Annotated in this window: 96 protein-coding genes, 1 pseudogene and 1 other annotated feature (1 of these 98 running past the window's edge); of the genes and pseudogenes, 60 read left to right on the top strand and 37 right to left on the bottom strand. The window is 56.3% G+C overall.

Annotation, left to right across the window (positions count from 1 at the left end):
* Both EKL15_RS23705 and EKL15_RS23700 read right to left on the bottom strand, forming a co-directional pair.
* A protein-coding gene (locus EKL15_RS23705; RefSeq protein ID WP_203090484.1) for an S-(hydroxymethyl)glutathione dehydrogenase/class III alcohol dehydrogenase crosses the window boundary here: on the bottom strand, positions 1-640 show its 5' portion. It extends 485 nt beyond the left edge of the window; only the first 640 of its 1125 coding nucleotides appear in the window; its start codon is at positions 638-640; its stop codon lies beyond the left edge, outside the window.
* A 30-nt stretch (positions 641-670) separates the two neighbouring features.
* Complete coding sequence (locus EKL15_RS23700; protein WP_102984997.1) at positions 671-1591, bottom strand: LysR family transcriptional regulator; 921 nt, start codon at positions 1589-1591, stop codon at positions 671-673.
* 105 nt (positions 1592-1696) lie between these two features.
* On the opposite strand from EKL15_RS23700, the gene EKL15_RS23695 reads away from it, so the two are divergent.
* From EKL15_RS23695 to mglC, 7 genes are all read left to right on the top strand, one after another.
* Entirely contained in the window at positions 1697-2854 is a 1158-nt protein-coding gene (locus tag EKL15_RS23695; RefSeq protein ID WP_203090464.1) for a YbfB/YjiJ family MFS transporter, read from the top strand.
* 244 nt (positions 2855-3098) lie between these two features.
* The gene (gene folE / locus EKL15_RS23690; RefSeq protein WP_004938969.1) at positions 3099-3764 is read left to right on the top strand and encodes a GTP cyclohydrolase I FolE; all 666 of its coding nucleotides are present in this window, start codon (positions 3099-3101) and stop codon (positions 3762-3764) included.
* A 79-nt stretch (positions 3765-3843) separates the two neighbouring features.
* On the top strand, positions 3844-5016 hold the full coding sequence (gene yeiB / locus EKL15_RS23685; protein WP_087762202.1) for a DUF418 domain-containing protein YeiB: 1173 nt from the start codon (positions 3844-3846) through the stop codon (positions 5014-5016).
* A 126-nt stretch (positions 5017-5142) separates the two neighbouring features.
* Positions 5143-6180: an HTH-type transcriptional regulator GalS gene (gene galS / locus EKL15_RS23680; RefSeq protein ID WP_038880975.1), complete on the top strand. Its 1038-nt coding sequence runs from the start codon at positions 5143-5145 to the stop codon at positions 6178-6180.
* Positions 6181-6444: 264 nt separating this feature from the next.
* Positions 6445-7437 (top strand): galactose/glucose ABC transporter substrate-binding protein MglB, encoded by a 993-nt coding sequence (mglB, locus tag EKL15_RS23675; protein ID WP_060440366.1) that lies wholly within the window; start codon positions 6445-6447, stop codon positions 7435-7437.
* 99 nt (positions 7438-7536) lie between these two features.
* Positions 7537-9045 (top strand): galactose/methyl galactoside ABC transporter ATP-binding protein MglA, encoded by a 1509-nt coding sequence (gene mglA, locus EKL15_RS23670; RefSeq protein ID WP_033637724.1) that lies wholly within the window; start codon positions 7537-7539, stop codon positions 9043-9045.
* Positions 9046-9056: 11 nt separating this feature from the next.
* A complete protein-coding gene (gene mglC / locus EKL15_RS23665) occupies positions 9057-10067 on the top strand; it encodes a galactose/methyl galactoside ABC transporter permease MglC (RefSeq protein WP_004938953.1) in 1011 nt (336 codons plus the stop codon).
* A gap of 64 nt (positions 10068-10131) precedes the next feature.
* On the opposite strand, the gene sanA is transcribed toward mglC, so the two are convergent.
* From sanA to metG, 8 genes are all read right to left on the bottom strand, one after another.
* Positions 10132-10875 carry an outer membrane permeability protein SanA gene (sanA, locus tag EKL15_RS23660; protein ID WP_004938948.1) on the bottom strand — a complete coding sequence of 248 codons (744 nt, stop codon included), beginning with the start codon at positions 10873-10875 and terminating at the stop codon, positions 10132-10134.
* Positions 10876-11044: 169 nt separating this feature from the next.
* Positions 11045-12742 carry an NAD-dependent malic enzyme gene (locus EKL15_RS23655; protein ID WP_004938945.1) on the bottom strand — a complete coding sequence of 566 codons (1698 nt, stop codon included), beginning with the start codon at positions 12740-12742 and terminating at the stop codon, positions 11045-11047.
* A gap of 221 nt (positions 12743-12963) precedes the next feature.
* A complete protein-coding gene (cdd, locus tag EKL15_RS23650; protein WP_060421403.1) occupies positions 12964-13848 on the bottom strand; it encodes a cytidine deaminase in 885 nt (294 codons plus the stop codon).
* A 137-nt stretch (positions 13849-13985) separates the two neighbouring features.
* Positions 13986-14681: a CidB/LrgB family autolysis modulator gene (locus EKL15_RS23645; RefSeq protein WP_203090462.1), complete on the bottom strand. Its 696-nt coding sequence runs from the start codon at positions 14679-14681 to the stop codon at positions 13986-13988.
* Entirely contained in the window at positions 14678-15085 is a 408-nt protein-coding gene (locus tag EKL15_RS23640) for a CidA/LrgA family protein (RefSeq protein ID WP_038880991.1), read from the bottom strand. Before EKL15_RS23640 ends, EKL15_RS23645 begins: the two co-directional genes overlap by 4 nt.
* A 138-nt stretch (positions 15086-15223) precedes the next feature.
* Positions 15224-16435, bottom strand: coding sequence for an MFS transporter (locus tag EKL15_RS23635; protein WP_100396899.1), 1212 nt, complete (start codon positions 16433-16435; stop codon positions 15224-15226).
* A gap of 131 nt (positions 16436-16566) precedes the next feature.
* On the bottom strand, positions 16567-17634 hold the full coding sequence (locus EKL15_RS23630; RefSeq protein ID WP_087762204.1) for a sugar ABC transporter substrate-binding protein: 1068 nt from the start codon (positions 17632-17634) through the stop codon (positions 16567-16569).
* Positions 17635-17855: 221 nt separating this feature from the next.
* Positions 17856-19883 carry a methionine--tRNA ligase gene (metG, locus tag EKL15_RS23625; protein ID WP_100396900.1) on the bottom strand — a complete coding sequence of 676 codons (2028 nt, stop codon included), beginning with the start codon at positions 19881-19883 and terminating at the stop codon, positions 17856-17858.
* A 159-nt stretch (positions 19884-20042) separates the two neighbouring features.
* Between metG and apbC the strand changes: the two genes are divergently transcribed.
* The gene (gene apbC, locus EKL15_RS23620) at positions 20043-21155 is read left to right on the top strand and encodes an iron-sulfur cluster carrier protein ApbC (RefSeq protein ID WP_193158869.1); all 1113 of its coding nucleotides are present in this window, start codon (positions 20043-20045) and stop codon (positions 21153-21155) included.
* Positions 21156-21200: 45 nt separating this feature from the next.
* On the opposite strand, the gene EKL15_RS23615 is transcribed toward apbC, so the two are convergent.
* The gene (locus EKL15_RS23615; protein ID WP_084826552.1) at positions 21201-21830 is read right to left on the bottom strand and encodes a phosphatase PAP2 family protein; all 630 of its coding nucleotides are present in this window, start codon (positions 21828-21830) and stop codon (positions 21201-21203) included.
* 231 nt (positions 21831-22061) lie between these two features.
* Between EKL15_RS23615 and udk the strand changes: the two genes are divergently transcribed.
* The 4 genes from udk to dcuC all read left to right on the top strand — a co-directional run bounded on the left by udk (position 22062) and on the right by dcuC (position 26815).
* On the top strand, positions 22062-22703 hold the full coding sequence (udk, locus tag EKL15_RS23610) for a uridine kinase (RefSeq protein ID WP_004938922.1): 642 nt from the start codon (positions 22062-22064) through the stop codon (positions 22701-22703).
* Positions 22704-22828: 125 nt separating this feature from the next.
* The gene (dcd, locus tag EKL15_RS23605; RefSeq protein ID WP_019454407.1) at positions 22829-23410 is read left to right on the top strand and encodes a dCTP deaminase; all 582 of its coding nucleotides are present in this window, start codon (positions 22829-22831) and stop codon (positions 23408-23410) included.
* A 44-nt stretch (positions 23411-23454) separates the two neighbouring features.
* Entirely contained in the window at positions 23455-25287 is a 1833-nt protein-coding gene (gene asmA / locus EKL15_RS23600) for an outer membrane assembly protein AsmA (protein WP_203090460.1), read from the top strand.
* A 175-nt stretch (positions 25288-25462) separates the two neighbouring features.
* Positions 25463-26815: an anaerobic C4-dicarboxylate transporter DcuC gene (dcuC, locus tag EKL15_RS23595; RefSeq protein ID WP_060440357.1), complete on the top strand. Its 1353-nt coding sequence runs from the start codon at positions 25463-25465 to the stop codon at positions 26813-26815.
* Positions 26816-26846: 31 nt separating this feature from the next.
* Here dcuC and EKL15_RS23590 read toward each other — a convergent pair whose 3' ends face one another.
* Entirely contained in the window at positions 26847-28430 is a 1584-nt protein-coding gene (locus EKL15_RS23590) for a TerC family protein (RefSeq protein WP_060440356.1), read from the bottom strand.
* A gap of 643 nt (positions 28431-29073) precedes the next feature.
* Here EKL15_RS23590 and galU point away from each other — a divergent pair.
* From galU to EKL15_RS23515, 15 genes are all read left to right on the top strand, one after another.
* Positions 29074-29973, top strand: a complete 900-nt coding sequence (galU, locus tag EKL15_RS23585; protein ID WP_084826548.1) for a UTP--glucose-1-phosphate uridylyltransferase GalU — start codon at positions 29074-29076, stop codon at positions 29971-29973.
* Positions 29974-30013: 40 nt separating this feature from the next.
* A complete protein-coding gene (locus tag EKL15_RS23580; RefSeq protein ID WP_100396936.1) occupies positions 30014-30907 on the top strand; it encodes a sugar phosphate nucleotidyltransferase in 894 nt (297 codons plus the stop codon).
* Positions 30908-31200: 293 nt separating this feature from the next.
* A complete protein-coding gene (locus EKL15_RS23575) occupies positions 31201-32337 on the top strand; it encodes a polysaccharide export protein (protein ID WP_089186857.1) in 1137 nt (378 codons plus the stop codon).
* 16 nt (positions 32338-32353) lie between these two features.
* Positions 32354-32788 (top strand): protein tyrosine phosphatase, encoded by a 435-nt coding sequence (locus EKL15_RS23570; protein ID WP_089185719.1) that lies wholly within the window; start codon positions 32354-32356, stop codon positions 32786-32788.
* Positions 32789-32804: 16 nt separating this feature from the next.
* Entirely contained in the window at positions 32805-34982 is a 2178-nt protein-coding gene (gene wzc / locus EKL15_RS23565; RefSeq protein WP_089185720.1) for a tyrosine-protein kinase Wzc, read from the top strand.
* Between the two features lie 295 nt (positions 34983-35277).
* The gene (gene wbaP, locus EKL15_RS23560; protein WP_089185721.1) at positions 35278-36711 is read left to right on the top strand and encodes an undecaprenyl-phosphate galactose phosphotransferase WbaP; all 1434 of its coding nucleotides are present in this window, start codon (positions 35278-35280) and stop codon (positions 36709-36711) included.
* Between the two features lie 147 nt (positions 36712-36858).
* Positions 36859-37947 (top strand): glycosyltransferase, encoded by a 1089-nt coding sequence (locus EKL15_RS23555; protein ID WP_100396902.1) that lies wholly within the window; start codon positions 36859-36861, stop codon positions 37945-37947.
* Positions 37948-37957: 10 nt separating this feature from the next.
* Complete coding sequence (locus EKL15_RS23550) at positions 37958-38944, top strand: glycosyltransferase family 1 protein (protein ID WP_089185723.1); 987 nt, start codon at positions 37958-37960, stop codon at positions 38942-38944.
* 22 nt (positions 38945-38966) lie between these two features.
* Positions 38967-40484: a hypothetical protein gene (locus EKL15_RS23545; protein ID WP_203090458.1), complete on the top strand. Its 1518-nt coding sequence runs from the start codon at positions 38967-38969 to the stop codon at positions 40482-40484.
* Positions 40485-40517: 33 nt separating this feature from the next.
* Positions 40518-41495 (top strand): polysaccharide pyruvyl transferase family protein, encoded by a 978-nt coding sequence (locus EKL15_RS23540; RefSeq protein ID WP_089185725.1) that lies wholly within the window; start codon positions 40518-40520, stop codon positions 41493-41495.
* A gap of 138 nt (positions 41496-41633) precedes the next feature.
* Positions 41634-43052 carry a mannose-1-phosphate guanylyltransferase/mannose-6-phosphate isomerase gene (locus tag EKL15_RS23535; protein WP_100396904.1) on the top strand — a complete coding sequence of 473 codons (1419 nt, stop codon included), beginning with the start codon at positions 41634-41636 and terminating at the stop codon, positions 43050-43052.
* A gap of 13 nt (positions 43053-43065) precedes the next feature.
* On the top strand, positions 43066-44445 hold the full coding sequence (gene cpsG, locus EKL15_RS23530; RefSeq protein WP_089185727.1) for a phosphomannomutase CpsG: 1380 nt from the start codon (positions 43066-43068) through the stop codon (positions 44443-44445).
* 96 nt (positions 44446-44541) lie between these two features.
* Entirely contained in the window at positions 44542-45696 is a 1155-nt protein-coding gene (locus EKL15_RS23525; RefSeq protein WP_089185728.1) for a glycosyltransferase family 4 protein, read from the top strand.
* Positions 45697-45889: 193 nt separating this feature from the next.
* Complete coding sequence (locus EKL15_RS23520; protein WP_157800494.1) at positions 45890-47041, top strand: O-antigen ligase family protein; 1152 nt, start codon at positions 45890-45892, stop codon at positions 47039-47041.
* The gene (locus EKL15_RS23515; protein WP_145958022.1) at positions 47041-48543 is read left to right on the top strand and encodes a hypothetical protein; all 1503 of its coding nucleotides are present in this window, start codon (positions 47041-47043) and stop codon (positions 48541-48543) included. The genes EKL15_RS23520 and EKL15_RS23515 overlap by 1 nt, the downstream gene beginning before the upstream one ends.
* Positions 48544-48643: 100 nt before the next feature.
* Here the strand turns inward: EKL15_RS23515 and EKL15_RS23510 are convergent, their stop codons facing one another.
* Positions 48644-49702 carry a glycosyltransferase family 1 protein gene (locus EKL15_RS23510; protein ID WP_203090456.1) on the bottom strand — a complete coding sequence of 353 codons (1059 nt, stop codon included), beginning with the start codon at positions 49700-49702 and terminating at the stop codon, positions 48644-48646.
* 391 nt (positions 49703-50093) lie between these two features.
* Here EKL15_RS23510 and EKL15_RS23505 point away from each other — a divergent pair, with 391 nt between their 5' ends.
* The 14 genes from EKL15_RS23505 to gndA all read left to right on the top strand — a co-directional run bounded on the left by EKL15_RS23505 (position 50094) and on the right by gndA (position 72097).
* Entirely contained in the window at positions 50094-52733 is a 2640-nt protein-coding gene (locus EKL15_RS23505; protein WP_203090454.1) for a DUF4214 domain-containing protein, read from the top strand.
* Positions 52734-53114: 381 nt separating this feature from the next.
* Positions 53115-54881: a type I secretion system permease/ATPase gene (locus tag EKL15_RS23500; RefSeq protein WP_047728091.1), complete on the top strand. Its 1767-nt coding sequence runs from the start codon at positions 53115-53117 to the stop codon at positions 54879-54881.
* A gap of 54 nt (positions 54882-54935) precedes the next feature.
* Positions 54936-56267 (top strand): HlyD family type I secretion periplasmic adaptor subunit, encoded by a 1332-nt coding sequence (locus EKL15_RS23495; RefSeq protein WP_159317842.1) that lies wholly within the window; start codon positions 54936-54938, stop codon positions 56265-56267.
* 2 nt (positions 56268-56269) lie between these two features.
* Positions 56270-57646 (top strand): TolC family outer membrane protein, encoded by a 1377-nt coding sequence (locus EKL15_RS23490; protein ID WP_089185733.1) that lies wholly within the window; start codon positions 56270-56272, stop codon positions 57644-57646.
* A gap of 275 nt (positions 57647-57921) precedes the next feature.
* Positions 57922-59346 (top strand): mannose-1-phosphate guanylyltransferase/mannose-6-phosphate isomerase, encoded by a 1425-nt coding sequence (locus EKL15_RS23485; protein WP_100396910.1) that lies wholly within the window; start codon positions 57922-57924, stop codon positions 59344-59346.
* Between the two features lie 14 nt (positions 59347-59360).
* Entirely contained in the window at positions 59361-60734 is a 1374-nt protein-coding gene (gene cpsG / locus EKL15_RS23480) for a phosphomannomutase CpsG (protein WP_100396911.1), read from the top strand.
* Between the two features lie 145 nt (positions 60735-60879).
* A complete protein-coding gene (gene galE, locus EKL15_RS23475; protein ID WP_100396912.1) occupies positions 60880-61896 on the top strand; it encodes a UDP-glucose 4-epimerase GalE in 1017 nt (338 codons plus the stop codon).
* A gap of 414 nt (positions 61897-62310) precedes the next feature.
* Positions 62311-62844, top strand: coding sequence for a dTDP-4-dehydrorhamnose 3,5-epimerase (rfbC, locus tag EKL15_RS23470; RefSeq protein WP_049202254.1), 534 nt, complete (start codon positions 62311-62313; stop codon positions 62842-62844).
* Positions 62844-63710, top strand: a complete 867-nt coding sequence (rfbD, locus tag EKL15_RS23465) for a dTDP-4-dehydrorhamnose reductase (RefSeq protein ID WP_060440339.1) — start codon at positions 62844-62846, stop codon at positions 63708-63710. Before rfbC ends, rfbD begins: the two co-directional genes overlap by 1 nt.
* Before the next feature lie 170 nt (positions 63711-63880).
* Positions 63881-64729 carry a glycosyltransferase gene (locus tag EKL15_RS23460; protein ID WP_100396913.1) on the top strand — a complete coding sequence of 283 codons (849 nt, stop codon included), beginning with the start codon at positions 63881-63883 and terminating at the stop codon, positions 64727-64729.
* Positions 64730-64835: 106 nt separating this feature from the next.
* Positions 64836-65669, top strand: a complete 834-nt coding sequence (locus tag EKL15_RS23455; RefSeq protein ID WP_100396914.1) for an ABC transporter permease — start codon at positions 64836-64838, stop codon at positions 65667-65669.
* Entirely contained in the window at positions 65659-66978 is a 1320-nt protein-coding gene (locus EKL15_RS23450) for an ABC transporter ATP-binding protein (protein WP_100396915.1), read from the top strand. Before EKL15_RS23455 ends, EKL15_RS23450 begins: the two co-directional genes overlap by 11 nt.
* A 4-nt stretch (positions 66979-66982) precedes the next feature.
* Positions 66983-70420 (top strand): hypothetical protein, encoded by a 3438-nt coding sequence (locus tag EKL15_RS23445; protein WP_100396916.1) that lies wholly within the window; start codon positions 66983-66985, stop codon positions 70418-70420.
* A 270-nt stretch (positions 70421-70690) separates the two neighbouring features.
* On the top strand, positions 70691-72097 hold the full coding sequence (gene gndA / locus EKL15_RS23440) for an NADP-dependent phosphogluconate dehydrogenase (protein ID WP_060440334.1): 1407 nt from the start codon (positions 70691-70693) through the stop codon (positions 72095-72097).
* Positions 72098-72171: 74 nt separating this feature from the next.
* On the opposite strand, the gene hisIE is transcribed toward gndA, so the two are convergent.
* The 9 genes from hisIE to hisL form a co-directional block, all read right to left on the bottom strand.
* Positions 72172-72792 carry a bifunctional phosphoribosyl-AMP cyclohydrolase/phosphoribosyl-ATP diphosphatase HisIE gene (hisIE, locus tag EKL15_RS23435; protein ID WP_060440333.1) on the bottom strand — a complete coding sequence of 207 codons (621 nt, stop codon included), beginning with the start codon at positions 72790-72792 and terminating at the stop codon, positions 72172-72174.
* A complete protein-coding gene (gene hisF, locus EKL15_RS23430; protein WP_041034248.1) occupies positions 72786-73562 on the bottom strand; it encodes an imidazole glycerol phosphate synthase subunit HisF in 777 nt (258 codons plus the stop codon). The genes hisIE and hisF overlap by 7 nt, the downstream gene beginning before the upstream one ends.
* Positions 73544-74281: a 1-(5-phosphoribosyl)-5-[(5-phosphoribosylamino)methylideneamino]imidazole-4-carboxamide isomerase gene (gene hisA / locus EKL15_RS23425; protein WP_060421534.1), complete on the bottom strand. Its 738-nt coding sequence runs from the start codon at positions 74279-74281 to the stop codon at positions 73544-73546. Before hisA ends, hisF begins: the two co-directional genes overlap by 19 nt.
* 5 nt (positions 74282-74286) lie before the next feature.
* Positions 74287-74877, bottom strand: a complete 591-nt coding sequence (gene hisH, locus EKL15_RS23420; protein ID WP_004938803.1) for an imidazole glycerol phosphate synthase subunit HisH — start codon at positions 74875-74877, stop codon at positions 74287-74289.
* Positions 74877-75944: a bifunctional histidinol-phosphatase/imidazoleglycerol-phosphate dehydratase HisB gene (gene hisB / locus EKL15_RS23415; protein WP_033637767.1), complete on the bottom strand. Its 1068-nt coding sequence runs from the start codon at positions 75942-75944 to the stop codon at positions 74877-74879. The genes hisH and hisB overlap by 1 nt, the downstream gene beginning before the upstream one ends.
* Positions 75941-77029, bottom strand: a complete 1089-nt coding sequence (gene hisC / locus EKL15_RS23410) for a histidinol-phosphate transaminase (protein ID WP_089185738.1) — start codon at positions 77027-77029, stop codon at positions 75941-75943. Before hisC ends, hisB begins: the two co-directional genes overlap by 4 nt.
* Positions 77026-78333, bottom strand: a complete 1308-nt coding sequence (gene hisD, locus EKL15_RS23405) for a histidinol dehydrogenase (RefSeq protein ID WP_193158902.1) — start codon at positions 78331-78333, stop codon at positions 77026-77028. The genes hisC and hisD overlap by 4 nt, the downstream gene beginning before the upstream one ends.
* A 4-nt stretch (positions 78334-78337) precedes the next feature.
* A complete protein-coding gene (gene hisG, locus EKL15_RS23400; RefSeq protein WP_049202244.1) occupies positions 78338-79237 on the bottom strand; it encodes an ATP phosphoribosyltransferase in 900 nt (299 codons plus the stop codon).
* A gap of 71 nt (positions 79238-79308) precedes the next feature.
* Positions 79309-79435 (bottom strand) — a sequence feature (His leader region).
* On the bottom strand, positions 79411-79458 hold the full coding sequence (hisL, locus tag EKL15_RS23395) for a his operon leader peptide (RefSeq protein ID WP_100396937.1): 48 nt from the start codon (positions 79456-79458) through the stop codon (positions 79411-79413). Its footprint overlaps the feature before it by 25 nt.
* 229 nt (positions 79459-79687) lie before the next feature.
* Here hisL and EKL15_RS23390 point away from each other — a divergent pair, with 229 nt between their 5' ends.
* Positions 79688-80512: an SDR family oxidoreductase gene (locus EKL15_RS23390; protein WP_149572154.1), complete on the top strand. Its 825-nt coding sequence runs from the start codon at positions 79688-79690 to the stop codon at positions 80510-80512.
* Positions 80513-80527: 15 nt separating this feature from the next.
* Here EKL15_RS23390 and EKL15_RS23385 read toward each other — a convergent pair whose 3' ends face one another.
* Positions 80528-81412, bottom strand: coding sequence for a LysR family transcriptional regulator (locus EKL15_RS23385; protein ID WP_084826523.1), 885 nt, complete (start codon positions 81410-81412; stop codon positions 80528-80530).
* A 137-nt stretch (positions 81413-81549) separates the two neighbouring features.
* Between EKL15_RS23385 and EKL15_RS23380 the strand changes: the two genes are divergently transcribed.
* Positions 81550-82740: an MFS transporter gene (locus tag EKL15_RS23380; RefSeq protein ID WP_197848267.1), complete on the top strand. Its 1191-nt coding sequence runs from the start codon at positions 81550-81552 to the stop codon at positions 82738-82740.
* Here EKL15_RS23380 and EKL15_RS23375 read toward each other — a convergent pair.
* Positions 82731-83636, bottom strand: a complete 906-nt coding sequence (locus tag EKL15_RS23375; RefSeq protein ID WP_060421547.1) for a LysR family transcriptional regulator — start codon at positions 83634-83636, stop codon at positions 82731-82733. The genes EKL15_RS23380 and EKL15_RS23375 overlap by 10 nt on opposite strands.
* Before the next feature lie 248 nt (positions 83637-83884).
* Between EKL15_RS23375 and speB the strand changes: the two genes are divergently transcribed.
* The 4 genes from speB to EKL15_RS23355 all read left to right on the top strand — a co-directional run bounded on the left by speB (position 83885) and on the right by EKL15_RS23355 (position 88548).
* The gene (gene speB / locus EKL15_RS23370) at positions 83885-84817 is read left to right on the top strand and encodes an agmatinase (RefSeq protein WP_033637774.1); all 933 of its coding nucleotides are present in this window, start codon (positions 83885-83887) and stop codon (positions 84815-84817) included.
* Positions 84818-84894: 77 nt separating this feature from the next.
* On the top strand, positions 84895-86280 hold the full coding sequence (locus EKL15_RS23365; RefSeq protein ID WP_060421550.1) for a sodium:solute symporter: 1386 nt from the start codon (positions 84895-84897) through the stop codon (positions 86278-86280).
* A 31-nt stretch (positions 86281-86311) separates the two neighbouring features.
* Entirely contained in the window at positions 86312-87739 is a 1428-nt protein-coding gene (locus EKL15_RS23360; protein WP_203090452.1) for a cytosine permease, read from the top strand.
* Entirely contained in the window at positions 87736-88548 is an 813-nt protein-coding gene (locus EKL15_RS23355) for a nitrilase-related carbon-nitrogen hydrolase (protein WP_203090450.1), read from the top strand. The genes EKL15_RS23360 and EKL15_RS23355 overlap by 4 nt, the downstream gene beginning before the upstream one ends.
* A gap of 63 nt (positions 88549-88611) precedes the next feature.
* Here the strand turns inward: EKL15_RS23355 and corA are convergent, their stop codons facing one another.
* Together corA and EKL15_RS23345 are read right to left on the bottom strand one after the other, a co-directional pair.
* The gene (gene corA / locus EKL15_RS23350; RefSeq protein ID WP_203090448.1) at positions 88612-89595 is read right to left on the bottom strand and encodes a magnesium/cobalt transporter CorA; all 984 of its coding nucleotides are present in this window, start codon (positions 89593-89595) and stop codon (positions 88612-88614) included.
* Between the two features lie 11 nt (positions 89596-89606).
* Positions 89607-90026 carry a GNAT family N-acetyltransferase gene (locus tag EKL15_RS23345; RefSeq protein WP_033654621.1) on the bottom strand — a complete coding sequence of 140 codons (420 nt, stop codon included), beginning with the start codon at positions 90024-90026 and terminating at the stop codon, positions 89607-89609.
* 131 nt (positions 90027-90157) lie between these two features.
* Between EKL15_RS23345 and EKL15_RS23340 the strand changes: the two genes are divergently transcribed.
* Entirely contained in the window at positions 90158-91258 is a 1101-nt protein-coding gene (locus tag EKL15_RS23340; RefSeq protein ID WP_060440324.1) for a PQQ-dependent sugar dehydrogenase, read from the top strand.
* Positions 91259-91271: 13 nt separating this feature from the next.
* Here EKL15_RS23340 and EKL15_RS23335 read toward each other — a convergent pair whose 3' ends face one another.
* Positions 91272-91892, bottom strand: coding sequence for a glutathione S-transferase family protein (locus tag EKL15_RS23335; RefSeq protein WP_060440323.1), 621 nt, complete (start codon positions 91890-91892; stop codon positions 91272-91274).
* 89 nt (positions 91893-91981) lie between these two features.
* A complete protein-coding gene (locus tag EKL15_RS23330; protein WP_004938759.1) occupies positions 91982-92638 on the bottom strand; it encodes an HAD family phosphatase in 657 nt (218 codons plus the stop codon).
* Between the two features lie 286 nt (positions 92639-92924).
* On the opposite strand from EKL15_RS23330, the gene EKL15_RS23325 reads away from it, so the two are divergent.
* Positions 92925-93947 carry an isopenicillin N synthase family oxygenase gene (locus EKL15_RS23325; RefSeq protein ID WP_203090476.1) on the top strand — a complete coding sequence of 341 codons (1023 nt, stop codon included), beginning with the start codon at positions 92925-92927 and terminating at the stop codon, positions 93945-93947.
* A gap of 59 nt (positions 93948-94006) precedes the next feature.
* On the opposite strand, the gene EKL15_RS23320 is transcribed toward EKL15_RS23325, so the two are convergent.
* On the bottom strand, positions 94007-95152 hold the full coding sequence (locus EKL15_RS23320) for a PLP-dependent aspartate aminotransferase family protein (RefSeq protein WP_193158908.1): 1146 nt from the start codon (positions 95150-95152) through the stop codon (positions 94007-94009).
* 12 nt (positions 95153-95164) lie between these two features.
* Complete coding sequence (locus tag EKL15_RS23315) at positions 95165-96532, bottom strand: cystathionine beta-synthase (RefSeq protein ID WP_087762234.1); 1368 nt, start codon at positions 96530-96532, stop codon at positions 95165-95167.
* 466 nt (positions 96533-96998) lie between these two features.
* On the opposite strand from EKL15_RS23315, the gene EKL15_RS23310 reads away from it, so the two are divergent.
* Positions 96999-98204 carry a serine hydrolase gene (locus EKL15_RS23310; protein WP_038881127.1) on the top strand — a complete coding sequence of 402 codons (1206 nt, stop codon included), beginning with the start codon at positions 96999-97001 and terminating at the stop codon, positions 98202-98204.
* Positions 98205-98304: 100 nt separating this feature from the next.
* Here EKL15_RS23310 and EKL15_RS23305 read toward each other — a convergent pair whose 3' ends face one another.
* The 3 genes from EKL15_RS23305 to EKL15_RS23295 all read right to left on the bottom strand — a co-directional run bounded on the left by EKL15_RS23305 (position 98305) and on the right by EKL15_RS23295 (position 100195).
* Positions 98305-98796 (bottom strand): fimbrial protein, encoded by a 492-nt coding sequence (locus tag EKL15_RS23305; protein WP_225528983.1) that lies wholly within the window; start codon positions 98794-98796, stop codon positions 98305-98307.
* Positions 98797-98815: 19 nt separating this feature from the next.
* The gene (locus EKL15_RS23300; protein WP_072265445.1) at positions 98816-99733 is read right to left on the bottom strand and encodes a fimbrial protein; all 918 of its coding nucleotides are present in this window, start codon (positions 99731-99733) and stop codon (positions 98816-98818) included.
* Positions 99734-99874: 141 nt separating this feature from the next.
* Positions 99875-100195: a hypothetical protein gene (locus EKL15_RS23295; protein ID WP_047728024.1), complete on the bottom strand. Its 321-nt coding sequence runs from the start codon at positions 100193-100195 to the stop codon at positions 99875-99877.
* A 665-nt stretch (positions 100196-100860) separates the two neighbouring features.
* Here EKL15_RS23295 and EKL15_RS23290 point away from each other — a divergent pair.
* The 9 genes from EKL15_RS23290 (at position 100861) to EKL15_RS23250 (ending at position 109233) form a co-directional block, all read left to right on the top strand.
* The gene (locus EKL15_RS23290; protein WP_025302212.1) at positions 100861-101382 is read left to right on the top strand and encodes a fimbrial protein; all 522 of its coding nucleotides are present in this window, start codon (positions 100861-100863) and stop codon (positions 101380-101382) included.
* 78 nt (positions 101383-101460) lie between these two features.
* Complete coding sequence (locus tag EKL15_RS23285) at positions 101461-101997, top strand: fimbrial protein (protein ID WP_060421578.1); 537 nt, start codon at positions 101461-101463, stop codon at positions 101995-101997.
* Between the two features lie 46 nt (positions 101998-102043).
* Entirely contained in the window at positions 102044-104578 is a 2535-nt protein-coding gene (locus EKL15_RS23280) for an outer membrane usher protein (RefSeq protein ID WP_072271031.1), read from the top strand.
* Between the two features lie 81 nt (positions 104579-104659).
* On the top strand, positions 104660-105424 hold the full coding sequence (locus EKL15_RS23275) for a fimbria/pilus periplasmic chaperone (protein ID WP_169318197.1): 765 nt from the start codon (positions 104660-104662) through the stop codon (positions 105422-105424).
* Between the two features lie 71 nt (positions 105425-105495).
* Positions 105496-106134 carry a fimbrial protein gene (locus EKL15_RS23270; protein ID WP_063989367.1) on the top strand — a complete coding sequence of 213 codons (639 nt, stop codon included), beginning with the start codon at positions 105496-105498 and terminating at the stop codon, positions 106132-106134.
* 50 nt (positions 106135-106184) lie between these two features.
* On the top strand, positions 106185-106739 hold the full coding sequence (locus EKL15_RS23265; RefSeq protein ID WP_060440319.1) for a fimbrial protein: 555 nt from the start codon (positions 106185-106187) through the stop codon (positions 106737-106739).
* Between the two features lie 24 nt (positions 106740-106763).
* The gene (locus tag EKL15_RS23260) at positions 106764-107186 is read left to right on the top strand and encodes a hypothetical protein (RefSeq protein ID WP_060435266.1); all 423 of its coding nucleotides are present in this window, start codon (positions 106764-106766) and stop codon (positions 107184-107186) included.
* Positions 107183-108571 carry an FKBP-type peptidyl-prolyl cis-trans isomerase N-terminal domain-containing protein gene (locus EKL15_RS23255; protein WP_203090446.1) on the top strand — a complete coding sequence of 463 codons (1389 nt, stop codon included), beginning with the start codon at positions 107183-107185 and terminating at the stop codon, positions 108569-108571. Before EKL15_RS23260 ends, EKL15_RS23255 begins: the two co-directional genes overlap by 4 nt.
* Positions 108568-109233 (top strand): helix-turn-helix transcriptional regulator, encoded by a 666-nt coding sequence (locus EKL15_RS23250; protein ID WP_084826512.1) that lies wholly within the window; start codon positions 108568-108570, stop codon positions 109231-109233. The genes EKL15_RS23255 and EKL15_RS23250 overlap by 4 nt, the downstream gene beginning before the upstream one ends.
* Before the next feature lie 54 nt (positions 109234-109287).
* Here the strand turns inward: EKL15_RS23250 and EKL15_RS23245 are convergent, their stop codons facing one another.
* The 4 genes from EKL15_RS23245 to deoC form a co-directional block, all read right to left on the bottom strand.
* Complete coding sequence (locus EKL15_RS23245; protein ID WP_110611607.1) at positions 109288-110655, bottom strand: L-serine ammonia-lyase; 1368 nt, start codon at positions 110653-110655, stop codon at positions 109288-109290.
* Between the two features lie 92 nt (positions 110656-110747).
* The gene (locus EKL15_RS23240; RefSeq protein ID WP_038881129.1) at positions 110748-112046 is read right to left on the bottom strand and encodes an HAAAP family serine/threonine permease; all 1299 of its coding nucleotides are present in this window, start codon (positions 112044-112046) and stop codon (positions 110748-110750) included.
* A 979-nt stretch (positions 112047-113025) separates the two neighbouring features.
* A complete protein-coding gene (gene deoR, locus EKL15_RS23235) occupies positions 113026-113790 on the bottom strand; it encodes a DNA-binding transcriptional repressor DeoR (protein WP_060421601.1) in 765 nt (254 codons plus the stop codon).
* Positions 113791-113943: 153 nt separating this feature from the next.
* The gene (deoC, locus tag EKL15_RS23230; RefSeq protein WP_038881133.1) at positions 113944-114624 is read right to left on the bottom strand and encodes a deoxyribose-phosphate aldolase; all 681 of its coding nucleotides are present in this window, start codon (positions 114622-114624) and stop codon (positions 113944-113946) included.
* 213 nt (positions 114625-114837) lie between these two features.
* Between deoC and EKL15_RS23225 the strand changes: the two are divergent.
* Positions 114838-115343 (top strand): annotated as a pseudogene (locus EKL15_RS23225) (hypothetical protein); the annotation flags it as partial.

The raw sequence follows: 115343 nt of genomic DNA, 5'->3' as shown, positions 1-115343 counted from the left end.
CGCCGGCCATCTGCGCGCCGATGATCGCCGACAGGCCGATGCCGCCCAGGCCGAAGATTGCCACGGTGTCGCCCGGTTGCACTTTGGCGGTGTTCATCACCGCGCCCATGCCGGTGGTCACGCCGCAGCCCAGCAGGCACACTTCTTCCAGCGGCGCTTCCTTGTTGATTTTCGCCAGTGAGATTTCCGGCACCACGGTGTACTCGGAGAAGGTGGACGTGCCCATGTAGTGGAAGATCGGCTTGCCGTCCTTGAAGAAGCGCGTGGTGCCGTCCGGCATCAGCCCTTTGCCCTGGGTGGCGCGGATCGCCTGGCACAGGTTGGTCTTGCCGGATTTACAGAATTTGCACTCGCCGCACTCCGGGGTGTAGAGCGGGATCACGTGATCGCCGACCGCCACGCTGGTGACGCCTTCACCGACCGCTTCCACCACGCCGCCGCCCTCGTGGCCGAGGATCGCCGGGAACACGCCTTCCGGATCTTTGCCGGACAGGGTGTAGGCATCGGTGTGACAAACGCCGGTGGCGACGATCCGCACCAGCACTTCGCCTTTTTGCGGTGGCATCAGCTCGACTTCTTCGATCTTCAGCGGCTGGTTCGGGCCCCAGGCAACGGCGGCGCGGGTTTTGATCATCTCCATCATAGTCTCCTCAGTGGTTTTCTTTTTAAATCAGGCGATATCGACAACGTCTGATAAATCGTTGGGGGTGCTTTCATCAACATCGGCGGTTTCCGTCTGTTCAATAATCAACTCTTTCAGCGCGCGCACGTTCGGCCCGAACGCGTCGCGGCGCCACAGCAGCCAGGTGGCGGTGTCGGCCACGTCCGGCGGCAGGGTGTGAACCCGAACCCGCTCATGGCCCGGCAGCAGGCTCAGCACCGAATGCGGGATCATCGCCAGCCCGGCACCGCTGGCGACGCAGGCCAGCATGGCGTGATAGGACTGGATCTCCATAATTTGCCCCGGCCGCGCGCCTTCGCGCTTGAACCAGGCCTCCAGCCGCAGGCGGTAGGAGCAGCTGGCGCGAAAGGCGAACAGCGTTTCGCCATTGGCGTCTTTGGCGCTGTGGATTGGCGCGTGATCGAGACAGGAAATCACCACCATATGTTCAGGATAGGCGATGCAGCCGTTCAGCTCGTCATAGGGTACCGGGCCGTCGACCAGCGCCGCGGCCAGCGTGCCGGCGCGCACCCGATCGGCGATTTCGCCGGAGGTGCCGGTGGTCAGCGACAGCGAAACCTGCGAGAAGCGCTGGTGGTAAGCCGCCAGCAGCGAGGGCAGGCGGGTAGCGGCGGTGCTCTCCATCGAGCCGAGGGCGAAGTTGCCCGCCGGTTCGCCGGCGTGGGTGATGCTCATCGCCTCATCGCTCAGCGCCAGGATGCGGTTGGCGTAGCACAGAAAGTTATGGCCCATCGGCGACAGGCGCAGGCGCTGTTTTTCGCGGATAAACAGATCGGCGCCCAGCTCCTGCTCGAGCTGGCGCAGCCGGGTGGTCAAATTCGACGGCACGCGGTGCAGCTGCTCGGCGGCGCGGGCGACCGAGCCGGTTTCCGCCACGCAGCAGAACATGCGAAGCTGGGTCAGATCCATAATATTCTCGTTTCGTGATGAACTTGATAACTATTATTCAGTTTTTGTGAGTTTAATACTGCGGCATGATACTGGCAACTTTCTTTTAACCTTTTGGATACCGGTATGGCTTTACGTATTGCCTTGAGCGGTTTTGCCGCGCTGATCGTCGCGATGGGCATTGGCCGCTTCGCTTTCACTCCCCAGGTGCCGCTGATGATCGCGGAACACCAGTTCAGCCTCACCGGCGCCGGGCTGGTGGCGGCGATCAACTATTTGGGCTACCTGTGCGGCGCCTACGACGCGATGCGCGCCACGCGCCACGTCGAGCGGCGCCTGTGGTTGGGCGTATGGGGCGCGATGGCGCTGACGCTGCTGTCGGCGCTGGCGCAGGATGAATGGACGCACGGTGCGCTGCGCTTCGTCATCGGCTGGGCCAGCGGCTGGGCGATGGTGCTGGTGGCGGCCTGGACCAACGAGCGGTTGGCGCACTACGGCCGGCCGGCGCTGAGCGCGGCGGTGTTCGCCGGGCCAGGCGCCGGTATCTTCCTCAGCGGCATGCTGGCGGTGGGCATCAACACGCTGGGGCTGACGGCAGCGCAGGCCTGGCTGGTGTATGGCGGGCTGGCGCTGGTGTTGGTCGGAGGAATTAGCGCCTTTCTGCCGCGCAGCGGCGAGCTGCATCGCCCGGACGTGGCCCCGGAGCCGCTGCTGCTGACGCCGGCGCTCAAACGCCTGGTGTGGAGCTACAGCCTGGCCGGGTTCGGCTATATCCTGCCGGCGACGTTCTTGTCGCAGATGGCGGCGGCACGTTTTCCCGGCAGCCTGTTCGCGCAGTTCGTCTGGCCAGTGTTCGGCGGCGCGGCGGCGCTGGGGATCGTTATTGGCATTTTGACTCGCCACAGGCTGACCACCCAGACCCGGCTGGCGATCACGCTGTGGATACAGGCGCTGGGCGTACTGAGCGCCGAAGTGGTGCCGGGCGTGGCCGGCCTGGCGCTCGGGGCATTGCTGACCGGCGGCGGTTTCCTCTGCGTGGTGCAGCTCGCCCTTCAGCACGGCCGTGAACTGGCGCCGCGCCATGCGCGTTACATGGCCGGGTTGCTGACCACCGGTTATGCGATCGGCCAGCTGGTTGGGCCGATGCTGTCGGCGCTGTCGACCGCCATGACCCATCGGCTGGAGCCGGCGTTGTACGTGGCGGTGGCGGCGCTGTTGGTGGCCGGTGCGCTGGTGGTGAATACCCCGGCGCGGCGGCTGGCGCAAAAAACGGCGATGCGCTGATTAAAATCCATACAAAAAGCGTGGGATCCCGCAGCCGGCCTGATTGTGCTAAATGCGAATATTTCACCTGCGGATGAAGCACTATCACTGGATAATCGCCGCGCTCTCATCTACAGTGGGGGCAAAATCTTGACCGGGTTCACGTTATCCATCACGAAAACTCTGCCGTCACGAGAGCAAGCAATTCGCCGGCCGCACGCCCTACCAGGCCGCCGGCGGGTTCCGTCCGCAGGAGAACAAGTACATGACATCATTAAGTAAAGAAGCCGCGCTGGTGCATGCGGCGCTGGAAGAGCGTGGTCTGGAAACGCCGCTGCGCGGGGAAGTGCTGGATCGCGAAACGCGCAAGCGCCGCATCAAAGAGCACATGACCGAAATCATGCAGCTGCTGAATCTCGATCTGTCCGACGATAGCCTGGCGGAGACGCCGCATCGCATCGCCAAAATGTATGTCGACGAGATCTTCTCCGGGCTGGACTACGCCAACTTCCCGAAAATCACCGTCATCGAGAACAAGATGAAGGTGGATGAGATGGTGACGGTGCGCGATATTACGCTGACCAGCACCTGCGAGCACCACTTCGTGACCATCGACGGCAAGGCCACCGTGGCCTATATCCCGAAAGACTCGGTGATCGGCCTGTCGAAGATTAACCGCATCGTGCAGTTCTTCTCCCAGCGTCCGCAGGTGCAAGAGCGCCTGACCCAGCAGATCCTCGTGGCGCTGCAGACGCTGCTCGGCACCAATAACGTGGCGGTATCGATCGATGCGGTCCATTATTGTGTCAAGGCGCGCGGCATCCGCGACGCGACCAGCGCCACCACCACCACCTCGCTGGGGGGGCTGTTCAAGTCCAGCCAGAATACCCGCCAGGAGTTCCTGCGCGCGGTGCGTCATCACCAGGGGTGATGGCGTTGCGGGGCGACCCGCACGACGACAACAGGCGCCTGCGGGCGCCTTTTTCATGAGCGGAAGACAGCGATAAAAAATGAACAGTCACCCTCTGCCGCGCATCGCCACGCTGGACTGCGTGCGCGGCATCGCCATTCTCGGCATTTTATTGCTGAACATCAGCGCCTTCGGCTTGCCGAAGGCCGCCTATCTCAACCCGGCCTATCTGGGCATGCCGTCGTCGCGCGACGCCTGGACCTGGGCACTGCTCGATCTCTTCGCCCAGGCGAAGTTCCTGGCGATGTTCGCGCTGCTGTTCGGTGCCGGGCTGCAAATGCTGTTGCGGCGCGGCAAAAGCTGGATCCGCGCGCGGCTGTCGTGGCTGGTGCTGTTCGGTCTCGCGCACGCCATCTTCCTGTGGGACGGCGATATTCTGCTGGCCTATGGGCTGATCGGCCTGGTGTGCTGGCGCATGATCCGCGAAGCCAAAGAAACCTTCCAGCTGCTGAAAACCGGCGTGGTGCTCTATCTGATCGGCGTAGCGGTGCTGCTGCTGCTCGGCTTCGTTTCGCACGGTGAGCCGGGCAGCTTCTGGCAGCCGGGCGTGGCGGAGCTGCAGTACGAGAAGTTCTGGAAGCTGCAGGGCGGTTTCGAAGCCTGGCGCAGCCGCGCCGATCTGCTCTCGTCCAGCCTGCTGGCCATCGGTGCGCAGTATGGCTGGGAGCTGGCGGGGCTGATGCTGTTCGGCGCCGGGCTGATGCGCAGCGGCTGGCTGCGCGGCAGTTATTCCTCCGGTTATTACCTGCGGCAGGCGGCGTGGTTGCTGCCGCTTTCGGTGCTGATCCAGCTGCCGGCGGTGGCGCTGCAATGGCAGGTCCACTGGGACTATCGCTGGAGCGGTTTCCTGCTGCAGGTGCCGCGTGAGCTGGGCGCCCCGCTGCAGGCGATGGGCTATCTGGCGCTGTGCTACGGTTTCTGGCCCGCGCTGTCGCGCATGCGCATCGCCCACTGGCTGAGCCTGGTGGGGCGCATGGCGCTGAGCAATTACCTGCTGCAAACGCTGATCTGCACCACGCTGTTTTATCGCTTCGGCCTCTATGAGCAGTTCGACCGGCTGCAGCTGTTGGCGTTCGTGCCGCTGGTCTGGCTGGCCAACCTGGCGTTTTCCGCACTGTGGCTGCGTTACTTCGCTCAGGGGCCGATGGAATGGCTGTGGCGCAAGCTGACGCAGCTGGCCGCCGGCGCAGCGGAACCCAAAACGCAGAAGTGAGCGCCAGCCGGCAGGTTAAAAAAATGTATGTAAACGTTTTCTTTCCTGTGACGTAATTCACGCGAGCAGCGGGTCAATCGGGGTAGGATAGCGCCACCGGCCACTACCCCGATTTCAGGATCCCGCATGCCTCCAGTTCATCCGATCACCATTCGCGACGTGGCGAAACGCGCCGGGGTCTCCGTGGCGACCGTCTCCCGCGTGCTGAACCACAGTGCGCTGACCAGCAAGGAGACGCGTGAGCAGGTGCTGCAGGCGGTGGCGGAGCTGGGCTATCGCCCCAACGCCAACGCGCAGGCGCTGGCGACCCAAAGCAGCGATACCCTGGGCGTGGTGGTGATGGACGTCTCCGACCCGTTCTTCGGCGCGCTGGTGAAAGCGGTAGACACGGTGGCGCAGAAACACCACAAATACCTGCTGATCGGCAACAGCTATCATCAGGCGGACAAAGAGCGCCACGCGATCGAAGTGCTGATCCGCCAGCGCTGTAATGCCCTGATTGTCCATGCCAAAGCCCTGAGCGACGCCGAGCTGATCGGCTTTCTGGAGCAGGTGCCGGGCATGGTGCTGATCAACCGGATTATCCCCGGCTATGAGCCGCGCTGCGTCGGGCTGGATAACGTCTGCGGCGCGGAAATGGCGATGCGTCTTTTGCTGTCGCAGGGCCATCGGCGCATCGGTTATCTGGGCTCCAATCACCCGATCGAAGACGGGCCGCTACGCCAGCAGGGCTATGCGCAGGCGATGGCCGCCGCCGGGCTGGCCACGCCCGACAACTGGCGCGCCTACGGTTCGCCGGATCTGCAGGGCGGCGAGGCGGCGATGGTGGAGCTGCTGGGGCGTAACCTGCAGCTGAGCGCGGTGTTCGCCTACAACGACGCCATGGCCGCCGGCGCCATGGCGGTGCTGAAAGAAAACGGTATCACAGTGCCGCAGCATTTCTCGCTGATCGGCTTCGACGACATCCCCATCGCGCGTTACACCAGCCCCAAGCTCACTACGGTGCGCTATCCGATCGTCTCGATGGCCACGCTGGCGACCGAGCTGGCGTTGCAGGGCGCAGCAGGCCTGGCGGAGCCGCAGGCCGCTCATCTGTTCATGCCGACGCTGGTACGGCGCCATTCTGTCGCCCCCTGGCAAAGTGAGGCGACGGTCACTCTCTGACGATTTAATCTTGTGTAACCGTTTTCAATCTGTGAGAAAATTCACAGAATATTAACATCGCGCCGTCTATGCTCTAGGCGTTTTCCGGCGCAAAGGCCCTTGCCGCTGCAACCTTTACCTCGCGCTGACACAGCATTTCTCGGAAATAACAAGATCCACGGACGACAGGTGTTGAGTGGAAATCGCCTGGCCTGGGGTGTGCGCACTGCCGGTGACCATTGGCTCAAAGACGAGTAATACCCTACACAGAACCGGAGACTGACAATGAATAAGAAGGTTTTCACCCTGGCCGCCCTGGCCGCAGCCATGATGTTTGGCGCCGCAGCCCATGCTGACACCCGTATTGGCGTCACGATTTACAAGTACGACGACAACTTCATGTCGGTGGTGCGCAAGGCTATTGAGAAAGACGCCAAGGCTTCACCGGACGTCACCCTGCTGATGAATGATTCGCAGAACGACCAGTCCAAGCAGAACGATCAGATCGACGTGCTGCTGGCCAAGGGCGTGAAAGCGCTGGCGATCAACCTGGTCGACCCGGCCGCGGCGCCGGTGGTTATCGATAAGGCGCGCGCAAACGATATCCCGGTGGTGTTCTACAACAAAGAACCTTCCCGCAAGGCGTTGGACAGCTACGACAAGGCGTATTACGTCGGCACCGATTCCAAAGAATCCGGCGTGATCCAGGGCGAGCTGATCGCCAAACACTGGAAAGCCAATCCGGCCTGGGATCTGAACAAAGACGGCCAGATCCAGTATGTGCTGCTGAAGGGCGAACCGGGCCACCCGGATGCCGAAGCGCGCACCACCTACGTGGTGAAAACGCTGAACGAAAAAGGCATCAAGACCCAGCAGCTGCAGATGGATACCGCGATGTGGGATACCGCGCAGGCGAAGGACAAGATGGACGCCTGGCTCTCCGGCCCGAACGCCAACAAGATCGAAGTGGTGATCGCCAACAACGACGCCATGGCAATGGGCGCGGTGGAAGCGCTGAAAGCGCACAACAAGACCAGTATCCCGGTGTTTGGCGTCGATGCGTTGCCTGAAGCGCTGGCGCTGGTGAAATCCGGCGCGATGGCGGGCACGGTGCTGAACGACGCCGACAACCAGGCGAAAGCCACCTTCGAGCTGGCGAAGAACCTGGCGGCGGGCAAGCCGGCCACCGAAGGCACCCAATATAAAATCGAAAATAAAGTCGTGCGTATTCCTTACGTTGGCGTAGATAAAGACAACCTGTCTCAGTTTGTTAAATAAGAATTGAGATCCCGCTAAGACCCCGCCGGCGGCGCCAACACCAGGAATACCGCCGGCGGGGATGTTTACGACTGCAAGATCGTTAAGCCAGGTGTATTTATGGCCGATAGCTCACGCGAATTTCTGCTGGAAATGACGGATATCTGTAAGTCATTTCCCGGCGTCAAAGCCTTGGACAATGTCAATTTACGCGTCCGCCCGCACTCGATTCACGCCCTGATGGGGGAGAACGGCGCGGGGAAATCGACGTTGCTGAAATGCCTGTTCGGCATTTACAAAAAAGACAGCGGCAGCATTGTGTTTCAGGGCCGGGAAATCGATTTCAAGAGTTCGAAGGAAGCGCTGGAGCACGGCGTTTCCATGGTGCACCAGGAGCTGAACCTGGTGCTGCAACGCACCGTGATGGACAACATGTGGCTGGGGCGCTACCCGACCAAAGGCCTGTTCGTCGATCAGGAAAAAATGCTCAAAGACACCCAGGCGATCTTCGACGAGCTGGATATCGACATCAACCCGCGCGAAAAGGTGGGCAACCTGTCGGTGTCGCAGATGCAGATGATCGAGATCGCCAAGGCGTTCTCCTACGATGCCAAAATCGTCATCATGGATGAACCGACCTCTTCGCTGACGGAAAAAGAGGTCAATCACCTGTTCACCATCATCCGCAAGCTGAAAGAGCGCGGCTGCGGCATCGTCTATATCTCGCACAAGATGGAAGAGATCTTCCAGCTGTGCGACGAGATAACGGTGCTGCGTGACGGGCAGTGGATCGCCACCCAGCCGCTGGAAGGGCTGGATATGGACAAAATCATCGCCATGATGGTCGGCCGTTCGCTCAGCCAGCGCTTCCCCGACAGGCAGAACACGCCGGGTGAGGTGATCCTCGAGGTGAAGAACCTGACGTCGCTGCGCCAGCCCTCGATTCGCGATGTGTCCTTCGATCTGCACCAAGGCGAGATCCTCGGCATCGCCGGGCTGGTGGGCGCCAAGCGCACCGATATCGTCGAGACGCTGTTCGGCATTCGCGAAAAGGTGGCGGGCACCATCAAGCTGCACGGCAAGGCGATCGACAACCACAGCGCCAACGAAGCGATCAACCACGGTTTTGCGCTGGTGACCGAAGAACGCCGTTCCACCGGGATTTATGCCTACCTCGACGTGGGCTTCAACTCGCTGATCTCCAATATCCGCAATTATAAAAACAAGCTCGGCCTACTGGATAACGCGCGGATGAAGAGCGACACCCAGTGGGTGATCGACGCCATGCGGGTGAAAACGCCGGGGCATCACACCCATATCGGCTCACTGTCCGGCGGCAATCAGCAGAAGGTGATCATCGGCCGTTGGCTACTGACGCAGCCGGAGATCCTGATGCTGGATGAACCGACGCGCGGCATCGACGTGGGCGCCAAGTTCGAGATTTATCAGCTGATGACCGAACTGGCGAAGAAGGGCAAGGGGATCATTATCGTCTCGTCCGAAATGCCGGAGCTTTTGGGGATCACCGACCGTATTTTGGTGATGAGCAATGGTCAGGTTGCGGGCATCGTTAACACTAAACAGACCTCGCAAAATGAAATCTTACGTCTCGCCTCCCTGCACCTTTAAGGATCGGAATTATGAACGCGCTAAATAAAAAAACCTTATTTACCTATTTCAAGGAAGGCGGCATTTACGTGGTGTTGCTGGTGCTGCTGGCCATCATCATCATTCAGGATCCGACTTTCCTCAGCCTGATGAACCTGAGTAACATCCTGACGCAGTCTTCGGTGCGCATCATCATCGCGCTGGGCGTGGCGGGGCTGATCGTGACCCAGGGCACCGACCTGTCCGCCGGGCGGCAGGTGGGGCTGGCGGCGGTGGTGGCGGCCACGCTGCTGCAGTCGATGGATAACGTCAACAAGGTGTTCCCGCACATGGAAACCTGGTCGATTCCCCTGGTCATCCTGCTGGTGTGTGCGGTCGGCGCGGTGATCGGCCTGGTTAACGGCCTGATTATCGCCTATCTCAACGTGACGCCGTTCATCACTACGCTGGGCACCATGATCATCGTCTACGGCATCAACTCGCTGTATTACGATTCGGTCGGCGCTTCGCCGGTCGCGGGCTTCGATCCGAAGTTTTCCACCTTTGCCCAAGGTTTCTTGCGCTTCGGCGACTTTAAGCTGTCGTACATTACCTTCTATGCGCTGATCGCCATCATATTCGTCTGGATCCTGTGGACCAAGACCCGCTTCGGCAAGAACATCTTCGCCATCGGCGGCAACCCGGAAGCGGCCAAGGTGTCCGGGGTCAACGTGCCGTTGAACCTGATCATGATCTATGCGTTGTCCGGCGTGTTCTACGCCTTCGGCGGCCTGCTGGAAGCGGGGCGCATCGGCAGCGCCACCAATAACCTCGGCTTTATGTACGAGCTGGATGCCATCGCCGCCTGCGTGGTGGGGGGCGTCTCCTTCGCCGGCGGGGTGGGTACGGTGTGGGGCGTGGTGACCGGGGTGATCATCTTCACCGTCATCAACTACGGCCTGACCTATATCGGCATCAACCCGTACTGGCAGTACATCATCAAGGGCAGCATCATCATCTTCGCCGTGGCGCTGGACTCGTTGAAATACGCCAAGAAGAAGTAGATTTATCGCCTCGCAGACCACAAGGCCGGCTTATTGCCGGCCTTTGTTTTGGGCGTTTGCCGCGTCAGGGCTGTTTGGCTTTCTGCTTCTCTTCTTTCAGCTTGTGCTCCAGCTCCACCAACTGTTCCGGTGAAACTGCGGGATAGCCCTGGGCGTCTTCCGGCACGGTGTGCATGGCGGAGATCGGGATCAGCGGGCCAAGGAAGCGCGGTTCGCGCTTGAGGATGTACAGATCGGTCAGCGCGCCCAGGCGAGCGAAGATCTCGCGGGCGCGGACCGTCATCATGTCTTTCGGCGACGGCACCGCGTAGCACTGCGCCTGAATGCCCATGTGCAGGGCGATGAACAGCGCGCGCTCGCAGTGGAAACGCTGGGTGATGATGATGAAATCGTTGGTGTCGAACACCTTGCGGGTGCGCACGATGGAGTCCAGGGTACGGAAACCGGCGTAGTCCAGCACGATATCGCTCGGCGCCACGCCGGCGGCGATCAGATCGCGACGCATGGTCATCGGCTCGTTATAGCTTTGCTGGGCGTTGTCGCCGCTCAGCAGCAGGTATTTCACCTTGCCGCTGTTATAGGCGTTGATCGCCCCCTGAATGCGGTAACGGTAGTACTGGTTGATCACCCCGGTGCGGTAATACTTGGCGGTGCCGAGCACCACGCCGACCTGGCGGTGCGGCAATTCCTGCAGTTCGTCGTAGACGTAAGGCGCGGTTTTCCAGCTGATCCAGCGATCCAGCGCAATAGCCGAACCCATCAACACCGCAATGATGATGAACAGGCTGATGATCAGGCGTTTCCACATGTTGTTGCCTTACGCGCGCCGGGCTGAAAAAGATGGATCAAGGCTACTTTACCTGACCGATCGACGCAAGACGCGAACCGCCTGAAGCACGCGCAACGCCGCATTTTTAGGCGGTTTTGCCGCACAAAAAAGCCCGGCGGAGCCGGGCTGGGTCAATTTAGCGCGCCAGTTAGAACGAGGTGCGCTTGTAGCTGCGGTACTGCGGCCGCCAGAAGTTGTGCTCGATGGCTTTCGACAGCGCGTCTTCGGAGGTGACGATCGCCACGCCCTGCAGCTGCGCCGCTTTGCCCACTTCCATGGCGATGCACTTCGACACACCCTGAATATCGTCGATATTCGGCAGCAGTGCGCCGTGGCCGTCGGTGGCCAGCGGCGAACAGTCCGCCAGCGCGCGGCTGGCGGCCATCAGCATGGCGTCGGTGACGCGGGTGGCGCCGGAGGCCAGCACGCCGAGGCCAATCCCCGGGAAGATGTAGGAGTTGTTGCACTGGGCGATCGGGTACAGCTGCTCTTTATAGCTCACCGGCGCGAACGGGCTGCCGGTTGCCACCAGGGCGGCGCCGTCGGTCCAGTTGATGATGTCTTCCGGACGGGCTTCCACGCGCGAGGTCGGGTTGGACAGCGGCATCACGATAGGGCGTTCGCAGTGCTTGTGCATTTCGCGGATCAGCTCTTCGGTAAACAGCCCCGGCTGGCCGGACACCCCGATCAGAATGGTCGGCTTGGCGTTGCGCACCACGTCCAGCAGCGAGATGGCGTCGCTGGCGGTTTCCCAACCGGCCAGGTTGTCGCTCTTCTGTACCAGCTTGCTCTGGAAATCGAGCAGGTTCGGCAGTTTGTCGGTCAGCAGGCCGAAGCGGTCGACCATGAATACGCGGGCGCGCGCTTCGTCTTCGCTCAAGCCTTCGGACTTCATCTGCGCGATGATTTGCTCGGCGATGCCGCAGCCGGCGGAACCGGCGCCGAGGAAGGTGACGGTCTGATCGCGCAGCTGGCTGCCGGCGGCGCGGCTGGCGGCGATCAGGCTGCCGAGGGTGACCGCGGCGGTGCCCTGGATGTCATCGTTGAAGCAGCAGATTTCGTCGCGATAGCGGTTCAACAGCGGGGTAGCGTTGTTCTGCGCGAAGTCTTCGAACTGCAGCAGCACGTTCGGCCAGCGGCGTTTGACCGCCTGAATAAACTCTTCGACGAAGGCGTGGTACTCCTCGCCGGAGATGCGCGGATGGCGCCAGCCCATGTACAGCGGATCGTTGAGCCGCTGCGGGTTGTTGGTGCCGACGTCCAGCACCACCGGCAGCGTGTAGGCTGGGCTGATGCCGCCGCAGGCGGTGTACAGCGACAGCTTGCCGATGGGGATGCCCATGCCGCCGATGCCCTGGTCACCGAGGCCGAGGATACGCTCGCCGTCGGTGACTACGATCACCTTGACGTTCTGCTTGGTGGCATTCTGCAGCATGTCATCGATGCGATCGCGGTTCGGATAGGAGATGAACAGCCCGCGCGCGCGGCGATAGATATCGGAGAAGTGCTCGCAGGCCTCGCCGACGGTCGGGGTGTAGATGATCGGCATCATCTCGCTCAGGTGCGAGTCCAGTAGGCGATAGAACAGAGTTTCGTTGGTGTCCTGGATGTTGCGCAGGTAGATGTGCTTGTCGTTATCGTTCTTGAAATCCTGATACTGACGGTAGGCACGTTCCACCTGTTCTTCGATGGTTTCCACCGCTTCCGGCAGCAGGCCGTGCAGGTTGAAGTGGCTACGTTCTTCCTCGGTGAAAGCGCTGCCTTTGTTCAGCAGCGGAAATTCCAGCAGAATCGGGCCGGCGTAGGGGATGTAGAGCGGGCGTTTGCTTTCGTATTCTAGTTCCATCAGTTTTACTCTTCACGTATCAGATAACTTTATTGCCGACGATCCTAAGAGATAAAGAGAAGATGTACAGCATTTGTTGCCAGATGATGAACCAGGTTGGCGTAATTATCGACAATCAAATGATTTTTTAACTAAAGAAAGTGTCTCTGGCGGCATCGGGGCATTGTATTTGGCGGGCGGGGCTGTTAACGGCGGAACCGGATGGCTCCGCCGTGGTGCGCTTAGAACGCGGCGCGGCTGACGTTTTGGCAGCCCAGTGCCGCCAGCGTGGCGCGGGTGGCGTCCCACTGGCTGAGGATTGCCTCTTGCGGTTCGACCAGCACGGCGCGGCGGATGTTCAGGCAATCGCCGCCGGAGAGGTTCAGCAGGATCAGCGCGGCCTGCAGCGGCGGCAGGCTCGGGTTGAAGGCGGCGTTTTCTGCATAGCGGCCGGCGTAGAGGTTACCGTCCTGTGTTTCCAGCGCCACGCCGCTGTGGGCGTTGCTGTACGGTGCGTGGCTCTGATTGGCCGCAGCCAGCGCCGCCTGCGTCAGCGCATCGTCCAGCGCCAACCGATGGCCGTGATCGACCTTGTCCATCAGCAGCGAAGCGATATCCAGATCTTTCGGGCCGAAGGCGTCCGGCAGATAGTCCGCCAGCGTGGCCGGCGCGCGGCCCGGCAGACGGATCTGCAGCTCGCCGCCGCTGTTCAGTTCATTCATAAACTGACGGCAGTGGCCGCACGGCGTGTAGTTGACGGTGACCGAGGCCAGCGCCGGCTCGCCGCGCAGCCAGGCATGGGTAACCGCGCACTGTTCCGCATGCACGGTTTGCTGCAGCGGTGCGCCGCTGAATTCCATATTGGCGCCGAAATAGAGGTTGCCACTTTGCCCGCGCGCGATGGCGCCGACGTGGAAGTGCGATATCGGGGTTAACGAGCAGGCCGCCGCCAGCGGCAGCAGCGCGAATGCCAGCGCGTCATCGTCCAACCCGCAGCCTGTGCGGATCGCCGCCGCTTGCTCGGCCGTGAACATCGCCGGAAAGTCAGGCGCGTCCAGATAGGGCCGCAGGGCGGATTGCAGTGTCGCAGGCAGTGCGCTGAACGCGGTGTGAAAACGCGGATGCATAGAAAGTCTCTCTACAGGTTAACGGGATAACATTCTAGGCAGGCCAGAGACATTAAAGTGTGATTAATGTCTCTTAATTGATGAAATTAATGCAATGAGATACATAAATGCGAGATGTATCGCAAGTTTCACCCTGTTCAACCGAACAGGTGCAGCAGCACCGGGAACAGGAACGGTGCCAGCAGGGAGGTGATAATGCCGCAGATCACCAGCGCCAGCGAGCCGAAAGCGCCTTCCTGGTAGTCCATCTCCGCGCAGCGTGCGGTGCCCAGCGCGTGGGATGCGGTACCCATCGCCAGACCGCGCGCCGAGTGGGTGGTGATTTTCAACAGGTTGAACAGCGTATGGCCGAACACGGCGCCAAGGATACCGACGAAAATGACGCAGACCGCGCTGATCGCCGGAATGCCGCCGAGCGAGTCCGCGACGGCCATCGCGATCGGCGTAGTGACCGATTTCGGCAGGATAGAGGCGGCGATTTCCGGGGTGGCACCCAGCCACAGGGCGATGGCGCCGCCGCTGATCATGGCGGTCAGGCTGCCGATGAAGCACACCGCGATAATCGACTTCCAGCGCGCGCGGATCTGGTGCAGCTGTTCATACAGCGGGAAGGCCAGCGCGACGACCGCCGGCTGCAGCAGATCGTTGAGGATTTTGCTGCCCTGAAAGTAGCGCTCATAGGGGATGCCGGTGAGCAGCAGCAACGGGATGATCACCGCCATGGAAACCAGCAGCGGGTTGAGCAGCGGCACGTTCAGCTTGCGCGCCAGCCAGCGCGCGGCGAAATAGACCGCCAGCGTCAGCGGCAGCGACCACCAGATTTCATGGATCATGGGTTGCCCTCCGTGTCATCGGGCTTACCGGCGATGCGGCGCTCGCGGTGAAAATAGTGTGAGGTATAGCCGACCACCACCAGCACCATCAGCGTGCTGATGAGGCAAGAGATAACCAGTGGGCCCAGATGCGCGACGATCTGGTCATAGTATTTCATCACCCCGACGCCGATCGGCACGAACAGCAGCACCATGTAGCGGATCAGCAAGTGGCAGCCGGGTTTAACCCATTTGGCCGGCAGAATCTGGGTAGAGAGCAGGGCGAACAGCAGCAGCATGCCGAGGATGCTGCCGGGAATGGCGAACGGCAGCAGCGCCGCCAGCGCATTGCCGACGAACAGACAAAGGTAGATGAGGAGCAGGGCTCTCAGGTATTTCCAGCACAGTGTGAGCACGTTGGCCATTGTCTTTTCCCGTTTAACTGATGCATTCATCATACAATTATACTGTGAGCCATGCCACAGATCGCACCATGAATTCTCGCTATGGATGCCATGCCCGTTCGGCGGGTTGACAGCCCGCAATGGCTGCTACGCGCGGGCTCAGCGCGTGTCTTCGGCGGTTGTCGCCGCGTGTTCCGCCAGCCGGTGGCCGAGGAAGAAAAACAGCAGGCTGAGCAGCGCGGCGACGATCAGCATCACGAACATCAACGGCGGCGCAGCATAGCTGAGCAGCACCCCGCACAGCACCGGGTTGATGGCGCCGCCCAGCGCGCTGAGGTTCTGTACCCCATAGTAGCTGCCTTTCAGGTGCGGCGGCGCGATAAAGTCGATGAACATGTATTCCACCGGGATAACGATGATTTCGCCGAGGGTAAACACCGCCATCGCCGCCAGCCACAGCCAGACCGCCTGGCCGGCCACCATAAAACCGAGCAGCCCGACGATGAAAAACAGCGTGCCCAGCGCCAGCCAGCGCAGCATGTTTTCCTGACGCATGCCGCGGCTGAGCAGGTATTGCAGGGCGATGACGATGCTGGCGTTGACGATCATCACCAGCCCGATGATTTTGTAGGCGAACTCGGCGCTGGAGACGGTGATCAGGTATTGCGACAGATAGCCGGTGAACTGACCGAACACGACGGCACCCAGGGTACTGCCGAGAGTGAAGTAGATCAGCCGCCGATCGCTGCGCAGGATAGTCACCGTCTGGCGGAAGTTGGGGAGCGCCGCGGGGGCGGCGGCTGGCGTTGCGCGCTGTTCCCGACCGCGCAAGCGCAGGCTTAGCGTCGCCACCGTCGCCAGCGCCAACCCGCCCGACAGGTAAAACGGCAGCAGTGGGCTAAGCCCGGCCACCAGAACGCCGAGCGCAGAGCCGATCGCCCAGCCGACGTTGACCAATGTGTAGTTGATTGAGAAAGCCTTGATGCGCTGCTCGACCGGCAGCCAGTCGGCGAAACAGGCCTTAATGGTGATGCTCAGCACAGAATAACAGGTATGCAGGATCGCCAGCACCACGATCACGCCGCCGGGGCGCGGGATCCAGGGAAGGGCGAAGAAGCTCAGCGCAAACAATAAAATCGACAGCAGGATCAGGCGGTTCTTGCTGAATTTGTCCACCAGATAGCCGCCGTACAGGCTGGCAAGGATGCCGAGGGTCAGGCTGACGCCCAGGATCACGCCCACGCTTTTCGGCAGCAGATGGAAATGCTCGGTGAGATAGATGGTAATGAACGGCAGCGTCACGCCGCGGCCGATGGTCAACACCAGCGAACAGGCCAGCAGCATGTTAATCAGCGAGGGGAATCCCTTCATTCGAAGCCTGTGTATGCATACAGTTATTGGGCAATGCAGATAACATAGCGTATTTTGGCGAGGACGGAAGGGGGAAGCCGAAAATTAGTTTAAAAACAGAGGCTGCGTCGGCAGCCTCGTCAAAAACAGCATTATTTACCGTGTTCGGCCTGCAGCGTGGCGAACCACGGCTGCACGAAGTCGCTGCTGCTGCCCCAGCCGGGGATGATCTTCGCCAGCCCGGCGACGTTGACCGGCCCCGGCTGCGCCAGCAACAGCGCTTGCGGAATGACCGTCGCTTTGAACTGATAGCTGTCCGGCGTGCTTTCCCCGGCGATCTTGTTGGCCACCAGGCGCAGGTTGACTGCACCGATAAGCTTCGGATCCACCGCCACGCTGACCTGCCACGGGCTGCCGGCTTCGCGCATCAGTTGCAAGTCCTGGTTGGAGATATCGATGCTGTACAGCTTGATTTCGGTGCGGCCATTCTCTTTCAACGCCTTGTAAGCGCCCTGGGTAAAGGCATCCCAGGTGCCCCAGATGGCGTCGATCTTGCCTTTCGGGTATTTCGCCAACACCGCGCCCACCTTGTTGGCGGTATCGCCCTGTACGTCGGATGAGACCGCACCGATCGATTCCAGCTCGTGAATGCCCGGATGCTGTTTCAGCAGCTGCTGATAGGCGGCCTGGCGACGTTCCATCGGTGGGAAGCCGGCCACCCAGAGTTTGATGATGTTGGCCTGGCCGTTGAAATCCTTCACCAGCTGGCCGAAGGAGGCGTTGGCCAGCGAAGCGTCGTCCTGCTGCGAGACGGTGACGCCGGGAACGCTGCCGCTGACGTCGGTATCGAAAGCCGCGACGGCGATGCCGGCCGCCGCGATGCGTTTGACCAGATCGGTGGAATAGGGGGCTCGCCCCTGCGAGAGGATGATGCCGTCATATTTCTGGCTGATAGCCTGGTTGACGAAGTCCTGGAAACGCGCGTCGTCGCCGTTGCTGAGGAAGGTGTCCACCTTGAAGCCCAGCTTGCGTCCTTCCTGAATGGTGCCCGCCAAAAATTGCGTGGTGTTGTCGTCGGATCCGAGGTTGCGGATCACCGCGATGCGCACCGGCCCCTGATGCTGAGCGATGGCGGCCGGCACGGCGGCGTTTTCCGCCGCCTGCAGCGGCAGGGCGGCCAGCAGGCTGAGGGCGAGCAGCGAAGTCTTGAGATTTTTCATTATTATAGGCTCCAAAAAAGCGGGTAAACGGTCCCGGTGAAGGTCTGTTATAGCAGTCTTTCTGTCTGGACGTCTATTTGTTGTTGCGGAGCATCATAGCGAGATGCGGCGGGCGAGGGAATCAGAGCGGTTATGACTTTTTCTTACTGTTTATAACGTTGGGTTTGAGGCATTAAAAAGGGCCGAGCAAGCTCGACCCTTGATGTAACGCGCCGGCGCGGTTACTTGACCTGCATGCCAGGCTGCGCGCCGCTGTCCGGGCTCAGCAGGAAGATCTCTTTCCCGCCGGGGCCCGCCGCCATCACCATGCCTTCCGAAACGCCGAAGCGCATTTTGCGCGGCGCCAGGTTGGCGACCATGATGGTCAGGCGGCCTTCCAGCGCTTTCGGATCCGGGTAAGCGGAGCGAATGCCGGAGAAGATCTGGCGCGATTCGCCGCCCAGATCCAACTGCAGCTTCAGCAGTTTGTCGGAGCCTTCGACAAAGTCGGCGCTTTTGATCAGGGCGATGCGCATGTCCACCTTGGCGAAGTCGTCGAAGGTGATGGTTTCCTGAATAGGATCATCGGCCAATGGACCGGTCACCGGCTTGGCGGCGGCCATGTCTTCTTTCGAGGCGTTGACCATTTCGTTGACCTTGTCCAGATCGATGCGGTTGAACAGCGCTTTGAATGCGTTCACCTGGTGGCCCAGCAACGGCTGCGGGATTGCGTCCCAGCTCAGCTCGGCGTTGAGGAACGCTTCGGCGCGTTCGGTCAGCGAAGGCAGCACCGGCTTCAGGTAAGTCATCAGCACGCGGAACAGGTTGATGCCCATCGAGCAGATGGCCTGCAGATCGGCGTCGCGGCCTTCTTCCTTCGCCACCACCCAAGGTGCCTGCTCATCCACGTAGCGGTTGGCCAGATCGGCCAGCGCCATGATTTCGCGGATCGCGCGGCTGAACTCGCGGCCGGCGTAAGCTTCGGCGATGCTCTGCGCCGCGTCGACGAAGGTCTGGTACAGCGCCGGATCGGCCAGGCTGTCGGCCAGCTTGCCGCCGAAGCGTTTGTTGATAAAGCCGGCGTTACGTGACGCCAGGTTCACCACCTTGTTGACGATGTCGGCGTTTACGCGCTGCACGAAGTCTTCCAGATTGAGATCGATATCATCAATGCGTGAAGAGAGCTTGGCGGCGTAGTAATAGCGCAGGCAGTCGGCGTCCAGATGCTGCAGGTAGGTGCCGGCCTTGATGAAGGTGCCGCGCGATTTGGACATTTTGGCGCCGTTCACCGTCACGTAGCCGTGCACGAACAGGTTGGTCGGTTTGCGGAAGTTGCTGCCTTCCAGCATCGCCGGCCAGAACAGGCTGTGGAAGTAGACGATGTCCTTGCCGATAAAGTGATACAGCTCGGTGGTGGAATCTTTGCGCCAGAACTCGTCGAAGTCCAGATCGTCGCGCTTGTCGCACAGGTTCTTGAAGGAGCCCATGTAGCCGATCGGCGCGTCCAGCCAGACGTAGAAGTATTTGCCCGGCGCATCCGGGATCTCGAAGCCGAAGTAAGGCGCATCGCGGGAGATGTCCCACTGCTGCAGGCCGGATTCGAACCACTCCTGCATCTTGTTCGCCACTTGCTCTTGCAGCGCGCCGGAGCGCGTCCACGCCTGCAGCATTTCGCTGAAGGCCGGCAGGTCGAAGAAGAAGTGCTCGGAGTCGCGCATCACCGGCGTCGCGCCGGAAACCACGGACTTCGGATCGATCAGTTCCGTCGGGCTGTAGGTGGCGCCGCACACTTCGCAGTTATCGCCGTATTGATCCGGCGATTTGCATTTCGGGCAGGTGCCCTTCACGAAACGGTCCGGCAGGAACATGCCTTTCTCCGGATCGTACAGCTGAGAAATGGTACGGTTCTTGATAAAACCGTTTTCTTTCAGGCGGCTGTAAATCAGGGTGGACAGCTCACGGTTTTCATCGCTATGGGTCGAATGGTAGTTGTCATAGCTGATGCCAAAGCCGGCGAAATCCTGTTGGTGCTCCTGGCTCATCTCCGCGATCATTTCTTCCGGTTTCACGCCCAGTTGCTGCGCTTTCAGCATGATCGGCGTGCCGTGCGCGTCGTCCGCGCAGATGAAATGCACTTCGTGGCCGCGCATTCGTTGGTAACGCACCCAGATATCCGCCTGGATGTGCTCGAGCATGTGGCCGAGATGGATGGAACCATTTGCGTACGGTAGCGCGCACGTCACCAATAATTTTTTCGCGACTTGAGCCATAGTGAGAACTTGCTTTCTGTAATGAATAAAAGGGCCTTCGATGTTAACCGATCGCGCCCTTCGCTGCTAGGGCGGTTTCTTGCAGGTTATATGCGCCAGCGGCAGCGCAGTTCTGATATGCTTAGCCGGAAGCTACTCATTCAAAATCAAGGAGCCGGGATGAACGCAAAATCCCCTGAGCAGACCAACCCCGAAGTTCTGCGCGCCCTGGTGACCGGTGTACTGGCCGCCTTTGAACACCCGACGTTGAAAAACAACCTGACCGCATTGAAGGCCATTCATCACTGCGCGTTGCTGGACGATGTGCTGCATATCGAACTGACGATGCCGTTTGCCTGGCAGAGCGGTTTTGAGGCGCTGCAGGCGAGCGTCGCCCCCGAGCTGTTGCGCGTGACCGGCGCTTCCGCTATCGACTGGAAGCTGAAACACGACATCACGACGCTGAAACGCGCCAACGGCCAGGCCGGCATCAAAGGCGTGCGCAACATCGTCGCCGTCAGCTCCGGCAAAGGCGGGGTGGGGAAATCCAGCACCGCCGTCAACCTGGCGCTGGCGCTGGCCGCCGAAGGGGCCAAGGTCGGTATTCTGGATGCCGACATTTACGGCCCGTCGATCCCCAACATGCTGGGTACCGAACATGAGCGGCCGACCTCGCCGGACGGTCAGCACATGGCGCCGATCGTGGCGCACGGCCTGGCGACCAACTCCATCGGTTACCTGGTGACCGACGATAACGCCATGGTGTGGCGCGGCCCGATGGCCAGCAAGGCGCTGATGCAGCTGCTGCAGGATACGCTGTGGCCGGATCTGGATTACCTGGTGCTGGACATGCCGCCGGGCACCGGCGACATCCAGCTGACGCTGTCGCAGAACATTCCGGTGACCGGCGCGCTGGTGGTTACCACCCCGCAGGATATCGCTTTGCTGGATGCCGCCAAGGGCATCGTGATGTTCGAGAAAGTGCATGTGCCGGTGCTGGGCATCGTGGAGAACATGAGCGTGCACATCTGCAGCAACTGCGGTCACCATGAGCCGATCTTCGGCACCGGCGGCGCTGAAAAGCTGGTGCAGAAATACCACAGCCGTCTGCTGGGGCAGATGCCGCTGCATATCTCGCTGCGCGAAGACCTGGATCGCGGTACGCCGACGGTGATCAGCCGCCCGGACAGCGAATTCGCCGAGATGTATCGTCAGCTCGCCGGCCGCGTGGCCGCGCAGATGTATTGGCAGGGCGAGGCGATCCCGACAGAGATTGCGTTCCGCGCGCTGTAATCTGCCTATGGCAAGGCAAGAGCCCGGCTTAAACGCCGGGTTTTTTTATGGGATGCGAGCAGGGTTGTGCAAATCCGCGCGGGTATAAGGACGTTCGATTTGCGCCAGCGTTTTGGCGATATGTTCCAGCAACCCCTGGGTGGGGGCCGGCTGACGCTGTCCCATCAGTGCCAACGGCAAGGCCAGCGCGATGGCCAGGTGTGGCCAGGAAAGGCATGGGCGAGCCTTGGCGCGTTGCAGCCACAGGAACAGTGCGCTGGCCAGGTAGCCTAAAATCAATCCGCTGATCACCTCGGATACTGAGTGAACGCGAATTTCCAGCCGCGACACGCCGATGGTGAAAGGCAATATCCACCCGGTCAATAGCGCGAGGCTGCGCACCGGATGGGAAAATCGGCCGGTCAATGCCCAGAGCAGCGGCGGCCAGATGCTGGCTGCGAGGGCCGAATGGCCGCTGAATCCGGTGAAATCATAACTTGCGTTACCAATACCCCAGCCCATAAAGGCCAGTTTGGACAGGCAGACCAGCCCGCCGGTGAAGCCGAAGATCAACGCCCACTGCCAGCCTGCCGCGCGTGTGGCGGAAGACGCGAGCAGCAACAAAAACAGAATCAGCGCGCAGGGTAGCAGCAGCATGCTGTCGCCGAAAAAAGTCAAAAAATACCAATCCAGCACATCAATCTCCGATGAAAGACTACGGGGTCCAGAAGTCAGCGCTGGAGTTTAACCTGTTGCCGGGCATTACCCTAGCCGTGAGATTCTTAAAATGCCGCTTTGCCGATACGGCGCGATAGCCCGAATTCGCCCGCCGTCGCGCAATATACAGTGGCGCAAACCTCGACGACTCCCTATAATTGTCGCGTTTTAGTTCCCCCCTTCACATTACGAAATCAGGTCTTTAATTTTATGACTGACAATCCGCATCAGTGCGTCATTATTGGTATAGCTGGCGCATCTGCCTCCGGAAAAAGCCTTATTGCCAGCACGTTGTACCGCGAACTCCGCGAGCAGGTCGGCGATGAGCACATCGGCGTTATTCCAGAAGACAGTTACTATAAAGACCAGACTCACCTGACCATGGAAGAACGGGTCAAAACCAACTATGACCACCCGAGCGCCATGGATCACAACCTGCTGTTCCAGCATCTGCAGATGCTGAAGGCCGGCAAGGCGATTGAACTGCCGCTGTACAGCTACACCGAACACACGCGCAAGAAAGAAACCGTCCATCTCGAACCTAAAAAAGTGATTATTCTGGAAGGGATCTTGCTGCTGACGGATATCCGCCTGCGCCAGGAGATGAACTTCTCGATCTTCGTCGACACGCCGCTGGATATCTGCCTGATGCGCCGCATGAAGCGCGACGTCAACGAGCGCGGCCGCTCGATGGATTCGGTGATGGCGCAATACCAGAAGACCGTGCGCCCGATGTTCCTGCAGTTTATCGAACCTTCCAAACAATACGCCGATATCATCGTCCCGCGCGGCGGCAAGAACCGCATCGCGATCGATATTCTGAAAGCCAAAATCAGCCAATTCTTTGAATAATGCCGCTTAATGGCCGGAAATGTGCATTTCCGGCCGGTGGCCAACTATTTGCACCCCGGCGTAGACCTTTCGCCCGTTGTGTGGCAATTTTTGTTTAGTGACGCGTTTTGATGGAGAAGAAAGACATGAGACTGTGCGACCGCGATATAGAAGCCTGGCTGGATAGCGAGAAACTGGTGATTTCCCCGCGCCCGCCGCTCGAACGCATCAACGGGGCCACAGTAGATGTCCGTTTGGGCAATCAGTTCCGCGTGTTCAGTGGCCATACCGCGCCTTTTATCGATCTTAGCGGGCCGAAAGACGAAGTCAGCGCCGCGCTGGATCGCGTGATGAGCGACGAGATTGTCCTGCCGGAAGGCGAGGCGTTCTTCCTCCATCCCGGCGAGCTGGCCCTGGCGGTGACGTTCGAATCCGTGACGCTGCCGGACGATCTGGTCGGTTGGCTCGACGGCCGTTCTTCTTTGGCGCGCCTGGGGCTGATGGTGCACGTGACCGCGCACCGTATCGATCCGGGCTGGCATGGGCGCATCGTGCTGGAGTTCTACAACTCCGGCAAGCTGCCGCTGGCGCTGCGGCCGGGGATGCTGATTGGCGCCTTGAGCTTTGAGCCGTTGTCCGGCCCGGCTGCTCGGCCATACAACAGCCGCCAGGACGCAAAATATCGCGATCAGCAGGGTGCAGTAGCCAGTCGAATCGACAAGGACTAACGGAGCGGGATGCACCGTCGGTGTGGCGCTGACAAGAGGGTGGCATGAGAAGATTACTGACGACATTGGCGATTTTACTGGTGGTCGTGGTGGCGGGGATGTCCGCGCTGGTACTGCTGGTCAATCCGAATGATTTTCGCGGCTACATGGTCAAAAAAGTCGAGCAGAAGAGCGGCTACCAGCTGACGCTCGAAGGCGACCTGCGGTGGCACATCTGGCCGCAGCTCAGCATTTTGGCCGGCCGCATGACGCTAACCGCACCGGGTGCCAAAGCGCCGGTGGTGAGTGCGGAAAACATGCGCCTCGATGTCAAACTGTTGCCGCTGCTGTCGCATCAGCTGTTTGTGAAGCAGGTGATGCTGAAAAACGCGGTTATCCGCCTCACGCCCGACAGCGAAGAGCACTCGCAGGTGGACGCCCCGATCGCACCCGCCGGTAGCGGTACTGACGCGGCAGACGCGGCCTGGAAGTTCGATATCGATAATCTTCGGGTGGTGGACAGCCTGCTGATTTGGCAGCGTGCCGATAACGAACAAATCAATGTCCGGGATATCAACCTCACCCTGCAACAAACGCAAAAACGCCAGGCGCAGCTGGAACTTTCCAGCCGGGTCAACCGCGATCAGCGTGACCTGACCTTCAGCATGGCGGCCGATGTCGATCTGCAGCAGTTCCCACGCCAGATTGGCGCCAAAGTGACCCAGTTCAATTACCAACTGGCGGGCGCGGATATTCTGAACGGCGGTATTCAGGGAGAGGGTAATGCGCAGGTTGTCTATCAGCAGACGCCGGCGCAGATTGCCGTCAGCCAGCTGAACGTCAGCGCCAATAACAGTCAGTTGACCGGCGATATCAGCGCCACGCTGGGGGCAGTGCCCGGCTATGTGGTGAACCTCAATTCGGCAAACCTCGATCTCGACGCGCTTTCCGGCTGGCAATCCAGCACCACGACCGCCGAGCAGCCCGCCGTGACTTCCGCGCCGGTGATCGCCAGCCAGGTTGACGATCGGCAGCAAAACCTGGAGGCGCTGCGCGATTTCACTGCACAGTTGAACCTGCAGGCGGCACAGGTAACCTATCGCGGTATGAACGTTACCCAGTTGGCCGTTACGGCGGACAACCAACGCGGCCTGCTGACGTTGCGCAAGCTTGCCGGGCAATTGGCCGGCGGAGATTTCTCCTTGCCGGGAACGCTCGACGCGCGCGGCAATAAACCGGTGATAAGCGTGCAACCGGTGCTGAATCAGGTTGAGCTCGGCACGGTGCTCAAGGCATTCGATATGCCGCAGATGCTCACCGGCAAGTTCAGCATGAAAGGGGATCTGACCGGCGATCGCCTCTCTTCACAGGCATTTGAGCGCCGCTGGCGCGGTACGGCGCAGCTGGCGATGCAGGATGCGCAGCTGCACGGTCTGAATATTCAGCAGCTGATTCAGCAGGCGGTGGCGCGTAATGATAACAGCGTACGTGGGCAAGACAGCTATCAGCGCTATACCGAGGTCAAAAGCGTCTCGGCGCAGGCCAGTCTGAATCAGGGCACGGTCGAACTCAGCGGCCTGACGGCGGATTCGCCTTTGCTGGCGCTGACCGGCGCCGGCAGCATCGATATGCCGGGCAAACAGTGCGACATGGCGCTCAACGTGCGCGTCACCGGCGGTTGGCAAGGGCGCGGCGAGCTGATTGAGCAACTGCAAAAAACGCCGATCCCGCTGCGGGTCTATGGGCCTTGGCAACAGCTGAATTATCAACTGCAGGTCGATCAAGTGCTGCGCAAAACGCTGCAGGATCGGGCCAAGGATGCGTTGAACAAATGGGCTGAAAAGAACAAGGATTCGCGCGAAGGCCAGGATCTGAAAAAGCTGCTCGACAAGCTGTAATCTCCTCTGACGCGGGTCGCATTGTGGCCCGCGTCAATCTCGATGTTTCCCGCGATAATTTCTCTCCGTTACCTTGATGAAGGTCATGAAGACTCGCGCGCAGTTTGTGCAGAGTAAGGGACTGTTCTGCTATGACTATGCGCCTGAGCGCGAAAACATGACGAGTTGAGGAAACATGATAGAGCTTCTTATTGGCGCCGTAGTGGCGGCGGGCGTGGGCCGTTACATCATCAAGGGGTATTCCGCCACCGGCGTCTTGATGGTGGGCGGATTACTGCTGCTCGGTATCAGCGCCCTGATGGGGAAAACGCTGTTGCCGTCCGGCGCGGCGTCTACCGGCTGGCGCGCGACCGACATGATCGAATACGTCAAGATCTTGCTGATGAGCCGCGGCGGCGATCTGGGCATGATGATCATGATGCTGTGTGGTTTCGCCGCTTACATGACGCATATCGGCGCCAACGACGTGGTCGTCAAGCTGGCCTCGCGCCCGCTTCAGATGATCAACTCGCCTTATCTGCTGATGGTGGCGGCCTATTTTGTCGCTTGCCTGATGTCATTGGCGGTCTCTTCCGCTACCGGCCTCGGCGTATTGCTGATGGCGACGCTGTTCCCGTTGATGGTGAACGTTGGCATCAGCCGCGGGGCGGCGGCGGCCATTTGCGCTTCGCCGGCGGCGATTATTCTGGCGCCCACCTCTGGCGACGTGGTACTGGCGGCCAAGGCGGCGGAGATGCCGCTGGTGGACTTCGCGTTCAAAACCACGCTGCCGATCTCGATTGCCGCCATCGTCTGCATGGCCGTGGCGCACTTTTTCTGGCAGCGCTATCTCGACAAAAAGAACAATGAAAAGCATCACATCATGGACGTCAGCGAAATCAACACCCACGCGCCGGGGTTCTATGCGATTTTGCCGTTTACGCCGATCCTCGGCGTGCTGATTTTCGACGGAAAATGGGGGCCGGAGCTGCATATCATTACTGTACTGGTCGGGTGCATACTGTTGGCGGCCGTGATCGAGTTTGTGCGCAGCTTCAGCGCCAAACAGGTATTCAGCGGCCTGGAAGTGGCCTATCGCGGCATGGCGGACGCTTTCGCCAGCGTGGTGATGCTGCTGGTGGCCGCGGGTGTATTCGCGCAGGGGCTGAGCACCGTTGGCTTTATCAGCGGCTTGATCGGGCTGGCGCAGTCGTTCGGCACCGGTGGTTTGATCATGATGTTGGTGCTGGTGGTGATCACCATGCTGGCGGCCATGACCACCGGTTCCGGCAATGCGCCGTTCTATGCGTTCGTCGAACTGATCCCGAAACTGGCGGCGCAGATGGGCGTGAATCCGGCCTATCTGGTGATCCCGATGCTGCAGGCGTCTAACCTCGGCCGCACGCTGTCGCCGGTCTCCGGCGTGGTGGTGGCGGTTTCCGGCATGGCGAAAATCTCGCCGTTCGAAGTGGTGAAACGCACTTCGGTGCCGGTGATTGTCGGGTTGGTGGTGGTGATCGTGGCGACCGAGCTGTTGGTTCCCCAGTAAAAAAAAGGCCGGGCGATGCCCGGCCTCAATGCTAAACCTCGTAGTCCTCCGGTGGGGGAGGCGGGGTGATCTTCACTTTCAGAATGCGGTGGCTGTTAACCTCCAGCGGTTCGAACAGATAGTCACCGATCTTGATTTGCTCGCCTTCTTGCGGCACACGCTGGCTGTGTTCCATCAGCAGCCCCGCCAGCGTGTGGTATTCGCGTTTTTCTTCCAGCGGCATCGGCAGGTACAGCACCAGATCTTCCAGCGGCATATAGCCGTTGGCAATCCAGCTGCCGTCTTCGTTTTGCTGAATGTCATGGCGTGCGTCCACCTCTTCGCCGGCCTCCGGCAGATTGCCGGCGATGGTTTCCATCACGTCCGTCAGGGTGACGATACCTTCGACGGAACCGAACTCGTCGACCACAAAGGCAAAGTGCGTCTGCGCCTGGCGGAACTGTTCCAGGGCGCTTAACAGCGTGAGCTGTTCCGGGAAGATCAGCGGTTGGCGTATCAGCGCGCGCAGATCCAACGGCGCCTGCGCCAACTGCTGTTTGAGGACGTCGATAGTATGGATAACGCCCAGCGGTTCGTCGCTGGCGCTGCTTTCCACCACCACGATGCGCGTGTGCTGATTACGCTCCAGCAATTGCGTCAGTTTCTCCTGCGGATCGTTCAGCTCGAGGTATTCGACGTCGTGACGCGAAGTCATGATGCTGCTGACCGTGCGCTGCGCCATGCCCAGCACGCGTTCGATCATGCGCCGCTCTTGCTGATTGAAGATCTCGCCGTTTTCGCTGTCGCTGTCCGCCAGCAGGTTGGCGGAGTGGCTGTCGACCTCCGCTTCTTCGTGTTTACCACTCAGCATGCGCAGTACCGCCTCGGCGGTGCGCTCGCGCAGTGGCCGCACCTTCGACAGGAAGCGCCGGCGGTTGAACTGTGCCAGTTGGTTCAATGCTTCGATCATCACCGAGAAGCCGATCGCCGCGTAGAGGTAACCTTTCGGAATATGATAGCCGAAGCCCTCCGCCACCAGGCTGAAGCCGATCATCAGCAGGAAGCTCAGGCACAGGATAACGATAGTCGGGTGAGCGTTGACGAAGCGCGTCAGCGGCTTGCTGGCCAGCAGCATCAGGCCGATGGCGATACACACCGCGATCATCATCACCGCCAGGTGGTCGACCATGCCGACCGCGGTGATCACCGAGTCGAGCGAGAAAACGGCGTCCAGCACCACGATCTGCGCCACCACCGGCCAGAAACGCGCGCCTTTGCGTGCGCCGTGCTGCTCTTCATCCTTGCCCTCCAGCCGTTCGTTCAGCTCCATGGTGGCCTTGAACAGCAGGAATATCCCGCCGACCAGCATGATCAGATCGCGGCCGCTGAAGGGGTGCTCCGCGACGATGAACATCGGTTTGGTCAGCGTCGCCAGCCACGAGATGGAAGCGAGCAGCGCCAGGCGCATGACCAGCGCCAGCAACAGACCGACGACACGAGCCTTATCTCTTTGTTGTTTTGGTAGTTTGTCCGCCAGAATGGCGATGAAGACAAGGTTGTCTATACCCAGAACGATTTCCAGCACGACCAATGTGGCCAGGCCGGCCCAAATTGTTGGATCAGCGATCCATTCCATACGCCCAATTTCACCTGTAAGTTCTACGGCTTATGCCGCACGGGAATGATGGGCGCTGGGGCGGCAAAATTCAACTTTAATCAGAGGAAGGGGATGAAAACAGGTTATTTTGGCAGAAAAAGTACCCAATATTTCAAAGCACATTCAGGTGTAGCTGGCATAACGGAGAAACGGTGCATGAGAATGCTAACTGGGCTGTTCATAAAAGACACATGCTTTAAATGTCAATAATATCAAAGTATTGAAATAGGTTTCTTATGCTATTATTTGCATGGCTCCAGCGAGTTAGTAGTCTTATTCTGAAAACACCTAACCACGGGTATCTAAGGCTTGTATCAGCAAGTCAATAGTATAAGAATCTTAGCCATATAAGCGAAGATAACTCGAGTTTTTTGGTTATAAGGGCATAGATTCTCGTTATTCTTCAAGCTGCGAAATACCAATGTGTGATACGTGCACTTTAGTCATGTACAGAAGCGTACTTAGCGTTCATTGGATTGCGACAGGGATTTTCATAACAGCGTTTTGGTAGCTATAAGCCAAGGGCGGTAGCGTGTCTGATCGAATTGTTTGCGTTGCTATGCTTTACCTAAAATGTGTGATTTATACTATATAAATCATAAGGTTGCTTGTGGAAGTGGAAATGCAGAAAAGACTGAAAGCTGTGATCCCAGTGGCGGGTTTAGGAACTCGTATGTTGCCGGCAACCAAGGCGATCCCTAAAGAAATGTTGCCGGTGGTCGATAAGCCACTTATCCAATACATTGTCGATGAGTGTGTCGCCGCCGGCATTAAGGATATCGTGCTGGTCACCCACTCTTCGAAGAATGCGATTGAAAACCATTTTGACACTTCTTTCGAGTTGGAAGCCGTGCTGGAAGCGCGTGTAAAACGCCAGCTGCTGGCTGAAGTGCAAAACATTTGCCCGCCGGATGTGACCGTGATGCAGGTGCGTCAGGGGCAAGCGAAAGGGCTCGGGCATGCGGTATTGTGCGCGAAACCCATGGTAGGGGATTCCCCTTTTGTCGTCTTGCTGCCAGATGTGTTGTTGGATGATGCAACCGCGGATCTTCGTACAGAAAACCTGGCTAAAATGATCCAACGCTTTGAAGCTACAGGGTGCAGCCAAATCATGGTTGAACCGGTACCAGAGCAGGATGTGTCAAAATATGGTGTAGTGGATTGTGCAGGAGTAGCACTGGTTGCAGGCGAAAGTGCGCCGATGTCTGCCGTGGTTGAAAAACCCGCACGCGAGGAAGCGCCATCTAACCTGGCGGTTGTGGGGCGCTACGTGCTCTCCGCCGCTATTTGGCCGTTGCTCGAGAAGACGCCTCCAGGCGCGGGCGATGAGATCCAGTTGACCGACGCTATCGCCATGCTGATGGATGAGCAAATAGTGGAAGCCTTCCATATGAGCGGTAAATCACACGACTGCGGCGATAAACTTGGCTATATGAAGGCCTTTGTGCAATACGGTCTACGCCATGCCACAGAAGGTGAAGATTTTTCGCAATGGTTGAAGCTGGCCTTGAATAACAACTAACATGTGGCTGAGTACGTTTACAAGATTGAAGAGGACGAGCATGACGAAGTTGAAAGCTGTCATTCCTGTCGCTGGTCTGGGCATGCATATGCTACCGGCGACCAAAGCGATTCCTAAAGAGATGTTGCCGATCGTCGATAAGCCTTTGATTCAATATATTGTTAATGAGTGCGTAGCGGCAGGTATCAAAGAGATCATTCTGGTTACGCATTCATCTAAAAATGCAATAGAAAACCATTTCGATACGTCCTTTGAATTGGAAGCGATGCTCGAAGCTCGCGTTAAGCGCCAGTTGTTGGATGAAGTCCAATCAATAACGCCGAAAGGCGTAACGTTGATGCATATTAGGCAAGGGCAACCAAAGGGGCTGGGTCATGCGGTACTTTGCGCCAAGCCATTGATCGGAGACTCTCCTTTCGTGGTGCTGTTGCCGGATGTGTTGCTTGATGATGCTAAAGCCGATCTGAAAAAAGATAATCTGGCTCACCTCATTTCCCGCTTCGAAGAGACGGGTTTGAGTCAGGTATTGATCCAACCCGTGGATGAGCATGTTTTGCGCGACTATTCCGTTGTGGAGTGCCAGAACAATGCGTTGCGACAAGGTGAATCTTCACCCATTACCGCGATTATCGAAAAACCGGACAGTGATGTTCAACTGAAGTCCAACTATTCAGCCGTTGGGCGCTACGTGCTTTCAGCCACTATCTGGCCCATTTTGGAAAAAACCGAGCCGGGTGCCTGGGGACGCATTCAGTTGACGGACGCGATTGCCGAATTGCTGAAACATCAGACGGTAGAAGCCACAGAGTTGGTTGGCGAGTCGTTTAACTGCGGTGAAAAGATGGGTTACTTGCGGGCATTCGTGACATATGGCTTACGCCATCCAACGCAGGGTAAGGCCTTCCGTGAGTGGGCTGAACGACTGTATTTGTAAAATATATCGATTACTCTTAATGACCGGTTGGGAACGATGCTTAACTGGTCGCTGCTATGTTTAGGACAAAAACGACGGGCTTGCCGCAGCTCTTTTTTTAAGAATTATGCAATAATGCTCCGAGAGTTTAAGTCTAACAAATCTGAATTCAACACTTGCTCAATGAACGCGCATCTTAGAGTGCCTTCGTGTGAGTATTGACAACTCATTTCGCTGAGTGCCGCAGTAGGCGCCATGGTTGGCCTGGGGCTTGGCATTACATGCATTTTTACTTTGAAAGTGATGATAACTCGATGGCAAAAAAAAAATGGAAACTGATACCGCTTCTGGTATCTATCAGTGTGGTCAGCGGCTGTACTATCGTGCCGGGCTCTCATCTTTCAACCAGTGGCAAAGACGTCGTAAAACAGCAAGATAGTGATTTTGATCTTAACAAGCTGGTAAATATTTATCCGATGACGCCGAGCTTGGTCGAGAAAATGCGGGCGAAGCCGGTTGTGGCGCAGCCGAACTCGTTGCTGGAGCGCGAGCTTCAGACTTACGAATACCGTATCGGCATCGGCGATGTATTGATGGTCACTGTGTGGGATCACCCCGAACTGACTACGCCAGCTGGCCAATACCGCAGCGCTAGCGACACGGGTAACTGGGTCAATTCTGACGGCACCATCTTCTATCCCTATATTGGCAAAGTAAAAGTTGCGGGCAAGACGATGGTTCAGGTTCGCGAAGAGATCACCAACCGCCTAGCACAGTATATTGAGAGTCCGCAAGTGGATGTAAGCATCGCGGCGTTTCGTTCGCAGAAAGTCTACGTGACGGGTGAAGTGGCGGCCTCCGGGAAACAGGCAATCACTAACGTGCCGTTGACCGTGATGGACGCGATCAATGCAGCAGGCGGTCTGGCGGAGAATGCCGACTGGCGCAACGTGGTGTTAACGCATAATGGTAGAGAACAGCGTATTTCTTTGCAGGCGTTGATGCAGCGCGGCGATCTGACCCAAAACCGTTTACTTTATCCCGGCGATATTCTTTACGTTCCGCGCAATGATGATTTGAAAGTCTTCGTGATGGGCGAGGTTAAGAAGCAAACTACGCTGAAGATGGATCGCAGTGGTATGACCCTAACCGAGGCGTTGGGCAATGCAGAAGGCATGGATCAATCCTATTCCGATGCGACTGGCGTATTTGTGATTCGTCCTTTGCTCGGCAAGGGGAACAACAAGCTGGCGGATATCTATCAGTTGAACGCGTCTGATGCGGCCGCCATGGTCATGGGCACAGAATTCCAACTCCAGCCGTATGATATTGTTTATGTGACCACCGCACCGGTTGTTCGTTGGAACCGCGTCATCAGCCAATTGGTACCGACGATCACCGGGTTCAACAACTTGACAGAAGGTTCATTGCGCGTGCGAAATTGGCCGTAGTAGGGTGGTGTGAAGCATGTTTGATTCTATTTTGGTTGTATGTGTAGGAAATATTTGCCGCTCCCCTACCGGGGAGCGTTTATTGAAAAGAAATTTACCGCATAAAAAGATCAGTTCGGCTGGGCTGGGTGCTTTAGTGGGGAAACCGGCAGATGGCAGAGCGACAGACGTTGCAAACCAGCATGGCCTATCGCTTGACGGGCACCAAGGAAAACAGCTAACTGCTTCTATGTGTCGTGAGTATGACCTGATTCTGGTGATGGAAAAAGATCACATCGATGCCGTATGTAGACTGGCGCCGGAGGTCAGAGGTAAAACCATGCTTTTTGGGCATTGGATAGGGAAACGTGAAATTGCCGATCCCTACCGCCAAAGTCGCGAAGCGTTTGAGTTTGTCTATCGCCTTCTTGAAGAATCCGCCCATAAATGGACGCAAGCCTTAAGCCGATAATCAGTCAGGACTATCAATGTCAGATAAAAATAGAGTAAATAATTCAGGAAGTGAAAAGTCAGATGAGATCGATCTGGGGCGTCTGTTAGGCGAGTTGATTGATAACCGCTGGCTGATCATTGGAGTAACGGCATTATCCCTGACCCTGGGTATTCTGTATTGCTTGTTTGCTACGCCAATTTATCGTGCCGATGCTATGGTGCAAGTTGAGCAAAACGTAGGGAATGCATTACTTAATAACATTAACCAGATTTTGCCTAATGGGCAACCCGAGTCGGGTCCTGAAATAGAATTATTGAAGTCTCGGATGATCTTAAATAAAACAGTAGAAGATCTTAATCTTCGGACCATCGTTGAGCAGGAATATTTTCCTCTGTTTGGCAAAGGCTTCGCTCGTTTGACTAAAAAGGTGCCGGGAAAAATAGCGGTTTCCAAATTCGACCTACCAGAAGCATGGGCTGAAGACCCTTCGGTGACGTTAGTCGTTGGTGATGGCAAAAGCTTCTCTATCCTGCGTGACGGGGAAGAGATCGCTAAGGGTAGTGTTGGACGTTTGCTTGATAACAACGGCGTGACCATCTTGGTAAGCAATATTGAAGCACCGCAGGGTACGAAGTTTAAAGTTTCTAAGATCAGCGAAATGCGGGCAACGAATAATCTGCTGGATAAGTTTGAAGTTGCCGATAAAGGCAAGAACACTGGTGTGTTGGGGCTAGGGCTCACCGGTGAGAATCCGGTCCTTATTAGAGAGATTTTGGACTCCATTTCAAGAAACTATCTTGAACAAAATATTGTGCGAAAGTCGGAAGAAGATGCGAAAAGCTTGGACTTCCTGAGGGATCAGCTGCCTAAGATCCGTAATTCACTTGACTCTGCAGAGAATAAACTCAATCAATATCGACAGCAGAAAGATTCAGTCGATTTATCGCTCGAAGCGAAATCTGTCTTGGATTCGATTGTCGCTGTCGACTCTCAGCTGAATGAATTGACTTTTAAAGAAGCGGAGATTTCTAAGCTCTATACCAAACAGCATCCTTCATATCGTGCATTGCTTGAGAAACGTAAAACGTTGGAAAACGATCGAGACAGACTCAACAAGCGTGTGAGCGCGATGCCTAAAACGCAGCAAGAGATTGTGCGTTTAAGCCGCGATGTACAATCGGGCCAAGAAGTATACATGCAGTTGTTGAATAAAGAGCAGGAACTTGGTATTTCGAAGGCAAGTACTGTGGGTAACGTACGGATTATCGATCGTGCCATCACGCAATCAAAACCGGTAGAGCCTAAGAGCATCATTGTAATTCTCTTCAGCATTGTGCTAGGAGGAGTGCTGTCTGTGGGTTATGTCTTGTTGCGTTCGTTCCTACATCGCGGCATTGAAAACCCGGAACAGCTGGAAGAGTTGGGTATCAATGTGTATGCGAGCGTGCCACTCTCTGAGTGGCAGCAGAAGAAAGACCAAGAGTTCGTCCTGAAAAATAAAGGGCGGAAGCTCAATAGCGATTCCAACTCACTGCTTGCCGTCGGCAACCCGGCAGATCTGGCTATCGAGGCGATTCGTAGTCTACGAACCAGCCTTCACTTTGCCATGATGGAAGCTAAAAATAATGTGTTAATGATCTCTGGGGCAAGTCCCGGCATTGGTAAAACCTTTATCAGTGCTAACCTGGCAGCCGTTGTGGCGCAGGCAGGTCAGCGCGTGTTATTCATCGACAGTGACATGCGTAAAGGGTATATGCATGAAGTGCTAGGTCTGGAGGCTAAAGATGGCCTGTCAGATATTCTTTCCGGCCGAATCACTGCAACTTCTGCTGTCAGAAGCACAGTGCACGGCGGTTTCGCTTTCATTCCGCGTGGCCAGATCCCACCTAATCCGTCAGAATTGTTGATGCACAGCCGTTTCTCCGAGGTTTTGGCGTGGGCATCAGAAAATTATGACTTGGTGTTGGTCGATACCCCGCCGATTTTGGCCGTTACTGATGCTGCAATTATTGGTAAACACGCCGGTACATCGCTGATGGTTGCCCGTTTTGAACTGAACAGTCCTAAAGAGGTTGAGGTCAGTATCAGACGCTTCGAGCAAAATGGTATTGATATCAAAGGCGTTATTTTGAACGCGGTGATGAAGAAAGCCTCGAATTACTATAATTATGGTTATGATTATTACGAATACAGTTATAAATCCAAAAGCTAAATAAAGTTATGCCAGAGAGGCTGTTAACAGCCTCTTTAGTTTTGCATGATCTGAAGCTGATGTGGTGAATATAATATCAAAAACCACGCTTATACCTATTGTTATCAATTGTCTTTCATACAATCTAACAGTCTGCCTCTGACTGTCAAAATAGATGGGTTTAATGGTGTAGGTGAGCTTTGATTTTAGCTTTACTTATAGAAAGTATAACTGTTTCGATGTGGTAAAAAATACCTGTACGTAGAATGTCTGTGTGGTGTACTAAGGTAAGATTCTACTAATAAAGGAAAAAAACATGAGTGCGCTTGCCTACTCAAAAAGAACTAATTTAGTTAAGTTATCCCTCGCCTTTTCTGATTTCATATTTTTTACTTTATCGTTGAGTATCGCGATCTATCTTATTAGTTTTTTTGGGTGGAATATCAACGAATTTATCCCAGAGTCAGAAATGCCGGCACGTTTTCTTACGCATGTTATGCTATCTTTAGTATGCGTTGCTTGGTTTTGGGTTCGCTTGCGTCACTATACATATCGCAAACCGTTCTGGTTTGAACTGAAAGAAATATTTCGCACATTGCTCATTTTCGCAGTATTGGATTTGGCCCTGGTTGCCTTTTCAAAGTGGCAGTTTTCCCGTTATGTATGGATACTCACTTGGGGAGTTGCATTGTTATTAGTACCATTCGCGCGGGCAATAACCAAGCGGATCCTAAATAAGTTAAATTTGTGGAAAAAACACACGATTATTATCGGTTCGGGCAAGAATGCCTGTGATGCGTATAGAGCATTACAAAGTGAAGAAGTTCTTGGTTTTGCGATCTGCTCGTTCTTTTCCAGCGGTGAGTCAGGTGAGAAAACCTTGTTTGACAAACCAGTTATTGCGAATGAAGCTGAGCTCTGGGAACTATGTGATCCTGAAACCACCCAATTCATTGTAGCATTAGAGTTTGAACAGAACGCACTGCGTGATGAATGGCTAAAAAAATTGGCGAAGCACCACTGCCGTTCAGTTTCAGTGATACCTACGCTGCGCGGGGTTCCGCTATATGGAACTGATATGTCATTCATTTTCAGCCATGAGGTTATGATCCTTCGGGTCAGTAATAATTTGGCTAAGCGAACATCTCGTTTTTTGAAGCGTATATTCGACATTGTGGGATCGGCCAGCATCATTGTCTTGCTATCTCCAGTGCTGCTCATATTGAGTTATCTAGTGAAGAAAGACGGCGGAAATGCTATCTATGGTCACGAACGTATTGGCCGCGATGGTCACAAATTTAAATGCCTGAAGTTCCGTTCTATGGTAACTAATTCGCAAGAGGTATTGCAAAACCTCTTGCAAAATGATCCTGAAGCCCGCAAAGAGTGGGATAAAGACTTTAAATTGAAAAATGACCCGCGTATAACCCGCGTTGGTCAATTTATCCGTAAAACGAGTCTTGATGAGTTACCTCAGCTTTTCAATGTATTGCGGGGAGAGATGAGCCTCGTCGGTCCTCGTCCGGTGATCGAAAAAGAACTGGAACGCTACGCTGGCGATGTCGACTATTATCTGATGGCGAAGCCTGGCATGACAGGGCTGTGGCAGGTGAGTGGTAGGAACGATGTCGACTACGACACGCGCGTTTACTTTGACGCATGGTATGTCAAGAATTGGTCGCTGTGGAATGACATCGCCATTCTCTTTAAAACCATCAACGTTGTTTTGAAAAGAGATGGGGCGTATTGATCACAAGCGATACCCTATCGCAGGGGCAGGACAATAACGTTCTGCTTTCCTACGGCTGCTGAAGTTGATGTTGTCATGCCCCTTTTGTTAATGCTTAAGAATATAACTCTTTGAGTTTATCTCTATAGTGTAATTCAATGAGGATGTATGTTAAAAAATAAAAAAATTGCCATAGTTTTTACCGCCTCTATTTTAGGTGGCCATGAACTGATGAGCGTTGCTCATATAAAAAAGTTTGTTAAAAAGGGATTTTCCGTTTCGTGTTATCTGCCGAGTGACAACGGCAAGCTTATTGCTTTATTAGATTCAGCCAGTATTAATTACGAATTGCATCATGTGCTGCATAAAAGAATGGAGATCATTCATTCTTTCTTTAATCCTCTTCATGTCATAAAGTCGAGTCTTCTGCTCAAGAAGCTAAGCCATACCCATGATTATATGGTAATTATTCAGGGCGATATTGAGCTTGGTGCCGGTTTTTTAAACGGCAGCCGTTTACTGGGGTTGGGCAACAGAGTCGTTAGCTACATCCCGTATGCGCACAGTTTTGAGAAGATGGGAAGTCGCCTGGCAAAGGCGAAGGATTTCCTGGCGAAATTTGCTTATAGAAACTGTGATAACTACGTAACTATCTGCAACCAATTTCGCCATGATTTGAAAGAAAAAAATAAATCGGCAAATGTGAGAGTGTTGAGGAATTTTGTTGCTAAGCCGGCACCAAAAGACATCCGAGGCGTTGGTTATGAGTTTCTCTCAAATCCAGAAAAAATAAAAATACTGATGGCGGGTAGGGTGTTCTTCCGCCAGAAGGGGCAGGATATTTTGCTTGAGGCGCTGCGTGATATCAATAACCGTGTCGATCTGACAGTGATAGGCGATGGCCCCGATCTCGATGAAATGAAGCACACAGTCCGTCAGCTAGGAAATAATATAAACGTTGAGTTTTTAGGCTGGAAAGATAATGTCTGGGATTTCGCATACGATGCAGACTTAATTGCGATTCCGTCAAGCTATGAAGGCGTGCCGCTGATCATGCTGGAGGCTCTGAAAAGGAATGTACCGGTCATAGCGCCAGCCAGAGATGGCATGTTGGATTATCTAGGGAAAGACAGTTTGTATTTTGTTGGTGATAGCGAATCAGACGTTGATAAGTTAAGAGAAAAGATAGCGCTATTCATCGCTAAAAAAAATAGACTTGGTGCTAAAACCATTAATAACTCAAATGAAATTGTATAACGAGACTAAAATGAAGAAGATTCTTATTGATAATCGGTGGAGCGGTTCAGGAGGGATAGGGACATTCTCAGAACAAATAAATGCTATCAATAATTATTCTGATGCCGAATTTCAGGGCGAACCATATAGTCCGTTAGATTGTGTGAAAACAACCCTGAAGTTGTTTTCAAAGAAAGGGCGCGTAATATTTTTCCCTGGCTATATCCCCCCGCTGTTCTCGCGGGAACCCTATGTCTTCACCATACATGACCTTAATCATATTGACAGGTCGGAAAACTCCAGCTTTTTCAAAAGAATTTTTTATCGATTCGTCATATTAAACGGCTGTAAGAAAGCCCAACTTATCTTTACCGTTTCCGAGTTTTCCAAGAAAAGAATCGTCGAGTGGTCCGGCGTTGACGCCAACAAGGTCATCAACGTGGGTAATGGCGTATCGGAAGACTTCACCCCGGTGGGTGATACCTTGAATTTCCCTTTTGACTATTTTCTTTGCGTCAGCAATCGCAAGGCGCATAAGAATGAGTTTGGCACCCTGGCGGCCTTTAAGCAGGCGAATTTGCCGGAACATGTCAAATTGCTGTTTACCGGGAAAGCCACCGAGGAGATCGAACGTAAGATCGTTGAGTTGGGACTCAGCGACCGGGTGGTTTTCACCGGCTATATCGAAAGCGAGGCCCTACCAAAACTCTATCGCGGGGCACGTGCGCTGATCTTCGTTTCGTTCTATGAAGGGTTTGGGCTGCCCGTTGTTGAGGCTATGGCGAGTGGTGTACCGGTGATAACCTCACACACAACTTCTCTGGGGGAAGTGGCGGGCGATGCAGCACAGCTGGTTGATCCGGAGAATATCGGTGAGATCGCCGGCGTTATGACCAAGGTCAACCACGATGAAGGGCTGCGTGCGCAAATGAGGCAGGCTGGCCTGCAACGGGCTAAGAAGTACTCATGGAATATGACGGCGAAACAGGTCGATGAGCAGTTGAATAAGATCCTATAAATGATTATATGAGAGAGCTTGTGTGGTCGATAAAAAGGTAATGGCAAAAAATACCTTCATGTTGTATGGCCGAATGTTACTCATCATGTTCGTGACATTCTATACATCAAGAATGGTTTTGAATACGCTAGGGGTTTATGATTTTGGCTTATATAGCGTTGTTGGCAGTATAATCGTTTTATTTTCATTTATACAAAACGTTTCTGCACTGGCTACTCAACGTTTTTTATCTGTCGGCCTTGGCAAGAACGACCATAAATGGACCAACAGCGTATTTAATGTCAGCATTATTGTGCATCTCATTATTTGTGGACTGGTCTTGATTTTATCTGAAACAGTCGGGCTTTGGTTTTTACTGCATAAGCTTAAAGTACCCGCTGAGCGTTTAGACGATATCTTCTGGGTCTACCAAGTCTCGATCGTTTCGTTGATTTTCCAGATTATGCAAACGCCGTTTATGGCCTCGTTGATCGCCAGCGAAAAGATGGATCTCTTTGCCAAGATCGGCATCTTTGACGCATTTCAGCGCTGGCTAATGGTATTCTTGTTTACCCTGTTTTATTTCCAGAATAAAATAATCAGCTATTCCTTGTTCCTGCTCGTTGGTTATGTATTGGTATTTGCCGTTTACGTATTGATATGCACGAAGAAACTCAGCATATGCAGGATAAATATACGCGTTAAAGAAAATATCGGCTTGATTAAAGAGATCTTCTCTTTTTCAAGTTGGTCGATGATTGGCTCTTTAAGCGTGGTGGGGTTGTCTCAGGGGATCGCCCTGCTGACATATTATTTTGTCGGCGTTGTTGCCAATGGATCCATTTGGCTGGCAGAGCAAATTCTGGTCGCTTTCAATCGCATCATTGGCACCTTACAGACCGCTATCAACCCGCAAATAATCAAGCACCATTCCATCGGCAACAGCGATCATGTCACCTCGCTGATCTCACTGTCATGCAAACTCACGGGGTTTGTGGTGATGATCTCGGCAATCCCGGTGTTCATCGATGCGGACTATATCGTCAGTCTCTGGCTTGGCCAGGCACCGCCTTATCTGACGGGGCTGATAAAAATAGTCGCCATATATATTCTGATTGATTCGCTATCTGGCCCCTATGTTACCGCTATATATGCTGTTGGAAAGTTGAGAAACTACCAGTTCATCGTGTCGGCGTTCATGATGCTTTCGCTGCTGTTGACGTTTATACTGTTTACCCTCGGGGCTTCTGTTTATGTAGCTGTATCCGCCAGGATCCTGTGCGCATTCTCTCTATTGATTTTTAGAGTTATCTATGTAAATAGAATTGCAGGGGTAAGTGCCAGTGAATTTATTTTCATCGACCTGCCAAAGCTTGGTTTTGTTGCATGCGTTGCCGTTTTTGCTATGCAGTATATGAGCAATTATCTGCCTGGCGGATTTGTGGGGTTAGTTCTGTTGACTGCCATTAATTTAGTTTTGGTTATGCTTGCTTTCTCTTTTGTTGTGTTGAAAACAGAAGAGAGAAAGCAAATTATACAATTGATTAAGAATCGATTTTAAATTATTTATAGGTATCTTTTTAAGGTGAGAATAATGAGTTCTAAGTATAGTGTCTTAACCTATGAGAGTGACATTTACGTTAAGAGAAACTGGATTAATTTAGGGGACTACGTACAAAGTACGGCAGCGAAGCAATTTCTGCCCTCTGTCGATGCCTTTATCCCCCGCGATCATATGAACGCTTACCAGGGCGATCCGGTCAAGATGATCATGAATGCCTGGTACATGGACTTGCCGGAGAACTTTCCACCTGCCGAGAGCATCAATCCTCTGTATGTCTCAATTCATATCAACTCCACGATTGTTGATAAAATCTTTACCCCCGAATCCATCGCGCATTTCAAAAAATTCCAGCCGGTTGGATGTCGTGACTTCTATACCCGCGACCTGCTGATTTCGAAAGGCATCGATGCATATTACTCCGGTTGCATGACGCTGACTCTGGGTCAAACCTATAAACGCGATAATGTTACCGATGACGTTTACTTTATTGACGTTATGTACGATTCCATGACATTGCCGGAACTGATGCGTCAACCGTTAAGATTTGGGAAACGCCTGCTGAATGGTCGCGCTTTTGAGTTTGCTCATCGCAATAAAGTGTTGAAAAAACACTTCGATGCGGACTTGCTTAAAAACGCCAAATTTGAAACGCAAATCATACCGTACATCTCCGCCGAAGAAGGCTTCAAGTTGGCCGATGACTTCCTGCGCCGTTTGGCGAATGCCAAGCTGGTCGTGACCTCGCGGATCCATACCGCGTTGCCTTGTTTGGCGATGGGTACCCCGGTGATCTTTGTTAACGGCGGCTTTAAAAACAAAATCGACAATTGCCGTTTCGACGGCCTGTTCGATTTCTTCAACCGCATCGATGTGGATAGCAACGCAAATTCAACCACCAACTTTGAGTTCAAAGGCGAGAAGATTGGTTTGCACAGCGAAATATCAAATAAAACCCTGCACCATGAGTACGCAGCACAGCTTATTGAAAAGTGCCGCTCCTTTGCCTGATTCGGTGCGCGCTTATCTTGGCTGTCAAAAGATAAGAGCGCATTAATTTTAAGCGGTTTCCGCTTCTTTTCGTTCTTCTCTGGGCTTTTGCAGGCAACCGCGACGCATGAGCACTTAACTTAATAATTGAGGATAACAATGATTCTTCCTGTAATCATGGCCGGTGGCACGGGCAGTCGTTTATGGCCAATGTCTCGCGAGCTTTATCCCAAGCAATTTTTACGCCTGCACGGCGAACAGTCGATGCTGCAGGAGACGGTATCCCGTCTGGAAGGTCTGAATGTCGGCGCACCTTTGGTCATCTGCAACGAGCAGCACCGTTTTCTGGTCGCCGAACAGCTGCGGCAGATTGACCAATTGGCCAATAACATCATTCTCGAACCCGTCGGCCGCAATACGGCGCCGGCTATCGCCTTGGCAGCGTTAAGCGAGGTCGCCAAAGGTGAAGATCCTCTGCTGTTGGTGCTTGCCGCCGATCACGTTATCGAGAACGTCGATGCGTTTCATCGGGCGGTCGATTCCGCTATCCAATTTGCCGAGCAGGGAAAACTCGTGACTTTCGGTATTGTGGCGACCGGCCCGGAAACAGGCTACGGCTACATTCAGCGCGGAGCGCCGCAGGAAAATGCAACCCCGGCATTCGCCGTTCGGCGTTTCGTGGAGAAACCGGACCTGCACACTGCGCAAGCGTATCTGACCAGCGGTGAATATTATTGGAATAGCGGGATGTTCCTGTTCCGAGCGAAGCGCTATCTGGAAGAGTTGGAGGCTTTCCGCCCGGATATTTTGGACGCGTGCCGGCAGGCAATGGCAACCTTGCAGCCGGATGCATTGCAGGACTTCATTCGTGTCGATACCGCGGCGTTCACGGCTTGTCCGGATGAATCGGTAGACTATGCCGTTATGGAGAAAACCTCCTCCGCGGTGGTTGTTCCGCTGGATGCCGGCTGGAATGACGTGGGCTCCTGGTCCGCATTGTGGGAAGTGAACGAGAAAGACAACGACGGCAACTCGCTGAACGGCGACATCTTTACCCACAATGCCGCCAATTGCTACATCAACACCGATGAGATACTGGTTGCGGCCATCGGCGTAGAAAACCTGGTGATAGTCAGCACCAAAGATGCGGTGCTGGTGATTGATAAATCGCAGGTGCAAGACGTGAAAAAAGTCGTTGAACATCTGAAGAAAAGCGACCGGCGCGAGTATCGTCTGCATCGCGAGTCATATCGCCCGTGGGGGCGCAACGATAAGGTCGTCAATACGCCTCGCTACCATGTCAATCGGGTGACGGTGAAACCCGGCGGCAAGTTCTCTTTGCAGATGCACCATCACCGCGCTGAACATTGGGTGGTGTTATCGGGCACGGCACAGGTGACGCTCAATGAGAAGAGCTATTTGCTGACGGAAAATCAGTCCACGTTTATCCCTGCCGGTGCGTCCCATATGTTGGAGAATCCAGGGAAGATCCCGCTGGAAGTGCTTGAGATCCAATCAGGTTCGTACCTGGGTGAAGATGACATTATTCGTATCAAAGATCATTACAGCAGTTGCTGAACAGGAAGAGATCATGTCAGAAGCATTAACGTGTTTTAAAGCCTATGATATTCGCGGGAAGCTGGGAAGCGAATTGAATGAAGATATCGCCTACCGCATCGGGCGCGCATACGGAGAATATCTGCGTCCCAAGACCATGGTGCTCGGCGGCGATGTGCGCCTCACCAGCGAGTCGCTCAAATTGGCCCTGGCGCGCGGCCTGCAAGACTCCGGCACGGATGTGATTGATATCGGCCTTTCGGGTACCGAGGAAATCTATTTCGCGACGTCGCACCTGAAAGTGGATGGTGGGATTGAAGTGACCGCCAGCCATAATCCGATGGACTATAACGGCATGAAGCTGGTGCGTGAGGAGTCCAAACCGATCAGCGGTGATACCGGTCTGCGCGATATACAGCGGCTGGCGGAGAACAATAGCTTCCCTGCGGTGAATGACGCTGCGCGCGGCGGCTATCAGCAGCTTTCAATACTCGATGCGTACGTGCAGAAGTTACTGAGCTTTGTGGCGCTGGATAACTTCACTCGTCCGCTGAAGCTGGTGATCAACTCCGGCAATGGCGCTGCCGGGCATGTCATTGATGCGATCGAGGCTCGTTTCAAAAACGCCGGACTGCCGGTCGAGTTCATCAAGGTTCATCACGCGCCGGACGGTAATTTCCCGAATGGCATTCCTAACCCTCTGCTGCCGGAATGCCGGCAAGACACCACCGATGCGGTGCTTAAGCACGGGGCAGACATGGGGATTGCCTTTGACGGCGATTTTGACCGCTGTTTCCTGTTCGATGAGCGCGGTAACTTTATCGAGGGGTACTACATCGTCGGTTTGCTGGCCGAGGCATTTCTTGAGAAAAGCCCGGGTTCACGCATTATTCACGATCCTCGTTTGAGCTGGAATACCATCGATATCGTTGAAAAGGCCTACGGCATTCCCGTGATGTCGAAAACCGGCCATGCGTTCATTAAAGAACGTATGCGCAAGGAAGATGCCGTGTACGGCGGGGAAATGAGCGCCCATCACTATTTCCGCGATTTCTATTATTGCGATAGCGGCATGATCCCGTGGCTGTTGGTGGCCGAACTGCTCTGCATTAAAGGCAGAAGTTTGGGCGAGCTGGTGAACGACCGGGTGGCCGCCTATCCGGCATCGGGCGAGATCAACAGTTCTTTAAACAATCCTAAAGAAGCGATCGGTCGGGTTTTGGGTAAATACGAAATGGAAGCCGATGCCGTCGATCACACAGACGGTATTAGCGTTGAGTATGACAACTGGCGCTTCAACCTGAGAAGTTCGAATACGGAACCGGTGGTGCGGTTGAATGTGGAGTCACGCGCCAACGTTGAGCTAATGCAGGAAAAGACAGAAGAGATACTGCAGCTGCTGCGTAGCGAATGATTTTCTTGGATGGGCAATAGGATGATATTGCCCATCTTTATATTTTTTTTATTGCTAGCTTCATGTGAAATAAAATTCTGATAATAAGGTGTAGACATGTCTCGGGATTTAAGCGTTGGATTGGTCGCCGATTGGTTAGTGACGTATGCGGGGGCTGAAAAGGTAATTGCTGAGTTTATTGACATTTTCCCAGATGCTGACTTGTATTCAGTGGTTGATTTCTTATCTGACGAGAATCGGCAGCTGTTCAAAAATAAAAAAGCAACGACCTCGTTCATTCAGCGTCTTCCGAAGGCCAGAAAAAAATATCAGACCTATCTGCCGTTAATGCCGGTGGCCATTGAGCAGCTGGACGTTTCAAAACACGACGTCATTTTATCCAGCAGCCATGCGGTGGCCAAAGGGGTTCTGACCGGGCCGGATCAGTTGCATATCAGCTATGTTCACTCGCCGATCCGCTATGCCTGGGATTTGCAGCATCAATATTTGCGTGAGTCTGGGATGGATAAGGGGCTTAAGGGCAACCTGGCTCGTTGGTTACTGCATAAAATAAGAATGTGGGATTGCCGCACGGCGAACGGCGTCGATCACTTTATCGCCAACTCGCAATTTATTGCACGACGTATAAAGAAAGTCTACGGGCGGGATGCCGATGTGATTTATCCACCGGTCGACGTCGAACGCTTCACCTTGAATGAAAATAAAGAAGATTATTACTTTACCGCATCACGCATGGTGCCTTACAAGCGAATCGATTTGATTGTTGAGGCCTTCAGCCAGATGCCGGATAAAAAACTGGTGGTGGTTGGCGACGGTTCCGAGATGACGAAGATCAAGTCAAAGGCGACCAAAAACATTGAGATCCTCGGTTATCAACCTAACAGCGTGATGCAAGAACATATGCGGAATGCCAAAGCCTTCGTGTTCGCCGCGGAGGAAGATTTCGGCATTACGCCGGTTGAGGCGCAGGCTTGTGGAACGCCGGTCATCGCTTTTGGCAAGGGGGGAGCGTTAGAAACGGTCCGGCCGCATGGTGTTCAAGCTGCGACGGGGATCCTGTTTGCTCAACAGAACGTGGCGGATGTCATCAACGCGGTGAAGCAGTTTGACAACCTGGAAGGCAGCATTCTGCCTGCCGACTGCCGAGCCAATGCGCTGCGTTTCTCGCAGGAAAGATTCCAGCGCGAGATGAGGGACTATGTGCAAGAGAAGTGGAACCTCTTTGAAGAGAGAAAAGAAGTTCATTATTGAGATATATTAATTTTTAATGGATAATTATCCATTGAGTATACAATTGTCGTTAGCAAGCTTGCAGCTTAGTCCGCTCAGGCAGAATACATGAGTTTTTTAAGTGTGTTGCTATAAGGGCAGGTGATCTAATTATTATCTTAATGATATTTGGTTTGAGAAAATGAATATAAGTAAAACTAGGTTGGTTGCTCTTGTGGCAACGCTGCTGGTCAGTGTTGACGTCATTCAATTTTCTGGATTGCGACTCACGCTGATCCCATTGCTTTGCTATGGCCTCTATTTGATCGCTAGCAGAAGAACCGTTGATAAATGGATTGTCTTTGTTATTTTGTTCGCACTGGCCTGTTTACCGTCGGTTCTCTTTTCGTCTAACCAAGGGAAATCGATAGGGTATGTTTTATGGATAATATTTAATTACATTTCAATTTCTGTCGTTTACCGGCATTTAATTCTAAAAGACAAATACCAGGCTTTAATCGGAATAAGAGACTCTTACCGTATTCAGATTATCTTGGGTGCTTTACTTTATTTTTCCGGGATCCAGTTTCGAGCCCAGGTTCTATACTATGAGCCATCATACTTCGCTCTTTCCCTCACGCCCTATGTCGTACTGATTTTTAGTCGTTACCTGAAAGGGGGCGTTAAGGATATCAATAAAAATGAGTATACATCGCCGATCGATGTTTTCTTCATTATGGTCGCATTGTATACAACTAAAAGTGCGAATATGATCTTCGTATTCATAATCGCAGCGCTAGTATTGTCATTGTATGGAAAAGGTAAGTTTAAAAAGTTAGTTGTCATGGGGGCGATGTGCGCCGTTGCCTGGGTGGGTTTATCTTGGTACTCTGAAAATAACAACGATCTCATATCTACGACATTCCAAAATATCGCCACCTCAGCCAATCTCTTTGATGCGGCAATGGATAGAACTGGAAACAGATGGCCACGGGCGCAACTGACCTATGACACGGCTATGCATACTTTTTGGGGGATTGGGATAGGGAACTTTAAAGAGTACACAACTATCACATATCTGCCTAAATTCACTGGGATGACGGACTATCTGTCTCCATTGGCCAATGAGCCTATTAATATCTATTTTGAGATCGCGGCGACATGTGGCTGGATAGCGCTGTTTGTATGGATGATATGGCATTTTAAGCTGCTTACAGAGGCAAACCGTGACAAATCTGGTGTACCAGTTATCATTTGTTCGCTTATTGTCGCTATGCTTGCATTATTCTTGGAGTCTAACTTTATGCGGCCATATTACTGGATGTTGATAGGTATGGTCATGGGGCAGATTTCTTATGCCAATCGTCATCGTGAAGAGGGGAGTTAATGGTATCTCGTAGAAAGTTGCTGAGCATTGCGTTACCTGCTGCGGTTGCATTACCGATTTCCGCTTCAGGGAGGAGTGAGGATAACGTCGCCAGGCCGGGCGGTGCTACTTCATACGACAGTGTCGCCAGCCTAAAGTCAGGCACCGCAGAAAACGGTGCCATCGCTTGCCTGTTGTCTTATCATGAAGGAGGATGCATTGGCGGTGGTTTGCTTGTTCATTCGGTAGGCAACGACATCAAAATTAACATGATAACCACATACCCTTCTGCGAACGGCGTGTGGTCACGGGTTATGGATAGAACGGGCGCCATTGACGCTTCGTTTGCCGGCATGGTTCCCGATGGGAAATATGATAATACTGCCGATCATATAAATCTTATCAATTACGCCGATCAAGAAGGTATTGATATATCATATGGTTCTGGTGTCTATTATCATTCAGGTATTGTTGAGAAGAAAGCTTCATTCTCCTGCCCAAACCTTATCGGTTGTGGCGGACGTCGGGCTGACAAAGGAACAATCCTGAAGTTTTCAAGCAATAGCTTCATGAAAATTAAGGGCGGATCCGGTATTCTCTGTTCATCCAATATCTCCGGGATTCATTTCTCCGGTGATGGGGATAATAATGGCGTTCTTATTGTTGCTGACCAGTGTGGCCTCTCTATTGAACGCTGTATATTCTCAAACTGCCATATTGGCATTAGGATGATAAACGAAAGCAGTAAAGGATTCAGTGAGTTTAACGTTCTGGATAAATGTACTTTTTCTGCGTCGTGCAGCACGGGAATTTCTTATGAAAGAGACAAAGGCAATGAGTCTTTTCATGGCACGGGGTTGAGTGAGTGCATCTTTCAACAGCAGACCAAGGATGATAACTCACCGCATGTTTTAATCGGCAAAAACTGCCTGGTGTATAATGCACCGATGTCAATTCACGTTTTCAGGGGGCTATCTTCCTCACCGATTATTCAACACGACGGACTACCGCGTTCTAATTTTTATGGAATTATAACGGTTGAAAAGCATCCGAAAAACACTATCGATTTGGTTTCTGGTGGGGTGCTGTACATTGTGGGGAGTGTCGTTTGCCTGAGTGAAAATCTGGCTACAACCAAGACCGTGTTTTGCAGCCGATTCCAGGCTAACTCTGATGGTTCGGTTAACTACATTAGAAATCCGGCCTCTCTCTCCGGCACATTCGAACAAACGGATAGCGTTGATGTTATCAAGTTTAACTCTGGAGAAAGCGCCTTTATAGACGTTTCTATCATGTCGCCGGCGGGGATTGAGCGGAAACTGATCTTTGCTGCTGTTGATCGGGATGGCAATGGTATGATATCTGACACGGCTCTTTCGCCGATGAAGTCGAAACTGGCACATGATTCCATCATATCGTTCAACAAATCGATGTTAAGCATAACCAGGCCCAGCAGTGATGGGCGCCAGTGGATCGTAGATATTTCTTTTGTGGCAAGCCGGTTGCAATATTCGATGAAATAAACGCATTATTTAGTGATGTCTGTCCGGTTTGACAGCAATATGCGTTTCTTCTGAATGTTCAATATGTGCTGCTTATACTATAAATTTCGTTTTTATTATATTAACCAATACCTCTTACTATCTGAATCAGTTTTTCCGCCGATAGCTTCCATGAGAATCGCTTAATGTTCTCATGCCCCTTCCTAATCAGCTGCAACCGCAGTTCATTCTCTCGCAGAATATCCTCCATTGCGTGAATCATTTCATTCCCACTGAATGGGTTGAAGTACAGGGCGCTCTCTCCCAAGATCTCGGGGATAGACGCCTGATTCGAGGCCAGCACGGGGCAGCCGCATGCCTGCGCCTCCAGTGGCGGAATACCAAAGCCCTCATAAAATGATGGAAATATGAAAGCGTAAGCGTTTTGATAGAGCCTAATTAACTCATCATCATCTACTCGCCCTAAAAATTCTATATCTTCCATTTTCGCTCCGGTATTATGATTCTTATAAGATAATTCCTTGAACAAGTCCCCAATGATTTTTAGCTTGATATTTCTGCTGCTTGGCAATTTTTCTTTTAATGCCTGGAAAGCATCAATCATTCCGCGATGGTTCTTGTGAAAGTTTTTTGATGCAACAGCAAGAAAATAAACGTCGGGAGTATCTTGCTGTTTGGGCTGGAACTTATCCTCTACGGCATTATAAATCACAGAGGTTTTATCTTGTGGGTATTGATAAGCGTTGGTTATTTCTCTCTTAGAGAATTCGCTCACTGTGAGAAGATGCTTGGACGTTCTAATCATCATCGGCACCAAAAGCTTGTAAAATAAAAGAAAACTTCTGGAGTAGCTTTCGGGATATCTTAGATAGGTGATATCATGATGAGTGATGATTTTATTTTTATAAGCGATAGGACCGGTGCTTCCTAAGTTTATCAGCAATGGAGAGCCTTTTCTCATCAAGTAAGCGGGAAGCTCAACTTGTTCCCATAGATGCCCATGTGAGAAGCCTACTTGTTTTACACGCAATTTTCGCGCAACATTCGGCCTCAACACTCCTTGCGGACAGACAAAAATAATATCATTGTATTTTTTACATAGTTCTAATGAAATCATTTCTGCAAATCTTTGAACTCCAGTTATTTCCTGCGTCAAAAAACGAGCATTAATATATATCATCGTATTTAGCTATTATCTTTTTAAGAGTACTTGGCTATTATCTTTAAACAGGCGCCGATTATGACAGCAATCGTGCGTCATCTGAGCATTTTAGTCAAGTGCTATGGCGACAGCATCGGCAGTTGTAGCCACGGCTTCTCTAATGCTGGCTTTGTTTTTTTTAACTAAAAATCAACTTGTTTTGGTTTTTTGTTCTGAATTTATTCAGGTGTGCGACATTAAGCTTTGTCGTGTTGACAACCTTACCCTTTTGAACTGTTCTTATCCTCGACATTGGCTGCGTGAGTTGCGATCGCATCTTGCATGCATCCATTCTTTTTGTGTGGCTAATGTCTCTTTGGAGTACGTTTAGGATTGAGTTTTTCAATTTTGAATTTTTGAGGATATTATCATGGCTTCTCAAGTACTGTTTTATCAAAAAGAAGTAGCTGCTATACTTTATGCGGTTCTCGGCCAAAACACCTTTACTGGTCCTACATCATTTGATAGCGCTGCGGGACAAATTCGTACCGGACAAATAACGGCACAGGATTATATTGGCGGATTAATAACATCTGCGGCAGGGCAGGCTCTATACGCATCGAAAAGCCCGTTGGAAATTTTAAAAGCTATTTATACGCAAGCTTACGGTTCTTCACCAGCGGATGCGGCGCTGCAGACCATATTGAATACCACTTCTCTTAACGATGCCATTTTTAACGCTATCGACGGTTTGCTCAATTACAAGGGCTTTGATGGCGCGACGCTTTCTTCGCAGTCCGCGTTAGAAGGCCATCTGGACGTTATGCTCTATAGCTCTTATGGTTCTGCAGCTTGGAACCAGTGGAGCGTGGCGCTTAGTGCTCAAGAACAAGTTGCCTCAGTGTATCTTGCTGGTGCCTACCGGGCTGCAGACTCCAACGGTCTTGGATATTGGGCGAACTATGTACTTCAACCAGGAAATACATTCCAGTCGCTGGTTAAGAGCCTCATCTATTCCTCTGAATTCCAGCAAAAGGGGACGAAATTAAGTGGTGACGCTTTTATCCAATATGTCTATAAAGGTGTTTATGGTGTCGATCCTAGCGCCGGTGCTTTGGCAACCTATCGTGCGCTGGGAACGGACAAGTCCGTTATCACTCAGGCTATTATCAACGATTTGCGTAGTTCAGTGGCGACCGATGCTGCTACAGTGACCAATCAGCATGCTTTTGAATACAACATTGGTACCAGCTTGGTCTACAAAACTGCCGCGGCGCTGACGGCCACCGCCGCCGGCGGCAACGCAACCGGCTCCATCAACTCGGGCATTTCTCATCAGATCAGCAACGCAGAGACGGCGGTGCTGACTGATGTTCAACTGAACGCCAACGCCGCCAGCCTGGTCAACCTGAAGTTCGCCGATCATCTGGCTAACCTGACCATCAACGGCACCAGCGCAGCGACGGTGAACCTGTCTGATAACGGCGTCAACCCTGGCGTGGCGGTGACTGTCAACAACGGCAACGTCATTCTGAACGCCAGCTCCGGTTCAGACAACGTGGTCGTGACTTCGACGGCTAACATCGCGACCGGGACCGCACAGTTTAACCTCGGCGCCGGCAACGACAGCCTGCACTGGGCGGGTAACGCGGTCTCCGGCGGTGCGAACACCGTTGCCAATACCGTCAAGGCTGACGGCGGTACCGGCACGGATTCCATCTCTGCCAACTTCATCACCAAAACCGTCGTGACCAACCAGAACGCCCTGGGCGTTCGCACCAGCACCGTGACCAGCAACGCCAACAACTTCTCGAACTTTGAGCAGATTGATCTGACCGGTTATATCGGTAAGTCTGTCGGTACGCTGATTACGACACCGCTGATTGGTTCACCGACCACCACCAGCGTCACTACGCCAACCAACACCTTCGACTTTGGCCTGACCAACGGCACGTCTACGGTAGAAGGTACTACGGGCGGTACGGTCACCCAGAACGCAGCGGCGACCAACCTGGGGGCGCAAGGGTTCGTGATCTCCGGCCTGGCTAACGTCAACGTCATCAACGCTGCCGGCGGTAACGCCGCACAGCTGGAAGTGAAAGGCGATGCGACCTCAGCCAGTACGCTGAACTTCACCTTCGTCCAAAACGCCACCGATCACTTTAACATCAACTTTGATGCAGTGAGCTCGGCGAACGTGAATGCCGGCGCCATCAGCCTGAACAGCAGCAGCAGTGCGCTGTTGGGCACCGCGCTGACGACGGTGAACGTGGCTTCCGGCGGTACCGGTTCGTTCAACAACATTCTGTCCCTGGCAGGCACCAATGCGCAGGTTCAGACTGTCAACGTGACCGGTGACCATGCGCTGAACTTGACGTTGGGTAGCGGCTTCAGCAACGTTCGTGACGTTAACGCTTCTACCAATACCGGCGGTTTGAACCTGGATTCAAGCCATGCGGGTACCGGTGACGGTATTATCGTGCAGCTGTTGAACGCGTTGCCACTGAGTGCGGTTACCACCGCATTGCTGACCCCGCTGCTGAACACGCTGGGTCTGAACGGTTACCAACTGACGGTAGAAGGGACGTCCACGGCCGACAGCTTCAACGTACTGGGTAACACCACGTTGACCGGGGGCACCGGGGCGAATATCTACGATCTGAAATCCAGTACTTCGCAGGCGGGGGTCACCATCACCGACTTCAGCACTGCGAAAGACAAAATCGTGGATGCGGCTTCCGGCCTGACCCTGTCCAACACCGGTACCGCGGTGGCGGATTACGGTACTCGCGCTTCAGATACGTTGGATGCGCTGTTAGGTTCACTGGTTGGCGGTCTGACTACCGGCGTTGTCGGTCTGTTGGGCGGCATCCTGGGCCTGAGCAATCCTAACTCGCTGACGGCGAAGGTGGGCGTGGCCTCGGTGGTGTTCAGTGGTACAGGTAACAATGCTGACTCCTATGTGATTATTGACAATAACAATAACCACACGCTGGATGCTAACGATACCGTCATTTACCTGACTGGCCAGAACCACCAGCAATTGGTGGATACTCTGCACTACGCTTAAGAGTAAAACCACAACAGCCAATAATTCCCTGTGGAACTATTGAGTTTTAAATAATGCGGGGGAGGTTATTCCCCCGCATGTTTAAATTTGTGAGCAGCATCATCCTCTCTAAGTTATTCCATTTCGTTATCTTCCCGTTGCTTTTTCATTTTCCCGTATCATTCTGTTTTATCATGCCTTTTTAAGGCGTGATGACCGGCTTTTTTTTTATACCCTACCTTGCCGGTTTTCACTTTCTCTACCTATAGTTAACAAAAGTATCTGCAGTCTCGGGCATTTCTTTGGGGTGAGTCTTCTCGGGATAATTCTTTTTTAGGAATTTCTTTAGGGAAGAGGTCAATGCGGATTGGACTGACAGTGCACATGATGTAAGGGCAGAACGTGAATCAATTTATCCCGCGCAACGAAATTGCGGATGTTATACGGACGCGCAGTAAAGTCTTCTGGACCGTTGGTATATTCACTGCGTTTATTAACCTGTTAATGCTGGTGCCTTCCATTTACATGCTCCAGGTTTACGACCGGGTGCTTCCTTCTCGCAATGAAATCACGCTGTTAATGCTGACGCTGATCATGCTGGGTATGTTCGGCATGATGTCCTTGCTGGAATACGTGCGCAGCATGGTGGTGATCCGCATCGGCAGCCAGCTGGATATGCGTCTCAATACGCGTATCTATACGGCGGCTTACGAGGCGAATTTAAAGAACGGCTCTTCCGATGCCGGCCAGATGCTGAGCGATCTGACCAACGTGCGTCAATTCCTGACCGGCAGTGCGCTGTTCGCCTTCTTCGATGCGCCGTGGTTCCCTATTTATCTGCTGGTGATTTTCCTGTTTAACCCTTGGCTGGGGTTGTTCGCGCTGGTGGGCTCCTTGCTGTTGATCGCCCTGGCGGTGATCAACGAGGTGGTGTCGAAGAAACCGTTGGCGGATGCCAGCCGGCTTTCAATCATGTCGGGCAATCTGGCCAGCACCAACTTGCGCAATGCCGAAGTGATTGAAGCGTTGGGGATGTTACCCAACCTGAAGGGGCGCTGGTTCAGTTTGCATCAGCGCTTCCTGAACAGCCAACGCATCGCCAGCGAACGGGCATCACGGGTCACGTCGATCACGAAGTTTGTGCGTCTGTCGCTTCAGTCGCTGGTTTTGGGCCTGGGGGGCTGGCTGGCGATCGATGGGCACATCACGCCGGGCATGATGATCGCCGGTTCCATTTTGATGGGGCGCACGTTGGCGCCTATCGAGCAGGTGATTAACGTTTGGAAAAGCTGGAGCTCCGCCAAGCTGGCTTACCAGCGCCTGGTGCGTTTGTTGGAGCAGCATCCGCCGCGCGGTACCGCCATGTCGCTACCGCGCCCGGAAGGGGTGATTTCCGTTGAAGGGGTGACCGCGACGCCGCCCGGCTCGAAGGGGAGCGCGGTGTTGCATAACGTCAGCTTCGCCATTCAGCCGGGAGACGTGCTGGGGATTATCGGGCCAAGCGCCTCCGGCAAGTCGACGTTGGCGCGTCTGCTGGTCGGCATCTGGCCGGTCAGCGAAGGCATCGTGCGCCTGGACAACGCCGACATCTACCAGTGGAACAAGGACGAGCTGGGGCCTTACATCGGCTATCTGCCGCAGGATATTGAGCTGTTCGCCGGCAGCATCGCGGAGAACATCGCCCGCTTCAACGAGCTGGACTCGGAGAAAGTGATCGAGGCCGCCAAGTTGGCCGGAGTGCATGAGCTGATTCTGCGCTTCCCCAATGGCTATGATTCGGTTATTGGCAGCGGGGGCGCCGGGCTTTCCGGCGGTCAGAAACAGCGTATCGGTTTGGCGCGCGCGCTGTATGGCGATCCTTCTCTTATCGTGCTGGATGAACCCAACTCCAATCTGGACGATGCCGGCGAGCGGGCGTTGAACCAGGCCATTACGTTCCTTAAACAGCGGAATAAGACGGTGATCCTGATTACGCACCGCACCAATCTGCTGGCGATGACCAACAAGCTGTTGCTGCTGGTTAACGGGAACGTCAATGCGTTTGGCCCAACGCAGCAGGTGCTGCAGGCCTTGGCGAATGCGCAAAAAGCGCAGGTGCCTACGCAGGCGGTGCGTGCGGTGAACTCCGAGCCGGATGAAGGCGATGTTCCTAAAACTCAAATTAATTAAGCCGTGAACTGGCCTGGCGGCGCCGTTGCGTCGCCGGCAGTCAAAGGAGTTGGTATGTCTACGCATATTGGCGAGCCGAATGACTCGTACTCAGAACAGATCCCGCTGGATGAGCGCCGTTATACCCGTCTCGGGTGGTTGGCGCTGGGTGTGGGCGTGTTCGGTTTCTTGGCCTGGGCGGCGTTTGCACCTTTGGACAAAGGGGTCGCGTCGCCGGGATCGGTAACCGTTTCCGGCAACCGTAAAACGGTGCAGGCACCGGCCAGCGGCATCATCAAAAATATCGTGGTGAAAGACGGCGACAAGGTGAAAGCCGGCGAAGTCCTGGTGCAGTTGAGCCAGGTGCAGGCACAGGCGCAGGTCGATTCGCTGCGCGATCAGTATTACACCACGCTGGCGACCGAAGGGCGCTTGCTGGCTGAACGGGACGGTCTGAGCAAGGTCACTTTTTCCCCTGTTTTCGCTCAGGTTAAGGCTCAGCCGCGTGTCGCGGAGATCATTGCGCTGCAGACGCAGCTGTTCGCCTCCCGTCGCCAAGGGCTGCAAAGTGAAATTGACGGTTATAAGCAGTCGATGGACGGGATCCGTTTCCAATTGAAAGGCCTGCAGGACTCACGTGCCAACAAACAGATCCAACTCTCCAGCCTGCGTGAGCAGATGAACAGCATGAAACAGCTGGCGGCGGACGGTTACCTGCCGCGCAACCGCTATCTGGAAATTCAGCGCCAGTTCGCCGAGGTGAACAGCAGCATCGATGAAACCGTCGGGCGGATTGGCCAACTGCAAAAGCAGCTGCAGGAATCTCAGCAACGCATCGATCAGCGCTTCGCCGACTATCAGCGCGAAGTCAGAACGCAGCTGGCGCAAACCCAAATGGACGCCAGCGAGTTCCGTAACAAGCTGCAAATGGCCGATTTCGATCTGGGCAACACCGCCATCACCTCACCGGTGGACGGCACCGTGGTCGGATTGAATATCTTCACTCAGGGGGGCGTCGTGGGAGCGGGTGACCACCTGATGGACGTGGTACCCAGCCAGGCGACATTGGTGGTGGATTCTCGCCTCAAAGTCGACCTGATCGATAAGGTGTACAACGGGTTGCCGGTGGATCTGATGTTTACCGCCTTCAACCAAAACAAAACCCCGAAAATTCCGGGAACGGTCACGCTGGTTTCCGCCGATCGTCTGGTCGACAAAACCAATGGCGAACCTTACTACCAGATGCAGGTCACGGTCTCGCCGGAGGGCATGAAAATGCTCAGTGGCGAGGACATCAAGCCGGGGATGCCGGTGGAAGTGTTCGTGAAAACGGGGTCACGCTCGCTGCTGAGCTATCTGTTTAAACCTATTTTGGATCGCGCTCATACTTCATTAACCGAGGAATAATTTTGATTCATTCAAAACGACAGGCTGCCGGTCTGGTTATCGGCACCCTTTTGTTTGCGATGTCTGCGCCGGTTTATTCGATAGGGATTTTAGACGCATATTCGCTGGCATTAGAAAAGGACCCGACCTTCCGGGCGGCTATAAAAGAAAAAGAAGCGGGAGATGAGAACGAAAATATCGGCAGGGCGGGGCTGCTGCCGAAGGTATCGCTGAACTACCAGAATTCGCCGCGCAACTGGCAAACGCAGAAGTACCCGCAAAGCGATTTCTTTGGCAACATTACGGAAGCGACGCGGCGTCAGCAGTACCGCAGCTACTCCAGCTCGGTGACGTTGACGCAGCCGCTGTTCGATTATGAGGCCTATGCGCGTTACAAAGGCGGCGTGGCGCAGACGATGATGTCGGATGAACGCTACCGCGGCAAACTGCTCGATCTGGCGGTGAGGGTGATCAGCGCCTACGTCGAAGTGGCCTATTCCAAAGATCAAATCGCCTTGGCCGAGGCGCAAAAAACAGCCTATAAAGAGCAGCTGGCGTTGAACGATCGGCTGATGAGCGCGGGTGAGGGAACGTTGACCGACGTTTCCGAAACGCAGGCGCGCTACAGCCTGGCCGAGGCGCAGGTGATCGAGGCGCGCGACGCGCTGGATGCCGCACAGCGCGAGCTGGAGGTGATCATCGGCGTGCCGTTGAATCAACTGGATGAGCTGCAGGTCTTACGGCCGGGCAAGTTCCAGGTGGCTCCGCTGATCCCGTCGAAGTTTGAAGAGTGGCAAAAGATCGCCCTGGAGAATAACCCGGTGCTGGCCGCCTCGCGCCACGGCGTCGATGCGGCAAAATACGAGGTAGAGAGAAACCGCGCCGGCTTTATGCCGAGTGTGCAACTCTATGCTTCGCATTCGGAGAACGATTCCAGCAGCGACAACACGGTTAATCAGAAATACCGTACCGACAGTATCGGGGTGCAGGTGAGTTTGCCGATTTATTCCGGCGGCGGTGTGGCGGCCTCAACGCGGCAGGCGGCGGCACGTTACGGCCAGGCGATGGCTGAGATGGACACGCAGGTTGGCTCGACGCTGAACGATCTGCGCAAACAGTTCAATCTGTGCATCAGCAGCCGAGCCAAGCTGGCGGCCTACGAGCTGGCGGTGAAGTCGGCGACCACGCAGGTGACGGCGACCCGGCAGAGCGTTTTGGCGGGGCAGCGCGTCAACGTCGATGTGCTCAACGCCGAACAGCAGCTCTATAGCGCCCAGCGCGATCTGGCCTCTGCCAAGTACACCTACATCAAGTCCTGGATTACCCTGCTGAGCGACTCCGGCACGTTGGATGAGAAGGATGTGCTGCGCGTGGCGCAGTATTTTGCCCGCAATCGCTAGTGGATTTTCACTATAAGCATTAATCTGAAAGAGCAGCGCCAAGCTGCTCTTTTTTTCGTTAATACGTTATGTTATCGACTGGTTGTTCCTCCTGTGTTTTTACTCGCCGGGTTTATTTCTGAACATAATTCCTGTTAAAGGGCGGTAGGTTAGAGGAATTTATACTTTTAGCAAAAACGTAGCGATTGGTTGATGATCGTATGAATTTTAGAATGATGATGTCAGTGAAATGTGGCGTCTTCGTTTAGGAAATATGGCGGAGTAAAGGGTAGATAATGTCCAAACTAATTCCTGTGGTTATGGCCGGCGGCACTGGGAGTCGTCTGTGGCCGATGTCGCGAGAATCGTTCCCTAAACAGTTTTTGTCTATTGATGACAGTGGTATGAGCCTGCTGCAACAGACGTTACAGCGTTTGACCGGTCTGTCTGGCATCGAAGTTGCCTCTCCTCTGGTCATTTGCAACGAGGAACACCGTTTCTTGGTTGCGGAGCAATTACGTGAAATTGGGCAATTAGCGACCAATATTATTTTAGAGCCCGTAGGACGGAATACTGCGCCAGCAGTGGCGTTAGCCGCTCATCTTGCTGCTGAAGAAGACGAAGACAGCATGCTTTTGGTGCTGGCTGCCGATCATCTGATCACGAAAGTGGACAATTTCCACGCAGCGATTCAGACGGCCGTGTCGTTTGCAGACAACAACCAGCTGGTCACGTTTGGCATCATTCCTGAGCATCCGGAAACAGGATACGGTTACATCAAACGTGGCGGCCACCTGTCCAATGCGTGTTTCAAAGTTGATTCGTTCGTTGAGAAGCCGCGTTTGGAGAAAGCGGTCGAATACCTCGCCAGCGGTGATTATAGCTGGAACAGCGGTATGTTCATGTTTAAGACAGCCAAGTTCTTACAGGAACTGCGGCAGTTCAGCCCCGATATCTTCAGCACAACTCAGCAGTCTGTGGCTAAAAGTCAACGCGACATGAATTTTATCCGGGTTGAACAAGACATCTTCAAACATTGCCCAAGTGATTCCATCGATTATGCGGTGATGGAGAAGACACATGATGCCGTTGTGATCCCTATTGATGCGGGCTGGAGCGACGTCGGTTCCTGGTCCTCCTTGTGGGAAGTTTCTGAAAAAGATCGGTTGGGCAATGTCAACGTGGGTGAGGTTATCTCGATCGACTCCAGTGACAACTACATTGCGTCTGAGTCTGCGTTGGTCGCAACCATTGGATTGGAAAACCTTATCGTGGTTAATACCAATGATGCGCTGCTAATCGCTCACAAAGATAAAGTGCAGGATGTTAAGAAAATCGTCGATGAGCTTAAAAAGCGTAATCTTCATCATTTTCGCCAGCATTCTACCGCCTACCGCCCTTGGGGAAAGATTTGCGACATTGACAGCGGCACGCACTTCCAGGTGAAGAAGATTATTGTACGGCCGGGGGAAGGACTTTCTGTTCAGAGACATCTTCACCGCGCTGAACATTGGGTGGTCGTGAGTGGGACAGCAAAAGTTAGCGTTGATGATAAAGAGTTTTTCCTATCGGAGAATCAGTCCACTTTTATTCCTGCGGGCAGTGTCCATACGTTGGAGAATCCAGGAAAAATCGATTTGGAAATGATCGAAGTCAGGTCTGGACGCTATCTGGAAGAAGATGATATTGAACGTTTGCAAGATCGATATGGCAGAGTTTGAGAAAGGGTTTGGCAATGCGAAAGTTAACGTGTTTTAAGGCGTACGATATTCGGGGAAAATTGGGCGAAGAGCTGAATGAGGACATCGCGTATCGTATTGGACGCGCTTACGGCGAGTATTTGAAGCCCAAGTCTATCGTATTGGGCAGCGATGTACGCTTGACCAGTGAAAGCCTGAAACTGGCGCTGGCGAAAGGCTTACAGGATGCGGGCACTGACGTTATCGACATCGGCTTAACCGGGACCGAAGAAATCTATTTTGCCACGACCTATTTAAAAACGGATGGTGGCGTAGAAGTCACCGCCAGCCATAACCCTATCGATTACAACGGCATGAAGTTGGTGCGAGAAGACTCTCGCCCAATTAGCGGCGATACCGGACTACGAGCGATCCAGGAGCTGGCGGAGAAAAACCAGTTTCAGGCACCGGCAGCAATGCGCGGCAGCTACGTCCGCCAGGACGTGTTGGGGGCTTATGTAGAGCACATTCTGTCCTATGTCGACGTGAACAACTTCAAACCGTTGAAGCTGGTGATTAACTCGGGTAACGGTGCGGCGGGGCATGTAATCGATGCCATTGAAGCGCAACTGAAGGCGCAGGGTGTGCCGTTAGAGTTTATCAAGGTGCATCACCAGCCGGACGGTACTTTCCCCAACGGTATTCCCAATCCATTATTGCCTGAGTGTCGTGCGGATACCGCCGATACGGTGCGTGAGCATGGCGCTGATATGGGCATTGCGTTTGACGGTGATTTCGATCGCTGCTTCCTGTTTGATGAAAAAGGCGATTTCATCGAGGGCTATTACATCGTCGGTTTGCTGGCGGAGGCTTTCCTGCAGAAACAGCCAGGGGCGAAGATCATCCACGATCCGCGTCTGAGCTGGAACACCGTCGATGTGGTCACCGGTGCCGGGGGCGTGCCTGTGATGTCAAAAACCGGCCATGCTTTCATTAAGGAGCGTATGCGTACGGAAGACGCCATTTATGGCGGAGAGATGAGCGCCCACCACTATTTCCGTGATTTTGCTTATTGTGACAGCGGCATGATTCCGTGGCTGCTGGTCGCTGAGTTGGTCAGTGTGAAAGGGAAAACCTTGGGACAGCTGGTACAGGATCGCATTGCTGCCTATCCGTCTTCCGGTGAGATCAATATCAAGCTGGCCCAGCCGGCCGTGTCTATTGAAAGCGTTAAGCAACACTATTTGGCGCAAGCCGACGAGGTGGACTACACCGATGGCATCAGTATGGCGTTTGCAGGCTGGCGTTTCAATCTGCGTTCCTCCAATACGGAACCGGTAGTGCGTCTTAATGTCGAATCACGTGCCGATGTTGCGCTGATGCAAGAGAAAACTGATGAAATTCTTGCGCTGCTCGCTGCAAAAATTTAACGCTTAGTACATTGAAGATTTAGGATAAGGGCGGCTTTTTGCCGCTCTTTCTTCATGGTGCGCTCAGAAGGTTGTATGATGCATCCATTATTAAATGGGGTGCTTTTGTCAAACAAAGGGTGTTACCGAAGTATAAGGGGTTGATATGGCAATTCTAGTCACCGGCGGTGCCGGTTACATCGGGTCTCACACCGTTTTATCTTTGCTGGAGCGCGGCGAAGACGTGGTGGTATTGGACAACTTGTCGAACTCTTCTGCCGAGTCATTAAGCCGCGTGGAAAAGCTGACGGGGAAATCCGCAGTGTTCTACCAGGGGGACGTTCAGGATGCCGAATGTCTGCATCGCATCTTTGAAGCGCACTCAATTACGAGCGTGATCCACTTCGCCGGTCTTAAGGCGGTAGGTGAATCTACGCGTAAACCGCTGGAATACTACCAGAATAACGTTACTGGCACGCTGGTGTTGTTGGATGCGATGCGCCGTGCCGGCGTACATGCGTTCATCTTTAGCTCGTCCGCCACCGTCTATGGGGCCAATTCGCCGGTGCCTTACGTCGAGACGACGCCGATCGGCGGCACGACCAGCCCTTATGGTACGTCCAAGCTGATGGTGGAACAGATTCTGCAGGATTTCGCCAAGGCTGAGCCGCAGTTTTCGATTATTGCCTTGCGTTACTTTAACCCGGTAGGTGCCCATGAGTCGGGGTTGATCGGCGAAGATCCTAACGGAATTCCCAATAACCTGTTGCCTTATATCTCGCAGGTTGCGATTGGCAAACTGGAAAAGCTGGGTATTTTCGGCGGGGATTACCCGACGAACGATGGGACGGGAGAGCGTGATTACATTCATGTCATGGATCTGGCCGAAGGCCATCTGAAAGCGATGGATCATCTGCCGAAGCTCAACGGATTTAAGGCCTATAACCTGGGGGCCGGTGTAGGGCACTCGGTACTGGCGATGGTTCAGGCATTTGAAAAAGCCTCCGGTGTCGCGATCCCTTACCAAATATTGCCGCGCCGCGACGGCGATCTGCCTGCCTTCTGGGCGAACGCCGATCTGGCTTATCAGGAGCTGGGGTGGAAAGTGCGCAGGGGGCTCGATGATATGATGCGCGATACCTGGAACTGGCAGAAGAAAAATCCTAAGGGTTTTCAGCGCTGATCCTGCAGTTTACCCCCATCGTTTATAGGAAAGGATAAATGGTGGGGCCAAAACGACCATTGGGCAATCAGTAAGCGATACTTGATAAATTGTAACCAGCTTCCTAGAAAATACAGCAAAACTTTCTACTACATTTCCTATATTTCATTTTAAAACCATTGAGTTAAATCTTATCCTTGAACAAGAACCACACAGATTCAGCGTATTTTTTTACGTTACGGTGTCGGATGTTTTTGCAAATTGTGCTAGTCTCTCAAACCTTCGCGGACCCTATATTATTTCTGTCATATGCACGCGAGTTTGTTTAAGGTTCGTTCAAAAAGACCTCAAACGTGAAGTGTAAACTCGGTGGCGACGCGTGTTTATAAGCATAATTCGAGGTCTCTGGGTAACGTTTTTGTGAGTAAATTTCTAATGAAAGTGATAGAGACGCAGGTTGAAGGTGTAAAGCTGATCGAACCCAAAGTGTTTGGCGACCAGCGTGGTTTTTTCTTGGAAACGTTCCAAAAAAGCCGATACCAGGAGCTGCTCGGCATTGATGCGGAGTTCGTACAAGATAACCACTCCCGTTCTGCGCGTGGCGTCTTGCGGGGATTGCATTTTCAAACGGCAAAACCGCAAGGTAAGTTGGTAAGGGTGGTACGCGGCGAGGTCTACGATGTGGTCGTCGATATTCGTCCTGAGTCGCCGACGTTCAAAAAGTGGGTTGGCGTCTACTTGTCTGAAGAGAACAAAAACCAACTTTGGGTGCCGCCTGGTCTCGCCCATGGTTTTGTCGTAGTTTCGGACTCGGCTGATTTTGAATATAAATGCACTGATTACTATGATCCAAGTAATGAAGGTTGCCTACTGTGGAACGATCCGGAAGTAGGTGTCGAATGGCCAATCAGCGATCCGCTGTTGTCGCCAAAGGATCTGCAGGGAAAACTGTTTAGAGAGCTTTTTTAATGCGTGTACTTTTGACTGGTGCTGCGGGGCAGCTGGGACGCTGTATTATCGATCGTTTCCCTGCCAATTGGACCCTGATGGCGATGGACAGCCAGCAATTGGATATCGCGGACTCCGCTGCCGTTTCGGCAGCGGTTGAACAGTTAGTACCGGATGCCATTATCAATGCTGCGGCTTATACTGCGGTGGATAAAGCGGAATCTGAGCCTGAAAAGGCCAGGGCGATCAATGCGCTCGGCCCAGGATTCCTGGCTACAGCAGCGGCGAAGTTAGACATTCCTTTCATACATATCTCGACCGATTACGTCTTTGACGGCACTTCATCGGAACCGTACTGTGAAGAGACGCCATGTTCACCCCAGAGCGTTTACGGGCAAACGAAACTCGAAGGTGAGCATGCGGCTTTGCTGGCAAATCCGAAAACGGTAGTGATCAGAACGGCCTGGGTTTTCAGCGAGTACGGCAACAACTTCGTGAAAACCATGCTGCGAGTCGGTGCACAGAGGGGGGAATTGGGCGTGGTAAGCGACCAGTTCGGCTGCCCTACCTATGCGGGAGACATTGCGGCGACGGCCATCGCTATGCTGTCCCATCCTCAATTACCTTACGGTATCTATCATTACTGCGGCGATAACGCGGTTTCATGGTTCGATTTTGCTTGCGCTATCTTCCGGGAGGCGGGGAACTCAGGTCATTATCCGCATCAGGTGAATGTCAAACCTATCGCAACCCATGAATATCCAACGCCTGCATCCAGGCCTGCTTATTCGATTCTGAGCACCAGCAAGATTTGTGCGCTGGATCTGAAGCCTAGCCCATGGGAACAGCAACTTAAAATTGTACTCCAGAAGATATTATCTCAGTGATGATCCTTCAAATGGATGAGATTAAAGGGGATAATACTATCCCCTTTGGCGTTTTTGCATGGTGATGAAACGTTAACATCGCTTATGGGCCTGACGTTCAGTCTTTTAACCACCCTAATGGCATGACTTTGTGACTGCGGTAAATTACGGGTTTAGGAACTAGATACAGCATGGCTGTAGACCAAGAAAAATCTCAATTTCAGATCGTTGCATCTATCGTTTTATACAACCACAGCTATGAGCAGGTGGCGGGCACCTTGACGTCCCTCTTGGCCGAGCGCTGTGTTGAAAAGATTGTTTTGGTCAATAATGGCGGTGCCGATTGGGCCGATGCTTTGGAAAATGATCGTATCAGCTACATCTCTGCTAAGGGAAATGGCGGGTTTGGCCACGGACATAACCTGGCAATGAGCCGCTACCTGGACTCCTGCGAGTATTTTTTGATCTGTAACCCGGATATCAGTTTTGAGATGGGGGCATTGGCGAGTTTGTATCAGTTCGCCAGCGAAGGGAAACACCAGTTTGTCTCTCCACGGATACATTATAGCGACGGCCGTTTTCAGTATAGTTGTCGTCTGTTACCGACACCGGCAAACCTTTTGCTTCGTCGCTTCCTGCCAAAATGGGGAGCTAAGATGGATATTGACTACGAACTGCAACATGCTGACTACGAGAAAAACTTTGCCGTGCCTTCCGTTTCAGGCTGTTTCATGTTGATGAAGTCGGAATTACTGGCTCGTTTGGAGGGGTTTGATGAGCGTTACTTTATGTATCTCGAGGATGTTGATCTGTGCCGACGGGCGCTTGAACTCACTGATATTATGTATTATTCAGGAACTACAATCACACACGTATTCGGTAAGGGATCATATAAATCTCTAACTTTATTGGGATACCATATGCGCTCAGCGATTCTTTATTTTAACAAATGGGGATGGTTCTTTGACCGGGAGCGCTGTCGTTACAACCAGCGCTACTTGAATTCTATCCCGATGGCTTCTTCTCGCGATCGTCGCTGAACCCCCGGCTATAAATGTTTGATAGTTTTTAAGGTGTTGATTATGTTAATATATGTGGATGATCGGATAGTGGTCAACGCTGCCGAAGACGGTAAGGAGCTAAATGATGAGTAACCCTCATAAAAATAGGCCGCTGACGCCGTTAGGCCTCCTTCGCACTTTGTGGGGGTTCAAGTCGTTGATTGCGCAAATGACCAAGAGAGAAGTCGTCGGTCGTTATAAAGGTTCAACGATGGGCTTGGCTTGGTCATTCCTGAACCCATTGTTCATGCTGGTCGTTTACACCTTTGTTTTTTCGGTGGTTTTTAAGGCGCGTTGGTCAGTAGGGGGCGATGAGAGTCGCACACAGTTCGCCGTGATTTTATTTGTAGGTATGATTGTGCATGGTTTCTTCGCCGAAGTGATCAACCGTGCGCCGCAGATTATCTTAGGAAATGCCAACTACGTTAAAAAAGTCGTGTTTCCTCTGGAGACGCTGCCCGTGATCAGCCTATGCGCAGCCTTGTTTCACTCTCTGATTAGCCTGGTTGTCTTGTTGTGCGCCTTCTTTCTTTTTAACGGCTTTTTGCACTGGACCATTGTGTTTATTCCTTTGGTTTTCCTGCCACTGGTGATCTTTTGCCTAGGGTTGGGATGGGTGCTGGCATCTCTTGGGGTATTTATCCGAGATGTAGGCCAAACCACGGTGATTATTACAACGGTAATGATGTTTTTGTCACCGGTCTTTTTCCCGATTACCGCGCTGCCGGAGAAATACCGAATCTGGATTATGCTTAATCCGCTTACGTTCATTATTGAACAAGCACGTAACGTATTGATTTGGGGGACTCTGCCAGATTGGCAGGGGCTGATGGTATATACCCTGGCAGCTGCTGCGGTGGCGTGGTTGGGTTATGTCTTCTTCCAGAAAACCAGAAAGGGGTTTGCGGATGTCCTCTAATGAAATAGCTATTGAAGTCAAGGGATTAAGCAAATGTTATCAGATTTATGATCGCCCACGCGATCGTCTGAAACAGTTTTTCGCTCCTAAACTACAACGAGTTGCGCGTCGCGAATCTCGGCGCTATTTTCGCGAGTTTTGGGCTTTACGAGATGTCTCTTTCAGCATCAAAAAAGGTGAAACTGTCGGTATTATCGGGCGTAACGGTGCTGGCAAATCGACTTTGCTGCAAATGATTTGCGGCACGCTAACGCCAACGGCAGGGGAGATCCAGGTTAACGGAAGAATTGCCGCTTTGCTGGAGTTGGGTGCTGGTTTTAACCCTGAATTCACCGGTCGAGACAATGTTTACCTTAACGGTTCTGTTTTAGGATTTTCGCGCGAACAAGTCGATGCTCGCTTTCAGGAAATCATTGATTTTGCAGATATTGGTGAGTTCATCGACCAACCGGTAAAAACCTATTCCAGCGGCATGTATGTTCGATTGGCCTTTGCCGTCCAGGCGTGCGTCGAACCGGAAATCCTGATTGTCGATGAAGCGCTGGCCGTGGGGGATATTGGTTTCCAGTACAAGTGCTACAAGCGCATGGAAGCTCTTCGAGCTAAGGGCGTCACCATTATTATGGTGACCCATTCCACCGGCAGTATTCTTGAGTACGCTGATCGTTGTCTGGTGATGAATGATGGCCAGCTGGTTGGTGATACGCATGATGTATTAGCCGCGGTGCTCGCGTACGAAAAAGGTATGCTGTTGACCCAAAACTCGCCGAAAGAAAGAAAACAGCGTGCGGAATGTTCTGATGTCAAAGATGTAGCGACACTTCAGGCCATTCAGGCGGAACAGACTAATGCTGAAGTAGGGGAGAAACGCTTTGGCAGTGCACGTGCGATTATTGAAAGTTTGCAGATCTACAAATCTGACGGTACGCCATTGTCAGAAAAACCTCTTGTGCGGTCTGGCGAAGAGCTAACTTTAGACTACAGGATTTTGTCTTCGGAAGTCATCGAAGATGTGGCGCTCGGCGTTTCCATTTCCAAAGCTCAAGGGGGGGATATCTGGGGCGACAGCAACATTGCCGCTGGCGTTCCTATCGTTTTGAAACCCGGTGAGCAGCACATCGTATATAAAGTCAAACTGCCTATCAATTCCGGTGATTACCTGGTGCACTGTGGCTTGGCTCGCGTCGGCAAGGGGGAAAGGGAAGAACTCGATCAGCGTCGGCCGATGATGAGGCTGAAATTCTGGTCGTCGCGTGAATTGGGTGGCGTTATCCATGCTCCAATACAAATTTCGTTGGACGAGGAATAACGTTATGCTGGCTATTTTTTTACCGTCTTATCCTTTTCGCGGCGTAAAAGCTCCCTACCTGTGGGTGTTTTATCGGTTGTTGAGCACTTTGCAGGAAAAAAGCATTTTTATCACCGGCGGTGATTACTTGCGCGAGCCTGGGCTATGGAGTGAACAAGGACGCTGGGAGTTCGATGTACCCACGATGAATAATCTGGGCTATTCGTTGCCGACTCAGGATATATTTGATCGACATGAGTTTGAACTACTGGATGATGGCCTGTTTGCTCGATTGTTGAATGAAACGCACGAAAATCCAATGGCTGCGTTCAATGTGTTTCTTACTCAGCGCATTCCCGAGTTGGAGTCTGAGCTTAAGGGGCTTTTACATGCGAAAATAAAATGTGGCATTGAAGGGATTCTCAGCATTTGTAATTGCCCTTCGCTGGAACATGTTGCGCAAGAGCTGGCGATTCCCGTTATTCACATTGAGGTGGGCCCTCTACGTTCGCCGATGTATCTGGGAACCGGTTACATTGATTTTCGTGGCGTAAATGGCAATACCGAAGCACAGGCGCGTTATCTACCTGTCGCACATGATTGTCGAGTTCAGCTTTCAATGGCTGAGCTGCATCAATTTTTTGCACAGGATGCATTGCCACAGAAAGATATTGCGGAATTTGAACTTGGGTTAGCGCTACAGGTTGAGGATGATTCGAATATCATTGCCTATAGCAATGGTTTCAATAACTTATCTATTCTCTCATATGCTCAGACGCAATGTCCTAGCGAAAGCATACTGGTTCGGCCGCATCCCGGCAGTCGCTTTCAGCTGCAAAACACAGCGTCTGAAATCGATCACTCATCCAATAGCCTCGAGTTCTTACTCCGCTGTCAACGGCTCGTAACCATCAACTCGAGCGTAGGTTTGGAAGGGTTGTTGCTTGAGAGAGATGTTCAAATATTGGGTGACACTTCGTATCGTTTCATCGATGAGGTCGCTGACGAATCTGAACGCGTGAACAGAATGGCGTTCTATCTGTTTTCTTACCTTGTTCCGTTCGAACTGATGTTTGATACGGACTATCTGCATTTTCGCCTGTCTAAGCCGGCAGAAATCGACATCGTGCGGTATCATCTTAATTATTATTCAGCAGGAGCTGACGAGTTGACCAGTATGAAAGGGATAACCATCGGTGAGTTGATCACGGAGCATGTTAAGCTGGACAATAACGTTAGAGCCGAAATTTTCCGCGTTATTGAAGAGCAGAAACAGCATATTGATGAGAAATGCCAGCAGATTGAATTGCTGGAGCAACGTTTGCGGTTGCAGCTCGAAGAAAATCTGCAACTGCGAGAGTCAATGCTGCAAACGAAAAATCAACATGAGCAAATCATGTTGCAAAAGCAAAGCCAGCATGAGGAAGCCTTGCAGCGGATAAAAATCAGTGAAGAGAACAATAATAATAACTGTAAGAAGGAGCTGAAACGCGAAATCAACACGTTAAATTCCGCGTTGAGCCAAAAAGACGGTCTGCTGGAACAACAACATGCTTCCATGGCTTCGATTCGTAATAGCCTATCTTGGAAACTGACAATGCCAGTGAGAATGGTTGGTCGTGCATTGCGCGGCGAGTTTGGGGTCATTCGCGATTTTACCCGCCATTATTTTACACATCGTTTTATCGCTAAGAATTCATTGACAGCAAAGACATGGCGCGCATTCCGTAGCCACCCTCAACCCTATCGCGCATTGGGGCGTAAGGCTAAAACGGCATGTTCACTGATAACGAAAGGTCAATTCTCCGAGTTGATCGCTACCCTGCGCCGGGTGGCGAAAAATACTGCTGACGCACCGATGCCGTTAACGCACATCGATACTCAGCACATTGTGATTCTTGCTTCCAGACATACTCTCTACGTGGCTCATCGGGTAGAGAAGTCTTTGACCGACATCGGGTTGGGCGTCACGATTATTCATGCATACTCGGCTGCAGCAGACAGTGGCCAAATGCACATTGTTATTTGTCCCCAGATATTCCCTGAGTTGCCGAAGAATTTTGTTGCATTCCAGATGGAACAGTCAATTAACCCGCGCTGGTTCACGCCGGAGTACTTTGCAATTCTTGATCGCGCAATCGCGATTTTCGATTACTCGCTTACCAACATCGATTATTTACTGCAACATGGAGTACCCTATCAAAAACTGTTCTACATGCCGGTGTCCTCTTACGATCGTTATGCTGAGCATTTAAAGCAGGGAGGGTATAATCTTCAACCGTTGAAGGATGAAGCGCCGATTGATGTGTTGTTCTATGGCGATCCAAACTGTGAGCGGCGCCAGAATTACCTGCGTGAACTCTCCCAGCGCTTTAATGTGCATATCGCTTCGGAGGTCTTTGGTCAAGACCTGACTCGTCTTGTTATGCGAGCGAAGCTGATCGTTAATATTCATTATTACGAGGATGCACTGCTGGAAACCACCCGCTTGTACGAAACATTGTCCCTGGGAACGCCTATCGTCAGTGAAACCAGTTCGGATATTCAGCATCATGGCATGTTGAATGACGTCATCGACTTCGCTCCGGTAGGCGATATTGATGCGATGGCTGATAAAATCGAACGCTTGCTGGCTGATGAGAAACTTTATGCCCGTCGCCGGCAAGATATTGCGGCGTTTACACGTACAGATTTGCAATTTGATGCTTATTTCAAACGTTATTTGCTGGCTAACGATCTGATTGATTTCCAGACTTACAAAAACAGTGTCGACTTTATCCCGCACAACGAAGTGGATATTCCAAAGTTGTGTTTGTCATTGACAGAAACACCGGTACGCAAGCAAGCGTTTCTCAGCAAACCGACCCATGGCTTCCAGGTCATCGAAGGCATCCGTCATCGTATTGGCTGGATTGGTTGCGGAATGAGTTATAAATACATGTTGTCAACGTTGGCCGAACGCTCTACCGAAATGGCCATGATTTGTGAAGATGACGTATTGTTCCCATTTGATTTTGACATTCAACTGGAGAAGGTCGTCGGGCATTTGCGCCATACTGAATGGGACTGGCATGTGTTTGCGGGCATCATTGCGCACTTACATGATGATACCGAAATTCTGGCTATAAAAGAAATTGATGGCATCGAATATGTTTATATCAACCGTATGACAAGTATGGTTATGAATATCTATTCTCGCCGCGGTATCGAGCTTATCAGCCAATGGAACGAGAAGAACATCGACGCTGAAAGCAATACTATCGATCGTTATCTGGAGTCCGCACCAGGTTTGACCGTTGTAACGACATTGCCGTTTATGGTCGGCTATGCCGAAGATCAACACTCAACGTTGTGGGGATTCGTAAATACTCAGTATACCGATATGATTCGCGGCAGTGAGCGGTTATTGGCCGAAAAAGTGGCTGCGTTTAAGGCGCATCAGTCTGAAACGACCAAGGTATAACGCAGTATTCATCTGAGCGCTGAAATCAAAACGGTCAGTCGTAGATGACTGACCGTTTTTTATTGTAAGCCTCAAGCTGCCTCTACTGGCGACTGTTTTTACTGGAGAGAGCTGATAATTGTATATGGTTCAAACGTATGCAACCTATTATGTGACCTATCGCACCAATCACTACCCACCCGGCTCAATCCTGAGTTAACATGTGTGCCACATCACAAAACCTGCTGGCCGACGTTGCCGGCAGGGTCATCCTCAGACAGGAGTTCCTAAATGTCCAAGCAACAAATCGGCGTTGTCGGCATGGCGGTAATGGGCCGCAACCTCGCGCTGAACATCGAGAGCCGTGGTTACACCGTTTCCATTTTCAACCGTTCTGGCGACAAAACTGACGAAGTGATCGCTGAGAACCCGGGCAAAAACCTGGCGCCGTATTACACCGTTGAAGAGTTTGTTGAATCGCTGGAAAAACCGCGCCGCATCCTGCTGATGGTGAAAGCGGGCGAAGCGACGGATAAAACCATTGCCTCGCTGACTCCGCACCTGGACAAGGGCGATATCCTGATCGACGGCGGCAACACCTACTATCAGGACACCATCCGTCGTAACCGCGAACTGTCCGACCAGGGCTTCAACTTCATCGGCACCGGCGTTTCCGGCGGTGAAGAGGGCGCGCTGAAAGGGCCTTCCATCATGCCTGGCGGCCAGAAAGAAGCTTACGAGCTGGTGGCGCCAATCCTGAAGAAAATCGCTGCGGTTGCGGAAGGCGAGCCTTGCGTGACCTACATCGGCGCAGACGGTGCAGGCCATTATGTGAAAATGGTGCACAACGGTATCGAATACGGCGACATGCAGCTGATTGCCGAAGCCTATTCTCTGCTGAAGCAGGCGCTGAACCTGAGCAACGAGCAGCTGGCCGAAACCTTCGCCGAGTGGAACAAGGGCGAGCTGAACAGCTACCTGATCGACATCACCAAAGACATCTTCACCAAGAAAGACGAAGAGGGTAAATACCTGGTCGATGTGATCCTGGACGAAGCCGCCAATAAAGGCACCGGCAAGTGGACCAGCCAGAGCTCGCTGGATCTGGGCGAACCGCTGTCTCTGATCACCGAATCGGTGTTCGCACGCTACCTGTCCTCGCTGAAAGATCAGCGCGTTGCTGCCTCTAAAGTGCTGACCGGCCCGAAAGTGGCGCCGTTCACCGGCGACAAAGCCGAATTCATCGAGAAAGTGCGTCGCGCGCTGTATCTGGGCAAGATCGTGTCCTACGCACAGGGCTTCTCTCAGCTGAAAGCCGCGTCTAAAGAAAACAACTGGGATCTGCACTACGGCGAAATCGCCAAGATCTTCCGCGCCGGCTGCATCATCCGCGCCCAGTTCCTGCAGAAGATCACCGACGCGTATGCGGCGGACGCCGATATCGCCAACCTGTTGCTGGCGCCATACTTCAAGCAAATCGCCGACGAATACCAGCAGGCGCTGCGTGACGTGGTGGCTTATGCCGTGCAGAACGGTATCCCTACGCCAACCTTCTCCGCTGCGATCGCCTACTACGACAGCTACCGTTCCGCGGTGCTGCCGGCGAACCTGATCCAGGCGCAGCGCGACTACTTCGGCGCGCACACCTACAAACGCATCGACAAGGAAGGCGTGTTCCATACCGAATGGATGGAATAAGCCCGCTCGTTGAGCGATAAAAAAAGCCGCCGAGGTTAACGCCCGGCGGCTTTTTTATTGCGTGTAATTTAACGTCACGCTTTTTTCTGATGCCGCTCGCGCAGCCGGCCAATCACCGCGCTCAGATCCAGATCCTGGTCCTGCAGCAGCACCAGCAGGTGATAGATCAGGTCCGAAGCTTCGTTGGTCAGCTCTTCGCGATCGTTGACCGTGGCGGCCAGCGCGGTTTCCACGCCTTCCTCCCCGACTTTCTGCGCGATGCGCTTGGTGCCGCTGGCATACAGGCTGGCGGTGTACGAGCTGTCCGGGCTGGCGTGCTTGCGCTCCGCCAACAGCTGCTCCAACTGATAGAGGAACGTCCAGTCGCTGGCGGCCGGGTGGAAGCAGCTGCTGTTGCCGAGGTGGCAGGTCGGGCCGATCGGGTTGGCCAATACCAGCAGCGTGTCGTTATCGCAGTCCGGCGTAATGCTGACCACCTTGAGGAAATGGCCGGAGCTTTCACCCTTGGTCCACAGACGCTGCTTGGTGCGTGAGAAGAAGGTGACGTTACCGCTCTGCTCGGTGGTCGCCAGCGCTTCCTGCGTCATGTAACCCAGCATCAGCACTTCGCCGGAAACGGCGTGCTGCACGATGGCCGGCATCAGACCGTCGGTTTTTTCCCAGTCCAGCTGGTTTCTCTGTTGTTCTGTCAGCACACGCGAATCTCCACGCCTTGTTCAACCAGGAACCTTTTCAGTTCGCCGATATTGATGATTTGTTTGTGGAACACCGACGCCGCCAGCGCGCCGTCGACGTCCGCATCGCGGAACGCTTCCAGGAAGTGCTCCATGGTGCCCGCGCCGCCGGAGGCGATCAGCGGCACCTTGCAGGCCTCGCGCACCAGGCGCAGCTGCTGCAGATCGTAACCGTTGCGCACGCCGTCCTGGTTCATCATGTTCAGCACGATCTCACCGGCGCCGCGGCGCTGCACTTCCTGTACCCAGTCGAGGGTTTCCCACTGGGTGATGCGGGTGCGGCTCTCATCGCCGGTATATTGGTTGACGTGATACTTGCCGGTTTCACTGTCGAACCAGGTGTCGATGCCTACCACGATGCACTGCACGCCGAAGCGTTCCGCCAGGCGGCTAATCAGCTCAGGATCGGCCAGCGCCGGCGAGTTGATTGAAATCTTGTCGGCGCCGAAAGACAGGATCTGGCTGGCGTCCTCGGCGCTTTTAATGCCGCCGGCGACGCAGAACGGGATATCAATCACCTCCGCCACGCGCGATACCCAGCTTTTGTCCACCACCCGGCCGTCGCTCGAGGCGGTGATATCGTAAAACACCAGCTCGTCCGCACCTTCTTGCGCATAGCGCTGCGCCAGTGGCACGATGTCGCCGATGATTTCGTGGTTGCGGAACTGCACGCCTTTCACCACTTGCCCGTCTTTAACATCCAGGCACGGGATTATCCGTTTTGCCAGCATGCGATCGCCTCCTCAACGCTAAATTTACCTTCCAGCAGGGCGCGCCCCACGATCACGCCGGCAACGCCGCTGCCGCGCAGCTGGGCGATGTCGTCCAGATTGCCGATGCCGCCCGAGGCCTGGAAGGCCACCTGCGGATAACGGCGGCCGATCTCCTGATACAGCGCCACGTTGGACCCAGCCAGCGTACCGTCGCGCGAAATGTCGGTGCACAGCACGTGCTTCAGCCCGTAGGGCAGGAACTGCTCCACCACCTGTTCCAGCGTGGCGTCGGAATCCTCCTGCCAGCCGCTGATGGCCACGCGTTTCACGCCCTGCGCGTCGATGCGCACGTCCAGCGCCAGCACCAGCGCGTCGGCGCCGTAGCGCTCGAACCAGCTCTGCACCAACTGCGGCTGTTTCACCGCGGTGGAGCCGATCACCACGCGCGTGGCGCCGGCCTCCAGCAGGGCACTGACGTCCTGCTCGTTGCGGATGCCGCCGCCGACCTGCACCGGCACGTCAACCCCCGCCAGCAGCTTGCGCAGCAGCGGGATCTGGCGCGCCGCCGGATCCTTGGCGCCGGTCAAATCGACCAGGTGCAGCACCTGGGCGCCCTGTTGTTGATAGTCCTGCAGGCGCAGCAGCGGATCGTTGCCGTAGTCGCGCTGTTGGCCGTAATCGCCCTGATGCAAACGCACCACGTTGCCGTCGATCAAATCCAAAGCCGGAATAATCATGCTGCCTACATCTCCAGAAAGTTTTTCAACAGTTGCGCGCCGGCCGCTCCAGATCGTTCTGGATGAAACTGCACGCCGAAGAAGTTGTCTTTTTGCACGGCGGCGGTGAAGGGCTCGCCGTAGTTCGCCTGGGCGATGGTGCTGGGGCATATCGGCATCGCATAGCTGTGAACGAAATAGAAGTAGGCGCCGTCATCGATGCCGCGGAACAGATGGTGGCCCGCCTGCGCGGACACCTGGTTCCAGCCCATGTGCGGCAGCGGCAGGCCGAAGTCGGTCATCTGCTTGACCGGCGTATCGATGAGGCCGAGCGTGGTCACGCCGCCGTTCTCTTCGCTGCTGGCCGCCAGCAGCTGCATGCCGAGGCAGATGCCCAGCACCGGCTGCGTGCAGGCCCTGATCAGTTCGATCAGATCGCGCTCGCGCAGTTGATCCATCGCCGCCTGTGCGGTGCCGACGCCCGGCAGGAACAGCTTGTCGGCGCGCAGCACGATCTCCGGATCGCGGCTCACCTCCGGCTGATAACCCAGGCGCCGCACCGCGTAGGTGACGGAGGCCAGGTTGGCGCAGCCGGTATCCAAAATCACCACGTTCATCACAGCACTCCTTTCGAGCTCGGCAGGGTATTGCCTTCGACGCGGATCGCCTGGCGCAGCGTGCGGCCAAACACTTTGAACAGGCTCTCGACCCGGTGGTGGTCGTTTTTGCCCTTGGTCTTCAGGTGCAAAGTACAGCCCATGGTATAGGAGAGCGAACGGAAGAAGTGCTCGACCATTTCGGTGCTGAGATCGCCGACGCGCTGATAGTTGAACTCGGCCTTGTACTCCAGGTGCGGGCGGCCGGAGATATCCAGCGCGCAGCGCGCCAGGCATTCGTCCATCGGCAGCACGAAGCCGAAGCGGGCGATGCCGCGCTTGTCGCCCAGCGCCTTGTTCAGCGCTTCACCCAGCGCCAGGCCGGTGTCTTCCACCGTGTGGTGATCGTCGATATACAGATCGCCTTTGACGTCGATCTCCATGCGGAAGCCGCCGTGGGTGGCGATCTGATCCAGCATGTGATCGAAGAAGCCGACGCCGGTTTTGATCTTGCTGCCGCCTTCGCGATCCAGCCAGACGTTGACGTCGATCTGCGTCTCTTTGGTCACGCGATTAACCCGCGCGTGGCGATCGCGCAGCGTCAGCTGGCGCACGATCTCTTTCCAGCCCAGCACGCCGCGCTGGTAGCGCAGCCCCTGGATGCCCATGTTTTCTGCCAGCTGCACGTCAGTCGGCCGATCGCCGATCACGTAGCTGTGGGCGGCATTCAGCACGCCGGGTTCGAGGTAACCCTTCACCAGCGCGGTTTTCGGCTTGCGGCAGTCGCAGTTGTCCGCCGGCAGGTGCGGGCAGATCAGCACATCGGCGAACTGAATGCCCTGCGAGCTGAGGATCTGCATCATCAGGTTGTGCGGCGGGTCGAAGGTTTCCTGCGGGAAACTGGCGGTGCCGAGCCCATCCTGATTGGTGATCATCACCAGCTGATACCCCGCCTGTTGCAGCGCCAGCAGGGAAGGGATCACGTCCGGCTCGAGCGCCAGCTTGTCCAGGCGGTCAACCTGGAAATCTTCCGGTGGCTCGGCGATCAGCGTGCCGTCACGATCGATAAAGAGGATTTTTTGGCTCACATTGGCTCCTGGCGAGTCTGGTTGGCACCGGGCAGGGCGGACAAGGCGTCCACCACGCGTTGACATTCGTCGCGGGTGCCTATGGTGATGCGCAGGCAGCCGGACAACCCGGGCTGTTTGTTTTGGTCTCGTAAGATAATGCCCTGATCCCACAAGCTTTTAAACACATTACTTGAGGCGGTGAAGCGGGCCAGCAGGTAATTGCTGTCGCTGGTGAAAACCTGCTCGACGCAGGCGCATTTTTCCAACTGTTGCTGCAGCCAGCTGCGGGTGGCGGCAATGTCGGTGGCGCGCTGGCGCATGGTGCGGATACCTTCTTCGCTCAGCGCCTGCGCGGCGATATCCGCCACCGGCGTCGAAAGCGGGTAAGGCGCGATCACTTTCAGCAGCAGGGCGATCAGATCTTCGTTCGCGAGCGTAAAGCCGCAGCGCAGGCCGGCCAGCGCAAAGGCCTTCGACAGCGTGCGCAGGATAGCCAGGTGCGGATAGTCGCTCAGCCACCCGGCCACCGAGGCCTGCGGGCAAAACTCGATATAGGCTTCGTCCACCGCGACGATCGCCTTGCCTTTGGCCAGCTCCAGCAGGTTGCGCAGAGAGTCCGGATCGATCAGGTTGCCGGTCGGGTTGTTCGGGCTGCAGACGTAGATCAGCTTCACGTTGTCCATGCTGTCTGCGATGGCCGGCAGATCCAGCTGCCAGTCTTCTTTGGCGGCTACGGTGCGGCGCTCCACGCCGAAGGTTTCGGCGCTGACGGCGTACATGCCGTAGGTCGGCGGGCAGAACAAGATGGCGTCTTTACCCGGCTCGCAGAAGGCGCGGATCAGCAGCTCGATGCCTTCATCGGCGCCGCGGCTGACCAGCACCTGCTCTTTCTTCACCCCGGCGTAGGCGGCGTAGCGTTCGATCACCAACGCCGGCTGGCACTCCGGATAGCGGTTGAAGGTTTGCGCGGTCAGCTGGAACTCGGGCGCGATCGGGTATTCGTTGGCGTTCAACCACACGTCGCCCTTACCGCCGAGGCGACGCGCCGATTGATAAGGGGTCAGCTCGCGAACGTTGGCGCGCGCCAGTTTTTCGATGCTCATGCTTGCTCCTTCAGGGCGGCGACGCGCAGGGTCACGGCGTTCTTGTGGGCGATCAGCTGCTCGGCGGCAGCCAGCGTCTCGATGGTGGCGGCCAGGTTGCTGAAGCCCTGCGGCGTCAGCTCCTGCACCGTCATGCGTTTTTGAAAATCGGCCAGCCCCAGGCTGGAGCAGGTGGCGGTGTAGCCGTAGGTCGGCAGCACGTGGTTGGTGCCGGAGGCGTAATCGCCGGCGGACTCCGGCGACCAGTCGCCGAGGAACACCGAGCCGGCGCTGGTGATGCCGTCTACCAGCTCGCGCGCATTGCGGGTCTGAATGATCAGGTGCTCCGGGCCGTAGCGGTTGCTGATGGCCACGCACTCAGGCAGATCGCGCGCTACGATCAGGCGGCTGCTCGCCAGCGCCTGGCGGGCGGTCTCGGCGCGCGGCAGCTCGGCCAGCTGGTTTTCCACCGCTTCGGCCACTGCCTGCGCCATTGCCGCGTCCGGCGTCAGCAGGATCACCTGCGAATCCGGGCCGTGTTCGGCCTGCGACAGCAGATCGGAAGCGACAAACGCCGGGGTGGCGCCGGCGTCGGCGATCACCAGCACCTCCGAAGGCCCGGCCGGCATGTCGATGGCCGCGCCGTCGAGACGCTGGCTGACCTGCCGCTTGGCTTCGGTCACGAAGGCGTTGCCCGGCCCGAAGATTTTCGCCACGCGCGGTACGCTTTCGGTGCCGAACGCCAGGGCGGCGATCGCCTGCGCGCCCCCGACCTGAAACACTTCCTGCACGCCGCACAGCTGCGCTGCATACAGGATCTCATCGGCGATCGGCGGCGGCGAGCACAGCACCACCCGGCGGCAACCGGCGATGCGCGCCGGCGTCGCCAGCATCAGCACGGTGGAGAACAGCGGCGCCGACCCACCGGGAATATACAGGCCCACCGAGTCGATTGGGCGGGTCACCTGCTGGCAGCGCACGCCCGGCTGCGTTTCGACGTCCACCGCTGGCAGTCGCTGCGCGTTGTGGAAGGTGTCCACGTTGGCGACGGCCACCGCCATCGCCTGTTTGATGTCATCGCCCAGTCGGGCGCAGGCGGCGGCGATCTGCTCGGCGCTGACGCGCAGCGCGGCGACGTCCGCCTTGTCGAAACGGGCGCTGTAGTCGCGCAGCGCCCGATCGCCGTTGGCCTTCACGTTGTCGAGGATCTCGCTCACCGTGCGGGTGATGCTGTCGGAAGCGGCGATTGCCGGGCGCATCAGCAGCTCGGCCTGGCGTTCGGCGCTGCACGTTGCCCAATCGATCGGCGTGTTGAAGGTCGACATGGCGTTACTCCATCATCTTTTCAATCGGCAGCACCAGAATCGAGCTGGCGCCGAGCGCTTTCAGTTTTTCCATGGTTTCCCAGAACAGGGTTTCGCTGCTCACCATGTGCATCGCCACGCGGTTCTGCGCGCCGGCCAGCGGCAGAATGGTCGGGCGCTCGGCGCCCGGCAGCAGCGCGACGATCTCGTCCAGCTTCTCGCTCGGCGCGTGCAGCATGATGTATTTGGATTCGCGCGCCTGGATCACGCCCTGAATGCGGGTCATCAGGCGGTCGATCAGCTGCTGCTTGGCTTCCGGCATTTCGCCGTCGCGCTGAATCAGGCAGGCCTTGGAGCGGTAGATCACTTCCACTTCGCGCAGGCCGTTGGCCTCCAGCGTGGCGCCGGTAGAGACCAGATCGCAGATGGCGTCGGCCAGGCCGGCGCGCGGCGCCACTTCCACCGAGCCGTTCAGCAGGCAAGATTTAAAGCGCACGCCCTGCTTGTCGAGGTATTGCTTCAGCAGGTGCGGGTAAGAGGTGGCGATGCGGGCGTCCTGCAGGTTTTGCGGGCCGGTATATTCGGCGTCGAGCGGGGTGGCCAGCGACAGGCGGCAGCCGCCGAAATCGAGGCGGCGCAGGGTGAAGTAGCGCGGGTCTTCGCCCTGAGCGCGGCGGCTGAGCAGCTCTTCTTCCAGCACGTTTTCGCCGATGATGCCCAGATCGACCACGCCGTCCATCACCAGGCCCGGAATGTCGTCGTCGCGCACGCGCAGGATATCGATCGGCATGTTTTCCGCGAAGGCGATCAGGCGCTGTTGCTGCAGGTTGATCTTGATGCCGCAGCGCGCCAGCAGCTCCTGGGATTCATCGCTCAGGCGGCCCGACTTCTGCATTGCGATCCGTAAACGTGTCTTGTCCAGCATGGTAACCTCTGTTTAATCTGTAATTTTATGAATTTATTGTAAAAACTATTCTTTTCTGTCTGTCCGGAGCCAAAAAAAAACCCTCGGAAGAAATCTTCCGAGGGCTCTCTCTTGCGTTCTGCGCGCCACTGGAAGATTAACAAACCGTCTTCCAGCACTCATCGCCTGAAAGACTAGTCAGGGTGATGGTGATGATGGTGGTTGAACTGAACGCGTGTCATGGTGTTTTTCTCTAATCAAAAGCCGGTAAAAACCGTATGCCAATTAAGCTAAACTATCCGCTGTCCACCGCGCAACCCTTTTTTAACGTCATAAATTTAATTTATTGAAACAGGTTAGGTTATTAGCCACAGATGGCTTTACCTAACCTTAAGCCGGGCAGATTGTATCGCCGTGCACAGTGGCGTAGCCTTAGGGGTAGGGCGCTGCGATCTTCAGGAGAGGAAGAGGATGAAAAAGGTAGCCATTATTGGTTTGGGTTGGCTGGGCATGCCGTTGGCGCTGTCGCTGATGGGGCGCGGGTATGATGTGGTCGGCAGCAAAACCACGCCGGACGGCGTCGAGGCCGCGCGCATGAGCGGCATCGAATGCTATCAACTGGAGCTGACGCCGGAGCTGGTGTGCGATCCGGACGATCTGGAATCGCTGCTGCGCGTGGATGCGCTGGTGGTGACGCTGCCCGCTCGCCGCACCGTCGAAGGCAGCGAGAACTATTTCAATGCGGTGCGCATGCTGGTGGACAGCGCGATGGCCTTCGGCGTGCCGCGGGTGATCTTTACCAGTTCCACCTCGGTGTACGGCGAAACCGCCGGCACGCTGCGCGAAGAGTCGCCGCTGCGGCCGGTCTCGCCGTCGGGCCGGGTGCTGGCCGAGCTGGAGCGCTGGCTGCATGAATTGCCGAACACCTCGGTGGACATTCTGCGGCTGGCGGGGCTGGTGGGCGCCGATCGTCACCCCGGTCGCTTCCTGGCGGGCAAGCTCGATGTGAAGGGCGGTTCGCAGGGGGTGAATCTGGTGCACCAGGACGACGTCATCGCCGCCATCCAGCTGTTGCTGAAGCTGCCGAAGGGCGGTCACGTGTACAACCTGTGCGCGCCGCGTCATCCGGCCAAACGTGAATTTTATCCGGCGCTGGCCGAGCAGCTGCACCTGGAGCCGCCGCAGTTCGCCGACGAAGCGGATCAGGATGAGCGGCTGGTGGACGGCAACCGCATCTGCAACGAGCTGGGGTTTGAGTACCAGTATCCCGATCCGGCGCGCATGCCGGTCAGTTAAGGCAGCATGCGTCGTTTAAAGCGGGAAAAGGTGGCTCGTCACAAAGTCGACGAACAGCCTGATTTTGACTGACAGGTGGCGGCCCGACGGCCAGAGGACATGAAAAACCATGTTCTCGCGATCGTATTCATCCAGAACCGTCACCAGGCTGCCCTGTTCCAGCTGTCTGCGCACGGCGATCTCCGGCAAATAAGCGATGCCGAGCCCTTGCTCCGCGAAGCACACCTGCGGATCGAGGGTATTTGTCACCATGCTGGCCGGCCGTTCGGGGATCATCTCCGTCTTGTCCCCCAGCGGCCAGACATCCAGTTTGCCGGTGCTGGGAAAGCGATAATGCAAACGGGCATGGCTTGTCAGATCCTCGGGCTTGCTCGGCATACCCGCTTGGCTGAAATAGCTTGGCGCGCCAACGAAAACCTTGCGGCAGGTCCCCAACCGGCGGGCAACCAGCCGTGAATCGCTCGGGGTGCCGCTGCGGATAACGGCATCGAAACCTTCCTCAATCACGTCAACCAGCCGATCCGAATAATCAATATCCAGCTCGATCTCAGGATAGCGGCGCTTGAAGTCCCCCAGTTTTGGCATGAAAAGCGTGCCCAGCGACGGGAGACTGATGCGCAGCTTACCCTGGGGCGTTCCTCGCGTTTGCAACAGTTCGGCTTCCGCGTCTTTCACCTCGCTCAAAATGCGCCGGCACCTTTCCAGGAACAAGGCGCCTTCCGGCGTCAGGTTGACCGTGCGGGTGGAGCGGTGAAACAACCGCACGCTGAGCCGTTCCTCCAGCCGGGCGATGGTTTTGCTGACCGCCGACGCGGAGATCCCCAGCTGTTGCCCGGCCGCCGTGAAGCTGCGGCTTTCACTGACCCGCACGAAAACGTCGAGAGAACCCAAGCTTTCCATAGGCTTCCATTCTATTGATGACCTTTACGTCATGAGTGTTGTTCACTTTAGCCTGTTTTTCTTTTATCGGCGAGTGGGCAGCATGATGCAAACGTCATCCGCAATGGGCGGAAACATCTTTGAATAGGGAGTGATTGATGAATCAAACGACGATATCTGCGCCTGCCGCGAGCAGCGAGCGGTTGCCTCTGGGGGGCCTGCTGGCGTTGGCGATGGCCGCTTTCATCACGCTGCTGACCGAGATCATGCCGGCGGGCGTGCTTTCTTCGATCGCGGGCGATTTGAGCGTGTCTGAAAGCCTGGCGGGGCAATTCATCACCGCCTATGCGGTGGGGGCGTTGGTCGCCGCCATTCCGCTCACCGCATTGACGCAGGGCATGCGGCGCCGCCCCTTGCTCTTGAGCGCGATCGGCGGCTTTGCCATCGTCAACCTCGTCACGGCGCTGTCGCATGATTACCACGTCTCATTGGCGACGCGTTTCTTCGCCGGCGTTTTCGGCGGCATCGTTTGGTCCTTGCTGGCCGGTTACGCCGTGCGCATGTCACCGGCCCATCTTGGCGGCCGCGCTATTGCGATCTCCGGCGCCGGCGCCACCCTGGCGCTGGTGCTCGGCGTACCGCTCGGCACGTTGCTTGGCCGAGCCATCGGCTGGCAGGGCGCCTTTGGCCTGATGACGTTGATGGCGGTGATGCTCGTGGTGTGGATCATCGCCATCGTGCCGGATTTCCCCGGCCAGGCTAAGGCGCATCGCCCGTCTCTGAGCGGCGTATTCTTGCAATGCGGGATCCGCGGCGTGCTGTTCGTGGTGTTCACCTTCATCGTTGCCCACAACATTCTGTATATCTACCTGGAGCCTTTCCTCAAGCCGTCGGGGTTATCCGAGCGGGTCGATATCGTGCTGTTTATCTTCGGGCTGGGCGCGATTGCCGGATTGGGCGTCGCCGGGATGCTGGTCGATCGACGAGTCCAATCTCTTACGGTGATGAGCATCGTCACCTTTGCCCTCGCCGCCGTGCTGCTGGCCAGTGGCGGAAGGATTGCGCCGATGGTGTATCTCGCGGTCGCATTGTGGGGCGTGGCTTTCGGCGGTTTCGCCACCCTCACGCAGACGGCATTGTCACGCCTTTCCGGCCGCGCGGCCGATATGGCGCAGTCCATGTATACGACGGGCTGGAATACCGCCGTGGCCGCCGGTGGCGCGATCGGCGGCATGCTGCTCGACAAGGGCGGAGCGGCCTCTTTTGCCTGGGCCATTATCGGGCTCCTCATCCTGTCTTTAACCGGCACGCTGTTTGCCATGAATCGGGCGCTGGCCTCTCAGCGATGAGGCGATTGGCGTGCGGCGCGCGCCAAATCCTCCAGCAGCGCGTTCAACGCCTCGTCGGGCTGGACAGGGCGGCTGACCAGGCTGAGCGTGGCGCGGTAAGAGAGCGCCGCGCCGCCCAGCTGCCGCAGCAGCCCCTGTTCCACCCAGCGCGCCGCGTAGTGGGTGGGCAGGTAGCCGAGACAGGAACCGCTCAGCACCAGATGGGCGACGCTTTCCATATGGTGGGCCACCGCAGCCAGGTGAGGCGGCGCGATCGGGCACAGCTGCTGCGCCAGCAGGTAGCCGCGCTTGACCCAGCGCGCGTTTTCAATCTGCTCGCGCTCCGGTTCTTCCACCGCGAACAGCGGGTGATCCGCACTGCAGTAGATCGCCTGCGTCTCCTCCAGCCATGACTGATAACGCAACGCCTCCAACTGTTGGCCGAAGTAGCCGATGCCCAGATCGAGCTGCCGGTGCAGCAGCCCCTGCTCAATCTCGTTCGGTGAACAGATGCGGCACTGCAATTGCACGTCCTGATGTCGGCGCTGGAAGTGTTTGATGGCCTGGCTGAACGGGTTGCCCGGCAGCGAAACCAGATTATCCACCAGACCGATCTGCAGATCGCCGGTCAGCAGGCCGTTCAGCGACTGGCTGACCCGGGTGAAGTCGCGGGCGGCGTTGAACAGCGAACGGCAGGCGATCAGCATGCGTTCGCCCTTGGGCGTCAGCCGGAAGCCGGAGCGGCCGCGTTGGCACAGGCGAAAACCCAGCCGGGTTTCCAGCGAGGCCAGGTGGGTGCTGATGGTGGATTGGTTCATCAGCAGCGTTTCCTGCGCGGCGCTGACGCCCTGGGCTTCTGCCACCGCGACGAACACCCGCAGCAGTTTCAGATCGATATCGCTTAGGTTGGTGAGCATTCCCCCTCCGCAGAACGTCGGCCGGTTAACCCATTTTTAACATCGAAGAAATAGGGGCGGCGCTGAAGATATGGCCTTCCTTATGGCATGAATTGGAAATAAAAATCAATACTTCAATAAGTTAGTTGCATCGCGTTTTTCGATGTTTACATGCAAAAGCGGGAATGGTAGCCGGGGTGGCCAACGGGGTAGTCTGCGAATGTTGCTCAAATGTTTCAATTCATCGCAGATAAAGACAAGGAAACGCCATGCTGAACCAACCCCAAAGCGGTAACGACATGCCGCGCTTTGCCGGTATTCCCACCATGATGCGCCTGCCCGCGGCCGACCAGGCGCACGGTCTGGATGCCGCCTTTGTCGGCATTCCGCTGGATATCGGCACCTCCAATCGCAGCGGCACCCGCTATGGCCCGCGCCAGATCCGCCAGGAGTCGGTGATGATCCGCCCTTACAACATGGGCACCGGCTCCGCCCCGTTCGAACGTCTGCAGGTGGCCGATCTGGGGGATGTCGCCATCAACCCTTACAGCCTGGCGGACAGCGTGCAGCGCATCGAGGCGGCTTACCACGAGATCCTGGCGCACGGCTGCATGCCGTTGACGCTCGGCGGCGACCACACGCTGACGCTGCCGGTGCTGCGCGCCGTCGCCCGTCGGCATGGCCCGGTCGGGCTGATTCACGTCGATGCGCATTCCGACACCAACGAGGAGATGTTCGGCGAACAGCTGGCGCACGGCACCACCTTCCGCCGCGCGTTCGAGGAGGGGCTGCTGGCGCCGGAAAAGGTGGTGCAGATTGGCCTGCGCGGCAGCGGCTATGCGGCGGACGACTTCGACTGGTCACGGCGCCAGGGCTTCCGCGTGGTGCCGGCCGAGGCCTGCTGGCACCGGTCGCTGACGCCGCTGATGGCGGAGATCCGCGAACAGATGGGCGATGCGCCGGTTTACCTCAGCTTCGATATCGACGGACTGGATCCGGCCTTCGCACCGGGCACCGGCACGCCGGAAGTCGGCGGGCTGTCGGTCTGGCAGGGGCTGGAGATCGTGCGCGGCTGCCACGGGCTGAACCTGGTGGGCGGCGACGTGGTGGAGGTGTCGCCACCTTACGATCGCTCCGGCAACACGGCGCTGCTGGCCGCCAACCTGCTGTTTGAAATGTTGTGCGTGCTGCCGGCCCGCTGAGGCCGGTGCGCTGACCCTACCGGCGGAGCGGTTGCGTCGGGGCCCCTGATAACAATAACAACGGAGTGGAGGTACCCATGAATCTCGATCTGCTGGTCGTGGTGTTTTACTTTCTGGTGATAGGCGCGGTGGGGTGGATGGGCATTCGCCGCGCCAATTCCAAAGAGGCGTATCTGGTCGCCGGGCGCAATCTGGGGCCGGGGCTGTATTTGGGCACGCTGTCGGCGGTGGTGCTCGGCGGCGCGTCGACCATCGGCAGCGTCAAACTCGGCTACACCTACGGCATCTCCGGCGTCTGGCTGTGCGGTGCGCTCGGGCTGGGCATCGTGGTGCTGAGCCTGGTGCTGGCTAAGCCGCTGCTCAAGTTGAAGCTGTATACCGTCAGCCAGGTGCTGTCGCGACGCTATCACCCGGCGGCGCGGGTCACCAGCGGCGCGATCATGCTGGCGTATGACCTGATGGTGGCGGTGACCTCGATCATCGCCATCGGCAGCGTGATGCAGGTGATGTTCGGCCTGTCGTTCAGCGCGTCTATCCTGCTCGGCGGCGGGCTGGTGGTGCTGTATTCGACGCTGGGGGGCATGTGGTCGCTGACGCTGACCGACATCATTCAGTTCATCATCATGACCGTCGGCATGATGCTGGTGCTGATGCCGATGAGCATCGTCAAGGCCGGCGGCTGGGAAGCCTTCACCAGCCTGCTGCCCGCCGGTTACTACCAACTGTCGTCGATCGGGTTGGACACCATTCTGGTGTTCTTCCTGATCTACTTCTTCGGCATTCTGATCGGTCAGGACATTTGGCAGCGGGTGTTTACCGCCCGCAGCGCCAACGTGGCGCGCTTCGCCGGGCTGGGGGCGGGCGTCTATTGCGTGCTGTACGGCGTGACCGGCGCGCTGATCGGCATGGCCGGCAAGATCGTACTGCCGTCGCTCAGCAACACCGACGGCGCCTTTGCCGCCATCGCGCAGGCGGTGTTGCCGGTCGGCGTCAGCGGGCTGGTGGCCGCCGCGGCGTTGGCAGCGCTGATGTCCACCGCCAGCGCCTGCCTGCTGGCCTCTTCCACCATCGCGCTGGAGGACGTATTGCCGGCCATCCGGCGCAAACCTTCCGGCGGGTTGGCCGCCGGGCGCTTCACCACGCTTCTCATGGGTGTGGTCATGCTGGGGCTGGCGTTTGTGGTACGCGACGTGCTGGCGGCGCTGACGCTGGCTTACAACCTGCTGGTAGGCGGCATGCTGATCCCGCTGGTGGGGGCGATCTTCTGGCCGCGCGCCACCAGCGCCGGGGCCATCGCCAGCATGCTGACCGGCAGCCTGTGCGTGGTGGGGCTGATGATCTGGCACGGCATCGACGCCAACAGCCCGATCTACGGCGGCCTGCTGGGCGGCGGCGTCGCCTTCGTGTTGGGCAGCCTGTTGAGCCGCCCGGCAGCGCAGCTGCAGCCGCAAACCGAGCGTTGAGACGAGGCTAATGATCGCGACGAGGTGGAACATGAACAATCGCAATGTGGCGTCACGCCCAAAAATTGAAGTGCGCTCGATAGACTATGTGCCCCGTCACGAGCGGCATGGCAAGGTTTGGCATCAGGCGCCGTTTTGGTTTACCGGTAATTTCGTTTTGACGACGATGGTGGTCGGTTTCACCGGCCCTGCGTTGGGGTTGGGCGCGCTTTATTCGATGCTGGCCATTGCCGCCGGCGTAGGGTTCGGCACGTTCTTCATGGCGTGTCATGCCAATCAGGGGCCGCGCATGGGGCTGCCGCAGATGATCCAGTCGCGGGCCCAATTCGGCCTGCGTGGGGCCATCGTGCCCTTTGCCGCCGTGGTGTTTGTTTACATCGGTTTCAACGTGTTCAACGTTATTCTCGCGACCGATGCGATCAACACGGTGTTGCCGGGGCACCGTCTGCCCTGGTATGCGTTGCTGATCGCGGTGGCCGTGCTGTTGGCGATCGTCGGCCACGATATGCTGCATGCGGTGCAGCGCTGGCTGACCTATGTGATGATGGCGGTGTTCGGCGTGCTGACGATCGGCGCCGTGTTGTCGCTGCGGATGGACGCCGTTGTCGGCGCCGGGCATTTCTCGTGGGCGGCCTTTTTGATTCAGCTGTCGGCCGCCGCCGGCTATCAAATCAGCTACGCGGTGTACGTCTCCGACTATTCACGCTATTTGCCGCATGAAACGCCGTCTACCAACGTGATCTTTTGGACTTATCTGGGGGCGGCCGGATCGGCGCTTTGGCTGATGTCGCTGGGCGCGTTTCTGGCCTCAGCCCTACCGGCCCCCGATGCGATCGGCAGCGTACAGGCGGTGGGTAATGCCGTTTACCCGGGATTTGGCTCGCTGGCCGTGCTGATCGCCGTGCCCTCGCTGGTCGGCATCATGGCGGTCAATTGTTATGGCGCGATGCTGACCAGCCTCAGCGCGATTGACGCGTTCCGTAAAGTGACGCCGACGTTGAGATTACGCATGATCGGCATTGGCGTCGTCGCCCTGACGGTGTTTGCGGTGGCGTTGGCTATCCCGGCGAGCTATCTCGCCAGCTTCAATACCTTCGTGCTGCTGATGCTGTATTTCCTGGTGCCCTGGACGGCGGTGAATCTGATGGACTTTTACGTGGTGCGCGGCGGGCATTACGCGATCGGTGAAATCTTCAACCCGGCGGGGATCTACGGCCGCTGGGGGTGCCCTGGCCTGACGGCCTACGCGATCGGCCTGCTGGCGATGGTGCCGTTCATGACGTTGGGCTTTTACACCGGCCCCTTTGCTGTTTTACTGGGCGGTGCGGATATCGCTTTTCTGGTCGGCCTGCTGGTGGCCGGGAGCGTTTATGTCGTGATGTGCCGGAAGCTCGATCTTGAAGCCGAACGGCGGGTGGCGTTGTGCTGCGAGGGTTTATTGGAAGGAGAACGGGAGTGAAGGAAAAAATCAGCGTCGCATGCTGCCAGTTAGCGTTGCGGGTCGGGGAAGCGGAACACAATCGGGCGCTGTCCGCCCAGGCGATCCGCCGGGCGGCGCAGTGCGGCGCCAACGTCATCGTGCTGCCGGAGCTGGTGAACAGCGGCTACGTGCTGCGCGATAAGGCGGAGGCGCGCGCGTTGGCCGAGGCCGAAGACGGGCCGAGCCTCAGCCTGTGGGGAGCCCTGGCGCGCGAGTTGGATGTGGCGATCGTCGCCGGTTTCTGCGAGCGCCTGCCCGATGGCGAGGTGGCCAACAGTGCTGCATTGATCGATGCGCAGGGGGTGAGGGCGATTTATCGCAAAGCGCACCTGTGGCACGAAGAGAGCACCATTTTTACCGCCGGCGATCGGCCACCGCCGGTCATCGAGACCCGCTTTGGCCGGTTGGCGGTGATGATCTGCTACGATCTCGAATTCCCTGAGTGGGTGCGGCTGCCGGCGCTGGCCGGCGCTCAGCTGCTTTGCGCGCCGGTCAACTGGCCGCTGGCGCCGCGCCCGCAGGGCGAACGGCCGGCGGAGATGGTGAAGGCGCAGGCCAACGCCGCCGTCAATCGGCTGTTCATCGCGGTGTGCGATCGTTGCGAAACGGAGCGCGGCGTCGCGTGGATCGGCGGCTCGGCGATCGTCGACGCCGACGGTTACCCGTTGACGCAGCGCCTGGCGGGCGAAGGTATGGTGCTGGCATCGATGGATATCGGCGCGGCCGATGACAAGCGCATTGGCCGCCACAATCACGTGCATCGCGATCGGCGGCCGCTGCTGTATTGAAGCGGCGGGGCGGGCTGCCCCGCAGAGGGTTTTTTCCGGCGGCAACAGCCGCCGTTTTGGCGCTTACAGCCAGCCCGATTTCTTCAGCTTCTGATACAGGAAAATGCAGCCGACGGCGGTCACCCCCAGCGTGGCGTGGTAGGCCCACGGGAACTTCAGCTCCGGCATATCGGCGAAGTTCATGCCGTACAGGCTGAAGACCACCGTCGGAATGGCCAAAATCGCGCCCCAGCCCGCCAGCCGTTTCACCACTTCGTTCTGCTTGACCGTCACCAGCGCCAGGTTGACGTGCATGGCGTTGGTCAGCATTTCACGCATGTCGTCGATATTGCTGACCACCTGATGTGCGTGATCCTGCACGTCGCGCACGTAGGCGCGCAGCTCTTTCGGGATCACCTCTTCGTGCAGGCGGATCAGCTGGTTGCAGATTTCATCCATCGGCAGCGCGGCGTTGCGCAGCGCCAGCAGATGGCGGCGCAGGGTATAGACGTTCTCGATCGCCGCCTGATCGAACTCCGACTGGAACATGTTGGCTTCGATATTCTCGATGGTGCTCTCGAAGCGCGCCACCACGCTGCGGTAGTTGTCCACCACGAAGTCCAGCACCGAATAGAGGGCGAAGCCCGGCCCGCGGCACATCTGCTTGCGGTTCTCTTCCGCCTTGGCGCGGATCGGCGCGTAGCTGGGCGAGGCGCCGTGGCGCACCGTCACCAGAAAGTTTTTGCCGACGAAGAAGTGGGTTTCACCGTATTCGATTTCGTCGTTCTCGCCCCACTGCGCGGTTTTGACCACGATGAACAGCGAATCGCCGTAGGTTTCCAGCTTCGGCCGCTGGTGCGCGCACAGCGCGTCTTCGATCGCCAGATCGTGCAGGCCGAACTCCTCCTGCACCTTGCGCATAAACGCCGGTTCCGGCTGCCGGAGCCCCAGCCAGACGAAGGTGTCCGGCTGTTTGACCACCTCGCTGATATCGTCGATGGTGACTTCGCCCAGCCGTTGGCCGGCTTTGTACGCCACACAGTTCACCACCATGCTTTTGCTGTCCATCCGTCCATCCATTAATCAGTCAGAGTTTTGGTGAGAAAATAACACTCATGTTCCACCGGATAATCTTTCAGCGTCATTTGCAGCTGATAGCCGAGTTTTTCGTAGAACGGCCGCGCCTGGAAGCTGAAGGTATCCAGGCGAGCGTAGCGGCAGCCGCGCGCCTGCGCCTCGCGTTCGGCGGCGCGCATCAACCGGCCGCCGAGGCCGCTGCCGCGTTGGGAGTCCGCCACCCACAGCCACTCGACGCTCAGCCAGTTGCCCCAGGTTTCGGCGGTCAGCCCGCCGATCACCGTGCCGGCCTCGTCGCGCGCATAGACGCTGAGCGGCTTGCGGTGACGGGCGTCGATATGCGGCAGGTTGTAAGCGCGCAGGCCTTGCCTGATCGCATCGAGGGTGTGTTCGTCAATCGCGTCGGTAACGGTAATGTCCATGATTCCTCCTGGGTGATGCGTTAACTTAAGCACACTGCGGCCAAAAGGCAACCTGTTGAAATGTAATGCAAACGACCGCGCCCGCTGAGTGGGCTACACTAAACGGGTCATTTCACCTCCAGGAGGATGCCATGCCCCGATTGACTTTGCTGGCCGGTTTGCTGCTGTGCAGCGGCCTGCTGCACGCCGCGCCGACGGTCAGCCAACTGCAAGACGGCCTGGAACACCCGTGGTCGCTGGCCTTTTTGCCGGCGGAACAAGGCCTGCTTATCACCGAGCGGCCCGGCCGGTTGCGGCTGTGGCAGCAGGGCAAAGGCCTGTCGCCGCCGATCGCCGGCGTGCCGCAGGTTTACGCCGAGGGGCAGGGCGGCCTGCTGGAGGTGTTGCCGGCCCCCGACTTCGCCGCCAGCCGCCGGGTGTACCTCAGCTTCGCCGAACCGGGCGAGGGCGGCAAAGCCGGCACGGCGGTCGGCTACGGCCGTTTGAGCGAAGACGGCGCGCGGCTGGAAAACTTCAAGGTGATCTTCCGCCAGCTGCCCAAGCTGTCGGTCGGCAATCACTTCGGCGGCAAGCTGGCGTTCGACCGGCAGGGCTACCTGTTTATCGCGCTGGGCGAAAACAACCAGCGGCCGACTGCGCAGGAGACCGACAAGCTGCAGGGCAAGCTGGTGCGGCTGACCGCCGAAGGCGCAGTGCCGCCGGACAACCCCTGGGTCGGCCAGGCCGGCAAACGGCCGGAAGTTTGGTCCTACGGCCACCGGAATCCGCAAGGGCTGGCGCTGAACCCGTGGAGCGGCGCGATCTGGGAGCACGAGCACGGCCCGCGCGGCGGCGATGAGCTCAACCTCCCGCAGCCGGGTAAAAACTACGGCTGGCCGCTGGCCACCTACGGCATCAATTATTCCGGCCAGCCGATCCCGGAGGCCAGGGGGGAACGGGTGCCCGGCACCGAACAGCCACTGCACTATTGGCGGGTTTCGCCCGGCCTCAGCGGCATGGCGTTTTATGACGGGCAGCGCTTCCCCGCCTGGCGGCACTCGCTGTTCATCGGCGCGCTGGCGCAAAAGGAACTGATTCGCCTGACGCTGGAAGGCGACAAGGTGGTGGCGGAAGAGCGGTTGCTGGGCGATCGCGGCGAGCGCATTCGCGAGGTACGCAGCGGGCCGGATGGCTACCTGTATCTGCTGACGGACGAGCAGGACGGCAAGCTGCTGAAAGTCGGGGCGTCGTAACGCCCCGCAGCGATCAGGTGAGTTCGCTCATCACGCCGCGCTGGTAGGCGGGGCGAGTGCGCAGCTGCTGATACCAGCGCTCCATGTTCGGCCGCGAACGGCGGGCGATCGGCATCTCGAACCAGGCGTAGGCGAAGCTGCCGAGCGGAATATCGCCAAAGCCGAACGCGTCGCCGGAGAGGTAAGGCTGATGTGCCAGCGCCTGTTCAATGACGTCGAAGTGTTTTTCCAGCGTGGCGATCGCCGCTTCGATTTTCGCCATGTCGCGCAATTCCGGCGCGGTGCGGATCAGGCCCCAAAAGACGATGGTGAAGGCCGGGACGATGGTCGAGGTGGTCCAATCCATCCACTTCTCGGCGGCGGCGCGTGCCTGCAGATCTTGCGGATAGAACGTCGCGTCGCCGAATTTCGCCGCCAGGTAGCGCACGATGGTGTTGGATTCCCACAGCACGAAGTCATCGTCCTGCAGCAGCGGCACCAGGCCGTTCGGGTTCAGCGCGCGGTAACTCTCTTCGTTCACCTTGCCGAACGCGCCGCCGGCGTTGATGTGGGTATAGCTCAGTCCCAGTTCGGCGGCGCACCACAGCACCTTCCTGACGTTGTTCGAATTCTCACGACCCCAAATGGTCAGCATGGGATAACTCCGTTAGCGGATTAAAGACCCTTAATACCTACGCCACAACGCGCTTTTTGTCACACCGCAGGGCACTTTTTGCCTGCCGCTCAGCGCTCCCAGCGGCACACTTCCCAGCCGTGTTCCGCCGCCAGCGCGCTCAACTCGCTGTCGGGGTTGATCACCGTAGCGCTGTCGACGAATTGCAGCATCGCCTTATCGTTGAGGGAGTCGCTGTAGCCGTGGCTGTGTTCGAATTTCAGGTGCGGATGCTGCGCCAGCCAGTGTTGCAGGCGGATCACCTTACCCTGTTGGTAGGTCATGGTGCCGTAGGTGTTGCCGGTGAAGCGGCCGTCGCTGATTTCCACGCCGATCGCCAGCGCATCGTCGGCGCCGAGCTGTTCTGCGATCGGCGCCACCAGGTGCTCGCCGGTGGCGGAGATCACCAGGATGCAGTCGCCGCGCTCGCGGTGCCACTGCAGGCGCTCACGGGCGGCGGGATAGACGCGCGGCAGGATATCGCGGCGAATGTAGCGTTGCACCCAGCCGGCCACGGTTTGCACGCTCAGGCCGGTCAGCGGCGCCAGCGTAGCCTGCATATAGTCCTCCATCGACAGCTTGCCCTGATAATAGAGCTGCATCAGCTGCTGCTCCTGCAGTTCCAGCTCCGCCGGCGCGAAGCCCTGGCCGACCAGCCAGCGGATCCACAGGCTGGCGCTGTCATCGTCAATCAGGGTTTCATCCAGGTCGAATAAGGCTAAATCCATCAGTATTTCTCCGGCAGGCAGGGTATGAGGTCGTTTACAGGATAGCGGATAGCGCCCATCGCCAGCCAGCGGCGTCGGCGAAATTGCGCAGAGCATAAGAAACATTGATGACGGTTTTGCGACAGTTTGTTGAACGTTTGCATAACTTAGAACGCAACAATATTGGCCGCCCCGGTGAGCGCGGTGATAACTATGGGGCAAATGCAGCTACCCGCTGGAGAGAGAATGTTGATTATTCGCCTGTACGGCAGCCCGATCGTGATTGGGGAAGAAGAGGAACCGCATGATGACGCACCTGACGACGCTGAAGACGCTGCCGCTGCTGGATCTTTCGCAGCTTGACGGCGATGCGCGCCGGCGGCGCGCCTTTCTTGACGATTTGCGCGCGGCGGCCCGCGACGTCGGTTTTTTCTATCTGCACGGGCACGGCGTGGACAGTGCGCTGAATGCGCGGCTGCAGCAGGGCGCGCGGCAATTTTTCGCGCTGCCGGAAGCCGACAAATTGGCGGTGCAGATGGTGCATTCGCCGCACTTTCGCGGTTACAACCGGGCGGCGGCGGAGCTGACGCGTGGCCAGCCGGACTGGCGCGAGCAGTTCGATATCGGCGCCGAACGCCCGGCGCTGACGCTGTCTGACGACACCCCGCGCTGGGCGCGTCTGCAGGGACCAAACCAGTGGCCGACGGCGCTGCCGACGCTGAAACCGCTGCTGCTGCAGTGGCAACAGGTGATGACCGCCATGTCGCTGCGGCTGCTGCGCGCTTTCGCTTTGGCGCTGTCGCTGCCGGAGCAGGCTTTCGATCGCTTGTACGGCGAGAAGCCCAACGAACACATCAAACTGATTCGCTACCCGGGGCGGGACGCTACCGCCAGCGCACAGGGCGTCGGCGCGCACAAGGACTCCGGCTTTCTCAGCTTCCTGCTGCAGGACGCGCAAAAAGGGCTGCAGGTGGAGGTGAGCGAAGGGCGGTGGATTGACGCCCAGCCGCGTGAGGACACCTTCGTGGTGAACATCGGCGAGCTGCTGGAGCTGGCGACCAACGGCTACCTGCGCGCCACGGTGCACCGGGTGGAAACGCCGCCGGCGGGGCGCGACAGGCTGTCGATCGCCTTCTTCCTCGGCGCGCGATTGGACGCGGTGGTGCCGTTGTATCAACTGCCGCCGTCGCTGGCGGCGCAGGCGCGCGGCCCGGCCAGCGATCCGCTCAATCCGCTGCTGCGCGACGTGGGGTATAACTACCTGAAAGGCCGCATCCGTTCCCACCCCGATGTGGCACAGCGCTTTTATCGGGACGTCATCGGCGTCTGAACATCAGGCACAAAAAAGCCCGGCGCGCCGGCCGGGCTGATGGCGATTGATTCGGGCGATTATTCCGCCAGCGCCTGCTGCAGATCGGCGATCAGATCTTCCACATCCTCAATCCCCACCGACAGGCGTACCAGCTGCGGCGTGATGCCGGTTGCCTGGCGCTGTTCCAGCGGAATGGAGGCGTGCGTCATGCTGAACGGCTGGCTGATCAGGCTTTCCACGCCGCCCAGGCTTTCCGCCAGGGTGAACAGGCGCGAGCGCTGAATGACCCGGCGCGCATAGGCGTCGTCGCCTTTCAACCGCACCGAGATCATGCCGCCGAAGCGCGTCATCTGGCGCGCCGCCAGCTCATGCTGCGGGTGGCTCGGCAGGCCGGGATAGTAGACATTTTCCACCTGCGGCTGGCTCTCCAGCCACTGGGCGATGCGCAGTGCGCTGTCGCTGTGGCGCTGCATGCGCAGGGCCAGGGTGCGGATGCCGCGCAGCGTCAGGAAGCTGCTGAACGGATCGAGAATGCCGCCGACCGCGTTTTGCAGGAAACCGAGCTGCTCCGCCAGCGCCGGGTTATCCCCCACCGCCGCGACGCCGGCCACCACGTCGGAGTGGCCGTTGAGGTATTTGGTGGCGGAGTGCACCACCACGTCAAAGCCCAGATCCAGCGGACGCTGCAGATACGGCGAAGCGAAGGTATTGTCCGCCACGCTGATTAGCTGATGCTTTTTGGCGATCGCGGCGATGGCGCTCAGATCCGCCAGTTTCAGCAAGGGGTTGGTCGGGGTTTCCACCCAGATCATTTTGGTATCCGGCTCGATCGCCTGTTCCAGCCCGGCGAGATCCGCCGGCGACACGTAGGTGACGCGCAGGCCGGCGGTGCGGCTGCGCACCTTTTCCAGCAGGCGATAGGTGCCGCCGTACAGATCGTCCACCGCGATCAGGTGGCTGTCTTTATCGAGCAGCTCCAGCACCGTGGAACAGGCCGCCAGGCCGGAGGCGAAGGCGTAGCCGCGGCTGCCGCCTTCCAGTTCGGCGATGGCGCTTTCCAGCGCGGTGCGCGTCGGGTTGGCGCTGCGGGAATATTCGTAGCCGGTATGCTCGCCCGGCGCCGGTTGGGCGTAGGTGGAGGTGGCGTAAATCGCCGGCATCACGGCGCCGGTCGCGTCCGGGGTGTAACCGGCGTGAACGGTCAACGTATCAAACTTGGCCATAATGGGTCCTTATTAACGTAATTTTTGGCGCCAGGCGTTAAGCACGTCTGTACGGGTAATCAGGCCGAGGAAGCGCTCGCCGTCGAGCACTACCGCGACGTGGCCATGGTTGAAGGTGGCCTGCAATTCTTCGTAGCCGGCTTCTTTTTGCAGCGTATGGACTTGCTTGGTCATCGCGCTACTGGCCGGCAGGCTGAAGTGGGCGGCGTCGGCCTGGACGGCGTTCAGCAGATCCCACTCATCGATCAGGCCGACCACCCGATCGCCTTCCAGCACTGGCAGCTGCGAGATGTCGTACAGCCGCATGCGGGCGTGCACGATCGCCAGCGTGTCGTCCGGCGCGGCAGAAACGGCCGCACCTTCGTCGTGGCGGTAGGCGATCAGATCGCGCAGATCGCCGTGCTGCGGTTTGCTCAGGAGACCCTGTTCCAGCATCCAGTGATCGTTATACATTTTAGACAGGTATTTGTTGCCGCTGTCGCAGACAAAGGTCACTACCCGCTTGGGTTCGGTCTGTGCGCGGCAGTAACGCAGTGCGGCGGCCAGCAGGGTGCCGGTGGACGAGCCCGCCAGCACGCCTTCCTTGCGCAGCAGATCGCGCGCGGTGGTGAAGGCTTCTGCGTCGCCGATGCGGTAAGCGTGGCGGACCTGGTCAAAGTCGCTGAGCGGCGGGACGAAGTCTTCGCCGATGCCTTCCACCAGCCAGCTGCCCGCTTCCCCGATGTGGCCGTTGTCGAGATAGTCCGCCAGGATAGAGCCGGCAGGGTCGGCCAGCACGAATTCCGTCTGCGGCGAAACGTCGGCGAAATAGCGGCTCAGCCCGCCCAGCGTGCCGCCGGAGCCGACGCCAACCACGATAGCGTCTACGTCATGCTCCATCTGCTGCCACAGTTCGGGCGCGGTGGTGGTGGTATGGGCCGCCGGGTTGGCCGGGTTGTTGAACTGATCGATATAAAAGGCGCCGGGGATCTCCCCGGCCAGGCGTTTGGCGTAATCCTGATAGTAAGCCGGATGCCCCTTGCCGACGTCCGAGCGGGTCAGCAGCACTTCCACGCCCAGTGCGCGCAGGTGGAAGATCTTCTCGCGGCTCATCTTGTCCGGTACCACCAGCAGCAGCTTATAGCCTTTCAACGCCGCCACCAGTGCCAGTCCCAGGCCGGTATTGCCGGCGGTGGCTTCGATGATGGTGCCGCCCGGCTGCAGCTTGCCGTCGCGCTCGGCCTGCTCGATCATTGACAGCGCCACGCGGTCTTTGATCGAACCACCGGGGTTTTGATTCTCCAGCTTGACGAACAGCCGGCACGGGCCGGTATCGAACTGGGTCAGTTCCAGCATCGGGGTATTGCCAATCATCTCGATGACGGAATGGGGGATCGCCATGACTCATCTCCAGGATTATTCGGTATAAAAGTCGTTATATGGATGATAGCGCTGAGGATAAGCGCTTTAAAAAGAACAAATAACGGTTCTATATGCCATTATGGAATATATTAATCTTTTTTAGACGTATAGATGCGCAGATGTTTAGCGGTGCAGATGCTTGGCCGTGTAGCCGTGGGTGGATGCAAAAATACGCGTCGCGATGCTTTTTTGAACGATAAGCGGGGGCCTGCGTACAGTTATGTAAAAATGCTGAAAATTCACGCTAAACCCTGCAAAAATAAGATAAATCACATAAACTCACAGCAAGGGCATTTTCGGTGCGTTGCGTTACCCGCTATGGGCGCCGCAGGGGGTTGCGGCCGGCACGCGCGCACCGGGCCACTCTCGCTGGTTGGCTTAAAACGTGAACATGTTTGAAAGTTAACGCTATTTCAATGGTTTGAATGGACACTCTGGCGACGTCATGATGAAAAAAAACTTATCCACTTCCCTGAAAAAACTGACCTTCAGCGTAGGCATCCTGTTGCTGGCCGCCCCGGCCGTGCACGCGGCCGAGCCGCCGGCGCCGCCGCAGGTAGACGCCAAGGCCTACATTCTGATGGATTACAACAGCGGCAAGGTGCTGACCGAAGGCAATGCCGACACCCGTCTCGATCCCGCCAGCCTGACCAAGATCATGTCCAGCTACGTGATCGGCCAGGCGATCAAGGCCGGCAAGATCAAGCCGGAAGACCTGGTCACCGTCGGCAAAGACGCCTGGGCGCCCGGTAACCCGGCGCTGCGCGGTTCTTCGCTGATGTTCATCAAGCCGGGCGATCAGGTGCCGGTACTGGAGCTGAATAAGGGCATCGTGATCCAGTCGGGCAACGACGCCAGCATCGCGCTGGCGGACTACGTGGCGGGCAGCCAGGATTCGTTCGTCGGCCTGATGAACAACTACGCCAAATCCCTGGGCCTGCAGAATACCCACTTCCTGACGGTGCACGGTCTGGATGCGGAAGGGCAGTACAGCACGGCGCGCGACATGGCGCTGCTGAGCCAGGCGCTGATCCGCGACGTGCCGGACGAATACGCGCTGCATAAAGAAAAAGAGTTCACCTTTAACAAGATCCGCCAGATTAACCGCAACCGCCTGCTGTGGAGCAGCAACCTGAACGTCGACGGCATCAAGACCGGTTACACCAGCGGCGCCGGCCATAACCTGGTGGCGTCGGCCACCGACGGCCCGATGCGTCTGATCTCGGTGGTGTTGGGCGCGCCGAGCGATCGCGTGCGCTTCAGCGAAAGCGAAAAGCTGCTGACCTGGGGCTTCCGCTTCTATGAAACCGCGACGCCGATCAAGGCCGATAAGCCGTTCGTCACCCAGAAAGTGTGGTTCGGCGACGTCAGCGAAGTGCCGCTCGGCGTGGCGAAAGACGCCTCGGTCACCATTCCGAAAGGGCAGATGAAAAACCTGAAGGCCAGCTACAAGCTGACCCAGCCGACGCTGGAAGCGCCGCTGGCGAAAAACCAGGTGGTCGGCACCATCGATTTCCAGCTGGACGGCAAGACCATCGAACAGCACCCGCTGGTGGTGATGCAAGAGGTGAAAGAGGGCAACTTCTTCAGCCGCATCTGGGATATGGTGATGATGAAGCTGAGCCAGTGGTTCGGCGGGATCTTCGGCTAAATACCCTGATGTGAGGCGCGCGCCCCGGGCGCAAGATTCTCGACCAAGCCGCAACGGAGACGTTGCGGCTTTTTTTTCGCGAGTTCCTGGGGCGCGGTGATTAAAAGTAGTCCACCAGCATGGTGGCGCCGCTGGTGAAATCGCCTTCCGCCAGGGTGACGGCGCTGTTTTTCACCGGCACCGCATCAAGCGTCGGCGGATTAGCGTAGTCGATGTTCAGCGGCGTATTGATGGCGAAGGCCTTACCGTTGGCCAACAGCTTGATGCCCAATCCATTGACGCTGCTGGTTAACACGCTGCCGTCGAAGGCCGCCGCGCCGCCCATGATCTTCATTTTCAGCTGGCGGCTGTTATCCAGAAACTCGCATTTGATGCTGTAATCGATGCGTTGCATATAGCGATTGCCGTCGATGCGCTTGATGCCGACCTTGCCGAAGTCGATATCGATGGTGCGCCCGTCATTGATCACGCAAGGCGGAGGCGCCACCACGGTGGCGGTGATGTTGACCTTGGTGCCCTGGTCGGCGGCCTGGGTGGTGGCGCTGATCAGGCTCAGCGACCACAGCAGAGCGCAGCGTGTTTTTTTCGTCATGTTCATTCTGGCTCCCGTTTCAAGGTGCGCTGAAGATCAGCGTGGCCGAGCCTGACAGCGGGCCGGTGGCGATGCTGGTGTAAGGCACATTGTTCTTCACCGGCACAAAGGTTACGGTGTCGTTGCCCAGCCCGTTGACGATGCGCGTTCTGAAGGCATTGTTGGGCTTTACCACCGCGCCGTTGTACACCATGGCCACGCCGACGTTAGGGTTGCTGGTTTTGATAAAATCGCTGGAGAAGCCACTGGCGTCGCTGACCATGCGGATCAGAATATCCTGCGTCGCGCTCTGGTCGTCGCATTGGTAGCTGAGCGCCTTGTCCTGTTTGATTTGGGCGTCGCTGGCGCTTTGAGTCAGAAAGTCCTGGCGGATCTGGCCAAAGTCGACATTGATTTGCTGGCCGTTGTTGATGGTGCAACTGGTGGTGACGAAGTAGGCGTCGTTGTCGGCGATCAGGCGCCAGCGATAAACGCCGCACTGCGGGCAACCCGGCTGATCGTTGGTCTGAATAAAGTTTATTTGGCCGATGACGTCGCCCTTGTTCACCTTGATGTCCGGCGTTGGGAAACGGTTCAACACGATATAGACCCGGATGGCGACCGACTGGGTCTGTAACCCGGTAAGGCTGAGTACGCTGATACCTGATGGCACCGGAGAGTTGTAATCGCTGCCGTTGATGGTGGTACCGCTGCCGATGGTGCCAAAAATCGCACTGTTCATCGACAGCGCCGGGCTGTCGGTTTTGAGATAGTCATACCAGCTCGCGACGTCGTTTTTACAGGTGACCTGGCTGACGTTGACGATTTCGTTTTTGCCATAAGAAAGCTGTGGCCCGATGCGTACCCGGACGTCAACCGGCGTGGTCGAGCCCCCGGGTGGAATCAGTCCGCCATCGGACGTGCGGCAGGTAAATGCGTTGGCATTGCCAAGCAGCATGAAGAAAGATAATGCCAGGCAGCAACGTAAAAATAGCAGGGCTGTTTTTCTCACGATAATATCCCAATATATATAAATAGTGTGCGGCATTACTCCGCAATGAAATATCGCCAATCAGGCCGGTTGGCCATATTTATTCCGTTAAAGGGGAGTGAGGGCATCTCTGTTGGGGATGCCGTCGTTATCACCGTTCAGCAACGCGGTGGGATACCACCTCAACGAGTTGTTGATAGAGCCGTCCGTCACAATCACTTTTTGCCGGGCGACAAGATCCAACAACAGCCGCCGAGCCCGGTAAACACCGACGTTGACGGCATTGGCCAGTTGCCGCGTCGATAGCCATTGCTGCGGCGGCGGCAGACCGGCGACGGGGCACTTGCGGGGTGACTGCGCAAATAATGTTTGCAGCAGATCGTGCTGCAATTGCCGTATTTCCTTTTGTTTCGGAGATAACGCTTCCATAGCACTTCCTCTGTATTCCGATTGCCGTATTCCTAAGAAAAAACAAACTTTCGCTGCCTACCAACAACGAGGTAAAACGCGAACAAAGAAAAATCCTATCTATTTATCAGGATTGAAAAAAAAGGCGTTGCCCGCCCCGTTTTTACCTATACCAAGGCAGGGGTGGCGTCACGCTGAAACCTAAAATTTTGGTTTATTATATTCACAAAGTGACACTTTGCGATCTGATTACTTGGGAATCACAGAAAAACAGGATATTGCTCTATAAAAGCATCTTTTACGATCTATGAGCCTAAAAATAACAGTAAATTAACTTCAATTAGGAAATAAATTGCGAATGTTCGCCTTGATCAAAAAAAGCCTTTTTTTGCTTGGAGGCATTTGCCAGAATATTCATCGCCGAACAAGAAGGGCGGATTAGAAAGTATTGGTCTCTGCTTGTTGTGATTTTGTTTATTTTTATATGACGAATTCATTAATGGGTGGGCCGCTGCGAACTTGCCGTAATCGACATGTTTATTGTCGGTGCCTTTGAGTTTTGGCAGTTAACCAACCAGCAAGATGCTAAAGAATCAGGGCTGCGCATATATAAGCGCGAGCGGGTTTCCTGTTGCTCTTTTTCTTGATTGGAATATGCATTTTTTCTTATAAGGAATATAGGTTCTATGAAACTTAACAAAATCATGATGGCTGCAGTGATTGCATTTGGCGCAAGTTCTTTTGCACAGGCAGCCGATCAGGGACACGGTAAGGTCACCTTCACGGGCTCTATTATTGATGCGCCATGCTCTATTGCACCCGAGTCGATCGATCAGACCGTAGATCTGGGCCAGGTTTCCAACGTGGCGTTGAAAAACGGCGGCAAATCCAACCCGCGTCCGTTTGAAATCAAACTGGAGCAGTGTGATATCACCACGCTGAAAACCGTTAAAACCACCTTCAGCGGCGTAGCGTCGTCCACCGACAAGGATCTGTTGGGTATCGCGGGTACCGCCAGCGGCGCCGGCGTAGCCATCTCTTACAATGGTCAGCCGATCAAACTGGGTGAAGCGACTACCGCGCAGACCCTGAACACCGGCAACAACACTCTGCATTTCGCCGCCTACCTGCAGGGTGAAGGCGCTTCCGCCGCCATCGTTCCGGGCGATTTCACTGCCGTAGCCGATTTCACCCTGGCTTATCAGTAAGTGAGTCCGAAGGCTTAATCAACCAGGCATGGGGTTCGCCGCATGCCTGGTGAATCTCCCTGTCAAAGGAATGTCGCGATGTTTTTACCAAGGAATCGAGCGGGTGCCGTTCTTTTGGCGTCGTTGGCGTTTGCGCCCGGCTATGCAATTTCCGCCGCGCAGGGGTGGGGCAAAGTCAACATGCACGGCGCCATTATCGACACCGCCTGCGCCATTGCTGCCGGCAGCCGCGATCAGACGATCGATATGGACACTATTCCTCTCGGACAGATCATTCGTGACGGCCAGGGGATGACCAAACCTTTCAGTATCGAATTGGTCAATTGCATTTTGGAACGGCCGGAAAACAAGCCTGACTGGAAATTCTTTCAGGTCACGTTTGATGGTTATGCGGAAGGTGCTCTGTTTGGCGTACAGGGCGATGCGCGCGGCGTTGCCTTGGAGATAAAAGACAGCAGCGGCACGGCGGTTATTCCAGGGAAACCTTTGCCGATGGAGGGAATAATACCGGGAAACCGAGTGCTGAATTATTCCATGACGTTGATGCCGAATCACCAGCCGTTGAAGGTGGGAGCGTATTTTTCCACAGTGCGTTTTAAGCTGGATTATTTTTGATTTTTTCTCGTACTGACGGTTAATTCGTTATTGAAAGGACTTTATTATGCTTTCACCGGCAGGGAAGTTATTTCGTCTTCAGGCCTTGGGGCTTTGCGTTGCCCTTTCTCTGGGAAATCCAATCGCGTTGGTCTATGCCGCCGACGTGATTCAATTCAATACCGACGTATTGGACATCAACGATCGTAAAAATATCGATCTGAGCCAATTTACGCGCAGCGGCTACATCATGCCGGGCGTTTATACCATGGTGGTGCACGTCAATAAGAACGATCTGCCGGAACAGCCGGTAACGTTTATGGCGCCCGAGAACGATCCAAAAGGCAGCGAAGCCTGTCTTTCGCCGGAATTGGTCAACCAACTGGGGCTGAAAGAAAAACTGTTAAGCACGCTGAATTGGACGCACGGCGGCCGTTGCCTTGACGCTTCCAGTCTGGCGGGGATGGAAGCCCGCGGCGATCTTGCCAGCTCCTCACTGTATCTGAACATTCCTCAGGCCTATCTGGAATACAGCTCGGAAAACTGGGACCCGCCTTCGCGCTGGGATGACGGTATTCCCGGGCTGCTGTTTGACTATAACGTCAACGCCCAAACGCAAAAGCATCAGAAAGGCGGCAGCAGTTACAGCCTGAGCGGCAACGGTACCGGTGGCGCCAACCTGGGCGCCTGGCGTCTGCGCGCCGACTGGCAGGCCAACCTCAACCATCAGACCGGTTCTTCTCAGTCGACCGATAAACAGTTCGACTGGAGCCGCTATTACGCCTACCGGGCGATCCCGGCGCTGCGTTCGCGGCTGACGATGGGTGAGGATTACCTGAACTCCGACATTTTCGACAGCCTGCGCTTTACCGGCGTCAGTCTGCGATCCGACGACAGCATGTTGCCGCCCAACCTGCGCGGCTATGCGCCGGAAGTGACCGGCGTGGCGAAAACCAACGCCAAGGTGGTGGTCAGCCAGCAGGGGCGCGTGCTGTATGAAACGCAGGTAGCGGCGGGGCCGTTCCGCATTCAGGACATCAACGATGCGGTTTCCGGCGAGCTGGACGTGCGTGTCGAAGAGCAAGACGGCAGCGTGCAGGAGTTCAAGATGAACACCGCCAACATTCCTTATCTGACGCGGCCGGGTACGGTGCGTTACAAGCTGGCGACGGGCAAACCGTCAGAGTGGGGGCACCATCTGCGCGGGCCGATGTTCGGCACCGGCGAGTTCTCCTGGGGGATCAGCAACGGCTGGTCGCTGTACGGCGGGGGCATCGCCGGCGGCGATTACAACGCGCTGTCGCTGGGGATCGGGCGCGATCTGATGGCGCTGGGGGCGCTGTCGTTCGATGCCACGCAGTCGCGTGCGCGTTTGCCGCAGGATGGCACGCTGACCGGCGGTTCGTACCGGCTGAGCTATTCGAAGAACTTCGATGAATACGACAGCCAGGTCACCTTTGCCGGTTACCGCTTCTCCCAGGAAGATTTCATGAGCATGGGGGACTACCTGGATGCGCGTTACGAAGGGGGGCGCAGCGGCAAGAGCAAGGAGATGTACACCATCACCTTCAACAAGCAGTTCCGCGAACTGGGGCTGAGCACCTATCTCAACTACAGCCACCAAACCTACTGGGATCGGGCGCCGAACGATCGTTACAACCTGATGGTATCGCGCTACTTCGACATCGGCGATTTCAAGAACGTCAGCGTGTCGCTGTCGGCCTATCGCAACCGTTATAACGAGCGCAACGACGACGGGATGTATCTGTCGCTGTCGCTGCCCTGGGGCAGTGCAGGCACGCTCAGTTACAACATGACGCTCGATCGCGAAGAGAACGCTCACCGGGTCGGGTACTACAACCGGGTCGATGAACACAACAACTATCAGATCAGCGCCGGCGCCGCACGCAGCGGAGCGACGGCCAGCGGTTATTACAGCCATCAGGGCGACATGGCGCAGATCAACGCCAACGCCAGCTACCAGGCCGGCCGCTACAGCGCCGTCGGCATCGGTGCGCAGGGCGGCCTGACGATGGCGGCGGAAGGGGCGGTGCTGCACCGCGTCAACACGCCGGGCGGGACGCGCTTGCTGCTCGATACCGAAGGCGTCGCCGGTGTGCCGGTGCGCGGCTACGGCAGTACGGTGCTGACCAACCGTTACGGCAAGGCGGTGGTGGCGGATGTAAACAGCTACTACCGCAACAAGGCCAGCATCGATCTCAACAGCCTGAGCGACAACGTCGAGGCGACGCGTTCCGTGGTGCAGGCCACGTTGACCGAGGGGGCCATCGGCTACCGCAAGTTTGAAGTGATTGCCGGTGAGAAGGCGATGGCGATCGTCAAGCTGGCGGACGGCAGCGAGCCGCCGTTTGGTGCCACGGTGCTGAATGCCCGCAAACAGGAGACCGGCATCATCAATGACGGCGGCAGCGTTTACCTGTCCGGCCTTAACCCCGGCGAGCGCATGAGCGTGCACTGGAACGGCGCGGCGCAGTGTGAAATTCAGCTGCCGTCGCCGCTGCCGGCCGAAATGTTGATGAACACGTTGCTGCTGCCTTGCCGTCCTCTTGCCGGCAGCAAGCCGGCGGCTGACGCCAACTGACATACACCCGGCGGAGCCCGCTCCGCCTCTAAACCGCCGGAGCGGGCTCGTCCGCTTCCGGCCGACTGGAACCGTGAAGACATGATGAATCTGACTATGACCAGAAAGACCGTTTTCCTTGTGGGCCCGCTCGCCGCCGCGTTGACGATCGGCGCGGTCAGCCTGCCCGCTCATGCGGCTATCGCGCTGGATCGCACGCGCGTGATTTTCGACGGCGACCTGAAAACGGTCAGTCTCAACATCAGTAACCAGAACAAACAGTTGCCGTATCTGGCGCAGGGATGGATCGAAGACGATCGCGGCAACAAAATCCAAAGCCCTTTCACCGTGCTGCCGCCGGTGCAACGGGTGGAGCCGGGCAAACCGAGCCAGGTGAAGATCCAGTCGCTGCCGGCCGCGCGTCAGCTGCCGCAGGACAGGGAGACGCTGTATTACTTCAACCTGCGCGAGATCCCGCCGCGCAGCAATAAGCCGAACACGCTGCAGATAGCGCTGCAGACGCGCATCAAAATGTTTTATCGCCCGGCGGCGCTCGCCCCGAAAAAGAACGCCGCACCGTGGCAGGAGCAGCTGACGCTGACCCGGCAGGGCGACAAGTACGTGGTGAACAACCCGACCCCTTATTACGTGACGATCGTTGAGGCGAGCGCCGGCAAGGGCGGAAAAGGAGCGGCGGGCTTTGAACCGCTGATGGTGGCGCCGAAGGCCAGTGCCCCGCTGAACGTCTCCGCCGCGAGCCTCGGCAACGGCCCGTCGCTGGCATACATCAACGATTACGGTGGGCGGCCGCAGTTGAACTTCCGCTGCGCCGGCAATGCCTGCCAGGTCGCGCCGGTCGCCAAATGACGATCCGCGCGCAAGCAGGGAAGACAGAGTGAATACAGCGGAGTGAACGAATCATGCAACGAAAGATCCCCATGCTGTTGGGAAAGGCCTATGAACGTCATCAGCGACGCACTATCGGCCTGACGGTATTGGCCGCGCTGATGGTACCGCTGACGGCAGGCACGATGCTGATGCTGATGCCGCCGGCCCGCGCGGTGGACAACTGGGACGTGGAGGGCGCGAACGGCACGCTCCACGTCTACGGCGCGTTGACGGAAAGCGCCTGCAGTCTGGAAATGACCACCGCTCGTCAGGAAGTGTGGCTGGGGGAGACGGGGACGGCGCACTTCCAGCGCCCGGGCGATCGCGGCACGCCGGTGGCGTTCGAGCTGACGCTGAAAGACTGTCTGCGGGCGCCAGCGAGCAACCGCGACGCCTGGACCGGGGTTCTGGCCTGGAGCGGCAGTCAACCTGCGGTGTCCGTGGCGTTTGCCGCGCCTGCGGATGACGACGCGCCGGGTTTGGTCAGGGTAGCCGGCGTCACCGGCTTGGGGCTGCAGTTGGCGGATGCCAGCGGCCTGCCGGTGCGCCTCGGCGCGCGTAACAAACCGATCTTGCTGACGCCGGGGCAAAACACCCTGACGTATACGGTGACGCCGGTGCGAACCCCGGCGACGCTGAGCGCCGGCGCCTACCGTGCGGCGATCGATTTCCGCCTTTATTACGACTAATACGCCGCTTGCGTCGGACCGGCGCAAGCACAACCAAAGGGAGTGGCGACATGCGCGCGACAGAGACGAACCGGCGCCGGAGCGCGCTGTTGGGGGCAGGCATGGTCATGGCGGCCGGCATGATGGCGCCGCCGGCGACTGCGGCGGAAAACATGCGCTTTCACGGTACGCTGGTAGCCGAGCCGTGCGTCATTCAGCCGGGAGATGAGGATATCCAACTGGATTTCGGCACCATCGTCGACAAATACCTGTATCTGAACACCCGCACCCATAGCCAAAGCTTCGCGTTGCACCTGACCGAGTGCGATCTCAGCCTGGGCAATACGGTGGCCATCACGTTTACCGGCACCGAGAACGCTAAGCTGCCCGGCCTGTTGGCGCTGGATGCCGGCAGCCTGGCCTCGGGGATCGGCATCGGGCTGGAGGACAGCACCGGCAAGGCGCTGCCGCTCAATCGCGCCAGCGATAAATTCCGCCTGAATGCCGGTAACACCACGCTCACGCTGCAGGCCTATGTGCAGGGGGAGCCGGAGGCCATCCAATCGAAGTCCATCGGCCGCGGCACCTTCAGCGCGGTGGCCACTTTTACGTTGGAATACGAATAAGCGTCTACAAGGACAAAAAACGCAATGATGATAAAGCCCCTCAATCGCGCCCTGCGCATGGGCCTGCTGTGCCTGTTGGCGTTGAGCGCCGCCGCCTGTCAAAACCAAAAGTCGGGCAAGCCGGCTGTGAACACCAAAAATCAGGCTGTGCAAGCTCCGTCAGAAGAGGCTTTGCGCAAGCAGCGTGAGGCCGAGCAGCTGCAGCAGTGCCAGGAGCAACTGGGTGCATTGCGCACGATCGACGAGAAACAATATCAGCGCTATAAACAGGCCTTCGACAGCCTGATGAGCGGCGCTTCGCAGTACGCCAACTTGCGCGCACGGGTAAACGGCGACACGCAGGAGACGGTGGATGCGCTGTATCGCTACAAGGTCAACTATCTGTGCGCCGGGGTGAATCAGGCGGTGTTGACCGGCTTGGCGGATCGCGGGGAGCAGGTTAAATGAGGCTGCGCCTGCTGGGCTGTGCGGCTCTGCTGTTCACCGGCGTCGCGCAGGCGGACGACGGCGTGCCGGCGCTGCTGCAGTTTGCCGAGCAGTATCAACGGCAGAACACCGCGCCGGCGAGCGAAAACGCGGCGCCCGCCGACCGCGGGGCGGGGCAAAAAAAGCGTGAGCCGGCAAAGCGTCCGTCGGATACCCACCAGCCGGCTTCCCCGGCCAAAGCTTTTACGCTGAGCCAGGAATTATTGGCGCGTGACCAACAGCTGGCGCGCCAGCGAATGGAACTGACGGTGTTGCGCCAGGAACTCGCCGCGCTGCGGGCGGAGAAAGCGGCACCACCCGTCGCGACGTTGCCCGATTCGTCAACGCTGCAGCAGTGGATCGCCGGGCTGGGCGCCGCCTGGCGCGGCTCGCCCGATGCGCAGCGCGCCGAGGCGCTGCTGCGGCAGGCGACGCAGGAAACCGCCAAAACCAAAGCGACGGCGATGCAGGCCGAACGGCGCGTCACCGAGCTGGAGTCCGCTGCGCAGGCATCGGCACAGACGCTTGCACAACGCCAGCGCGAGCACCAGGAGGAACTGCACACTCTGCGTACCGCGCTGGAGGCGAGTGAGCAGAAGCGGGCCGATGAGCAGAAAGTGACCCAGCAGGCGCGCGAAGCGCTGTTGGCGCTGCATAAGCGGCTGCAATGGGAGGTGACGCCGGAGCAGTTGAAGGATGAACGCAAGCGTTTGTCCTATGCGGCGGGCAGTGCGCTGGGGCGGGATATTCAGGGGGTAGTGACGGAGCGTCAAAGCTGGGGCGTACCGGTGGACCGCGACAGCCTGTTGGCGGGCGTCATCGATAGCGTGTCGGGGCGTTTGCAGCTGCCGCCGGATGAACTGAATACGCTGACGGCGCAGGCGGATGCCGCCGCCATGGCCGCGCGTGAGAAACGCGTTAACGAACAGCGGCGGCGTGATGAAGATTATCTGGCGCAGTTCAGTCAACAAAAGGGCGTAAAGCAGTCGGCGATGGGCTTTTGGTATCGGGTGGATTACGCCGGAGAGGGCGCGCTGGCGCCAACGGCGGTGGTCGATGTGGTCGTGAAGGAGAAATTGACCGACGGCACGGTGATCCAGGATATGGAACTGAGCGGCAAGGTGCTGTCGCAACCGCTGTCCGAGTATCCGCCGCTGTTCAGGGAGGCGATAAGCCATCTGCATAACCACGGTTCGCTGACGATGGTCGTGCCACCGGCGCTGGCCTACGGCGAAACCGGCTACCCGCCGAAAGTGCCACCTAACGCCACCATGATTTATGAATTACGCATCGACAACAGTCAGGCTCCGACAAAGGGGGCCCAGGCGGTTAAACGGGAAGCCGGAACGGCGGGAGGGCAGGGATGAACACCATGATAAAAATCGCGCTATTTGATGAAAACCGTTACTTCAGCGCCGGTTGGCAGGAGGCCCTGGCGCTGCATTTCAGCACTTACGGCAAGCGCACGCTGTTACTGGATGCGCAGCAGATTCACGAAGCCGATCTGGTGTTCTGCTATTTTCCTCCTGGCGTACAAAGCTGCTTTTGTCACTTCTTTGAGGCGCAGGCCGCAGGGCGTAAAACGCTGTATTTCTCGTTGCGAACGCCGGAGGGGCGGCATAAACGCACCGTCGGCACCCGATGCTCGCTGGAGGCCGGCGTCATTTACCACGATACGCCGCTGGTATCGGCATTGTATCAGGTGAGCGCCGAACTGGAGCGGCGCAGCAAATGGCCGGGCAGGCCGGGTTGTGGCATGAACTGCGTATGCCAGCACCGAGGCCTGACGCTGCGGGAACAGGAGATCATGCGCTGCATGACGCGGGAGATGGGGGTGACGCAAATTGCACGGATGCTGGACATCAGCGTGAAAACCGTCAGCAATCACAAGATGAGCGTTATGCGCAAGATGGGATTCCGGCGTAATGCCGAACTTTACGGTTGGCTGCGGCACAGCGCCCGTCCCGGCGCCGTGGGGGCTCGAGCCGGCATTCAGCCGGGCGTTGCGGCAGGGAAAGAGCGGCATTGAAACGGCGCCGGCCAGATCGGAACGGCCGGCGCCTTTAGTGATTCGCCGTGGCGGTCAATTGCAGGCAACGACCTTGATCGCCAGCCCGCCCTGTGAGGTTTCGCGGTATTTGGCGTTCATGTCTTTGCCGGTTTCGTACATGGTTTCGATCACCTTATCCAGACAAACTCGCGGTTCGCTGGTGCGGCGCATCGCCATGCGCGCGGCGTTGACCGCCTTGACGGCGGAAATGGCGTTGCGTTCGATGCAGGGCACCTGAACCTGGCCGGCGAGCGGATCGCAGGTCAGCCCCAAATGGTGCTCCATGGCGATCTCCGCCGCGATGCACACCTGCGCCGGGCTGCCGCCCAGCAGCTCGGTCAACCCGGCCGCCGCCATCGAACAGGCTACGCCCACTTCCCCCTGACAACCCACTTCGGCGCCGGAGATCGAGGCGTTCATCTTGTACAGCGCGCCAATCACCCCGGACGCCAGGAAGTAGCGGGTGTAGGAATTGGCGTTTACCGGACGGATGAACTTGTCGTAGTAAGCCAGCACCGCAGGGATGATGCCGCAGGCGCCGTTGGTCGGCGCGGTGACCACGCGGCCACCGGCGGCGTTCTCTTCGTTGACGGCCAACGCGAACATGTTGATCCAATCGACCACGTTCATCGGATCGATATTGTTCTTGTCGCCGGTCACCAGAATGCGGCGCAGCGCGGCGGCGCGGCGCGGCACTTTCATCGGGCCGGGCAGCAAGCCTTCGGTGTTGATGCCGCGTTCGATACCGGCGCTCATCACCTGCCAGACGTCGGCGAAGTGCGCGTCGATATCCGCCTTGCTGCGCAGCGCCAGCTCGTTCTGCATCACCAGGCCGGACAACGATAGCCCGGTGTCTTTGCAATGCTGCTGCAGATCGTGCGCCGATTTGAACGGGTAGGGCACCGGCGTGGCGCCTTCGGCGGACTGGCCGAAGTGCTCTTCGTCGACGATGAAACCGCCACCGATCGAGTAATAGGTTTTGCTGTGCAGCAGGCGTTCACCGGCGAAGGCGCGGATGCGCATGCCGTTTTCGTGCAGCGGCAGGTTGTCGCTGTGGAAATTCATGCCGCCGTGCAGCGGAAAATCCACCTCGTGGTGGCCGTTGGCCAGCGACAGGCGGCCGCGCTGTTCGACGTCGCGGATAAAGCCCGGAATGCTGTCGATGTCCACGTCGTGCGGCAGGTTGCCGGCCAGGCCCATGATGATGGCGATATCGGTGTGGTGGCCTTTACCGGTCAACGACAGCGAACCGTACACGTCGACCACCACGCGGGTGGTGTCCTGCAGCTGCTGGTGGGCGATCAGATCGTCGACGAACTGTTTGCCGGCTTTCATCGGGCCAACGGTGTGGGAACTGGATGGGCCGATGCCAATTTTGAAAATATCGAAAACGCTGACCATGGTCTCGCCTCCTTCTTCAGGTTTCAGGCGGTGAATACGGGAAATGGGGGAGTGCGGGAGGGCCGGCGCGCAGCGGCGCCGGCCGGACGTGATTAGCCGAGCAGGCTGAACACGATAGCAGAGATGGCGATCAGACCCATCACAACCACGAACACGTTGCTGATGTGGCCGCTGTACTTGCGCATGGCAGGCACTTTACGGATGGCATACATCGGCATCAGGAACAGCAGCATGGCGATGATTGGGCCGCCCAGGGTTTCGATCATGCCCAGGATGCTTGGGTTCAGGGTGGCGACGATCCAGGTGGTCACCAGCATGAAAATCGCGGTCATGCGGTTCAGCTTGGCGGTGCTGACGGTTTTGCCGCGGCTCTTCATCGACTTGGCAACCAGGCCGTTGAAGCCTTCACGCGCGCCCAGGTAGTGGCCCAGGAACGATTTGGTGATGGCGACGAAGGCGATAACCGGCGCGATGTACGCGATCATCGGGTTGTTAAAGTGGTTAGCCAGGTAAGACAGAATCGAGATGTTCTGCGCCTTGGCTTCCGCCAGGTTTTCCGGCGTCAGGCTCAGCACGCAGCTGAACACGAAGAACATCACGGTCAGCACCATCATGATGTGTGCATAAGCCAGAATGCGGGAGCACTTCTTCTCGGCGTCTGCGCCGTACTCTTCGCGTTTGGCGACGGCGAAGGCGGAGATGATCGGCGAGTGGTTGAAGGAGAACACCATTACCGGGATCGCCAGCCACAGGGTCATGATCAGGCCGTGGCCCATGCCGGTACCGCTGCCGGACAGCGACACGTTTTCGAAGATGGCGCCGGTCCAGTTAGGGATCAGATACACCGCCAGCAGCATCAGCACCGCGACGAACGGGAAGACCAGGATGCTCATGGTTTTCACGATGGCCTGCTCACCGAAGCGCACGATGGTCATCAGGCCGACGATCAGGATCAGCGACAGGATGGCGCGCGGTGGCGACGTCATGCCCAACTGGTGGGTGATGAAGCTGTCGACGGTGTTGGTGATCGCCACGCTGTAAACCAGCAGAATCGGGTAGATGGCGAAGAAGTACAGCAGGGTAATCAGCTTACCGGCGGTGATGCCGAAGTGCTCTTCTACCACGGCGGTGATGTCTTCACCGGGATTTTTGCCGGACAGAACGAAACGGCACAGGCCGCGGTGGGCAAAGAAGGTCATCGGGAAAGCGATGATGGCCATGATGATCAGAGGAATCAAACCGCCGATACCGGCGTTGATTGGCAAGAACAGGACGCCTGCGCCGATGGCGGTGCCGTACAGGCCCAACATCCACATGGTATCCGTTTTACGCCAGGTACTGCTGGAGCCCGAGGCCGCAGAGGCAATTGTGCCGGTCTGTGTAGTGTCCATAAATATCTCCGAAGTGAACACGAATTTAAAATTAAAAGGCAAAACTTAAGGTTAAACCGTCAAACGTCCTATTCAGGCAACGCTTGCGGTAAGAATCAGGTGTTGCTTGCGGGGATGTTTTGGTGTCCCCCTGGTTGTTTATTGCGTTCATTACCAAGGCACAGCGCCGGGTAATTCACTAAAGACTTTTCACCGTCACGGGTGATAAAAGTCGTTACCGCTGCCGACAGGTCTTTGCCTGTCGATTTTTGTTGGCGGCAAGATAACGATTTACAGTAGAAACAACCGTGATCCTGCTCTCAAATGCGCAATATGTGCAGTTATCCGCTTTTTTATCGATTTTTCGCGCATTTGTTGCACATTTGTGTAAGATTTTGTGCTGAGAACGCTCTCATAAAGATTTCTGCGATTATGCGGTTTGTACAATAATTAGCCGGATAAAGCGCTGTGCTCAGCAGCAAGCCGAGCAATATATTTTATGCGTGGTTTTGGATCTAGCGAAAAACCCGGATTAAGCAGTTTTAGTGACGTAGATCACATTGTATTTTTAAGTAAAATTCAATTCATCTATTTGTTTTTAATGGTTTTTGATTAAAAATCACCGCTAATAACGAGGGGAAATTACTTACGTGGTTAGCGGATAAAAATGCGTAACCATTCATCATATAAATAACAGATAACTAACAGGTATTGGCGAGATTTGCTGCAATCGCGTAAACCGCCGTTTATTTAAACATCCCGGCCTTTGGCGCGATTTATCATATAAAAGCCATAAATAGTCGTTAATTCACGCTGCCGACAGCCGGTTTAGCCTGCGAGAAAATAATCACTCGGGTGACCTGTTGCATTTTATTAACCTGATGTTGCGTGCGGATAAGCGAAAAACGCGAATCGATTGCGCATTATTTGTTCATTTTCGGGCGAGGAAAGAAGGGGATTGCAACGGTGCGCCGTCGGTTTCGACGGCGCAGAAGGCGGATTAATAGCGGGTAGCGATGGCGTTGTCGTTGAAGAACGCCATGAAGTCGGCGTCCGGTTGGCGGTCGCTGATCACCCGATCGAACTGCGTCAGGGGGCCGATGCAGGCCGGTTTGGTTTTGCCGAACTTGCTGTGGTCTGCCACCAGGATCTTTTGCTGCGCCATCGCCATGGCGCGATGCTTCATCTCCAGCTCGTCGAAGTTGAAGCAGGTGGCGCCGTGCTGCAGGCTGAGGCCGGCGGCGGAGATAAAGGCGATGTTCGGGCAGATGTGATCGAGCTCGTTACGGCCGCTGACGCTGGAAAAGATGTAGTTGTTCGGCTTGAACTCACCGCCGCACAGGACCACCTTGCAGTTAGGTTTGTCCTGCAGCGCCAGGAAGGTGTTCAGCGAATGACAGACGGCGGTGAAGGTCAGCTCGTCGGCGATGGCGTCGATGATCGCCGGGGTAGTGGTGCCGCAGTCGAAAAACACCGTGTCGTTTTCATTGATCAACGGGGCCGCCAGCAGGCCGATACGCCGTTTCTCCGTCACCTGCTTGGCTTTTTGATCGGAAACGAAGTAGTTGGTCACGCCGTTGCTGCGCGGATCGGTCACCACATAGCCGCCGAGCAGCACCACCGCCGCCGGTTCGGCGCTCAGATCGCGGCGAATGGTCATCTCCGAGACCCCCAGCAGCACGGCGGCTTCTTTCAGGTGGATCTTGTCAGCGCGTTTTAACGCCTGAACTAGCCGGTTGATACGTTCTTCGCGCCGCGTTTCCATAGGTCCGTCTTCCCACAGGTAGTAGAGGTAAAAGGGCGTGCCGGCGTGTCCGGCGCTAAACACAACAATGCGGGGCAATATCGGGCCGCCTTGGCCGCCCGTATTGTCCCGCATCGGAGTGTATTGGCTGTGCCCGTCAGGGCATGCCGACGATCAGTAGCTGCCCGCCGCCGGCTGGGCGCCGGAAACGATGGCGACGCCGGAGCTGGTGCCGATACGCGTGGCGCCGGCGTTGATCATCTTCTCGGCGGTGGCGCGATCGCGCACGGCGCCGGAAGCTTTCACGCCCATTTCGCTGCCCACGGTCTCGCGCATCAGTTTGACGTGCTCTTCCCGAGCGCCGCCGGTGCTGAAGCCGGTGGAGGTTTTCACGAAGGCCACATCGAGTTCGCGACACATTTCACAAACCTGGACGATCTGCGCATCGCTGAGCAGGCAGGTTTCCAATATTACCTTCAACGGGATCGCCGCGCAAACCTCGCGCACGGCGGCGATGTCGGCTTTCACTTCGTCCAACAGGCCGCTTTTCAACCAGCCGACGTTGATCACCATATCGATCTCTTGTGCGCCGGCGGCGATTGCCGCTTTGGCTTCAAAGGCTTTGGCGACGGTCAGGCCGGCACCCAGCGGGAAACCGATCACCGAGCAGACTTTTACGGTGCTTTCTTGCAGCAGCTGGGCTGCCAGCGGCACGTAGCCGGAGTTGACGCATACCGCATAGAAGTTGTGCTGCTGCGCTTCTTCGCACAGTTTGGCGATCTGCAGTTCGGTGGCGTCCATCGCCAGCAGGGTGTGGTCAACATAGCTGGCGTAATCGATGGTTTCGGTGGTCATCGCGATTCCTTAGTGAGGTTAAGACAGTAAGCGGGATGGGTAATGTGAAAATAATAACATTCAGATGCCGATAAACCTAGTGATGTTTAAAAAATGTCGATCCGATCGTCGCTATCAGGCTGTTATAGGTATAACTTAAAGGCGTTTCATTTGTTATTTAAATAACATTTAAGGGCTCGCGGCCTGCGCGGGCGCAACGTCGAGGGAAAAAAGATGAAGATCAACATCGATCTGGCTCCTGAAGCTTTCGGGGCGCATCGGCAGGAACTGTTCCGCAATGCGGATTTCGCGGTGAGCACGCATCGCTGCACAGAACGCGGGCCGATGCTGACGTTGGCGAATCATCGTGGCGCACTGACGGTTTTACCGTATCAGGGCCTCGCGATCTGGGACGCCGAGTTTGACGGTTATTCGCTGAAGTCGGGCCGCCGCAGCGTAAAGGGCGCCGGAAGAAAGCGCGCTGACGATGCCGCGTTCTGCCCTGCCTGGCCGAATCAGGACGGTGAGCCGCTGCAGATGCAACGCGTGTGGCTCCAACTGGCGGGCGATGAGCTGACGTTGCACGGCGAGGGGGAGCGGGCGGGTGGGCGTTGGCGCATCGGCCCGGCGCTGCGTCTGGCGGCGCAGAGCGCACAGTTCGCCATTGAGATGACGGTCACCAACCTGGCCGAGCGGCCGCAGCCGCTGCGCTATGTGTGTCGCCTCAACTACGGCTGCAT

It is taken from the genome of Serratia sp. 4542, from assembly GCF_016805595.1.
Lineage (GTDB): Bacteria > Pseudomonadota > Gammaproteobacteria > Enterobacterales > Enterobacteriaceae > Serratia > Serratia nevei.
Note: the sequence above shows the minus strand (reverse complement) of the source record. Positions and strands in the feature narration are given on the sequence as shown.

What these genes read in the sequence shown, in the direction of transcription:
- EKL15_RS23700 (WP_102984997.1), bottom strand. Translation starts at nt 1,591, where the DNA reads ATGGATCTGACCCAGCTTCGCATGTTCTGCTGCGTGGCGGAAACCGGC.
- EKL15_RS23695 (WP_203090464.1), top strand. Translation starts at nt 1,697, where the DNA reads ATGGCTTTACGTATTGCCTTGAGCGGTTTTGCCGCGCTGATCGTCGCG.
- folE (WP_004938969.1), top strand. Translation starts at nt 3,099, where the DNA reads ATGACATCATTAAGTAAAGAAGCCGCGCTGGTGCATGCGGCGCTGGAA.
- yeiB (WP_087762202.1), top strand. Translation starts at nt 3,844, where the DNA reads ATGAACAGTCACCCTCTGCCGCGCATCGCCACGCTGGACTGCGTGCGC.
- galS (WP_038880975.1), top strand. Translation starts at nt 5,143, where the DNA reads ATGCCTCCAGTTCATCCGATCACCATTCGCGACGTGGCGAAACGCGCC.
- mglB (WP_060440366.1), top strand. Translation starts at nt 6,445, where the DNA reads ATGAATAAGAAGGTTTTCACCCTGGCCGCCCTGGCCGCAGCCATGATG.
- mglA (WP_033637724.1), top strand. Translation starts at nt 7,537, where the DNA reads ATGGCCGATAGCTCACGCGAATTTCTGCTGGAAATGACGGATATCTGT.
- mglC (WP_004938953.1), top strand. Translation starts at nt 9,057, where the DNA reads ATGAACGCGCTAAATAAAAAAACCTTATTTACCTATTTCAAGGAAGGC.
- sanA (WP_004938948.1), bottom strand. Translation starts at nt 10,875, where the DNA reads ATGTGGAAACGCCTGATCATCAGCCTGTTCATCATCATTGCGGTGTTG.
- EKL15_RS23655 (WP_004938945.1), bottom strand. Translation starts at nt 12,742, where the DNA reads ATGGAACTAGAATACGAAAGCAAACGCCCGCTCTACATCCCCTACGCC.
- cdd (WP_060421403.1), bottom strand. Translation starts at nt 13,848, where the DNA reads ATGCATCCGCGTTTTCACACCGCGTTCAGCGCACTGCCTGCGACACTG.
- EKL15_RS23645 (WP_203090462.1), bottom strand. Translation starts at nt 14,681, where the DNA reads ATGATCCATGAAATCTGGTGGTCGCTGCCGCTGACGCTGGCGGTCTAT.
- EKL15_RS23640 (WP_038880991.1), bottom strand. Translation starts at nt 15,085, where the DNA reads ATGGCCAACGTGCTCACACTGTGCTGGAAATACCTGAGAGCCCTGCTC.
- EKL15_RS23635 (WP_100396899.1), bottom strand. Translation starts at nt 16,435, where the DNA reads ATGAAGGGATTCCCCTCGCTGATTAACATGCTGCTGGCCTGTTCGCTG.
- EKL15_RS23630 (WP_087762204.1), bottom strand. Translation starts at nt 17,634, where the DNA reads ATGAAAAATCTCAAGACTTCGCTGCTCGCCCTCAGCCTGCTGGCCGCC.
- metG (WP_100396900.1), bottom strand. Translation starts at nt 19,883, where the DNA reads ATGGCTCAAGTCGCGAAAAAATTATTGGTGACGTGCGCGCTACCGTAC.
- apbC (WP_193158869.1), top strand. Translation starts at nt 20,043, where the DNA reads ATGAACGCAAAATCCCCTGAGCAGACCAACCCCGAAGTTCTGCGCGCC.
- udk (WP_004938922.1), top strand. Translation starts at nt 22,062, where the DNA reads ATGACTGACAATCCGCATCAGTGCGTCATTATTGGTATAGCTGGCGCA.
- dcd (WP_019454407.1), top strand. Translation starts at nt 22,829, where the DNA reads ATGAGACTGTGCGACCGCGATATAGAAGCCTGGCTGGATAGCGAGAAA.
- asmA (WP_203090460.1), top strand. Translation starts at nt 23,455, where the DNA reads ATGAGAAGATTACTGACGACATTGGCGATTTTACTGGTGGTCGTGGTG.
- dcuC (WP_060440357.1), top strand. Translation starts at nt 25,463, where the DNA reads ATGATAGAGCTTCTTATTGGCGCCGTAGTGGCGGCGGGCGTGGGCCGT.
- EKL15_RS23590 (WP_060440356.1), bottom strand. Translation starts at nt 28,430, where the DNA reads ATGGAATGGATCGCTGATCCAACAATTTGGGCCGGCCTGGCCACATTG.
- galU (WP_084826548.1), top strand. Translation starts at nt 29,074, where the DNA reads ATGCAGAAAAGACTGAAAGCTGTGATCCCAGTGGCGGGTTTAGGAACT.
- EKL15_RS23580 (WP_100396936.1), top strand. Translation starts at nt 30,014, where the DNA reads ATGACGAAGTTGAAAGCTGTCATTCCTGTCGCTGGTCTGGGCATGCAT.
- EKL15_RS23575 (WP_089186857.1), top strand. Translation starts at nt 31,201, where the DNA reads ATGGCAAAAAAAAAATGGAAACTGATACCGCTTCTGGTATCTATCAGT.
- EKL15_RS23570 (WP_089185719.1), top strand. Translation starts at nt 32,354, where the DNA reads ATGTTTGATTCTATTTTGGTTGTATGTGTAGGAAATATTTGCCGCTCC.
- wzc (WP_089185720.1), top strand. Translation starts at nt 32,805, where the DNA reads ATGTCAGATAAAAATAGAGTAAATAATTCAGGAAGTGAAAAGTCAGAT.
- wbaP (WP_089185721.1), top strand. Translation starts at nt 35,278, where the DNA reads ATGAGTGCGCTTGCCTACTCAAAAAGAACTAATTTAGTTAAGTTATCC.
- EKL15_RS23555 (WP_100396902.1), top strand. Translation starts at nt 36,859, where the DNA reads ATGTTAAAAAATAAAAAAATTGCCATAGTTTTTACCGCCTCTATTTTA.
- EKL15_RS23550 (WP_089185723.1), top strand. Translation starts at nt 37,958, where the DNA reads ATGAAGAAGATTCTTATTGATAATCGGTGGAGCGGTTCAGGAGGGATA.
- EKL15_RS23540 (WP_089185725.1), top strand. Translation starts at nt 40,518, where the DNA reads ATGAGTTCTAAGTATAGTGTCTTAACCTATGAGAGTGACATTTACGTT.
- EKL15_RS23535 (WP_100396904.1), top strand. Translation starts at nt 41,634, where the DNA reads ATGATTCTTCCTGTAATCATGGCCGGTGGCACGGGCAGTCGTTTATGG.
- cpsG (WP_089185727.1), top strand. Translation starts at nt 43,066, where the DNA reads ATGTCAGAAGCATTAACGTGTTTTAAAGCCTATGATATTCGCGGGAAG.
- EKL15_RS23525 (WP_089185728.1), top strand. Translation starts at nt 44,542, where the DNA reads ATGTCTCGGGATTTAAGCGTTGGATTGGTCGCCGATTGGTTAGTGACG.
- EKL15_RS23515 (WP_145958022.1), top strand. Translation starts at nt 47,041, where the DNA reads ATGGTATCTCGTAGAAAGTTGCTGAGCATTGCGTTACCTGCTGCGGTT.
- EKL15_RS23510 (WP_203090456.1), bottom strand. Translation starts at nt 49,702, where the DNA reads ATGATATATATTAATGCTCGTTTTTTGACGCAGGAAATAACTGGAGTT.
- EKL15_RS23505 (WP_203090454.1), top strand. Translation starts at nt 50,094, where the DNA reads ATGGCTTCTCAAGTACTGTTTTATCAAAAAGAAGTAGCTGCTATACTT.
- EKL15_RS23495 (WP_159317842.1), top strand. Translation starts at nt 54,936, where the DNA reads ATGTCTACGCATATTGGCGAGCCGAATGACTCGTACTCAGAACAGATC.
- EKL15_RS23485 (WP_100396910.1), top strand. Translation starts at nt 57,922, where the DNA reads ATGTCCAAACTAATTCCTGTGGTTATGGCCGGCGGCACTGGGAGTCGT.
- cpsG (WP_100396911.1), top strand. Translation starts at nt 59,361, where the DNA reads ATGCGAAAGTTAACGTGTTTTAAGGCGTACGATATTCGGGGAAAATTG.
- galE (WP_100396912.1), top strand. Translation starts at nt 60,880, where the DNA reads ATGGCAATTCTAGTCACCGGCGGTGCCGGTTACATCGGGTCTCACACC.
- rfbC (WP_049202254.1), top strand. Translation starts at nt 62,311, where the DNA reads ATGAAAGTGATAGAGACGCAGGTTGAAGGTGTAAAGCTGATCGAACCC.
- rfbD (WP_060440339.1), top strand. Translation starts at nt 62,844, where the DNA reads ATGCGTGTACTTTTGACTGGTGCTGCGGGGCAGCTGGGACGCTGTATT.
- EKL15_RS23460 (WP_100396913.1), top strand. Translation starts at nt 63,881, where the DNA reads ATGGCTGTAGACCAAGAAAAATCTCAATTTCAGATCGTTGCATCTATC.
- EKL15_RS23455 (WP_100396914.1), top strand. Translation starts at nt 64,836, where the DNA reads ATGAGTAACCCTCATAAAAATAGGCCGCTGACGCCGTTAGGCCTCCTT.
- EKL15_RS23450 (WP_100396915.1), top strand. Translation starts at nt 65,659, where the DNA reads ATGTCCTCTAATGAAATAGCTATTGAAGTCAAGGGATTAAGCAAATGT.
- EKL15_RS23445 (WP_100396916.1), top strand. Translation starts at nt 66,983, where the DNA reads ATGCTGGCTATTTTTTTACCGTCTTATCCTTTTCGCGGCGTAAAAGCT.
- gndA (WP_060440334.1), top strand. Translation starts at nt 70,691, where the DNA reads ATGTCCAAGCAACAAATCGGCGTTGTCGGCATGGCGGTAATGGGCCGC.
- hisF (WP_041034248.1), bottom strand. Translation starts at nt 73,562, where the DNA reads ATGCTGGCAAAACGGATAATCCCGTGCCTGGATGTTAAAGACGGGCAA.
- hisA (WP_060421534.1), bottom strand. Translation starts at nt 74,281, where the DNA reads ATGATTATTCCGGCTTTGGATTTGATCGACGGCAACGTGGTGCGTTTG.
- hisH (WP_004938803.1), bottom strand. Translation starts at nt 74,877, where the DNA reads ATGAACGTGGTGATTTTGGATACCGGCTGCGCCAACCTGGCCTCCGTC.
- hisC (WP_089185738.1), bottom strand. Translation starts at nt 77,029, where the DNA reads ATGAGCATCGAAAAACTGGCGCGCGCCAACGTTCGCGAGCTGACCCCT.
- hisD (WP_193158902.1), bottom strand. Translation starts at nt 78,333, where the DNA reads ATGTCGACCTTCAACACGCCGATCGATTGGGCAACGTGCAGCGCCGAA.
- hisG (WP_049202244.1), bottom strand. Translation starts at nt 79,237, where the DNA reads ATGCTGGACAAGACACGTTTACGGATCGCAATGCAGAAGTCGGGCCGC.
- EKL15_RS23390 (WP_149572154.1), top strand. Translation starts at nt 79,688, where the DNA reads ATGAAAAAGGTAGCCATTATTGGTTTGGGTTGGCTGGGCATGCCGTTG.
- EKL15_RS23385 (WP_084826523.1), bottom strand. Translation starts at nt 81,412, where the DNA reads ATGGAAAGCTTGGGTTCTCTCGACGTTTTCGTGCGGGTCAGTGAAAGC.
- EKL15_RS23380 (WP_197848267.1), top strand. Translation starts at nt 81,550, where the DNA reads ATGAATCAAACGACGATATCTGCGCCTGCCGCGAGCAGCGAGCGGTTG.
- EKL15_RS23375 (WP_060421547.1), bottom strand. Translation starts at nt 83,636, where the DNA reads ATGCTCACCAACCTAAGCGATATCGATCTGAAACTGCTGCGGGTGTTC.
- speB (WP_033637774.1), top strand. Translation starts at nt 83,885, where the DNA reads ATGCTGAACCAACCCCAAAGCGGTAACGACATGCCGCGCTTTGCCGGT.
- EKL15_RS23365 (WP_060421550.1), top strand. Translation starts at nt 84,895, where the DNA reads ATGAATCTCGATCTGCTGGTCGTGGTGTTTTACTTTCTGGTGATAGGC.
- EKL15_RS23360 (WP_203090452.1), top strand. Translation starts at nt 86,312, where the DNA reads ATGAACAATCGCAATGTGGCGTCACGCCCAAAAATTGAAGTGCGCTCG.
- corA (WP_203090448.1), bottom strand. Translation starts at nt 89,595, where the DNA reads ATGGACAGCAAAAGCATGGTGGTGAACTGTGTGGCGTACAAAGCCGGC.
- EKL15_RS23345 (WP_033654621.1), bottom strand. Translation starts at nt 90,026, where the DNA reads ATGGACATTACCGTTACCGACGCGATTGACGAACACACCCTCGATGCG.
- EKL15_RS23340 (WP_060440324.1), top strand. Translation starts at nt 90,158, where the DNA reads ATGCCCCGATTGACTTTGCTGGCCGGTTTGCTGCTGTGCAGCGGCCTG.
- EKL15_RS23335 (WP_060440323.1), bottom strand. Translation starts at nt 91,892, where the DNA reads ATGCTGACCATTTGGGGTCGTGAGAATTCGAACAACGTCAGGAAGGTG.
- EKL15_RS23330 (WP_004938759.1), bottom strand. Translation starts at nt 92,638, where the DNA reads ATGGATTTAGCCTTATTCGACCTGGATGAAACCCTGATTGACGATGAC.
- EKL15_RS23325 (WP_203090476.1), top strand. Translation starts at nt 92,925, where the DNA reads ATGACGCACCTGACGACGCTGAAGACGCTGCCGCTGCTGGATCTTTCG.
- EKL15_RS23320 (WP_193158908.1), bottom strand. Translation starts at nt 95,152, where the DNA reads ATGGCCAAGTTTGATACGTTGACCGTTCACGCCGGTTACACCCCGGAC.
- EKL15_RS23315 (WP_087762234.1), bottom strand. Translation starts at nt 96,532, where the DNA reads ATGGCGATCCCCCATTCCGTCATCGAGATGATTGGCAATACCCCGATG.
- EKL15_RS23310 (WP_038881127.1), top strand. Translation starts at nt 96,999, where the DNA reads ATGATGAAAAAAAACTTATCCACTTCCCTGAAAAAACTGACCTTCAGC.
- EKL15_RS23305 (WP_225528983.1), bottom strand. Translation starts at nt 98,796, where the DNA reads ATGACGAAAAAAACACGCTGCGCTCTGCTGTGGTCGCTGAGCCTGATC.
- EKL15_RS23300 (WP_072265445.1), bottom strand. Translation starts at nt 99,733, where the DNA reads ATGCTGCTTGGCAATGCCAACGCATTTACCTGCCGCACGTCCGATGGC.
- EKL15_RS23295 (WP_047728024.1), bottom strand. Translation starts at nt 100,195, where the DNA reads ATGGAAGCGTTATCTCCGAAACAAAAGGAAATACGGCAATTGCAGCAC.
- EKL15_RS23290 (WP_025302212.1), top strand. Translation starts at nt 100,861, where the DNA reads ATGAAACTTAACAAAATCATGATGGCTGCAGTGATTGCATTTGGCGCA.
- EKL15_RS23285 (WP_060421578.1), top strand. Translation starts at nt 101,461, where the DNA reads ATGTTTTTACCAAGGAATCGAGCGGGTGCCGTTCTTTTGGCGTCGTTG.
- EKL15_RS23280 (WP_072271031.1), top strand. Translation starts at nt 102,044, where the DNA reads ATGCTTTCACCGGCAGGGAAGTTATTTCGTCTTCAGGCCTTGGGGCTT.
- EKL15_RS23275 (WP_169318197.1), top strand. Translation starts at nt 104,660, where the DNA reads ATGATGAATCTGACTATGACCAGAAAGACCGTTTTCCTTGTGGGCCCG.
- EKL15_RS23270 (WP_063989367.1), top strand. Translation starts at nt 105,496, where the DNA reads ATGCTGTTGGGAAAGGCCTATGAACGTCATCAGCGACGCACTATCGGC.
- EKL15_RS23265 (WP_060440319.1), top strand. Translation starts at nt 106,185, where the DNA reads ATGCGCGCGACAGAGACGAACCGGCGCCGGAGCGCGCTGTTGGGGGCA.
- EKL15_RS23260 (WP_060435266.1), top strand. Translation starts at nt 106,764, where the DNA reads ATGATGATAAAGCCCCTCAATCGCGCCCTGCGCATGGGCCTGCTGTGC.
- EKL15_RS23255 (WP_203090446.1), top strand. Translation starts at nt 107,183, where the DNA reads ATGAGGCTGCGCCTGCTGGGCTGTGCGGCTCTGCTGTTCACCGGCGTC.
- EKL15_RS23250 (WP_084826512.1), top strand. Translation starts at nt 108,568, where the DNA reads ATGAACACCATGATAAAAATCGCGCTATTTGATGAAAACCGTTACTTC.
- EKL15_RS23245 (WP_110611607.1), bottom strand. Translation starts at nt 110,655, where the DNA reads ATGGTCAGCGTTTTCGATATTTTCAAAATTGGCATCGGCCCATCCAGT.
- EKL15_RS23240 (WP_038881129.1), bottom strand. Translation starts at nt 112,046, where the DNA reads ATGGACACTACACAGACCGGCACAATTGCCTCTGCGGCCTCGGGCTCC.
- deoR (WP_060421601.1), bottom strand. Translation starts at nt 113,790, where the DNA reads ATGGAAACGCGGCGCGAAGAACGTATCAACCGGCTAGTTCAGGCGTTA.
- deoC (WP_038881133.1), bottom strand. Translation starts at nt 114,624, where the DNA reads ATGACCACCGAAACCATCGATTACGCCAGCTATGTTGACCACACCCTG.